General features: G+C 65.8%; 107 protein-coding genes (1 of these 107 cut by a window edge). 46 read left to right on the plus strand and 61 right to left on the minus strand.

Going from position 1 to position 112,203, the window contains the following annotated elements; all coding sequences use genetic code 11:
• Positions 1-109: 109 nt before the first annotated feature.
• Entirely contained in the window at positions 110-361 is a 252-nt protein-coding gene (locus tag AC1RMD_RS16570) for a hypothetical protein (RefSeq protein WP_492927777.1), read from the minus strand.
• Between the two features lie 68 nt (positions 362-429).
• On the opposite strand from AC1RMD_RS16570, the gene AC1RMD_RS16575 reads away from it, so the two are divergent.
• The 3 genes from AC1RMD_RS16575 to AC1RMD_RS16585 are packed head-to-tail and all read left to right on the plus strand — an operon-like array spanning position 430 to position 2,538.
• The gene (locus AC1RMD_RS16575) at positions 430-954 is read left to right on the plus strand and encodes an FAD-dependent monooxygenase (RefSeq protein ID WP_492927778.1); all 525 of its coding nucleotides are present in this window, start codon (positions 430-432) and stop codon (positions 952-954) included.
• 49 nt (positions 955-1,003) lie between these two features.
• Positions 1,004-1,315, plus strand: a complete 312-nt coding sequence (locus AC1RMD_RS16580; RefSeq protein ID WP_492927779.1) for a helix-turn-helix domain-containing protein — start codon at positions 1,004-1,006, stop codon at positions 1,313-1,315.
• On the plus strand, positions 1,312-2,538 hold the full coding sequence (locus AC1RMD_RS16585) for a type II toxin-antitoxin system HipA family toxin (protein WP_492927780.1): 1,227 nt from the start codon (positions 1,312-1,314) through the stop codon (positions 2,536-2,538). The genes AC1RMD_RS16580 and AC1RMD_RS16585 overlap by 4 nt, the downstream gene beginning before the upstream one ends.
• Positions 2,539-2,593: 55 nt before the next feature.
• Here the strand turns inward: AC1RMD_RS16585 and AC1RMD_RS16590 are convergent, their stop codons facing one another.
• The 13 genes from AC1RMD_RS16590 to AC1RMD_RS16650 form a co-directional block, all read right to left on the minus strand.
• Positions 2,594-3,709, minus strand: a complete 1,116-nt coding sequence (locus AC1RMD_RS16590) for a ribonucleotide-diphosphate reductase subunit beta (RefSeq protein ID WP_492927781.1) — start codon at positions 3,707-3,709, stop codon at positions 2,594-2,596.
• 79 nt (positions 3,710-3,788) lie between these two features.
• Positions 3,789-6,743 (minus strand): ribonucleoside-diphosphate reductase subunit alpha, encoded by a 2,955-nt coding sequence (locus tag AC1RMD_RS16595; RefSeq protein WP_492927782.1) that lies wholly within the window; start codon positions 6,741-6,743, stop codon positions 3,789-3,791.
• A gap of 268 nt (positions 6,744-7,011) precedes the next feature.
• Positions 7,012-7,647 carry a 1,6-anhydro-N-acetylmuramyl-L-alanine amidase AmpD gene (gene ampD, locus AC1RMD_RS16600; protein WP_492927783.1) on the minus strand — a complete coding sequence of 212 codons (636 nt, stop codon included), beginning with the start codon at positions 7,645-7,647 and terminating at the stop codon, positions 7,012-7,014.
• Entirely contained in the window at positions 7,644-9,149 is a 1,506-nt protein-coding gene (locus AC1RMD_RS16605; protein ID WP_492927784.1) for a sigma-54-dependent transcriptional regulator, read from the minus strand. Before AC1RMD_RS16605 ends, ampD begins: the two co-directional genes overlap by 4 nt.
• A 12-nt stretch (positions 9,150-9,161) precedes the next feature.
• Positions 9,162-10,844, minus strand: a complete 1,683-nt coding sequence (locus AC1RMD_RS16610) for a sensor histidine kinase (protein WP_492927785.1) — start codon at positions 10,842-10,844, stop codon at positions 9,162-9,164.
• A 3-nt stretch (positions 10,845-10,847) separates the two neighbouring features.
• The gene (locus tag AC1RMD_RS16615) at positions 10,848-11,123 is read right to left on the minus strand and encodes a PP0621 family protein (protein WP_492927786.1); all 276 of its coding nucleotides are present in this window, start codon (positions 11,121-11,123) and stop codon (positions 10,848-10,850) included.
• Positions 11,120-11,926, minus strand: a complete 807-nt coding sequence (locus AC1RMD_RS16620; RefSeq protein ID WP_492927787.1) for a cytochrome C assembly family protein — start codon at positions 11,924-11,926, stop codon at positions 11,120-11,122. The genes AC1RMD_RS16615 and AC1RMD_RS16620 overlap by 4 nt, the downstream gene beginning before the upstream one ends.
• Positions 11,927-11,948: 22 nt before the next feature.
• Positions 11,949-12,746, minus strand: a complete 798-nt coding sequence (locus AC1RMD_RS16625; RefSeq protein WP_492927788.1) for an ABC transporter ATP-binding protein — start codon at positions 12,744-12,746, stop codon at positions 11,949-11,951.
• On the minus strand, positions 12,746-13,567 hold the full coding sequence (locus AC1RMD_RS16630; protein ID WP_492927789.1) for an ABC transporter permease: 822 nt from the start codon (positions 13,565-13,567) through the stop codon (positions 12,746-12,748). Before AC1RMD_RS16630 ends, AC1RMD_RS16625 begins: the two co-directional genes overlap by 1 nt.
• Positions 13,568-14,545: an ABC transporter substrate-binding protein gene (locus tag AC1RMD_RS16635; protein WP_492927790.1), complete on the minus strand. Its 978-nt coding sequence runs from the start codon at positions 14,543-14,545 to the stop codon at positions 13,568-13,570. It abuts the gene before it with no gap.
• Positions 14,546-14,622: 77 nt separating this feature from the next.
• The gene (locus AC1RMD_RS16640; RefSeq protein WP_492927791.1) at positions 14,623-15,642 is read right to left on the minus strand and encodes a M48 family metallopeptidase; all 1,020 of its coding nucleotides are present in this window, start codon (positions 15,640-15,642) and stop codon (positions 14,623-14,625) included.
• Entirely contained in the window at positions 15,639-16,697 is a 1,059-nt protein-coding gene (locus AC1RMD_RS16645; protein WP_492927792.1) for a YjgN family protein, read from the minus strand. Before AC1RMD_RS16645 ends, AC1RMD_RS16640 begins: the two co-directional genes overlap by 4 nt.
• A 93-nt stretch (positions 16,698-16,790) precedes the next feature.
• Complete coding sequence (locus AC1RMD_RS16650; protein ID WP_492927794.1) at positions 16,791-17,534, minus strand: substrate-binding periplasmic protein; 744 nt, start codon at positions 17,532-17,534, stop codon at positions 16,791-16,793.
• A gap of 83 nt (positions 17,535-17,617) precedes the next feature.
• On the opposite strand from AC1RMD_RS16650, the gene ffh reads away from it, so the two are divergent.
• The 4 genes from ffh to AC1RMD_RS16670 all read left to right on the plus strand — a co-directional run bounded on the left by ffh (position 17,618) and on the right by AC1RMD_RS16670 (position 20,378).
• Complete coding sequence (ffh, locus tag AC1RMD_RS16655; protein WP_445230188.1) at positions 17,618-18,985, plus strand: signal recognition particle protein; 1,368 nt, start codon at positions 17,618-17,620, stop codon at positions 18,983-18,985.
• A 191-nt stretch (positions 18,986-19,176) separates the two neighbouring features.
• The gene (locus AC1RMD_RS16660) at positions 19,177-19,569 is read left to right on the plus strand and encodes an SWIB/MDM2 domain-containing protein (RefSeq protein ID WP_217940934.1); all 393 of its coding nucleotides are present in this window, start codon (positions 19,177-19,179) and stop codon (positions 19,567-19,569) included.
• Between the two features lie 132 nt (positions 19,570-19,701).
• Positions 19,702-19,911, plus strand: a complete 210-nt coding sequence (locus AC1RMD_RS16665) for a hypothetical protein (protein WP_492927795.1) — start codon at positions 19,702-19,704, stop codon at positions 19,909-19,911.
• Complete coding sequence (locus AC1RMD_RS16670) at positions 19,899-20,378, plus strand: PIN domain-containing protein (protein ID WP_492927797.1); 480 nt, start codon at positions 19,899-19,901, stop codon at positions 20,376-20,378. Before AC1RMD_RS16665 ends, AC1RMD_RS16670 begins: the two co-directional genes overlap by 13 nt.
• Positions 20,379-20,392: 14 nt before the next feature.
• Here the strand turns inward: AC1RMD_RS16670 and AC1RMD_RS16675 are convergent, their stop codons facing one another.
• A complete protein-coding gene (locus AC1RMD_RS16675; protein WP_492927943.1) occupies positions 20,393-20,977 on the minus strand; it encodes a lytic transglycosylase domain-containing protein in 585 nt (194 codons plus the stop codon).
• Between the two features lie 89 nt (positions 20,978-21,066).
• Positions 21,067-22,803, minus strand: coding sequence for a proline--tRNA ligase (locus tag AC1RMD_RS16680; protein ID WP_492927798.1), 1,737 nt, complete (start codon positions 22,801-22,803; stop codon positions 21,067-21,069).
• A 202-nt stretch (positions 22,804-23,005) separates the two neighbouring features.
• On the opposite strand from AC1RMD_RS16680, the gene AC1RMD_RS16685 reads away from it, so the two are divergent.
• A complete protein-coding gene (locus AC1RMD_RS16685; protein ID WP_492927799.1) occupies positions 23,006-23,632 on the plus strand; it encodes an RNA pyrophosphohydrolase in 627 nt (208 codons plus the stop codon).
• Positions 23,633-23,684: 52 nt separating this feature from the next.
• On the opposite strand, the gene AC1RMD_RS16690 is transcribed toward AC1RMD_RS16685, so the two are convergent.
• Complete coding sequence (locus AC1RMD_RS16690; RefSeq protein WP_492927800.1) at positions 23,685-24,266, minus strand: malonic semialdehyde reductase; 582 nt, start codon at positions 24,264-24,266, stop codon at positions 23,685-23,687.
• An 81-nt stretch (positions 24,267-24,347) separates the two neighbouring features.
• Between AC1RMD_RS16690 and AC1RMD_RS16695 the strand changes: the two genes are divergently transcribed.
• Complete coding sequence (locus AC1RMD_RS16695) at positions 24,348-24,776, plus strand: DUF1841 family protein (protein WP_492927801.1); 429 nt, start codon at positions 24,348-24,350, stop codon at positions 24,774-24,776.
• 99 nt (positions 24,777-24,875) lie between these two features.
• On the opposite strand, the gene AC1RMD_RS16700 is transcribed toward AC1RMD_RS16695, so the two are convergent.
• Both AC1RMD_RS16700 and AC1RMD_RS16705 read right to left on the minus strand, forming a co-directional pair.
• Positions 24,876-25,217 (minus strand): c-type cytochrome, encoded by a 342-nt coding sequence (locus AC1RMD_RS16700; RefSeq protein ID WP_492927802.1) that lies wholly within the window; start codon positions 25,215-25,217, stop codon positions 24,876-24,878.
• An 11-nt stretch (positions 25,218-25,228) separates the two neighbouring features.
• Entirely contained in the window at positions 25,229-25,570 is a 342-nt protein-coding gene (locus tag AC1RMD_RS16705; RefSeq protein ID WP_492927803.1) for a c-type cytochrome, read from the minus strand.
• 209 nt (positions 25,571-25,779) lie between these two features.
• On the opposite strand from AC1RMD_RS16705, the gene AC1RMD_RS16710 reads away from it, so the two are divergent.
• From AC1RMD_RS16710 to AC1RMD_RS16725, 4 genes are all read left to right on the plus strand, one after another.
• Positions 25,780-26,634: an AAA family ATPase gene (locus AC1RMD_RS16710; protein ID WP_492927805.1), complete on the plus strand. Its 855-nt coding sequence runs from the start codon at positions 25,780-25,782 to the stop codon at positions 26,632-26,634.
• Complete coding sequence (locus tag AC1RMD_RS16715) at positions 26,634-27,248, plus strand: GNAT family N-acetyltransferase (protein ID WP_492927806.1); 615 nt, start codon at positions 26,634-26,636, stop codon at positions 27,246-27,248. Before AC1RMD_RS16710 ends, AC1RMD_RS16715 begins: the two co-directional genes overlap by 1 nt.
• A gap of 1 nt (position 27,249) precedes the next feature.
• Positions 27,250-28,419 (plus strand): vWA domain-containing protein, encoded by a 1,170-nt coding sequence (locus AC1RMD_RS16720; protein WP_492927807.1) that lies wholly within the window; start codon positions 27,250-27,252, stop codon positions 28,417-28,419.
• A 148-nt stretch (positions 28,420-28,567) separates the two neighbouring features.
• Entirely contained in the window at positions 28,568-29,494 is a 927-nt protein-coding gene (locus AC1RMD_RS16725) for a GNAT family N-acetyltransferase (RefSeq protein ID WP_492927808.1), read from the plus strand.
• A 2-nt stretch (positions 29,495-29,496) separates the two neighbouring features.
• Here AC1RMD_RS16725 and AC1RMD_RS16730 read toward each other — a convergent pair whose 3' ends face one another.
• The 7 genes from AC1RMD_RS16730 to AC1RMD_RS16760 all read right to left on the minus strand — a co-directional run bounded on the left by AC1RMD_RS16730 (position 29,497) and on the right by AC1RMD_RS16760 (position 37,948).
• Entirely contained in the window at positions 29,497-29,685 is a 189-nt protein-coding gene (locus tag AC1RMD_RS16730; RefSeq protein ID WP_492927810.1) for a hypothetical protein, read from the minus strand.
• A 112-nt stretch (positions 29,686-29,797) separates the two neighbouring features.
• A complete protein-coding gene (gene kdpE / locus AC1RMD_RS16735) occupies positions 29,798-30,502 on the minus strand; it encodes a two-component system response regulator KdpE (protein WP_492927811.1) in 705 nt (234 codons plus the stop codon).
• A complete protein-coding gene (kdpD, locus tag AC1RMD_RS16740) occupies positions 30,499-33,279 on the minus strand; it encodes a two-component system sensor histidine kinase KdpD (RefSeq protein WP_492927812.1) in 2,781 nt (926 codons plus the stop codon). The genes kdpE and kdpD overlap by 4 nt, the downstream gene beginning before the upstream one ends.
• 35 nt (positions 33,280-33,314) lie before the next feature.
• Complete coding sequence (gene kdpC, locus AC1RMD_RS16745) at positions 33,315-33,908, minus strand: potassium-transporting ATPase subunit KdpC (RefSeq protein WP_492927813.1); 594 nt, start codon at positions 33,906-33,908, stop codon at positions 33,315-33,317.
• A 15-nt stretch (positions 33,909-33,923) separates the two neighbouring features.
• Positions 33,924-36,032, minus strand: a complete 2,109-nt coding sequence (gene kdpB, locus AC1RMD_RS16750; RefSeq protein ID WP_492927814.1) for a potassium-transporting ATPase subunit KdpB — start codon at positions 36,030-36,032, stop codon at positions 33,924-33,926.
• 9 nt (positions 36,033-36,041) lie between these two features.
• Positions 36,042-37,859 (minus strand): potassium-transporting ATPase subunit KdpA, encoded by a 1,818-nt coding sequence (gene kdpA / locus AC1RMD_RS16755; protein ID WP_492927816.1) that lies wholly within the window; start codon positions 37,857-37,859, stop codon positions 36,042-36,044.
• On the minus strand, positions 37,859-37,948 hold the full coding sequence (locus AC1RMD_RS16760; RefSeq protein ID WP_492927817.1) for a potassium-transporting ATPase subunit F: 90 nt from the start codon (positions 37,946-37,948) through the stop codon (positions 37,859-37,861). The genes kdpA and AC1RMD_RS16760 overlap by 1 nt, the downstream gene beginning before the upstream one ends.
• Positions 37,949-38,241: 293 nt before the next feature.
• Here AC1RMD_RS16760 and dapA point away from each other — a divergent pair, with 293 nt between their 5' ends.
• Together dapA and AC1RMD_RS16770 are read left to right on the plus strand one after the other, a co-directional pair.
• Positions 38,242-39,144 carry a 4-hydroxy-tetrahydrodipicolinate synthase gene (gene dapA / locus AC1RMD_RS16765; RefSeq protein ID WP_492927818.1) on the plus strand — a complete coding sequence of 301 codons (903 nt, stop codon included), beginning with the start codon at positions 38,242-38,244 and terminating at the stop codon, positions 39,142-39,144.
• A complete protein-coding gene (locus AC1RMD_RS16770) occupies positions 39,141-39,698 on the plus strand; it encodes a hypothetical protein (RefSeq protein ID WP_492927820.1) in 558 nt (185 codons plus the stop codon). The genes dapA and AC1RMD_RS16770 overlap by 4 nt, the downstream gene beginning before the upstream one ends.
• An 807-nt stretch (positions 39,699-40,505) precedes the next feature.
• On the opposite strand, the gene AC1RMD_RS16775 is transcribed toward AC1RMD_RS16770, so the two are convergent.
• Genes AC1RMD_RS16775 through AC1RMD_RS16785 form a run of 3 tightly spaced genes read right to left on the minus strand, consistent with a single transcriptional unit; the run spans position 40,506 to position 41,999 of the window.
• Complete coding sequence (locus tag AC1RMD_RS16775; RefSeq protein ID WP_492927821.1) at positions 40,506-41,267, minus strand: TorF family putative porin; 762 nt, start codon at positions 41,265-41,267, stop codon at positions 40,506-40,508.
• Positions 41,268-41,310: 43 nt separating this feature from the next.
• On the minus strand, positions 41,311-41,691 hold the full coding sequence (locus AC1RMD_RS16780; RefSeq protein ID WP_492927822.1) for a hypothetical protein: 381 nt from the start codon (positions 41,689-41,691) through the stop codon (positions 41,311-41,313).
• The gene (locus AC1RMD_RS16785) at positions 41,688-41,999 is read right to left on the minus strand and encodes a hypothetical protein (protein WP_492927823.1); all 312 of its coding nucleotides are present in this window, start codon (positions 41,997-41,999) and stop codon (positions 41,688-41,690) included. Before AC1RMD_RS16785 ends, AC1RMD_RS16780 begins: the two co-directional genes overlap by 4 nt.
• Positions 42,000-42,213: 214 nt before the next feature.
• Between AC1RMD_RS16785 and AC1RMD_RS16790 the strand changes: the two genes are divergently transcribed.
• Both AC1RMD_RS16790 and parC read left to right on the plus strand, forming a co-directional pair.
• Positions 42,214-44,211, plus strand: coding sequence for a DNA topoisomerase IV subunit B (locus AC1RMD_RS16790; protein WP_492927824.1), 1,998 nt, complete (start codon positions 42,214-42,216; stop codon positions 44,209-44,211).
• A gap of 13 nt (positions 44,212-44,224) precedes the next feature.
• Positions 44,225-46,735, plus strand: a complete 2,511-nt coding sequence (gene parC / locus AC1RMD_RS16795; RefSeq protein WP_492927825.1) for a DNA topoisomerase IV subunit A — start codon at positions 44,225-44,227, stop codon at positions 46,733-46,735.
• 81 nt (positions 46,736-46,816) lie between these two features.
• Here the strand turns inward: parC and AC1RMD_RS16800 are convergent, their stop codons facing one another.
• The 5 genes from AC1RMD_RS16800 to AC1RMD_RS16820 form a co-directional block, all read right to left on the minus strand.
• A complete protein-coding gene (locus tag AC1RMD_RS16800; protein ID WP_492927826.1) occupies positions 46,817-47,299 on the minus strand; it encodes a hypothetical protein in 483 nt (160 codons plus the stop codon).
• 105 nt (positions 47,300-47,404) lie between these two features.
• On the minus strand, positions 47,405-48,838 hold the full coding sequence (locus AC1RMD_RS16805) for an IgA Peptidase M64 (RefSeq protein ID WP_492927827.1): 1,434 nt from the start codon (positions 48,836-48,838) through the stop codon (positions 47,405-47,407).
• 155 nt (positions 48,839-48,993) lie between these two features.
• Positions 48,994-50,223: a cyanophycinase gene (locus tag AC1RMD_RS16810; RefSeq protein WP_492927944.1), complete on the minus strand. Its 1,230-nt coding sequence runs from the start codon at positions 50,221-50,223 to the stop codon at positions 48,994-48,996.
• Positions 50,224-50,304: 81 nt separating this feature from the next.
• Positions 50,305-51,630, minus strand: a complete 1,326-nt coding sequence (locus AC1RMD_RS16815; protein WP_492927828.1) for a cyanophycinase — start codon at positions 51,628-51,630, stop codon at positions 50,305-50,307.
• Between the two features lie 107 nt (positions 51,631-51,737).
• Positions 51,738-54,488: a TonB-dependent receptor gene (locus AC1RMD_RS16820; protein WP_492927829.1), complete on the minus strand. Its 2,751-nt coding sequence runs from the start codon at positions 54,486-54,488 to the stop codon at positions 51,738-51,740.
• A 177-nt stretch (positions 54,489-54,665) separates the two neighbouring features.
• Between AC1RMD_RS16820 and AC1RMD_RS16825 the strand changes: the two genes are divergently transcribed.
• Positions 54,666-55,805: a succinylglutamate desuccinylase/aspartoacylase family protein gene (locus AC1RMD_RS16825; protein WP_492927830.1), complete on the plus strand. Its 1,140-nt coding sequence runs from the start codon at positions 54,666-54,668 to the stop codon at positions 55,803-55,805.
• 11 nt (positions 55,806-55,816) lie between these two features.
• Positions 55,817-57,211: a YfcC family protein gene (locus AC1RMD_RS16830; protein ID WP_492927831.1), complete on the plus strand. Its 1,395-nt coding sequence runs from the start codon at positions 55,817-55,819 to the stop codon at positions 57,209-57,211.
• A 98-nt stretch (positions 57,212-57,309) separates the two neighbouring features.
• Here the strand turns inward: AC1RMD_RS16830 and AC1RMD_RS16835 are convergent, their stop codons facing one another.
• The 3 genes from AC1RMD_RS16835 to AC1RMD_RS16845 are packed head-to-tail and all read right to left on the minus strand — an operon-like array spanning position 57,310 to position 60,679.
• On the minus strand, positions 57,310-58,080 hold the full coding sequence (locus AC1RMD_RS16835; protein WP_492927832.1) for a LytR/AlgR family response regulator transcription factor: 771 nt from the start codon (positions 58,078-58,080) through the stop codon (positions 57,310-57,312).
• Positions 58,081-59,262, minus strand: a complete 1,182-nt coding sequence (locus tag AC1RMD_RS16840; RefSeq protein ID WP_492927833.1) for a sensor histidine kinase — start codon at positions 59,260-59,262, stop codon at positions 58,081-58,083.
• A 28-nt stretch (positions 59,263-59,290) separates the two neighbouring features.
• A complete protein-coding gene (locus AC1RMD_RS16845; protein ID WP_492927834.1) occupies positions 59,291-60,679 on the minus strand; it encodes an alpha/beta hydrolase family protein in 1,389 nt (462 codons plus the stop codon).
• A 224-nt stretch (positions 60,680-60,903) separates the two neighbouring features.
• Here AC1RMD_RS16845 and AC1RMD_RS16850 point away from each other — a divergent pair, with 224 nt between their 5' ends.
• Positions 60,904-61,131, plus strand: a complete 228-nt coding sequence (locus tag AC1RMD_RS16850) for a colicin E3/pyocin S6 family cytotoxin (RefSeq protein WP_492927835.1) — start codon at positions 60,904-60,906, stop codon at positions 61,129-61,131.
• The gene (locus AC1RMD_RS16855; RefSeq protein WP_492927836.1) at positions 61,124-61,435 is read left to right on the plus strand and encodes a hypothetical protein; all 312 of its coding nucleotides are present in this window, start codon (positions 61,124-61,126) and stop codon (positions 61,433-61,435) included. Before AC1RMD_RS16850 ends, AC1RMD_RS16855 begins: the two co-directional genes overlap by 8 nt.
• On the opposite strand, the gene AC1RMD_RS16860 is transcribed toward AC1RMD_RS16855, so the two are convergent.
• Positions 61,432-61,857, minus strand: coding sequence for a GNAT family N-acetyltransferase (locus AC1RMD_RS16860; protein ID WP_492927837.1), 426 nt, complete (start codon positions 61,855-61,857; stop codon positions 61,432-61,434). The genes AC1RMD_RS16855 and AC1RMD_RS16860 overlap by 4 nt on opposite strands.
• A gap of 98 nt (positions 61,858-61,955) precedes the next feature.
• On the opposite strand from AC1RMD_RS16860, the gene argH reads away from it, so the two are divergent.
• Positions 61,956-63,353, plus strand: a complete 1,398-nt coding sequence (gene argH, locus AC1RMD_RS16865; RefSeq protein WP_492927838.1) for an argininosuccinate lyase — start codon at positions 61,956-61,958, stop codon at positions 63,351-63,353.
• 30 nt (positions 63,354-63,383) lie between these two features.
• Here argH and AC1RMD_RS16870 read toward each other — a convergent pair whose 3' ends face one another.
• Positions 63,384-64,040 (minus strand): hypothetical protein, encoded by a 657-nt coding sequence (locus tag AC1RMD_RS16870; protein ID WP_492927839.1) that lies wholly within the window; start codon positions 64,038-64,040, stop codon positions 63,384-63,386.
• 765 nt (positions 64,041-64,805) lie between these two features.
• Between AC1RMD_RS16870 and AC1RMD_RS16875 the strand changes: the two genes are divergently transcribed.
• The 12 genes from AC1RMD_RS16875 to AC1RMD_RS16930 all read left to right on the plus strand — a co-directional run bounded on the left by AC1RMD_RS16875 (position 64,806) and on the right by AC1RMD_RS16930 (position 78,860).
• Entirely contained in the window at positions 64,806-67,346 is a 2,541-nt protein-coding gene (locus tag AC1RMD_RS16875) for a M4 family metallopeptidase (protein WP_492927840.1), read from the plus strand.
• A 106-nt stretch (positions 67,347-67,452) separates the two neighbouring features.
• Positions 67,453-68,655: a type II secretion system F family protein gene (locus tag AC1RMD_RS16880; RefSeq protein ID WP_492927841.1), complete on the plus strand. Its 1,203-nt coding sequence runs from the start codon at positions 67,453-67,455 to the stop codon at positions 68,653-68,655.
• Entirely contained in the window at positions 68,652-70,334 is a 1,683-nt protein-coding gene (locus AC1RMD_RS16885; RefSeq protein ID WP_492927842.1) for a GspE/PulE family protein, read from the plus strand. The genes AC1RMD_RS16880 and AC1RMD_RS16885 overlap by 4 nt, the downstream gene beginning before the upstream one ends.
• A complete protein-coding gene (locus AC1RMD_RS16890) occupies positions 70,321-71,259 on the plus strand; it encodes a hypothetical protein (RefSeq protein ID WP_492927843.1) in 939 nt (312 codons plus the stop codon). Before AC1RMD_RS16885 ends, AC1RMD_RS16890 begins: the two co-directional genes overlap by 14 nt.
• Positions 71,256-71,816, plus strand: a complete 561-nt coding sequence (locus AC1RMD_RS16895) for a hypothetical protein (protein ID WP_492927844.1) — start codon at positions 71,256-71,258, stop codon at positions 71,814-71,816. The genes AC1RMD_RS16890 and AC1RMD_RS16895 overlap by 4 nt, the downstream gene beginning before the upstream one ends.
• The gene (locus AC1RMD_RS16900; protein ID WP_492927845.1) at positions 71,804-72,400 is read left to right on the plus strand and encodes a hypothetical protein; all 597 of its coding nucleotides are present in this window, start codon (positions 71,804-71,806) and stop codon (positions 72,398-72,400) included. Before AC1RMD_RS16895 ends, AC1RMD_RS16900 begins: the two co-directional genes overlap by 13 nt.
• A complete protein-coding gene (locus AC1RMD_RS16905) occupies positions 72,397-72,933 on the plus strand; it encodes a hypothetical protein (RefSeq protein ID WP_492927846.1) in 537 nt (178 codons plus the stop codon). Before AC1RMD_RS16900 ends, AC1RMD_RS16905 begins: the two co-directional genes overlap by 4 nt.
• Entirely contained in the window at positions 72,930-74,870 is a 1,941-nt protein-coding gene (locus AC1RMD_RS16910; protein WP_492927847.1) for a secretin GspD/PilQ domain-containing protein, read from the plus strand. Before AC1RMD_RS16905 ends, AC1RMD_RS16910 begins: the two co-directional genes overlap by 4 nt.
• Before the next feature lie 2 nt (positions 74,871-74,872).
• Positions 74,873-75,346, plus strand: coding sequence for a type II secretion system protein (locus AC1RMD_RS16915; RefSeq protein ID WP_492927848.1), 474 nt, complete (start codon positions 74,873-74,875; stop codon positions 75,344-75,346).
• Positions 75,347-75,350: 4 nt separating this feature from the next.
• Positions 75,351-75,725 (plus strand): type II secretion system protein, encoded by a 375-nt coding sequence (locus tag AC1RMD_RS16920; RefSeq protein WP_492927849.1) that lies wholly within the window; start codon positions 75,351-75,353, stop codon positions 75,723-75,725.
• Positions 75,700-76,203 carry a type II secretion system protein gene (locus tag AC1RMD_RS16925; protein WP_492927850.1) on the plus strand — a complete coding sequence of 168 codons (504 nt, stop codon included), beginning with the start codon at positions 75,700-75,702 and terminating at the stop codon, positions 76,201-76,203. The genes AC1RMD_RS16920 and AC1RMD_RS16925 overlap by 26 nt, the downstream gene beginning before the upstream one ends.
• A 128-nt stretch (positions 76,204-76,331) precedes the next feature.
• Positions 76,332-78,860 carry a M4 family metallopeptidase gene (locus AC1RMD_RS16930; protein WP_492927851.1) on the plus strand — a complete coding sequence of 843 codons (2,529 nt, stop codon included), beginning with the start codon at positions 76,332-76,334 and terminating at the stop codon, positions 78,858-78,860.
• Here the strand turns inward: AC1RMD_RS16930 and AC1RMD_RS16935 are convergent, their stop codons facing one another.
• The gene (locus tag AC1RMD_RS16935) at positions 78,861-80,489 is read right to left on the minus strand and encodes a CehA/McbA family metallohydrolase domain-containing protein (RefSeq protein ID WP_492927852.1); all 1,629 of its coding nucleotides are present in this window, start codon (positions 80,487-80,489) and stop codon (positions 78,861-78,863) included.
• A gap of 154 nt (positions 80,490-80,643) precedes the next feature.
• Between AC1RMD_RS16935 and AC1RMD_RS16940 the strand changes: the two genes are divergently transcribed.
• Together AC1RMD_RS16940 and AC1RMD_RS16945 are read left to right on the plus strand one after the other, a co-directional pair.
• Positions 80,644-81,873: a M24 family metallopeptidase gene (locus tag AC1RMD_RS16940; protein WP_492927853.1), complete on the plus strand. Its 1,230-nt coding sequence runs from the start codon at positions 80,644-80,646 to the stop codon at positions 81,871-81,873.
• A gap of 85 nt (positions 81,874-81,958) precedes the next feature.
• Positions 81,959-82,213: an AbrB/MazE/SpoVT family DNA-binding domain-containing protein gene (locus AC1RMD_RS16945; protein WP_492927854.1), complete on the plus strand. Its 255-nt coding sequence runs from the start codon at positions 81,959-81,961 to the stop codon at positions 82,211-82,213.
• A 98-nt stretch (positions 82,214-82,311) separates the two neighbouring features.
• Here AC1RMD_RS16945 and AC1RMD_RS16950 read toward each other — a convergent pair whose 3' ends face one another.
• The 3 genes from AC1RMD_RS16950 to AC1RMD_RS16960 all read right to left on the minus strand — a co-directional run bounded on the left by AC1RMD_RS16950 (position 82,312) and on the right by AC1RMD_RS16960 (position 84,347).
• Positions 82,312-82,740 carry a hypothetical protein gene (locus AC1RMD_RS16950; protein WP_492927855.1) on the minus strand — a complete coding sequence of 143 codons (429 nt, stop codon included), beginning with the start codon at positions 82,738-82,740 and terminating at the stop codon, positions 82,312-82,314.
• An 88-nt stretch (positions 82,741-82,828) separates the two neighbouring features.
• Positions 82,829-83,440, minus strand: a complete 612-nt coding sequence (locus AC1RMD_RS16955; RefSeq protein ID WP_492927856.1) for a nitroreductase family protein — start codon at positions 83,438-83,440, stop codon at positions 82,829-82,831.
• Between the two features lie 34 nt (positions 83,441-83,474).
• On the minus strand, positions 83,475-84,347 hold the full coding sequence (locus AC1RMD_RS16960) for an EamA family transporter (RefSeq protein ID WP_492927857.1): 873 nt from the start codon (positions 84,345-84,347) through the stop codon (positions 83,475-83,477).
• Positions 84,348-84,425: 78 nt separating this feature from the next.
• Here AC1RMD_RS16960 and AC1RMD_RS16965 point away from each other — a divergent pair, with 78 nt between their 5' ends.
• Positions 84,426-84,938, plus strand: a complete 513-nt coding sequence (locus AC1RMD_RS16965; protein WP_492927858.1) for a MarR family winged helix-turn-helix transcriptional regulator — start codon at positions 84,426-84,428, stop codon at positions 84,936-84,938.
• A 16-nt stretch (positions 84,939-84,954) separates the two neighbouring features.
• On the opposite strand, the gene paaZ is transcribed toward AC1RMD_RS16965, so the two are convergent.
• From paaZ to paaA, 12 genes are read right to left on the minus strand one after another with little or no spacing between them, the layout of a single operon-like run.
• Positions 84,955-87,000 carry a phenylacetic acid degradation bifunctional protein PaaZ gene (paaZ, locus tag AC1RMD_RS16970; RefSeq protein WP_492927859.1) on the minus strand — a complete coding sequence of 682 codons (2,046 nt, stop codon included), beginning with the start codon at positions 86,998-87,000 and terminating at the stop codon, positions 84,955-84,957.
• Positions 87,001-87,017: 17 nt separating this feature from the next.
• Positions 87,018-87,629, minus strand: a complete 612-nt coding sequence (paaY, locus tag AC1RMD_RS16975) for a phenylacetic acid degradation protein PaaY (protein ID WP_492927860.1) — start codon at positions 87,627-87,629, stop codon at positions 87,018-87,020.
• Between the two features lie 17 nt (positions 87,630-87,646).
• Positions 87,647-88,864 (minus strand): 3-oxoadipyl-CoA thiolase, encoded by a 1,218-nt coding sequence (pcaF, locus tag AC1RMD_RS16980; protein WP_492927861.1) that lies wholly within the window; start codon positions 88,862-88,864, stop codon positions 87,647-87,649.
• Between the two features lie 9 nt (positions 88,865-88,873).
• Positions 88,874-90,184, minus strand: a complete 1,311-nt coding sequence (gene paaK / locus AC1RMD_RS16985; RefSeq protein ID WP_492927862.1) for a phenylacetate--CoA ligase PaaK — start codon at positions 90,182-90,184, stop codon at positions 88,874-88,876.
• Between the two features lie 13 nt (positions 90,185-90,197).
• The gene (gene paaI / locus AC1RMD_RS16990) at positions 90,198-90,677 is read right to left on the minus strand and encodes a hydroxyphenylacetyl-CoA thioesterase PaaI (protein WP_492927863.1); all 480 of its coding nucleotides are present in this window, start codon (positions 90,675-90,677) and stop codon (positions 90,198-90,200) included.
• A complete protein-coding gene (paaH, locus tag AC1RMD_RS16995; RefSeq protein ID WP_492927864.1) occupies positions 90,670-92,262 on the minus strand; it encodes a 3-hydroxyacyl-CoA dehydrogenase PaaH in 1,593 nt (530 codons plus the stop codon). The genes paaI and paaH overlap by 8 nt, the downstream gene beginning before the upstream one ends.
• A gap of 1 nt (position 92,263) precedes the next feature.
• Positions 92,264-93,055, minus strand: coding sequence for a 2-(1,2-epoxy-1,2-dihydrophenyl)acetyl-CoA isomerase PaaG (gene paaG, locus AC1RMD_RS17000; protein WP_492927865.1), 792 nt, complete (start codon positions 93,053-93,055; stop codon positions 92,264-92,266).
• Positions 93,056-93,077: 22 nt separating this feature from the next.
• Positions 93,078-94,157 (minus strand): 1,2-phenylacetyl-CoA epoxidase subunit PaaE, encoded by a 1,080-nt coding sequence (gene paaE / locus AC1RMD_RS17005; RefSeq protein ID WP_492927866.1) that lies wholly within the window; start codon positions 94,155-94,157, stop codon positions 93,078-93,080.
• Between the two features lie 7 nt (positions 94,158-94,164).
• Positions 94,165-94,716 (minus strand): 1,2-phenylacetyl-CoA epoxidase subunit PaaD, encoded by a 552-nt coding sequence (gene paaD / locus AC1RMD_RS17010; protein ID WP_492927867.1) that lies wholly within the window; start codon positions 94,714-94,716, stop codon positions 94,165-94,167.
• 13 nt (positions 94,717-94,729) lie between these two features.
• Positions 94,730-95,482 carry a 1,2-phenylacetyl-CoA epoxidase subunit PaaC gene (paaC, locus tag AC1RMD_RS17015; protein ID WP_492927868.1) on the minus strand — a complete coding sequence of 251 codons (753 nt, stop codon included), beginning with the start codon at positions 95,480-95,482 and terminating at the stop codon, positions 94,730-94,732.
• Between the two features lie 12 nt (positions 95,483-95,494).
• Complete coding sequence (gene paaB, locus AC1RMD_RS17020) at positions 95,495-95,779, minus strand: 1,2-phenylacetyl-CoA epoxidase subunit PaaB (RefSeq protein WP_020701068.1); 285 nt, start codon at positions 95,777-95,779, stop codon at positions 95,495-95,497.
• A gap of 10 nt (positions 95,780-95,789) precedes the next feature.
• The gene (paaA, locus tag AC1RMD_RS17025) at positions 95,790-96,776 is read right to left on the minus strand and encodes a 1,2-phenylacetyl-CoA epoxidase subunit PaaA (RefSeq protein WP_116991758.1); all 987 of its coding nucleotides are present in this window, start codon (positions 96,774-96,776) and stop codon (positions 95,790-95,792) included.
• Positions 96,777-96,952: 176 nt separating this feature from the next.
• Between paaA and paaX the strand changes: the two genes are divergently transcribed.
• The 3 genes from paaX to AC1RMD_RS17040 all read left to right on the plus strand — a co-directional run bounded on the left by paaX (position 96,953) and on the right by AC1RMD_RS17040 (position 100,386).
• Positions 96,953-97,879: a phenylacetic acid degradation operon negative regulatory protein PaaX gene (gene paaX / locus AC1RMD_RS17030; protein WP_492927869.1), complete on the plus strand. Its 927-nt coding sequence runs from the start codon at positions 96,953-96,955 to the stop codon at positions 97,877-97,879.
• Between the two features lie 171 nt (positions 97,880-98,050).
• The gene (locus tag AC1RMD_RS17035; protein WP_492927870.1) at positions 98,051-99,181 is read left to right on the plus strand and encodes a M14 family metallopeptidase; all 1,131 of its coding nucleotides are present in this window, start codon (positions 98,051-98,053) and stop codon (positions 99,179-99,181) included.
• Positions 99,182-99,285: 104 nt separating this feature from the next.
• Positions 99,286-100,386, plus strand: a complete 1,101-nt coding sequence (locus tag AC1RMD_RS17040) for a hypothetical protein (RefSeq protein ID WP_492927871.1) — start codon at positions 99,286-99,288, stop codon at positions 100,384-100,386.
• Between the two features lie 7 nt (positions 100,387-100,393).
• Here AC1RMD_RS17040 and pmbA read toward each other — a convergent pair whose 3' ends face one another.
• Positions 100,394-101,746, minus strand: coding sequence for a metalloprotease PmbA (gene pmbA / locus AC1RMD_RS17045; protein WP_492927872.1), 1,353 nt, complete (start codon positions 101,744-101,746; stop codon positions 100,394-100,396).
• A gap of 94 nt (positions 101,747-101,840) precedes the next feature.
• Here pmbA and yjgA point away from each other — a divergent pair, with 94 nt between their 5' ends.
• Genes yjgA through AC1RMD_RS17060 form a run of 3 tightly spaced genes read left to right on the plus strand, consistent with a single transcriptional unit; the run spans position 101,841 to position 103,709 of the window.
• Entirely contained in the window at positions 101,841-102,437 is a 597-nt protein-coding gene (gene yjgA, locus AC1RMD_RS17050) for a ribosome biogenesis factor YjgA (RefSeq protein ID WP_492927873.1), read from the plus strand.
• Entirely contained in the window at positions 102,427-103,035 is a 609-nt protein-coding gene (gene mog, locus AC1RMD_RS17055; protein WP_492927874.1) for a molybdopterin adenylyltransferase, read from the plus strand. Before yjgA ends, mog begins: the two co-directional genes overlap by 11 nt.
• An 8-nt stretch (positions 103,036-103,043) precedes the next feature.
• Positions 103,044-103,709 (plus strand): alpha/beta hydrolase, encoded by a 666-nt coding sequence (locus AC1RMD_RS17060; protein WP_492927875.1) that lies wholly within the window; start codon positions 103,044-103,046, stop codon positions 103,707-103,709.
• Between the two features lie 100 nt (positions 103,710-103,809).
• Here the strand turns inward: AC1RMD_RS17060 and AC1RMD_RS17065 are convergent, their stop codons facing one another.
• On the minus strand, positions 103,810-104,361 hold the full coding sequence (locus tag AC1RMD_RS17065) for a carboxymuconolactone decarboxylase family protein (RefSeq protein WP_492927876.1): 552 nt from the start codon (positions 104,359-104,361) through the stop codon (positions 103,810-103,812).
• 119 nt (positions 104,362-104,480) lie between these two features.
• Here AC1RMD_RS17065 and AC1RMD_RS17070 point away from each other — a divergent pair, with 119 nt between their 5' ends.
• Complete coding sequence (locus tag AC1RMD_RS17070; protein ID WP_492927877.1) at positions 104,481-105,812, plus strand: aspartate aminotransferase family protein; 1,332 nt, start codon at positions 104,481-104,483, stop codon at positions 105,810-105,812.
• A gap of 11 nt (positions 105,813-105,823) precedes the next feature.
• Here AC1RMD_RS17070 and AC1RMD_RS17075 read toward each other — a convergent pair whose 3' ends face one another.
• The 4 genes from AC1RMD_RS17075 to AC1RMD_RS17090 are packed head-to-tail and all read right to left on the minus strand — an operon-like array spanning position 105,824 to position 110,364.
• Positions 105,824-106,678: a fumarylacetoacetate hydrolase family protein gene (locus AC1RMD_RS17075; RefSeq protein WP_492927878.1), complete on the minus strand. Its 855-nt coding sequence runs from the start codon at positions 106,676-106,678 to the stop codon at positions 105,824-105,826.
• Between the two features lie 52 nt (positions 106,679-106,730).
• Positions 106,731-107,612, minus strand: a complete 882-nt coding sequence (locus AC1RMD_RS17080) for a 2OG-Fe(II) oxygenase (RefSeq protein ID WP_492927879.1) — start codon at positions 107,610-107,612, stop codon at positions 106,731-106,733.
• Positions 107,609-108,886 carry an MFS transporter gene (locus tag AC1RMD_RS17085; RefSeq protein WP_492927880.1) on the minus strand — a complete coding sequence of 426 codons (1,278 nt, stop codon included), beginning with the start codon at positions 108,884-108,886 and terminating at the stop codon, positions 107,609-107,611. Before AC1RMD_RS17085 ends, AC1RMD_RS17080 begins: the two co-directional genes overlap by 4 nt.
• Before the next feature lie 8 nt (positions 108,887-108,894).
• Positions 108,895-110,364 carry a KamA family radical SAM protein gene (locus tag AC1RMD_RS17090; protein ID WP_492927881.1) on the minus strand — a complete coding sequence of 490 codons (1,470 nt, stop codon included), beginning with the start codon at positions 110,362-110,364 and terminating at the stop codon, positions 108,895-108,897.
• Between the two features lie 232 nt (positions 110,365-110,596).
• Here AC1RMD_RS17090 and AC1RMD_RS17095 point away from each other — a divergent pair, with 232 nt between their 5' ends.
• Both AC1RMD_RS17095 and AC1RMD_RS17100 read left to right on the plus strand, forming a co-directional pair.
• A complete protein-coding gene (locus tag AC1RMD_RS17095) occupies positions 110,597-111,070 on the plus strand; it encodes a cache domain-containing protein (RefSeq protein ID WP_492927882.1) in 474 nt (157 codons plus the stop codon).
• A gap of 15 nt (positions 111,071-111,085) precedes the next feature.
• A protein-coding gene (locus AC1RMD_RS17100; RefSeq protein ID WP_492927883.1) for a methyl-accepting chemotaxis protein crosses the window boundary here: on the plus strand, positions 111,086-112,203 show its 5' portion. The gene runs 541 nt beyond the window's last position; the window shows 1,118 of its 1,659 coding nt (coding positions 1-1,118); the start codon lies at positions 111,086-111,088; its stop codon lies beyond the right edge, outside the window.

A 112,203-nucleotide genomic window follows, 5' to 3' on the forward strand; every position in this document is an offset into this window, starting at 1 on the left:
GCGGCGAATGGCAAGCAGAATACTGCGGTGCGCGCCACTGCTGATGCGCCGCGACGCGGATCGCAGCGCTGTTCGCGCATCGCGCACGCATGCGCGACGTGTCGCGCGATCAGATCACGCTCACTCCGCGTCGTCGTTTTTGCGGCGCGTTCATGTCGCTGGCGAAGCGCTTCATCAAGCGCCACTGGTCGCGTCGTTCGGTCGCGCGGCAATCGGCCATCAACTCGGCGACGCTGTTCTCGCGCATGCGGTCGATGGCGCTCGCCATCTCGCAGCCGAACTCCGTCACCTCCGCTTCGCGCACGCGCTGGTCGCGCGTGTCGGCCCGGCGCGCCAGCAACGGCAGCGGCAGCAACGACATGCAAAATACACATGCATAGGAGCGCACCATGAACGCCATCCACACCGACATCCTCCTTTGCGGCGCCGGTGCCTGGCGGAGTTGAGGCACACGCCGGCGAAGTCGATATATCGGAGGCGGGACTGTCCATCGCCATCACCGAACGAACCGGACGCGCGGACATCGTGCTGCATGCGGTGCACTGGCTATCGGTGTTCGAGATGAGTTCCCGGCTAGCGGAGCCCTACCGCGTCGGCCGTGTCTTCATCGTCGGCGACGCCGCGCAAGTCCACCCGCCGACCGGCGGCCAGGGCCTGAACGCCAGCGCGCCGGACGCGCTGTTCGACACGTCGCCGCTGTCGCTCGACGAGCGGCGCCAGACGCAGCGCGGCCAGCCGCTGCGTTTGTTTACACTATTGAATAGCGGCGACTGGTCGCTGCTGCGCTATGAGCCGGCCATGCCGACATCGCCGGCCAGCGCGCGATGCGGCCTGCGCACCATCGACATCGGTGCCGCCGGCGAACTGCGCGACGGCTACGTCGCCGCGCTGAGCCGCAACGAACGCAGCTCAGCGCCGGCTGGCCTATCTGGAAAGCGCGGCCCGCAAAGTTAAGGAGTACTATATTAGCCATTAAGACCGCATATCCTCGTTAGGAGGCAATATGTTTGACTTTATAATGGCCACCGCGCCAGAAATCTGCGCCGAACTAGGGCGCCGTTTGCGCGCACGGCGCTTGATGCGCGGCTGGTCGCAAGTAGAACTCGCCCAACGCGCCGGCCTGTCCAGCGGCACCATCAAGAACCTGGAATCGAAGGGACAAGCGTCGCTGACGTCCTTCATCCAGATCGTCGCCGCGCTGGGCCTGGCCGACGATCTGGGTGAGCTGTTCCGACTCAAAGTGGTATCTATCGCCGCGATGGAAAAAGCAGAACTGGCAAATCGCAGGCGCGCTCCGCGCAGGGCAGCCAAATGAAACTGCTTAACGTTATCTTCAATGGCTGGGGCGAACGTTGGCCGTTGGGCGTCCTCGCAGACAACGGCAGGGACATCCTGTTCGAGTACGCGCCGGAAGCACTGCGACGCGGCATTGAACTCTCGCCACGTCACCTGCCGCTGCGCGCCGAAGGTTACAGCAACTTTCCGCGACACCAGCAGCGGCTTCCCGGCTTGGTAGCCGATTCGCTTCCGGACGGCTGGGGCATGCTGTTAATGGATAAACTATTTCGCAAACAGGGACGAGCGCAGGGCAGCATCTCGCCGTTGGACCGGCTGGCGTTTGTCGGCGAACGTGGCATGGGTGCGCTCAGCTATGTGCCGCCCGATCCGCTTCAACTATCGCCCGAAGATCTCCAATTGCTGGATTTAGCGAAAGGCGCACAGACACTTTCGCAGGGAAAGGACAGTGCCACCCTCAAGCAACTGGTCTTGCTGGGAGGTTCGCCCCACGGCTCCAGGCCCAAGGTGCTGGTGCAGTTCGATGCTGCCAGCGGCCAGTTGAGTACCCTGGACGACGTCAGTTGGGGGCAGCCTTGGTTGATCAAGTTCCCGGCGCAAGGCGAACATAAAGAAGTCTGCGCCATCGAACATGTGTATGCCGAACTGGCACGGCGTTGCGGCCTGGAGATGCCGGCAACCCGCCATTTCAATCTGGACCGCCGCTTGGCGGCATTCGGCGTCCAGCGCTTCGACAGGGAAGACTGCATGCGTGTGCCGGTCCATACGCTCGCCGGTATGCTGCACGTCGACTTCCGTCTGCCTTCCGTCGACTACAGCACCTTCCTGCGCGCCACGCGCCTGATGACGGGCGACCAGCGGCAAGTCGAGGCGGCGTTCCAGCGCTGCGTCTTCAATGTGCTGTTCAATAACCGTGACGATCACGCCAAGAATTTCGCCTACCGGATGAGCCGCGACGGGCATAGTCAGCTATCGCCCTGCTACGACCTGAGTTTCAACCCCGGCCCCGGTGGCGAGCATCAGATGGCCGTCATGGGCGAAAGCAAAGCCCCCGGCCTGGCAGACCTGCTACGGCTTGCGGCGGATACCGGCGTGCCCGAACGGCATGCGCGCCATGTTATTGAAACAACGACCGCACAAACCGGACTCTTTGCGGATCTGGCCCACAGCGCCCCCATCCGCACCGCCACGATCAAGACCATCAGCCACACCATCCACGCCAATCGCAACCGGCTGAAATAAAAAAAAACCTGGCACAGCCAGGCTTTTTGTTGAGGCTATACAGCCAGCGTAACGATTAATCCCAGTTCAGCGCGCCGCCGGTCTGGTATTCGATGACGCGGGTCTCGAAGAAGTTGCGTTCCTTCTTCAGGTCGATCATCTCGCTCATCCATGGGAACGGGTTCTCTTCCTGCTCGAACAGCGTCTCCAGGCCGATCTGGGTGGCGCGGCGGTTGGCGATGAAGCGCAGGTAGCCCTTGAACATGGTGGCGTTCAGGCCCAGCACGCCGCGCGGCATGGTGTCTTCGGCGTAGGCGTACTCCAGGTCCACGGCCTTCAGGAACAGCTGCTTGATCTCTTCCTTGAACGCCGGCGTCCACAGCAGCGGGTTTTCCATCTTGATCGTGTTGATCAGATCAATGCCGAAGTTGCAATGCATCGACTCGTCGCGCAGGATGTACTGGTACTGCTCGGCGGCGCCCATCATCTTGTTCTGGCGGCCCAGCGCCAGGATCTGGGTGAAGCCGACGTAGAAGAACAGGCCTTCCATCAGGCAGGCGAACACGATCAGCGACTTCAGCAGCTGCTGGTCGTTGTGCACGGTGCCGGTGGTGAAGGCGGGATCGGTCAGCGTGTTGATGAACGGGATCAGGAACTCGTCCTTGTCGCGGATCGACTTGACTTCGTTGTAGGCGTTGAAGATCTCGCCTTCGTCCAGGCCCAGCGACTCGACGATGTACTGGTAGGCGTGGGTGTGGATCGCCTCTTCGAACGCCTGGCGCAGCAGGTACTGGCGGCACTCAGGGGCGGTGATGTGGCGATAGGTGCCCAGCACGATGTTGTTGGCGGCCAGCGAGTCGGCGGTGACGAAGAAGCCCAGGTTGCGCTTGACCAGACGACGCTCGTCCTCGGTCAGGCCGTTCGGGTTCTTCCACAGCTCGATATCGCGCTGCATGTTCACTTCCTGCGGCATCCAGTGGTTGGCGCAGCCGGCCAGGTATTTGTCCCACGCCCACTTGTACTTGAACGGCACCAGCTGGTTGACGTCGGTCTTGCCGTTGATGATGCGCTTGTCGTCGGCATTGACGCGACGCGCGACTTGCTCGGCGTTGGCTTCGCCGGTGGCCAGTGCGGCTTGATTGACAGCTTGCGGTGCGGCCGATGCGGCCTCTTCGTCCCAGGACAGCGACATGGTGGTTTCCTTCTGAATTCGGTGTAAAAAGAACCGCCCGGACGGGCCGGGACGGTTCACTCTCTATATTAGTACGTTTTTACTGGCAAGCTTCGCATTCCTCGAAGCCGTCGTCGCCCGGACGCAGGTAGCAGGCCGCGCCGTCGGCTTCGGCTTGCGCCACCGACGATGCCGATGCCGCCGAACCGGCCAGGGCCGCCGTCGCCGGACCGGCCGCCGACATGGCGCTGGCCGACATGCCGCCGTCCACCGCCACCGCGTTCAGCGCGCCGGTCTTGGAGGTCGATTTCTCCATGTGGGTGGCGGCGATGGTGCGCAGGTAGTAGGTGGTTTTCAGGCCACGCAGCCATGCCAGCTTGTAGGTCTCGTCCAGCTTCTTGCCCGAGGCGCCGGCCATGTAGATGTTCAGCGACTGCGCCTGGTCGATCCACTTCTGGCGGCGCGATGCGGCTTCCACCAGCCAGGTCGGCGACACTTCGAACGCGGTTGCATAAATGTCACGCAGGTCTTGCGGGATGCGGTCGATCTTGGCCAGCGAACCGTCGAAGTACTTCAGGTCGGAGATCATCACTTCATCCCACAGGTCGCGCGCCTTCAGGTCGCGCACCAGGTAGGCGTTGATCTCGGTGAACTCGCCCGACAGGTTGGACTTCACGTACAGGTTCTGGAAGGTCGGTTCGATGCAGGCCGACACGCCAATGATATTCGAAATGGTCGCGGTCGGAGCGATCGCCACGCAGTTCGAGTTACGCATGCCGAACTTCTTGATGCGGTCGCGCACCGGGGTCCAGTCCATGGCGGCCGAGGTATCCTGCTCCAGGTAGCCGCCGCGTTCGTCCGCCAGCAGCTTGATCGAATCCTGCGGCAGGATGCCGCGATCCCACAGCGAGCCTTTGTACGACTGATAGTGGCCGCGTTCTTCGGCCAGTTCGGTCGAGGCCAGGTAGGCGTAGTAGCACACCGCTTCCATCGAGGTGTCGGCGAAGGACACGGCTTCGTTCGACGAGAACGGAATGCGCATCATGTGCAGGCAGTCCTGGAAGCCCATCACGCCCAGGCCCACCGGACGGTGGCGCATATTGGCGTTGCGCGCTTTGTCGACGGCGTAGTAATTGATGTCGATCACATTGTCGAGCATGCGCATCGCGGTGCGGATGGTCTTCTTCAGCTTGACGTGATCGAGCTTGCCTTCTTTCATGTGGGCCGGCATGTTGACCGAACCCAGGTTGCAGACGGCGATTTCGTCAGGACCGGTGTTGAGCGTGATCTCGGTGCACAGGTTGGAGCTGTGGACCATGCCGACGTGCGACTGCGGCGAACGGATGTTGCATGGGTCCTTGAAGGTGATCCATGGGTGGCCGGTTTCGAACAGCATCGACAGCATCTTGCGCCACAGGTCCAGCGCGGCGATCTTCTTGAACACGCGGATTTCGCCGGCGGCGGCCTTGGCTTCGTAGCCCAGGTAGGCTTTTTCGAAGGCCTTGCCGACCAGGTCGTGCAGGTCCGGGGTGTCCGATGGCGAGAACAGGGTCCAGTCGCCTTTTTCCATCACGCGCTTCATGAACATGTCCGGGATCCAGTTGGCGGTGTTCATGTCGTGGGTGCGGCGGCGGTCGTCGCCGGTGTTCTTGCGCAGGTCCAGGAACTCTTCGATGTCCATGTGCCAGGTTTCCAGGTAGGCGCACACCGCGCCCTTGCGCTTGCCGCCCTGGTTGACCGCGACGGCGGTGTCGTTGACCACTTTCAGGAACGGCACCACGCCTTGCGATTTGCCGTTGGTGCCCTTGATGTGGGCGCCCAGTGCGCGCACCGGGGTCCAGTCGTTACCCAGGCCGCCGGCGAACTTGGCCAGCAGCGCGTTTTCCTTGATGGCGTCGTAGATGCCTTCCAGGTCGTCCGACACGGTGGTCAGGTAGCACGACGACAGCTGCGAACGCAGGGTGCCCGAGTTGAACAGGGTCGGGGTCGACGACATGAAGTCGAAGGTCGACAACAGGTTGTAGAACTCGATGGCGCGCGCTTCGCGGTCGGACTCGTTCAGGGCCAGGCCCATGGCGACGCGCATGTAGAAGGCCTGCGGCATTTCGATGCGGACTTCGCGCACGTGCAGGAAGTAGCGGTCGTACAGGGTTTGCAGGCCGATGTAGCCGAACTGCAGGTCGCGGTCGGCGACCAGCGCCTTCGACAGGCGGGCCAGGTCGAACTCGGCCAGCTTGACGTCCAGCAGTTCGTTGGTGATGCCCTTGGCGATGTACTGCGGGAAGTAGGTCACGTATTCGGCGGCGGCGGCGCCCTGCGCGACTTCCTTGCCGAAGACTTCCTTGCGGATCGTGTGCAGCAGGATGCGGGCCGTCACTTGCGAGTAGGCCGGGTCTTTTTCCATCAGCGCGCGGGCGGCCAGGATGGCGGACTTGTGCAGCTCTTCGACCGGCACGCCGTCGTACAGGTTCTTCAGCGTCTCGGCCAGGATGGCGTCGGCGTCGACGTGCTTTTCCAGGCCGATGCAGGCGGCGTTGATCAGGCCGGTGACGCGGCTCATGTCCAGCAGCTTGCGCTCGCCGTTTTCGACCACGTGGATCTGCGGCGCGTCGATCGCGGCGGAGGCGCCTTGCGCTTCCTTGGCGGCGCGGCGCTCTTCCATGTGCTTGGCGCGATACAGCACGTAGGCGCGGGCGACATCGTGTTCGCCGGAGCGCATCAGCGCCAGTTCAACCTGGTCTTGCACGTCTTCGATGTGGAAGGTGCCGCCCGATGGCTGGCGGCGCACCAGCGCGCTGACCACGCTGGCGGTCAGCTGTTCTACCAATTCACGCACGCGCGCCGAAGCTGCGCCCTGGCCGCCGTTAACGGCCAAAAAGGCCTTGGTCACGGCGATGGCGATTTTCGACGGTTCAAACGCGACGACCGCGCCGTTACGGCGGATGATGCGGTAGTCACCGAGGTCGCTGGCGGCCGTGACCGGGCTGCTGGCGCTGCTCGCAGCGGCGGCTGGTACCAGCGCTGGATTGATGGTGGTGTCTTGAGTAGATTGCATTTAAGCTCCCCGATAACTTCGTGCAGTCAGTGCTGCGCGACGTAATGTTGTATAAAAAAAGGCCAAAATGAAGCGACCGGCCAAACCTGCCTGGCTGGTTAAACTGCAATAAAATGGGTGGTGAACTGGCCTTGTCGGCTTGTAAATAGTTTAAGAACCAGTGTCATGAGAACTACTATATCTAGTGATTGGTGTGAATCGATACACTGATTGTAGTGGTCAGGTAATGGTAAGACAAGTGGAAATTTTGCCTTAAAGGGCAATTTTTCTATTGACTTTGCGGAAGCCCTTTTGCGAAGCGTAGTCCGGCGCTAGCGCCCACTAACGCGAGCTCGGCTGGTGCCTTTTGATTAAGCAAAGTCTCCCAGCTTTTCCGATAACATTCCCAATCGAACAACGGTCCCGGGTCGGTTTTCCGGCCCGGCGCGATGTGTTCATGGCCCTGCACATCGGTCAGCGGATAGCGCGTTTGCAGCGCCAGCGTCAGCGCCGCCAGCGCCTGGTACTGGGCCGGCTCGAAGCCGCTGCCGTCGGTCCCTTCCAGCTCCACGCCGATCGAATAATCGTTGCACTTCTCCCGTCCCCGGAACGACGACAGCCCCGCATGCCAGGCCCTGTCGTTGGCGGAAACATACTGCATCACGCGGCCGTCACGGCGGATGAAGAAGTGGCTCGACACTTTCAGCCCCCGCAGGTCCGCGAACGAGGGGTCAGTATTATAGTCCAAGCGGCCGCAGAACAGGTCGGACACGTGCGGACCGCCGAAACAACCGCCCGGCAGCGAGATGTTGTGGATCACCAGCAGCGTGATGTCGGCCGGGTTGGGACGGCAGTCGGCATGCGGGCTGTCGTAGCGCAGCGCCGCCAGCCACCAGCCGTCGGCGCCCAGTGCCGGCGGCGTCACGCCTCCGGCTCCTGGATGTTCAGCTTCTGCATCTGGTAGCGCAGCTGGCGGAAGCTGATGCCCAGCAGCTGGGCGGCCTGGGTGCGGTTGAACTGGGTCTGCGCCAGCGCCCGCAGGATGATGTCGCGCTCGACCTGGTTCAGGTAGTCGGGCAGGCTGCTGGGCAGCGCGTCCAGGTGCGGCAGCGGCGGCGTGCCGGCGGCGGACGGCGCCTGCTCGGCCGGCGGCGGCGACGGCGCCACGCCCGGCGCGGCGGCCTCGGTGGCGGCCAGCGGCATGCTCGACAGCGCCGGCGTCGGCAGCGGCACGCTGGCTTCGACCATGCGCGCGCCCTTCAGCGCCAGGTCGGCCACTTCGATCACGCCGTCGTTGGCGAAGGCCAGCGCCCGCTCCAGGATGTTTTCCAGTTCGCGCACATTGCCGGGGAAGGAGTAGCCGCGCAGCGCATCGAGCACGCCCTCGCCCAGCCGCACCTGGTGTTCGAAGGTGCCCAGCCGGTCGAGGATGGCGCCGGTCAGCACGGCCAGGTCGTCCAGCCGTTCGCGCAGCGGCGGCAGGCTCAGTTCAATCACGTTCAGGCGGTAGAACAGATCCTGGCGGAAGCTGCCCTGCTCCACGCACTGCGCCAGGTTCTTGTGGGTCGCACTAATAATCCGCACGTCGACCGGCTCCTCGGCGGTGGCGCCGATCTTGCGCACGCGCCGTTCCTGGATCGCCCGCAGCAGCTTGACCTGCATCGCCAGCGGCAGGTCGGCCACCTCGTCGAGCATCAGGGTGCCGCCGTTGGCCGCCTGGAAGAAGCCGTCCCGCTCATCGGCCGCGCCGGTGAAGGCGCCCTTGCGGTAGCCGAAGAACTCGGCCTCCATCAGCGCCTCCGGGATGGCGCCGCAGTTGACGGCGATGAAAGGCTTGCCGTCGCGCGAACTCTGGGCGTGGATCTCGCGCGCCGCCAGCTCCTTGCCGCTGCCCGATTCGCCGTTGATGGCGATCGGCGCCATCGAGCGCGCCAGCCGCGCGATCTGCGCGCGCAGCGCCTGGATCACGGCCGATTCGCCCTTCAGCCGGCTGGCCGGCGGCGCGGCGCTGAGCGCTTCGCCCGGCGGCGGCTCGGCGTTCAGCCGCAGCGCCGATTGCACCATCACCCGCAGCTGGTCCAGCGCCACCGGCTTGGAGATGTAGTCGAAGGCGCCGGCCTTGAGCGCGATGACGGCGTTGTCGGCGCTGCCGAAGGCCGTCACCACCGCGATCGGCGTGTTCTTATATGCGGCGCTGACTTCGCGCACCAGCTCCAGCCCCAGGCCGTCGGGCAGGCGCATGTCGGTCAGCACCAGCTGGTACTCGCGTTCCGGCGTGGCCAGCAGGGCGCGCGCCTGCGCCAGCGTGGCGGCGCTGTCGACGTCCAGGCCCATCTTCAGCAGGGTCAGTTCCAGCAGCTCGCGCAGGTCGGCCTCATCGTCGACGACCAGCACGCGAGGCGCGCGTTGGGAACCTCTAGCACTCATCAAACAGCCTTTCTACTTCTGCGCCGGATGGGCGAAGGTGATGACAAACCGCCCGCGCGAGCGGGGAGTCCCATCGGGGTTGGTTTTGATATCAAAACGATATTCGTAGTCCAGCCGCGCCTCGTTATTCAAACACAATTCGCGCGCCAGATATAGTCCCAGCCCGGTGCCCTTGCTGGATGTGGTGTAAAACGGCTCAAACAGGTGGGCGCGCACCTCGGGCGAGATGCCGGGGCCGTCGTCCTGCACGTGCAGTTCCATGCGGCGCGACTTGTCGCTCACCAGGTCCATGCGGATCGAGTCCGGCCCGCCGCTGGCGTAGCGCACCGCGTTGTTGAGCAGGTTGAGCACCACCTCGCGCAGGTGCAGCGCGTCGAAGCGCACCAGCGTGCCGGCCGGCGCCGAGGTGCCGATGATGTCCGGGGTCAGGCCGTGGGTCTCGATGAATTCGGTTTTCAGTTCGGCCAGGAAGACGTCCAGCGCCAGCGGCTCGCTGTGCGGCTGCACCTTGCGCGACAGCTGCAAGATGTCTTCGACCATGCGGTTGACCCGCGCCACGTTGTCGCCGACGATCTTCAACAAGCGCAGATGGACCGTGCTGTCGAGGTCCTCGCCCAGCAGCGCGGTGGCGTGGCCGATGGCCGACAGCGGGTTGCGCACCTCGTGCGCGATGCTGGCGGTGAGCCGTCCCATCGACGCCAGCTTCAGTTGCTGCGCCTGGTTTTCGATGCCGGTCACGTCCTGCAGAAAGATCACGCTGCGCTCGGTGCCCAGGCCGGCCGTGTTGACCGCCGCGAAGCGCACCTTCAAGTGCGCGGAGAGGTCGCGGCGCGCGCTCCAGGCGGCCGTCACGTCCTGCAGCGCCGCCTCGGCGTACGGCTTGATGGTGACATACGAGGTGCTGCGCGCGGCGTCGGCGCGCCATTCGGCATAGGCTTGCGCCAGCGGCGCCAGCGCGGCGGCGGCCGACAGGCGGAACTTCATCTCGGGGCCGACCATGCCCAGCATCTGCTGCGCCGCCGGATTGCCGGCGAACACCTGGCCGTCGGGATCGACCACCAGGATGCCGTCGCCGACGTTGGCCATCACCAGCCGGTTCACCGCCTGCTGCACGGTGATCTCGACGCCGCGCTGGATCGCCAGCTCTTCCTGGCCGATCAACTTGGCCGCCATGCGGTTGACCACCAACACCGCGGCGAAGAAGGCCGCGCCGTACAGGCCCGCCTGCAGGTAGGGCTGGTCGCCCTCCATCATGAACACCTGCCAGGTCGATTCGGCCAGCATGAACAGCGCCACCAGCGCGGCGCAGAACAGCGACAGCATCAGCGGCGCCAGGATGGCCGAACCGGCCAGCGGGAACAGGTAGAGGATGGCCAGGCCGCTGCGCAAGCCGCCGCCGGCCATATACAGCAGCGAGATGATGGCCAGGTCGCAGGCGATCTGCGACAGCAGCTGCAGCAGGAAACGGCGCTGCCAGTAGACCGCCGTCAGCGCGAACAGGATCGCCAGGCCCAGGTAGATCAGGCAGATTTGCAGGTAGAGATAGGGCCCGGAGGCGCGCAGGCCGTGGTTGTCGAAGCTCAGGTAGACCAGCAGCACCAGCGCGATCACCACCCGGGTGGCGTTCAGCGTCTGCAGCGAACGCCAGAAGGTTGCGCGCGATTCGGCCGACAGGGCTTGCAGGCGCGCGATCACGCGCTAGGCCGCCGGCAGCGTGGCGTGGGCCGCGCTGCAATAGTCGCGGCCGCGCGCCTGCACGGATTCCGATGCCGGATAGAAGATGCCGCAATGGGCGCATTGCAGCATGGTCTCGGCCTCGGCCACGACCTTTTCGGTGGCGCGCGCGCCGCCGCCCGCCGGCTGCCGCGGCTCGCGGAACTGCTGCTGGTGGCGCTTCTGCGCCTCGCGGATCTTGCTGCGGACGGCGAAGATCACCAGGAACACCAAGGCCAACCAAAAGATAATACGGCTCATGCCCAACCCTTATGTAAAACCACTTCAAATACAAAACGGCTGCCGACATAGGCCAGCAACAAGGTGGCGAAACCGGCCAGGGTGAAGCTCAGCGCGGTCTTGCCGCGCCAGCCGCGGAAGCGGCGGCCCGCCAGCAGCGCGGCAAACAGCAGCCACGACATCATCGTGAACACCGATTTGTGGTCCCACTTGAGCGCCTGGCCAAACAGCTGTTCGGAGAACACGATACCCGATAACACGGTCAGGCTGAGCAAAGCGAAGCCGATACCTATCATGCGGAACAACAGTTTTTCCATCGTCAGCAGCGCCGGCAGCCGGTCCAGCGCGCCGGACATGAAGCTCTTGCTGTCGGTGCGGGCGTGCAGGCGTTTTTCCTGCAAGGCCATCAGCACCGCGTGGAAGGCGGCCACCGTCAGCGTGCTGTAGGCCAGCGTGGCGATGGCGATATGCCAGCCGAACAAGGGCGACTTGCCCTCCAGCGGGATCACATTGCCGGGAAAGCCAGCCTGCAGGGCCGCCGCCAGCGCCGCATTCGGCATGACCAGGCGGCGCATGCCGTCCAGGCTGAAGTTCTGGTTTTCTATCCAGTACGCGCCCACCGACACCCACAGCGCCGACGACAACATGGCGGCGAAGCCGATGCGGATCGAGCCGGAACCGCCGGCCACCTCGGACCACAGGCCGGCGCCGTGCAGCAGCCAGGCGGCGGCCGTCAAGCCGGAGATCAGGACGGCGCGGCGCGACGGCAGCACCGCACAGAGTAGGTACAGCGCGATCGCTGCGAAGAGTAAGGAAGTCTGCATGTCCTTCAGTTTACACCATCGCTCAGTCGACGGCTGCCATGCGCAGCTCGTCGTTGTGATGGCGTTGCTGTTCTTCCATCACCAGTTGGCCCAGTTCGCGCTTGAGGGCGTTGAACTCGGCGGAAGCCGGATCGCGCATGCGCGGCAAGTCCACCACCAGGTCGCGCTTGACGGTGCCGGGACGGTAGGTCATCACGACGATGCGGTCGGCCAGGTAGATCGCCTCCTCGATGCTGTGGGTGACGAAGATGATGGTCTTCTTCAGCTCGGCCCAGATGCGCAGCAGTTCGTCCTGCAGGTTGCGGCGGGTCAGCGCGTCGAGCGCGCCGAACGGCTCGTCCATCAACATGATCGGTGAGTCCAGCGCCAGCACGCGGGCGATCGCCACCCGCTGGCGCATGCCGCCCGACAGGTCTTTCGGGAAGCGGCTGCGGAAGTCGCTCAGCGACAGCATCGCCAGCAGCTTGTCGACGATGGCGTTGATCTCGGCCTTGGGCAAACCCTTGATCTCCAGGCCGAAGGCGACGTTGTCGGCCACCGTCATCCACGGGAACAGCGCGTATTCCTGGAACACCATGCCGCGCTCGGGGCCGGGCGCCGTCACTTCCTTGCCGTCGGCGACGATGCGGCCGGAGCTGGGCAGCGCGAAGCCGGCGATCGCGTTCAGCAGGGTCGACTTGCCGCAGCCCGAAGGCCCCAGCAGGCAGACGAACTGGCCCTGCGGGATCTCCAGGTCGATGTCCTTGAGCGCCACCAGCTGGCGCTCGGCGGTCTGGAACACCTTGCTGACGTTCGATACGACGATGTGGGTAGCGCTCATCAGTTCTCCAGGCCGCGGTGCCAGCGCAGCAGATGGTTGTTCAACTTGTTGACGGCGGTGTCGATGATCAGGCCGATCAGGCCGATGGTGATCATGCCGGCCATGATCTTGTCCGACCAGAAGTACTCGCGCGCCTCCAGGATACGGAAGCCGAGGCCGTTGTTCACCGCGATCATCTCGGACACGATCACCACGATGAAGGCGGTGCCGATGCCGATCCGCACGCCGGACAGGATGTAGGGCACGGCGGCCGGCAGGATCACCCGCAGGAACATGGTGCTGCCGCTGGCGCCCAGGTTGCGCGCCGCGCGCAGATAAATGCTGTCGACCTGGCGCACGCCAGCGATGGTGTTCATCAGCACCGGGAAGAAGGCGCCCAGCACGATCAGGAAGACGGCCGGCGGATTGCCCAGGCCGAACCACAGGATAGACAGCGGGATGTAGGCGATAGGCGGAATCGGCCGCAGCAGCTGCATCAGCGGATTGAGCCAGGCGTACACGGTCTGGCTGGCGCCCATCACCAGGCCCAGCGGCAGCGCCAGCGCGGCGCCGATGGCGAAGCCGACCACCACGCGGTACAGGCTGCCGAGGGCGTCGACGATCAGCTCGCCCGACACGGCCCACAGCAGCCAGCTGCCCTGCTCCGGGCCGTACGGCTGGATCGGCAGCAGATAGGCGATCCAGCGTTCCAGCACCGCCAGCGGCGACGGCAGCATCTGCGGATTGACCCAGCCCTTCATCGACACCAGCTGCCAGACGCCGATCACCAGCGCCGGCACGATCAGGCCGACGCCGGCCTCCCTCAGCTTGAACTTGGCCATTTACTTGACGCCCAGGCTTTTCTTGGCGGCGTCCAGCAGATCGGTCTTGACCCATTCCTTGGCGGCGGGCGGCTTGCTCATGCGGCCGACGCCGGTCTTGAACATGACGTCGGTGGTGATCTGGATGTGCTCGGGCGTGATGTCGTAGGAATACGGCGAGTTGCCGATGGCGTCATCGAAATCGTCCTTGCTGATCTGGCCCTTGAACACCGTCTCGCGCACATACTTCTCGGCCACGGCCGGCTGCTCGATGAAGGTCTTGGTGGCTTCGACGAAGCAGCGCATGAACTTCTCGGCCAGCGCACGCTTCTCCTTGTAGAACTTCTCGGTCATCACCATGGTGCGGATCGGCTCGCCGATCGGGGTGTCGTAGGGCTTGAGGATCTCGTTGCCGTAGCCCTTGTTGATGGCCTGCGACGATTGCGGCTCGGAGTTCATCATGGCGTCGATGTTCTTGCCCAGCAGCGCCTGGTTCAGGTCGGCGTAGGCCAGGTAGATCAGCTGCACGTCCTTGCCCGGCTGGTCGGACGCGGAGAGGCCGGCCTGTTGCAGCTCGGCCAGCAGCAGCACTTCCTGGATGCCGCCGCGCGTGACGCCGACCTTCTTGCCCTTGAGGTCCTTGAGGCCGCTCATTTTGAGTTCGGCGCGGCCGACCAGGCGCGCGCCGCCCTTGGCGAAACCGGCCACAACGAAGATGGGGGCGCCGCTGGCGCGGCCGGAGATGGCCGCCTCCGAGGCGGTGGTGCCGACGTCGAGCTCACCGGCGATAATCCCCTGCATCACATCGAGCCCCTTGGCGAATATCCGCTCCTCGACCTTGATGCCGCACTTGGGGGCGATCTCCTTGATGTAGGAGACGGCGCCATAGTGGGCGAACTTCAGGTTGCCGAGACGGACCACTTCCTGGGCCTGCGCGGCGCCGGCGGCGGCCAGCATGGCGGCGATGCTCAAGATCTTGCCGATAGCGTTCAGATTCATCCATCTCTCCTGTCGTGGGTGGTAGGGCTTGGAAGAGCAGATCATACCAAGCCGGCGATGACTTGCCTATCGTTCAATCAAGGCGCCGTGCGCAGCCGGGCCAGGCGTTCCGCGCTCGGCGGGTGGCTGGAGAAATACGCCGGCAAGGCGCCGCCGTCCAGCTTTTCCAGCTTGACGAACACCGCCGCCAGATGCTCCAGCGAGATGCCGTTGTGGCGCAACATGGCGGCCGCGTAGTCGTCGGCTTCCTGTTCGGCGTCGCGCGAATATTTCATGTCCAGCGCCAGCGCCGGCAGCGTGCTCAGCACGGCGGAGATGTCGCCGAACACCAGCGAGGTCACGGCCGTCACCGCAGAACTCTGGATGATGCGGCGCGTCATATGGCGCCGCTGCAGATGGCCCAGCTCATGCGCCAGCACGCCCATGACGGCGTCATCGTCCTGGAGCAGCGCGACCATCTGGTCGGTCATCACGATATCGCCGGACGGCAGCGCGAACGCATTGGGGCCGACGCGGCTGCTGCGGAACACCAGCTGCCAGGCCGGCGCGGGACCGGTCACCGGGGGCGGCGGCGCCAGCGCGGCAAAGCGGCGCCGCAACGCTTGCTGGCGCGCCGGCGCCAGCGTGGACGGCGCGAACATCCGGTGGTCCAGCGCGGCCAGCACGCCCTGCCCCAGCTGGCGCTCGGCCGACACCGGCAAGGCGTCGGCGATCCAGCCGGCGCCGGCCGGCAGCAGATAGAGATAGCCCAGCGCCAGCAACGCCACCGTGGCGGCGGCCGCCGCCAGCACGCCGCGCCAGCTGTGCTGCAAGCGCACCACCAGGCTGTCGCGATGGCCGCTCTGGCGCAGCAGCTGCTCGAAGCCGGCCAGGTCGTCGATTTCCAGGTAGGCGCCGTCGGCGAAGGTCACCTTGCGCGCCGCGTGGCGGCTGCGCTCGGACACGCGCAGTTCGGCCAGCGGCGCCACGCGCCGGGCGTCGCCGCCCAGGCTGGCGACGCCGTCCGCCACGCTCAGCGTGACGCGGTGCAGGCGCGAACTGCGGCCGTCGAAATAGCGCGCGGCGACCGGCGCGGCGGGGTGCTGCGCGCCGCTCATAGCGAGAGGTCGTAGTCCATGAACTCGGCCATGCCTTCGCCGGTCGCGCCGACTTCGTCCTCCGGCACGGCGGCGATGTCGTCCAGGCTGCCGTCCACCAGCAGCGACATCGACTCCAGACGGTAGCGCATGGCCCGCACGTGCGCGAACGGCAGGAACAGGCCCAGTGTGCAAATCACCGCCAGATAGTTGGTGATGGTGATGAACACCAGCCGGCTCCAGCGCATATCGGACTGGAAGCGATGTTGCTCCAGGCTGGTGTGGTTCCAGATCAGCTTTTGCAGCATGTTCATGAACAGCGGGTAGACCACGAAAGCCCAGCCGTAGAACGCCAGCAGGAACATGCCGCTTTCGCCGGCCGCCTGGGCGCTGCCGATCGGCTCCGGCGAGTTCTTGATCAGCAGCCAGAACAGCGCCACCATGCCGCCGCCGCCGATCAGCAGCAAGCCGCCATACAGTTTATAAAAATCGGCGACGCTGCCGTCGAAGGAGAAACGCGCCTTGCCGTAACGGCTTTCATTGTGCTGCCAGGCCTTGGCGCGCTGGTGGATGAAGGGCGTGGCCAGGCCGAGGGTCACGCCGTTCAGCAGCGGACGCACCAGGTAGTTGGTATAGGCGTCGTGCACGTCGCCGGCGAAGCGGAAGCGGATGCCGCGATAGCTGGTGTTATGCAGGCGGAATTGCAGGCTCTTCCAGATGACCCAAGGCGAGGCCGCGCCCATGGCCAAGGCCACCACCACGGCCGCCAGCGGCGCCCAGGCGGCTGCGGCCAGGTAGATGCCGAAAACCACGGCGGCCACGATGCGGCCCTTGAGGATGGCGACCGGGTTGCCGTGGTATTCGAAGCTGCCGCCGGCCAGTTCGGTGCTGGCATAGAAGTACTGGTTGCGCCGCACCTTGGCCCAGGCCGAATAGATGCCCAGCGTGACGATGGTCAGCAGCAGGTTGACTATCCAGATGCGGAAATACTCGCCGCCGCTGGCGTGAAAACGCAGGCGTTGCACTTGCTCCCGTTGGGCTTGTTCCGCTTGTTCCGCTTGTTCCGCTTGCTCCATGTGGCGCTCCCGATATTAATAAAGCATCAACGATGCCTACACAAAACAATATTGTCAATGGGAAACTACATTTTTAACAAGATACGCCGGAACTCAGTCCTTCAGGTATTTGTCGTAGATCGCCCGGTAGCGGCCGCTCTTGTGCAGCTGCGCCAGGCCGGCGTTGAAGTCGTCGCGGATGGCGGCGTTGCGGAACACCGGGCGGTAGTCGCTGGGGTCGGCGCGGATGAAACTGTGCTCCTCCAGCGCCGGCATCACCAAGCCCGGTTGGCGCTGCTTGAGCAGGCGCGTGTAGTACTGGAAGATGCTGCGGTCGCTCAGCACCACCTCGTAGCGGCCCAGCGCCAGCAGCTGCGGCTGGGCCTCCTGGCGGTTGTTCTCGACATAGTCGCGGCCGGCGACCAGCGGCTGCAGCCACACCGGGTAGCGCGCGGCCGCGCCGACAAAGGCAATCACGCTGCGGCCCTGCAAGTCCTGCGGCTTGCGGATCCGTATCTTGCGGCTGGCCAGCGTGTAGAACACATTGTCGTAGATGACCGGCGCGGTGCCGTAGTGGCCGCCGTGGCGCGTCATGTCCTCGCCGACGTCCATCATGATGGCGTCGACGCCGCCAGACTTGAACGTGACCGGGATGCGGCCCATCGGCAGATAGCGCGCCTGCAACACGTGGCCACGGTGGGCCAGTGCCTCGCGCACCACCTCCACTTCGATGCCGGCGTCCGCGCGTACTAATATAAAGGGCGGCAGATTGTCGCCGAAGGCCATGCTGACGTTGGCGGCGCCGGCCGGCCCGGCCAGCACCAGCATTGTGCCGACGAAGAGGTGCGCTCGATTCATGCGGTGAATGATAACAGGCCTGGCGGCGCCCGCGACCTGCCCGATGGGGTAAAATGACGGCCACTGTTCATTCCGGGTTCATCATGCTAGACAATCTTACCCAACGCCTTGCCAAGGTCGTTAAAACCATGCGCGGCGAAGCCCGCCTGACCGAAGCCAATACCGCCGAGATGCTGCGCGAAGTGCGCCTGGCGCTGCTGGAGGCCGACGTCGCCCTGCCCGCCGTGCGCGAATTCATCGCCAAGGTCAAGGAAAAGGCGCTGGGCGAGGAAGTGATCTCCTCGCTGACGCCGGGCCAGGCCCTGGTCGGCGTGGTGCAGCGCGAGCTGGCCGCCATCATGGGCGCCGACCTCGGCCCCGAGGCTTCGCAGCTGAGCTTTGCCCAGCAGCCGCCGGCGATCATCCTGATGGCCGGTCTGCAAGGTGTGGGCAAGACCACCACCGTCGGCAAGCTGGCCAAGTACCTGAAGGAAGAAAAGAAGAAGAAAGTGCTGACCGTCTCGGCCGACGTGTATCGCCCCGCCGCGATCGCCCAGCTGCAATCGGTCACGGCGCAAGTGGGCGCCGACTTCTTCCCGTCCACCGCGCAGGACAAGCCGGTCGACATCGCGCTGGCCGCGCTGGACTGGGCCAAGAAACACTACCACGACGTGCTGATCATCGACACCGCCGGCCGTTTGGGCATCGACGAAGAGATGATGAAGGAAATCGCCGCCGTGCACGCGGCGGTCAAGCCGATCGAGACTTTGTTCGTGGTCGACGCCATGCTGGGCCAGGACGCGATCAACACCGCCAAGGCCTTCAACGACGCGCTGCCGCTGACCGGCATCGTGCTGACCAAACTCGACGGCGACGCCCGCGGCGGCGCCGCGCTGTCGGTGCGCCACATCACCGGCAAGCCGATCAAGTTTGCCGGCGTGTCGGAAAAGCTGGACGGCCTGGAAGCGTTCGACCCGGTGCGCATGGCCAGCCGCGTGCTGGGCATGGGCGACATCATGGCGCTGGTGGAAGAGGCGCGCAAAGGCGTCGACACCAAGGCCGCCGCCGAGCTGGCGGCCAAGGTCAAGTCGGGCGGCAAGTTCGACATGAACGACTTCAAGGCGCAGCTGGGCCAGATGAAGAAAATGGGCGGCATGGCCAGCCTGGTCGACAAGCTGCCGGCGCAGTTCCAGCAGGCCGCCGGCGGCGCCAACATGGACCAGGCCGACAAGCAGGTGCGGCGCATGGTCGGCATCATCGACTCGATGACGCCGCAGGAACGCGCCAAGCCGGAGCTGATCAAGGCCACCCGCAAGCGCCGCATCGCGGCCGGCGCCGGCGTGCAGGTGCAGGAAGTGAACCGCATGCTGACCCAGTTCGAGCAGATGCAATCGATGATGAAAAAGCTGTCCGGCGGCGGCATGATGAAGATGATGCGCTCGATGAAGGGCATGATGCCGGGCATGCGCTAAGCCGGGGAAAAGCCTGCGCCATAGAGGGAAAAGCGCGCCGCCACGGTGCGCTGCCCCGCGAAAGCCCGTGTTTACGTGGTGTTTCCGGGAAAAAACGCGAAAAACACTTGCATACTCGGTAAATCACCACCAATATTAGCCGGTGCGATCAATTGCGCAATTTTCCATGTGTTCGTTAAGGAGGCTCGAAGATGGCAACAGCCAAAAAAACCCCAGCAGCAGCACCAGCTAAGAAAGCCGCCGCGAAACCGGCAGCCGCGAAAAAGGCAGCACCCGTAAAGGCAGCAGCCAAGCCAGCAGCAGTGAAAAAAGCAGCCGCACCGGCCGCACCGCGCAAACCGAACGCCGCCTTCATGAAAGCGATGACGCCATCGGCCACCTTGGCCGCCGTGGTTGGCGCCGCACCGTTGCCGCGCACCGAAGTCACCAAAAAAGTCTGGGATTACATCAAGAAGCTCGACCTGCAAGATCCGGCCAACCGCCGCATGATCAATGCCGACGACAAGCTGAAAGCTGTGTTCGGCGGCAAAGCACAAGTGTCCATGTTCGAAATGACCAAGCTCATTTCCGACCACCTGAAATAAGCGCAGCGGCCAGTACCGCCGCGCCGGGATGCCGTCCTCGCTCACGCGACGACGGCATTTTTTATGCCTAAGCGACACCGGGCCGGCGATGCGCTACACTTGTATCGACATCCAGATAAAGGGAGTGACGCTATGGCGACCCTGAAACACTCACTTGATGACCATCACGTTCTCGACGCGGCAGCGCCGGATAAACCGATAGTCGACGATACCATCGAAGCACGCCGTGCGCGCCGTATGGCGGCACTCAAGAAGGTGGCAGGCATCTGGTCGCACCGTCCAGACATTCCAGCGGATGGCTTGGAGTACCAGCGACAATTGAGATCTGAATGGCAGGCCTAGTTCTTTTCGACACAAACATCCTGATCGACTGGAGCAAGGGCTACGCGGAAGCGCTGACCGAGTTGGCCCATTGGGACAATCCTGCGATTAGCGGAATCACATGGATGGAACTATACGGCGGCGCCGACGTTGACGACGTTTCCAAGTTCGACGAATTCATGGCGGATTTCGGGTTTGAGATCATAGAGATCGACGCTGCCATCATGCGGGCCGCCGCGACCATTATGTCGGAGCGGCGCCGGACCGGACCAAAAATTGCGCTGCCAGACGCGATAATCCAGGCCACCGCCGATCTCAAGAACCTCACGATCATCACGCGCAACACGAAGGACTTTAAAGGCCCGAACGTACGCATCCCTTATGAGCTAAGAACTGTATCAACCGTCAGCGTTGTAAATGTCGACCCGCCGGGAAACACGCCTACCCCGGGGCGTAGAGGCAAACAAACCTTGACGCGCAAGAAATAGCGCCCCCCGGTTTTTTATTGTACTTTCCAGTTGTTCCAGGCCGACAGCACGGCGTTCGGGTATTCGGGCTTGCCGCGGCTGCCGTTGTAGCGGCCCAGCGCCAGGTAGAGGTTGCCCGACTCCATGTCGATGTACATGCGCAGGATGGCGCAGCCGTAGCGCAGGTTGGTCTGCATATTGAACAGCGCGCTGCGGTTGCGGTCGCCGATCACATTGGTCCAGAACGGCATCACCTGCATGTAGCCGCGCGCGCCCACCATCGACACCGCGTATTTGCGGTAGGCCGATTCCACCTGGATCAGGCCCAGCACCATGCCCGGCTCCAGGCCGGCGCGGCGCGCCTCGTACCAGACCGTGGTCAGGAACTCGTTACGGGTCTGTTCGTCGGGCAGCTTGCGCTTCAGGCGCGACGACACCTGCGCCAGCCAGCCCTGGTAGCGCAAACGTTCGGTGTCGGTGCGGAAGGTCGGCTGCGGCGGGGTCGCATCCTTGATGGCATTCGACAGCGCCAGCCGAACCGAATCGGCCAGCGCTTCTTCTTTCTGGTTGCCGGCGTGGGCCGGCAGCGCAAGGCACAACACCAGCGCCAGCGCCGCCAGTCGTTCCCGCGCACGCGGGAACCCATGCTGAGTGTCGTGCCTGGCGCAGTATGGATTCCCGCTTTCGCGGGAATGACGGCGGCTCACGTTCACGCCGCCATTTTGCCTTTGATGAAGCTGACGATGTCGGCCACCGGCACGGCGGTCGCTTCGGTGTCGCGGCGGCCCTGGTATTCCAGGTTGCCTTCCTTCAGGCCGCGGTCGCCGATCACCACGCGGTGCGGCACGCCGATCAGCTCCCAGTCGGCGAACATGCCGCCCGGACGCAGGCCGCGGTCGTCGAGGATGACGTCGATGCCGGCCGCCTGCGCGTCGGCGTACAGCTGCTCGGTCGCTTGCTTGACCGCTTCGCTGCGGTCCATGCCCATCGGGCACAGCACCAGCTCGAACGGCGCCAGCGAGGTCGGCCAGATGATGCCCTTGTCGTCGAAGTTCTGCTCGATCGCCGCGCCCAGGATGCGGGTCACGCCGATGCCGTAGCAACCCATCTGCAACGGCGCGGGCTTGCCGTTCTCGTCGAGGAAGGTGGCCTTCATCGCTTCCGAGTACGCGGTGCCCAGCTGGAACACGTGCCCCACCTCGATGCCGCGTTCGATCGCCAGCACGCCCTTGCCGTCCGGCGAGGCGTCGCCCGCCACCACGTTGCGCAGGTCGGCCACCAAGGTCGGCTCGGCCACGTCGCGGCCCCAGTTGGCGCCGGTGTAGTGGAAGCCGGCGTCGTTGGCGCCGCACACGAAGTCGGCCATGTTGGCGACCGTGCGGTCGGCCACCACGGTGACCGGGGCGTGGGTAGAGATCGGGCCCAGGTAGCCGGGCACGCAGCCGTACACTTCCAGGATCTCGGCTTCGGTCGAGAAGCGGTGCGCCGCCAGGCCCGGCACCTTGCCGACCTTGACTTCGTTGAGCTCATGATCGCCGCGCAGCAGCAACATGAAATACTGTTTGGCGACTTTGCCGTCGGTCTCGGTTTCCACCGTCAGCGCGATGGTTTTCACCGTCTGCGACAGCTCCAGCTTGAGCAGCTCGGCCACCGCTTCGCACTTGGTGGCGTTCGGGGTCGAGGTCTTGGTCAGGGCCTGGGCGGCCGCCGGACGGCTGGCCGCCAGCGGCAGCGCTTCGGCCGCTTCCATATTGGCGGCGTAGTCCGAGGTCTCGCAATACACGATGGCGTCCTCGCCGGTGCTGGCGATGACGTGGAATTCGTGCGAACCGGTGCCGCCGATGGCGCCGTTGTCGGCCGCCACGGCGCGGAACTTCAGGCCGAAGCGGGTGAAGATCGCCACATAGGCGTCAAACATGACTTGGTACGACGCCTGCAGGCCGGCCAGGTCGCGGTCGAAGGAGTAAGCATCCTTCATGGTGAACTCGCGGCCGCGCATCAGGCCGAAACGGGGACGGCGCTCGTCGCGGAATTTGGTCTGAATGTGGTAAAAATTCAACGGAAGCTGCCGGTAGGATTTAATTTCCGACCGCACCACATCGGTGATGACTTCTTCCGAAGTGGGCTGGATCGCGAAATCGCGGCCGTGACGGTCCTTCACGCGCATCAGCTCCGGACCCATCTTGTCCCAGCGTCCGGTCTCCTGCCAGAGCTCGGCCGGCTGCACCAAAGGCATCAGCAGCTCAATGGCGGCGGCCTTGTTCATCTCTTCGCGGACGATGGCCTCGACTTTGCGGATGACGCGCAAGCCCATCGGCATGTAGGTATAAATGCCCGAACCGAGGCGTTTGATCATGCCGGCGCGCATCATCAACTGATGGCTGACGATCTCGGCGTCGGACGGTGCTTCTTTAAGCGTGGAAATAAAAAATCGTGAGGCGCGCATACGGTGAATTCTTTTTAAAAAGAGAGAGTTATAATCAACCTAATTTTAAAGGATTAGCTGGCTGATGCGTCCATACTTTATACAAATGCGTTCAATTGATGCCTCTCCGGCCGTTTTCGTACCCCGAAAACCCAGCCGGAGCGCGGTTTTGTGGGCAAAAATATAAGCAGGGAGCTCGGTCGCAGAAAGTTTGAGGTGCAAAATGCTCGATCGTGAAGGGTTTCGGCCCAACGTCGGCATCATCCTGCTAAACGCCCAGAACGAGGTGTGGTGGGGCAAGCGGGTGCGCGAGCACTCATGGCAATTTCCGCAAGGCGGCATCAAGTACGGAGAAACGCCGGAACAGGCGATGTATCGGGAGCTGGAAGAAGAGATCGGATTACGGGCGGAGCACGTCAAAATCGTCGGCCGCACGCGCGATTGGCTGCGTTACGAGGTGCCCGACCACTTCATCAAGCGCGAGATTCGCGGCCATTACCGTGGACAGAAGCAGATTTGGTTCCTGCTGCGCATGTGCGCCCGCGACAACGACGTCAACCTGCGCCTGACCGACCATCCCGAATTCGACGCCTGGCGCTGGCATGATTACTGGGTGCCGCTGGACGTGGTGATCGAATTCAAGCGCGACGTCTACCAGCGCGCGCTGCAGGAGCTGTCGCGCTTCCTGACCTGGCCGGCCAACGGCCACGAGCGGCGGCATCACGGTTCGCGCTATCTGCGCCAGCCGCACCCGCCGCGGCCGCATCCGGAAGCGCCGGGTTCAAGCTGCGGCGCGGAAGCGCCGGTCGAAGCGGTCGCGGCCGCCGAGCCGCAAAAGAAGATCGGTTGAATAAAAACGGGACAGTCTGACTGTCCCGTTTTTTTTGCGGCGCAAGTTGCATTCAGACGATGCGGCAAGCCTCGTCGAACGCCAGGCGCGGCGCGCGCGGGCGCAGCCTGGCGACGTCGCCATAGCCGAGGTTGCACAGGAAGTTGGACTTGAGCGCGCTGCCGGCAAAGAAAGCCTGGTCCAGCTTGGCGTTGTCGAAGCCGGACATCGGTCCGCAATCGAGGCCGATGGCGCGCGCCGCCATGATCAAATAGCCGCCTTGCAGCGACGAATTGCGGAAGGCGGTGGCCTGGATCGCTGCCTCGTTGCCGGCGAACCAGGAGCGGGCGTCGACCGCCGGCGACAGCTGCGGCAGCTTTTCATGGAACTCCAGGTCCATGCCGACGATGACGGTGACCGGCGCCGCCATGGTCTTCTCGGCATTGCCGGCCGACAGCGCCGGCAGCAGCCTGGCCTTGGCTTCCGGCGAGCGCACGAACACCAGCCGCGCCGGCGAACCGTTGGCCGAGGTCGGCGCCCATTTCATCAGGTCGTACAGCAGTTCCAGCTGGGCGTCGCTGACTTCGCGGTCCAGCCAGCCGTTGTGGGTGCGGGCGTTGTAGAACAGGGTGTCGAGGGCGGTTTGATTGAGCATGGTTGATCCATCAAGTTTAAGGAATTGCTATGGCGGCGCGGGGTCGCAGTACACATTGTAGCCAGCGGGTACAATGTCGCCATGTTTAATCCATCTTCCGACGACGTGCGCCGCTTCTTTTGCGAGACCTTCCGCAAGCAGCGCGCCCATGAGATCCTGACTCCGCTTGAAACCATGGCGGCCGACTGGGTGCGCCACCATCCCGAATACCACGACGTGCTGAGCGACGTCGACGCCGCGCTCGCGCGCGACTACTCGGTCGAAGGCGCGCAGGCCAATCCGTTTTTGCATTTATCGATGCACCTGTCGATCGACGAGCAGATCTCGATCGACCAGCCGCGCGGCATCCGCGACGCCGCCACCGCGCTCACGCTCAAGCTCGACGACGCCCACGCGGCGCAGCATGAAATCATGGAATGCCTGGGCGAGATGATCTGGAACGCCCAGCGCAACGGCACGCCGCCGGACGGCGACGCCTACATCGAAGCGATCAAGCGCCGCCTCAAATAAGTCGGGGGTCAAGTCTGACATTCGGACACGACCTCTGCTGTAGCGCTTGCTACAGCAGAGGTCGTGTCCGAATGTCAGACTTGACCCCCGATGAATCGATCAGCGGTGGACCGCCAGCGTGCCCGGCAGGCTGTGCAGGTAGGCGGCCAGGTCTTTGATGTCCTGGTTGCTCAGCGGTTTGACCTGGCCGGTCATGATCGCGTTGTTGCGGCCGTTGGCGCCGTCGCCGCGCTTGTAGGCGATCAGCGCGTGCTCCAGGTAATCCTTGTGCTGGCCGGCCAGCTTCGGATAGCTGGGGTCGATCGGGGTGTTGAAATCCTTGCCGTGGCAGGCGAAGCAGCTGTACTTGTCGGCCAGCGCCTTGCCAGAGTCGATATTGCCGCCAGCCATGGCGGAGAACGAAACGGCGGAGCAGAACAGCGCGGTGATCAGTTTTTTCATGTCGTCGGTCCTCATTTCGCGGCGGTGGCGGTGGCGGTCTGCTGCGAATAGAACGCGGCAACGTCGGCGATGTCCTGGTCCGACAGGCTGCCGACGATCCCCTTCATCGACGGATGCTTGCGGTCACCCTTTTGATACGCCTTCAACGCACCCTCGATGTACTTGGCCGTCTGGCCGCCTATCATTGGCACCTGGAACACTTCCGGGAACGTGGCCTTGTAGCCGGGGATGCCGTGGCAACCGATGCACATTTCAATCTTGCCCTTGGCGTTCTGGGCATTGCCCACGATGTCCGCCGCCGTGGCGGATTGGGCGAGGCCTGCGAGCACGAGAAGTGCGGTGATTTTTTTCATGATATTTGCAAGGTAAGTAATCGGATACTACCGCGGATGCAAAACTTGACTTTTGCACTATTAACCTGCGATTCTAACTCAAGACTTTCGGCTACGCTACAGGGAATGATTGCCGCAACAACACACTGTCAAGCCCGCCGGGCCGAGTACTCCCTCTAACGAACTCCCCTATACTCTCGCCTATCCCCTTCTTTTTGAGATCGACACGCATGCACGCCAAACAACGCTTTGAAGGTTCCGACCAGTACGTCGCGACCAGTGACCTGAAACTGGCCGTGAATGCGGCTTTGACGCTGCAACGCCCGCTGCTGATCAAGGGCGAGCCGGGCACCGGCAAGACCATGCTGGCCGAGGAAGTGGCGGCCGCGCTGAACATGCCGCTGATGCAGTGGCATATCAAGTCCACCACCAAGGCGCAACAGGGACTGTACGAATATGACGCAGTGTCGCGTTTGCGCGACTCCCAGCTGGGCGACGAGCGCGTGCGCGACATCCACAACTACATCGTCAAGGGCGTGCTGTGGCAGGCCTTCACCGCGCCCGAGCCGGTGGTGCTGCTGATCGACGAGATCGACAAGGCCGACATCGAGTTCCCCAACGACCTGCTGCGCGAGCTCGACCGCATGGAGTTCTACGTCTACGAAACCCGCGAAATGGTGCAGGCCCGCCACCGGCCGCTGGTCATCATCACCTCCAACAACGAGAAGGAACTGCCGGACGCCTTCCTGCGCCGCTGCTTCTTCCACTACATCAAGTTCCCGGACCGCGACACGATGGAGCAGATCGTCGCCGTCCACTACCCGAATTTGAAGCAGGAGTTGCTGGCGCAGGCGCTGCAGACCTTCTACCAGGTGCGCGACGTGCCGGGCCTGAAGAAAAAGCCGTCGACCTCGGAATTCCTCGACTGGCTCAAGCTGCTGCTGGCCGAGGACATCCCGGCCGAGGCGCTGCGCAGCAAGGACGCCAAGGCCATCGTGCCGCCGCTGCACGGCGCCCTGCTCAAGAACGAGCAGGACGTGCACCTGTTCGAACGCCTGGTGGCGATGAACCGGGCCAACCGCTGATGCACCAGCTCGCCCACCCCGCCGCCCCGATCGCGCCCGTCACGCTGGAGCTGCACGGCGTGCGCCTGGAACCGCTGGCCGCGCAGCACGCCGACGGCCTGCGCGCGGCCGCCGGCGACGGCGAGCTGTGGAAGCTGCGCGTGACCTCGGTGCCGGAGCCGGAACAGGTCGACGCCTACATCGCCAGCGCGCTGGAAATGCGCCCCGGCCGGCTGGCGTTCGCCGTGCTCGACGTCGCCAGCGGCGCCGTCATCGGCACCACCAGCTACCACGACATCGTGCCGGCCATCGCCCGGCTGGAGATCGGTTATACCTGGTATGCGCTCAGCCGCCAGCGCAGCCACGTCAACACCACCTGCAAGCTGCTGTTGATGACGCACGCCTTCGAAACCCTGGGCGCGGCGCTGGTGGGCCTGCGCACCGACAATTTCAACTTCGCCTCGCAGGCGGCGATCGAACGGCTGGGCGCGAAAAAGGACGGCGTGCTGCGCCACCACGCGCTGCGCCGCGACGGCACCGTGCGCGACACCGTGATGTACAGCATCGCCGCCGGCGAATGGCCGGAGATCAAGGCGCAACTGCGCTACAAGCTGGCGCAACACGGGACGAGCTGACATGCTGATCGATTTCTTCTTTACCCTCAAGGACGCCAAGATCCCGGTCTCGATCAAGGAGTTCCTGACCCTGCTCGAGGCGATGCAGCAGAACGTCATCGAAGCGTCGATGGACGACTTCTACTACCTGGCGCGCCTGACGCTGGTCAAGGACGAGGCCCACTTCGACAAGTTCGACCGCGCCTTCGCCCAGTACTTCAAGGGCATCAACGCCGCCTTCGAGAGCAACAGCGCGATCCCGCTGGACTGGCTGATCAAGCGCATGCAGCGCGAGCTGAGCGAGGAGCAGAAGGCGCAACTGGAGAAATTCGGCTACGACAAGCTGATGGACCGGCTCAACGAGCTGCTGAAGGAGCAGAAGGAGCGCCACGAGGGCGGCAGCAAGTGGATAGGCACCGGCGGCACTTCGCCGTTCGGCAACGGCGGCACCAACCCCGAGGGCGTGCGCATCGGCGGCAAGGGCGGCAACCGCACCGCGGTCAAGGTGTGGGAGGCGCGCGCCTACCAGGACTACGACGGCGAACGCGAGATCGGCACCCGCAACATCAAGGTGGCGCTGCGGCGGCTGCGCAAGTTCGCGCGCCAGGGCGCCGAGGACGAACTGGCGCTGGACGCCACCATCCGCGCCACCGCCAACAACGCCGGCTTCCTCGACATCCGGATGCAGCCCGAGCGCAAAAACAATATCAAGGTGCTGATGCTGTTCGACGTCGGCGGCACCATGGACGACCACATCGAGCGCACCGAGGAACTGTTCTCGGCCGCCAAGACCGAGTTCAAGAACATGGAGTTCTTCTACTTCCACAACTGCGTCTACGACTATATGTGGAAGAACAACCGCCGCCGCAATGCGGAGCGCTTCCCGACCTGGGACATCCTGCGCAAATACCCGCCGGACACCAAGCTGATCTTCGTCGGCGACGCCACCATGAGCCCCTACGAGGTGCTGCAGCCGGGCGGTTCGGTCGAGTACAACAACGAGGAGGCGGGCAGCGCCTGGCTGGCGCGCTTCACCAGCGCCTTCCCCAAGTTCGCCTGGCTCAATCCGGAGCCGGAGGGCGTGTGGCAGTACCGGCAGTCGATCGCCATCATCCGCCAGCTGATGAACGAGCGTATGTTCCCGCTGACCATGGACGGCCTGGAGCGCGCCATGCGCACGCTGAGCAAATAAACAGCCAAATGTCCCCCAGATAAAACAATGTAAAGAGCTCCCTCCGGAATTTTAAACAAATATTAACTTGTCATCGTATCGTACGACGTCTAGCCTGTCTTTTCTTTATGCTGTAGGCCCGCCCCGCCCACCAAGACCGCACGTTTTTATGCTACGCACCAAGAAAATTCAACTGCGCCTGCGCCAGCTGGCGCACCACGCCAGCGGCCGCCGGATCTTCGCCGGCCTGCTGCTGCTGGAGGCGCTGATCTTCCTGCTCGACGTCGACACCGGCGCCAGCATCTCCTACTCGCCCTTCCTGATGGCGCCGACCGCGCTGGCCGCCTGGCTGCTGGGGCGGCGCGCGACGCTGCTGTTCGTCGTCCTGTCCAGCCTGGCCCGCGTGGCCGACTACGCCGTGACCCACGCCCCCAACCAGCCCGCCTCCCTGCTGGCCTACGAGCTGCTGCAAAGCGCGCTGTTGTACGCCATCGTCGCATTGCTGGTGCTGTACCTGCGCGGCCGGCGCGACGCGCTGCTGCGCCACGCGCGCAAGGTGCGCCACGCCGCCCGCCGCGAACGCCATCGCCGCCGGCTCGATTCGGCCATCCGGCGCGCGATCCCGGAAGATGTGGCCGCCATCATCCGGCTGACCAGCTCGGGCGGCGAAAGCGGCGGCTTCGACCAGGCGGTCACCGACCACGCGCGCCAGGCGGCACTGACCGCCAGTTTCACGGCCGGCATCGTCGAGGGCGCCGCGCTGCGCGACCTGTGGAGCGGCGGCCAGACCACCGTACCGATCGAATTCTGGGTCTGCGAAATCGATGCCCGCGTGGTCAGCTACATGATGATTTTGGGGGTGGACGGACAGAAGAGCATGCAGCGCGAACTGCATGCGATGGCGGTCGAGGACAGCTACCGCGGCCACGGCGTGGGCGGCATGATGGTCGACTTCTTTTGCACGCATTACAAGCACCGCCGCCTGGTCGCGGCCTGCCGCGACGGCTCGGCCATGCTGCACCTGCTCTCCCGGCGCGGCTTCGCGCAGTTCACCCGCAGCGACAACCAGGACTACCTGATCCTGGCACGCGACTAGCCTTACTGCGCCGCGTACAGCCAGACGATCAGCAGTTGCATGGCGACGCCGGCGGCGGCCAGGCCGCCCACCAGCGCGGTGGCCCGCAGCGATTTGCGGCGGGCCCTGTCCAGGCGCGCCTGGCGCGGCATCCGCGTGGCTTCATCGCAGCCGTCGTCGCTGCGGCGTGAGTCGAATACTTCGTCGTACATGGCTTGGCCCTCCTGTTGATCGATGATTCAGGATAGCGCCGGCCGGCTAAAAATTTTGTAAAGAGTTCAACGGCGGACGTATACGCCGCGTATAAGCGGCGTATTGGCGGCCTCAGGCCGGCAATTGCAGGCGGTAGCCGACCGCCGTTTCGGTCAGCAGGTAGCGCGGCTGGGTGGGGTCGGCCTCCAGCTTGTGGCGCAAGTGGCCCATGTAGATGCGCAGGTAGTGGCCGTTCTCCGATTGCGACGGCCCCCACACGGCGCGCAGCAGCTGCGGGTTGCTCATCACGCGCCCGGCGTTACCGACCAGCACCGCCAGCAAGCGGTATTCGGTCGGCGTCAAATGCACATGCTCGCCGCCGCGCGTGACGCGGCGGTTCTGCAAATCGACGGCGACGTCGCCGAACTGGATCACGCCGGCGTGGTCGGCGGCCGGCTGGCGCTGGCGGCGCAAGGTGGCGCGCACTCGCGCCAGCAGCTCGCCCACGCCGAACGGCTTGGTCAGGTAGTCGTCGGCGCCGGCGTCCAGCGCGCGGATCTTGTCGGCCTCGTTGACGCGCGCCGACAGCACGATCACCGGCACGCTGGACCACTTGCGCAAATCGGTCATGAAGTCGATGCCGTCGCCGTCCGGCAGGCCGAGGTCCAGCACCACCAGGTCGGGCTTGCGGGTGCCGGCGTCGATCAGGCCGCGCTGCAAGGTGGCCGCCTCGTGCACCTGCCAGCCCTCCTCCTCCAGCGCGCTGCGCACGAAGCGGCGGATCTGCGGTTCGTCTTCCACCAGCAAGGCGGTGGGGGCGGTGTCGATGGTGCTCATATGCTTCCTTCCATTTCCGGTTCCGGCATGGCCGGCGGGCTGCCCAGCGGCAGCGTCATGACGAAGGCGGCGCCGCCCAGCGGCGACGCGGCGGCCTGGATCTTGCCGCCGTGCGCCTCGACGATGGCGCGGCAGATCGCCAGCCCCAGTCCCACGCCCGGCTTGGCCGATTCGCGCTCGCCGCGGGTGAATTTTTCAAACACGGCCTCCTCGCGCCCGTGCGGCAGGCCGGGACCGTCATCATAGACCATGACGTCGATCCAGGCGCCGCGCAATTCGGCGGCGATCTCGATGCGCGAGCCGGGCGGCGTGTACTTGGCGGCGTTTTCCAGCAGGTTGCACAGCACCCGCTCGATCAGCACGGCGTCGTAGCTGAGCAAGGGCAGATCGGCGGGCAGCCGGGTGCGCAGCGTGTGCCCCTGCAGCAGCGAGCCGCTGGCGCGCAGCGCGCTGCCGACCACCTCTTCCAGCGCCTGCCATTGCAGGTTGAACTTGACTTCGCCGCTCTGGATGCGCGCCATGTCGAGCAGGTTGGACACCAGTGCGCTCATGCGCAGCGCCTCGTCGTGCAGCAGCGCCGCCACTTCCAGCTGGGCCGGCGCCAGCGCCGGTTTGGAGCCGGCCAGCGATTCCGACAGCCCGACCAGCGAGGTCAGCGGCGTGCGCAGATCGTGCGACAGCGCCGCCAGCAGCGAGTTGCGCAGCCGCTCGGACTCCATGTTGACCAGCGCGTTCTGCGCCACCTCGATGTAGTGCACCCGCTCCAGCGCGATCGCGGCCAGCGCGGCGAAGGTGTCGAGCTGCTGGCGCTGTTCCGGCACCAGGATCCAGCGCCGGTGCTCGGGCTCGATCGCCAGCACGCCGCGGGTGCGCATCGGCGCCACCAGCGGCAGGTAGAAGATGCGGCTGGCCGGCAAGGTGTCGGTGCCCAGGCCGGCGCTCTCGGCGCGGTCGAAGGCCCATTGGGCGATGCCGATGTCGAGCACCGTGCGGTGGGTGCGGGCGCCGGCGTCGGCCTCGCGCGCGGCGGCCGCCGGCGCCAGCAGGCGGCCGTCGTCGTCCGGCACCAGCAAGGTGGCGCGGGCGCGGAAAGCGCGCTGGATGCAGTCCTGCGTGGTCTCGAAAATCTGCTCGGTCTGCAGCGCGCCCGACAGCTCGCGGGCGAACTCGTACAGCGCGCGCGAGCGCTTCTCGCGGTGCGAGGCCACCCGCGCCTGGAAGCGCAGGTCGGCCGTCAGGTGGCCGGTGATCAGGCCCACCGCCAGCATGACGACAAAGGTGATCAGGTACTGGAAATCGGACACCGCGAAGGTGAAGCGCGGCGGCACGAAGAAGAAATCGAAGCAGGCCACGCTGACGCAGGTGGCCAGCACCGACGGCCCGCGCCCGAAGCGCACCGCCACCAGCACCACCACCAGCAGGAACAGCATGGCGATGTTGGCCAGGTCGAGGTAGGCCAGCAAGGGCGTGGCCAGCAGCGCGGTGGCGACGCTGGCCACGCCGGCGGCCACGTAGCCGAGCAGGTGCTTGCGCGCCTGCGCCGGATCCGGCTCGCCGTCCGGGCCGCCGTCGGCGGCGCTGCCGGCGTGGCCGGCATCGGCGCCGTTGCCGGCGCGCGCGGCCGGCGCCGCCTCCTTGCTGGGCGCGCCGATCTCCACCAGGTCGATGTCGGGGCCGTAGCGCGCCAGCCGCTTGATGTGCGGCGCGCGCCACGGCCAGCTCGGGTGGGCGCGGCCCAGCACGATCTTCGACAGGTTGTGGCTGCGCGCATACTCCACCGCGGCCAGCGCGATGTCCTGGCCGGACACCACGGCGGTGGTCGCGCCCAGGTCCTCGGCCAGCTTCAGGGTCTTGAGGATGCGCTCGCGCTGGGCGGCCGGCAGCCGCTGCAGCGACGGCGTTTCGACATAGATCGCGTGCCAGCCGGTGCCCAGCTGGCTGGCCAGGCGCGCCGTGCTGCGCACCGTGTGCTCGCCGCCCGGTCGCGGGCCGACGCAGGCCAGCAGCGCGGCGCCGGTCTTCCAGATGTCGCCGATCGACTGCTCGACGCGGTAGGCGCGCACATCGTCCTCGATGCGGTCGGCGGTGCGGCGCAGCGCCAGCTCGCGCAGCGCGATCAAGTTACCCTTGCGGAAAAAATTCTTGGACGCGCGCTCGGCCTGCTGTTCCTTGTACACCTTGCCGCCCTTGAGGCGGGCCAGCAGTTCATCGGCCGGGATGTCGACCAGCACCACCTCGTCGGCCTGGTCGAACACGGTGTCGGGCACGGTTTCGCCGACGCGGATGCCGGTGATGCCGCCGACCACGTCGTTCAGGCTTTCCAGGTGCTGCACGTTGACCGTGGTGAGCACGTCGATGCCGGCGTCCAGCAGTTCCTCGACATCCTGCCAGCGCTTGGGATGGCGCGAGCCGGGCGCGTTCGAATGCGCCAGCTCGTCCATCAGGATCAGCGGCGGCCGGCGTGCCAGCGCGCCGTCGAGGTCGAATTCGGCGATGTGCTTGCCGCGATACGCCACTTGCCTGAGCGGCAGCACATCGAGTCCCGCCAGCATGGCCGCGGTCTCGCTGCGGCCATGGGTTTCGATCACGCCGACCAGCACCGGCTGGCCGTCGGCCTGCAACTTGCGGGCGGCCGCCAGCATGGCGTAGGTCTTGCCGACCCCGGCCGAGGCGCCGAAGTAGATGCGCAGCTTGCCGCGCGCGGCCTTGCGGTCCAGCGCTTGCACCTGGGCCAGCAAGGCGTCCGGGTCGGGTCGTTCTTTATCGTTGGGGAACATGAAGTATCGCTAAACCTTGGGCTGAACACGCTGATTTAGCGAGTATGCGCACTTTCCGCGTCCAGCGCCAGATTCAGCGCCAGCACATTGACCCGCGGCTCGCCGAAGAAGCCCAGCGTCTGCGACTGGCGCTGGGCGTCGATCAGGGCCTCGACCCTGGCCGGGGCCAGCTGGCGGACGGCGGCGACGCGCGCCACCTGGTAGCGGGCGCCGGCGACGCTGAGCTCGGGATCGACGCCGCTGGCCGAAGCCGTGACCAGGTCGACCGGGATCGCCAGCCGGTTGGGCTGGCCTTGCGGCTCGGCTGCCTTGAGGGCGTCGATGCGGCCCTTGACGGCGTCGTTCTGGGCCGGGTTCAGCGGGCCGAGGTTGCTGCCGCCGGAGCCGGCGGCGTTGTTGGGCATCGGGCCGGTGGCCGACGGCCGGCCCCAGAAGTACTTGGGCGACGAGAACGACTGGCCGATCAGCGAGGAACCGATGGCCTTGCCGTTCACTTCGATGATGCTGCCTGCGGCCTGGGCCGGGAAGGCGACCTTGCCGACGCCGGTCACGGCCAGCGGATACAGCACGCCGCAGATCACGGTCAGGGCGCCGAACAGCACCAGGGCGGGACGAATTTGGGATGTCATGCTTGCTCTCCTAGGTTAGACGAGATGGAACATGGTCAGCACCATGTCGATCAGTTTGATGCCGGCGAACGGCAGCAGCAGGCCGCCCACGCCATACACCCAGATGTTGCGGCGCAGCAGCGCGGCGGCGCCGATGGCGCGGTAGCGCACGCCCTTCAGTGCCAGCGGGATCAGGAACACGATGATCAGCGCGTTGAAGATCACGGCCGACATGATGGCCGAGTTGGGGCTGCTCAGGTGCATGATGTCGAGCGCCTTGAGCGCCGGGAAGGTGCCCACGAACGCAGCCGGAATGATGGCGAAGTACTTGGCGACGTCGTTGGCGATCGAGAAGGTGGTCAGCGAACCGCGCGTCATCAGCATCTGCTTGCCGATCTCGACGATCTCGAGCAGCTTGGTCGGGTTCGAATCGAGGTCGACCATGTTGCCGGCCTCCTTGGCGGCCTGGGTGCCGGAGTTCATCGCCACGGCGACGTCGGCCTGGGCCAGCGCCGGCGCGTCGTTGGTGCCGTCGCCGGTCATGGCGACCAGCCGGCCTTCGGACTGGTAGCTGCGGATCAGCTTGAGCTTGTCCTCCGGCGTGGCTTCGGCCAGGAAGTCGTCCACGCCGGCCTCGGCGGCGATGGCGGCGGCGGTCAGCTTGTTGTCGCCGGTGATCATCACGGTCTTGATGCCCATGCGGCGCAGCTCGGCGAAGCGCTCCTTGATGCCGCCCTTGACGATGTCCTTCAGCTCGACCACGCCCATCACGCGGCCGGCGTCGACCACCACCAGCGGCGTGCTGCCGCGGCGCGAGACGTCGTCGACCGCGCGCGCCACTTCGGACGGATACGGCTGGCCCAGCGCCTCCACGTACTGGCGCACGGTGTCGGCCGCGCCCTTGCGCACCTGACGCTCGCCGAGATCGACGCCGCTCATGCGGGTCTGCGCGGTGAACGGCACGAACACCGCGTGCAGCGAGGCCATCTCGCGTTCGCGGATGTTGAACTTCTGCTTGGCCAGCACCACGATGCTGCGGCCTTCCGGCGTTTCGTCGGCCAGCGAGGCCAGTTGCGCGACGTCGGCCAGTTGCTGCTCGGTCACGCCGGGAGCGGCGTAGAAGGCCGAGGCCTGGCGGTTGCCCAGCGTGATGGTGCCGGTTTTATCGAGCAGCAGCACGTCGACGTCGCCGGCCGCCTCGACCGCGCGGCCGGAGGTGGCGATCACATTGGCCTGCATCATGCGGCTCATGCCGGCCACGCCGATGGCCGACAGCAGGCCGCCGATGGTGGTCGGGATCAGGCACACCAGCAGCGCGATCAGCACGGTGATGCTGATCGGCGTGCCGGAATTGGCCGCTGCCACCGCGTACAGCGAGAACGGCAGCAGGGTCACGGTCACCACCAGGAACACGATGGTCAGCGCCACCAGCAGGATGGTCAGGGCGATCTCGTTCGGGGTCTTCTGGCGCTTGGCGCCCTCGACCATCGAGATCATGCGGTCGAGGAAGGTCTCGCCCGGATTGGCGGTGACCTTGATCACCAGCCAGTCCGACAGCACCCGGGTGCCGCCCGTGACGGACGAGAAGTCGCCGCCCGATTCGCGGATCACCGGCGCCGATTCGCCGGTGATGGCGCTTTCGTCGACCGAGGCCACGCCTTCGATCACTTCGCCGTCGATGGGGATGACGTCGCCCGCTTCGACCAGCACGTAATTACCCTTGCGCAGGTCGGCGGCAGCTTGTGGCAGCCAGGTGGTGCCATGCTTGGGCGAGGCCAGCTTCTTGGCCGTGACCGACTGCTTCAGGTTGCGCAGCGAGGCCGCCTGGGCCTTGCTGCGGCCCTCGGCCAGCGCTTCGGCGAAGTTGGCGAACAGCACCGTGAACCACAGCCAGATGCTGGTGGCGAGGATGAAGCCCGGGGCCGCTTCGGCCTGGCCGTACAGCGCCTGGACGTACAGCAGCGTGGTGATGATGCTGCCGACGTAGACCACGAACATGACCGGGCTGCGCAGCTGCACGCGCGGATCGAGCTTCTTGAACGAGTCGGCGATGGCCGGCACCAGCAGTTCCGAATCGAACAAACGCAGCTTTTTGGCTGGCGGGTTGGTAAACAGCGTCATCTCTTTTTGAGTTGCTTGTGACATGATGATTCCTTATTTGGCAAACAGCTGCAGGTGTTCGACCACGGGGCCGAGCGCCAGCGCCGGAACGTAATTGAGCACGCCGACCAGGGCGACCACGCCGACCAGCAGGCCGACGAAGATCGGGCCGTGGGTGGGCAAGGTGCCGGCTGTGACTTCCAGGCGCTGCTTGCCGGCCAGCGAACCGGCGATCGCCAGGATCGGCACGATCACGCCGAAGCGGCCAAACCACATGGCGATGGCCAGCATGGTGTTGTAGAACGGTGTGTTGGCGGACAGGCCGCCGAAGGCGCTGCCGTTGTTGTTGGCGGCCGAACTGAACGCATACAGGATCTCCGAGAAGCCGTGCGCGCCGGGATTGAGGACGCCCGCCTTGCCGGCGTCGCACATGACGGCGATGGCGGTGCCGGCCAGCACCAGGGTCGGCGTGACCAGGATGGCGATCGAGGTCATCTTCATTTCATACGCCTGGATCTTCTTGCCCAGGTATTCAGGCGTGCGGCCTATCATCAGGCCGGCGATGAACACCGCCATGATGGCGAACACCAGCATGCCGTACAGGCCGGTGCCGACGCCGCCGAAGATCACTTCGCCGAACTGCATCAGCAGCATCGGGATCATGCCGCCGATCGGCATGAAGGAATCGTGCCAGGAGTTGACCGCGCCGCACGAGGCGGCGGTGGTCACTGCCGCGAACAGGGTGGTGGCGCTGATGCCGAAGCGCGCTTCCTTGCCTTCCATATTGCCGCCCGGTTGCAGCGCGTTCGCCGACTGGTCGACGCCCAGCGCCTGCAGCGCGGGGTGGGCCTGCTGCTCGGCGCCCATCACCGTCACGGTGCACACCACGAACAGCAAGGTCATGGCGGCCAGCACGGCCCAGCCCTGACGCCGGTCGCCGACCATGCGGCCGAAGGCGAAGCACAGGCCGGCCGGGATCAGGAAGATGGCCAGCATCTGCGCGAAGTTGGTCAGCGCGGTCGGGTTCTCGTAAGGGTGGGCCGAGTTGGCGTTAAAGAAGCCGCCACCATTGGTGCCCAGCATCTTGATCGCTTCCTGCGAGGCGACCGGGCCCATGGCGATGGTCTGAGTCGAGGTGGTCAGCGTTTCGGTGACCGGTTCGCCCTTGGCGTCCTTCAGCGGCTGGCCGTCGGCGCCGACTTTCGGCTGGCTGTAGGTGACCGGATCCATCAAAGTCACGTCCTTGTAGGCCGAGAAGTTCTGGATCGCGCCCTGGCCCACCAGGAACACAGCGAAGATGAACGACAGCGGCAGCAGCACGTACAAGGTGGAACGGGTGACGTCGACCCAGAAATTGCCGATCGATTTGGCCGAGCGCGACGAAAAGCCGCGGATCAGCGCATAGGCCACGGCGATGCCGGTGGCGGCCGAGAAGAAGTTCTGGCCGGCCAGCACCAGCATCTGGGTCAGGTAGCTCATGGTCGATTCGCCGCCGTAGCCCTGCCAGTTGGTGTTGGCGACGAAGCTGACGGCGGTGTTGAACGACGAATCCGGGCTGACGTTGCCCAGGCCCTGGGGATTGAGCGGCAGGTACAACTGCACCCGTTGCAGGCCGTAGGTCACCAGCGCGCCCAGGCCATTGAACAGCATCAGCGCGATGGCGTAGGCCTTCCAGTTCTGGCCTTCGGTCTTGCCATCCTTGCCGGCGATGCCGGCGGCGCGGTACAGCAGGGATTCGATCTTGCCCAGCCAGCCGAAGCCAGGGACGGCGCCGCCGGCGCCGACGCGGGCCAGCAGGATGCCCAGTGGGTAGGACAGCGCCAGCAGCGCGGCCAGGAACGCCACCAGAAGAATGATGGATTGCATAGTCATTACAGGTTCTCCGCTTTCAACAAGGCCACCACCAGGTAGACCAGCAGGCCGGCCGCAGCCAATGCCCCAATCAGGTAAAAGGTGTTCATTGCTTACCTCCCAATTTGTCGCAACCGGCGGCAAACGCCACGATCACGGCAAAGAAGACCACCAATGCACCGATAAATACTATGTCCATCACACCCCTCACAGGTCTTGTTTTTGATACCTGAAAGGTTAGCGGCAAGGGTCTAAAGATTGTGTAAAGACTTGGTGGCGGGGTGTAAACAAGATGTAAAAATGGCCGCTATTTACGCTTTATATACGCGCGCGGCCCGACTATTTAGAACATTTTTACGGGGGCAGGAATACGCTTTTTCTGTCGCAACTACCTGAAAAAATTATGCTTACCTCCCTACACGGCATCTGGGTGCCGCTGGTCACCCCCATGCATCATGGTGAAATCGATTTACCCCGCCTGCAGAACCTGGCCGCCGACCTGATAGACCAGGGCGTGCACGGCCTGGTGGTGTGCGGCACCACCGGCGAAGCGCCGCAGCTGGACCTGGCCGAACAAGGCGCGGCGCTGGCCGCGGTGCTGGAGGCGGCGCACCAGCGCTGCCCGGTGCTGATGGGCATAGGCGGCAGCGACACCTATGCCGCCGCCAGCCGCGTGCTGCAATTCGACGACATGGACCTGGCGGGTTACCTGGTGTCGACGCCGGCCTACGTGCGCCCCTCGCAGGAAGGCCTGGTGCGGCACTTCGAGACCATCGCCGCCTCAACCGGACGCCCCATCGTGCTGTACAACGTGCCGGCGCGCACCGGCGTCAACCTGGAGCTGGCCACCGCCGCCCGGCTGGCCGAGCGGCCGCAGTTCGCCGCCATCAAGGAAGCCGGCGGCCGGCTGCGCCAGATCACCGACCTGGTCGAACACACGCCGCTGTCGGTGCTGTGCGGCGACGACGCGCTGCTGCTGTCTGCGCTGTGCAGCGGCGCCCATGGCGCCATCTCGGCCTCGGCCCACATCCGGGTCGACCTGTTCGTGCGGCTGTATGAGCTGGTCGAGGAACAGCGCCTGCCCGAAGCGCGCGAGCTGTTCGCCAGGCTGCAGCCCTTGATCCAGCTGATGTTCTCGGAACCCAACCCGGCGCCGCTGAAGGCCGCGCTGGCGATGCAGGGCGTGCTGCGCGAAGAACTGCGCCTGCCCATGACGCCCGCCACCAACGGCTGCAAGGCGCGCATCGCGACCATGCTGGAAGCGCTGGACGAGGTTCCCGTGCACGCTTCGGTGGAGGCCATATGATCGTCGCCCTCACTGGCATGGACGGCAACGCCACCGTCTCCGACCTGGCCGAGGACCTGGCCATGCTGCGCGTGGCGGCCGGCAGCCGGGTGCTGCTGGTCAGCCCCAACCCCGGCGCCTACGATCCGCAGCTGTACGACGACCTGGTGATCGACGCCTCCCACCGCGACGCCGACGCGGCGCTGGCGCGGGCGGCCGTCATCGTGGCGCTGGTGCGCCCGGCCGACATCGAGCAAGGCCGCCACGCAGATTTTCTCGGCCGCCTGCGACGGGCGCAGGAGCTCAATCCCTGCGCCCGCGTGCTGGTGACTGTGGCGCACGGCAGCAAGCCGCTGACGCCCCACCAGACCGGATGTCTGCTGGTATTCGTCGCGCAAATCCCCGGCGCGCGCCTGGCCGACACGCTGGAACTCGACCAGCGCGGCAGCTACCACTCCCACCACAGCGAACTGGAACTGGACTGCCGCAAGACGGCGTACGTGCTGTGCGCGCCCGAAGTCCGCCATCTCTACAGCGAAGTATTTCGCGGCGGCGCCGCCCGGGCGTACAGCTAGATGAAAAGGTTTCGCCGTCCCCGTGCAAGCGCGCTATCGCCGCTTTCCGCGCCGACCTGCAGACATCGGCAAGCAACCAATCTTCGCTACCGGGCAGGCGCAGCCAGACCGCTTTCCAGGCATTGCGGTTGCCGCTGCCGTGCAGGTTGGCAAAGCAGGACGGTGATACCGAGTGCCCGTCATATTTGATTTCCGCCCCCGCCACCGTGGCGAAATAGGGCTGGTTACCGAAGCTGGCGCGCAGCCTTGTGCCCTCGGGAAGGAAGACCTGCTTCCATTGGTATCCCGCCTCGGACGCCGCCGCTGGCTGCTGCGGGGCCGGCGGCGCGGGTTTGATGTAGTTGCGAATTGCCTCGATGACGAAGGGCTCCTGGGCCAAGGAATCCGACCAAAAATTACCTGTGAATTCACCCAGCTCGACGAGCACATCGTCAGGTACGCGGATCGGGAATTGGAGGCTATACCTGGACATGGTGGGGGCTCCCTAAAAATCGGTTTTTACTAAGCGCTGCTAACCACTACTGACCTGCACTACAGCGCGCTATCACTTACTAAAAATGCCGTGCTGAATGCTAAACGCCGCTATATTTTTTGGCCTGTATTCGTTAGAGGTGGTTAGTCGTTTTTAGTTCCGAAAATAGCGTGGGGTCGCACGAAATATCGATGGTTAGCGGCAGGTAGTACTGGTTATCGGGTTTTAGTAAAAGCCGAAAAAACAGCACCCGCCCTGTACATGCCTACTGCCCGGGCAGAAAAAAAGGGACGCGCGCAAAGCGCCGCCCCTCCGATGACCGGACACTCGCCCGATCAGAACACTTTGCTGATGGTCAGCTGTAGCGCGGTCTTGCCCAGGAACTTGCCGTTGGCCGGCGAAGCGTAGGCGGTTTTGCCGGCGTTGGTGCCGATCACCGCCAGCGCGCCGGTCACCACGCCGAAGTCCCTGGTGGCGCCGATCTTCCAGTCACTATAGCTGGCCGCGCCGTTGTGCTTGATATTCTGGTGGCCGGCGTGCAGGTTGACGGTGTAGCCCTCGCCCGCGTCGATGTTGGCGCCCAGGTCCACATAGCCGCTGTTCTTGCTGTCGACGAAACCAAACAGATTGGTCACCGCGTGCGAATACTTGATATAAGCCGGGCCATAACCCAGTTGGCCATACACCTCGGTGGTGTTGGCGTTGACGAAGCCGCTGACGTGCGCCAGGCCGTTCGACGGATAGACATAGGTCAGCACGCCGACGTCGTAGGACAGGTCGGGCGTGACCTGGCCGCGTTTGCCGGCGTAGATATCCAACTCGATGTCGCCGCTGCCGCCGGCGTCCTTGGTCCATTTGATGGTCGACAGCCAGGCGCCGGCGTAGAAACCGGTCGGGTTGTTGGTGTAGTCCAAGCCGCCTTGCAGGGCCGGTTTCAGGCGCGTCTGCGAAATGCCGCGATAGCGGTAGTCGCTGACCAGCGCGGCGTTGAAACTGGTTTCATTATCCGGCTTGGCGGCCGGCGCTGCATCCTCGGCGTAAGCGTGCGTGCCCGTGAAAGCAGCGACGACGGCTGCGGCGAGTATCAATTTCTTCATGATGCGGTCTTTCTGTTGGTGGTTAGATCAAGTGGTAAAAACATCAAACGGTAAAAACTTCGCGGTACAGGGCGTCCATATCGGCCGGCGCCGGTCCGTGGATAACTGTGCTGGCCAGCGAGGCCGACATCACCTGCGCCACATAGGCGCGCACCGCGGCGCGCTCGGCGTCGGTGGGCTCGTCGGCGCCGCCGACCAGCACAAACAGCACGCGCAGTCCGGGATTGAACATGCGCGCGGCGTTCAAACGGGCGATCAGCTGGTAGCGGGTCGACAAGTCGGCCTGGGCCGGCTTCAGCGGCACCACCGCCAGCCGCGCGGCGGCCAGCGCGGCGCGGCTCTCGGCGCTGTCGCGGCCCTCGGTATCGACCAGCACCGCCGCGCCGCCGGCGCCGCCGTGCTGGTTGGCGACGGCGACGATCATGCCGCGCCCCGCGTCGCCAGCGGCGTCAGGCGGCCGAATTCGGCGCCCGGCAAGGCCCGCATCACCGCCTCCATCACCTGCATGGCCAGCGCGCGCGACACGCACAGCCAGACCTTGACGCGGGCGCCGTGGTCGCAGGCTTCGACCCGCATGAACTCCATGGCGTCGCCGCAGGTGCGCATCACCAGCGCCCGCAGCGCGGTGACGGCGTCGCTGTCGACGGTCAGCTGCATCAGGCAGGCGCGCGGCCGGGAAGGCCGCGCCCTGTGCTGGGTCTGGGCCGCCCTGGTATGGAAGAAAGCATGCATATCGAACCTCTGGATTGATCGTTGCGATACAAAACAGCTTATCGATGGCGCCGTAAAAACGGTCTAAAAAGGCGGGCCGGGGTTGTAAACATCGTGTATAAATTGGCCCGCGCCGTTTTTTTGCCGCGATTACGCCCGGTTGAGGATAGAATACGCAAACGTCCGCATAAAACTGTACATAAACCCAGTATCGAAATTACAAGCTTGATCACGTATGGCCACTAAAAAACCAGTTTCCGACTACAGCGAAGCATCCATCCGGGTCCTCAAGGGCCTGGAACCCGTCAAGCAACGCCCGGGTATGTACACCCGCACCGAGAATCCGCTGCACATCATCCAGGAGGTGATCGACAATGCCTCGGACGAGGCGCTGGGCGGCCATTGCAAAAATATCATCGTCACGCAGAACGCCGACGGCAGCATCACCGTCGAAGACGACGGCCGCGGCATCCCGGTCGGCCTGCACCCCGAAGAGGGCGTGCCGACGGTGGAAATCGTGTTCACCCGCCTGCACGCGGGCGGCAAGTTCGACAAGGGTTCGGGCGGCGCCTATGCGTTTTCCGGCGGTTTGCACGGCGTCGGCGTGTCGGTCACCAACGCGCTGTCCAAGCGCCTGGAGATCACCGTCTGGCGCAAGGAGCCCGACGGCACCGGCCTGCACAAGCTGGCCTTCGAGCACGGCGACGTGGTCGAGCCGCTGTCCTCCGCGGTCGCCCCGCGCGACGGCAAGAAGTCCGGCACCCGCGTCACCGCCTGGCCGGACGCCAAATATTTCGACTCCCCCGCCATCTCGCAGACCGAGTTGCAACGCCTGTTGCGCTCCAAGGCCGTGCTGCTGCCGGGCGTCACCGTCACGCTGACCAACGCCAAGACCGGCGAATCGCAGGTCTGGCAGTACAACGACGGCCTGCGCGGCTACCTGACCGAAGCGCTGGCGCAAGCGACCGACGGCGAGACCCTGATCCCGCTGTTCGAAGGCGCGCAGTTCGCCGGCCCGGACGCCGAAGGCTTCGCCGAGGGCGAAGGCGCGGCCTGGGTGGTGGCATGGACCGAACAGGGCGCCGTGGTGCGCGAATCCTACGTCAACCTGATCCCCACGCCGAACGGCGGCACCCACGAATCGGGCCTGCGCGACGGCTTGTACGGCGCGGTGAAGAGCTTCGTCGAGATGCACTCGCTGCTGCCGAAAGGCGTCAAGCTGCTGCCGGAAGACGTGTTCGCGCGCGTCTCGTTCGTGTTGTCCGCAAAAGTGCTGGACCCGCAGTTCCAGGGCCAGATCAAGGAACGCCTGAACTCCCGCGACGCCGTGCGCCTGGTCTCGACCTATTCGAAGCCGGCGCTGGAGCTGTGGCTGAACCACCACGTCGACTACGGCAAGAAGCTGGCCGAACTGGTCATCAAGCAGGCGCAATCGCGTCTGCGCTCGCTGCAAAAGGTCGAGAAGAAGAAATCGTCCGGCGTGGCCGTTTTGCCGGGCAAGCTGACCGACTGCGAATCGAGCGACGTCGCCCGCACCGAACTGTTCCTGGTCGAGGGCGACTCGGCGGGCGGTTCGGCCAAGATGGGCCGCGACAAGGAATTCCAGGCCATCCTGCCGCTGCGCGGCAAGGTGCTCAACTCCTGGGAGACCGATCGTGACCGCCTGTTCGCCAACAACGAGATCCACGACATCTCGGTGGCGATCGGCGTCGATCCGCACAGCGCCGACAGCATGCCGGACCTCTCCGGCCTGCGTTACGGCAAGATCTGCATCCTGTCCGATGCGGACGTCGACGGCTCGCACATCCAGGTCTTGTTATTGACGCTGTTCTTCAAGCACTTCCCCGGCCTGATCGCCAACGGCAACATCTGCATCGCCCGGCCGCCGCTGTACCGCGTCGACGCGCCGGCGCGCGGCAAGAAGCCGATCCAGAAGCTGTACGCGCTCGACGCCGGCGAACTGGTGGCGATCGAGGACAAGCTGCGCAAGGACGGCCTGAAGGAAGGCGCCTGGTCGATCTCGCGCTTCAAAGGCCTGGGCGAGATGAACGCCGAACAGCTGTGGGAAACCACCATGAACCCGGACACCCGCCGGCTGCTGCCGGTGTCGCTGGGCGCCTACGCGCACGGCGAATCGTCGGCCCGCTTCAATATGCTGATGGGCAAAGGCGAAGCGGCCGCGCGCCGCGCCTGGATCGAAGAACATGGCAACGAAGCCGAAGCAGACATCTAATTACTCACCGACTATGACTCATCAAGCAAATCTCTTTGACGAACCGGCGCCGGAAGCGGCGGCGGTGGCTCAACCTGTGGCACCTGCGGCACCTGCGCCCTCGCCTGCGCCTGCGTCCGCGCAAGCGGCCGGCGACGAGGCCGTGCGCGACGACGTCAGCGCCGCGCCGCCGGACGGCGGCGGCGGCAACGGCGGCAATGACGGCAATGGCGGCGGCAACGACGGCCCGCCGGGCGGCGGCGACGACGGCGACGGCGGCGACACGCTGACCCTGTCGACCTTCGCCGAACGCGCCTACCTCGACTACGCGATCTCGGTGGTCAAGGGCCGCGCGCTGCCGGACGTGTGCGACGGCCAGAAGCCGGTGCAGCGCCGCATCCTGTACGCGATGAACGAAATGGGCCTGAACAGCACCGCCAAGCCGCGCAAGTCCGCGACCGTGGTCGGCGACGTGCTGGGCAAGCTGCACCCGCACGGCGACCAATCCGTGTACGACGCCATGGTGCGCATGGCGCAGGACTTCTCGCTGCGCTACCCGCTGGTCGACGGCCAGGGTAACTTCGGCTCGCGCGACGGCGACGGCGCCGCGGCGATGCGATACACCGAAGCCCGGTTGACGCCGATCGCCAAGGTGCTGCTCGACGAGATCAACCTCGGCACCGTGGAATTCCAGGCCAACTACGACGGCTCGACCGAAGAACCGTGCCTGCTGCCGGCCCGCCTGCCGATGGTGCTGTTGAACGGCGCCTCCGGCATCGCGGTCGGCCTGGCGACGGAAATCCCGTCGCACAACCTGACCGAAGTGGCGCAAGCGGCCGTCGCCATGATCCGCAATCCGAAGATCAGCCACGCCGAATTGATGGCCATGATCCCGGGCCCGGACTTCCCGGGCGGCGGCCAGATCATCACCCCGCCGTCGCAGATCAGCGACATGTACGCGAGCGGCCGTGGCAGCATGAAAGTGCGCGCCCGCTGGAAGATCGAAGAGCTGGCGCGCGGCCAGTGGCAGGCGGTGGTCACCGAACTGCCGCCGGGCACCTCGTCGCAGAAGGTGCTGGAAGAGATCGAAGAGCTGACCAACCCGAAGATCAAGATGGGCAAGAAGGCGCTGTCGCCGGAACAGATGGCGCTCAAATCGCTGATCCTCAATTCGCTCGACACCATCCGCGACGAATCGGGCCGCGCCGCGCCGGTGCGCCTGGTGTTCGAACCGAAGTCGAAGAACCAGGACCAGACCGAGTTCATGCTGCTGCTGCTGGCGCATACCTCGCTCGAATCGTCGGCCTCGATCAACCTGGTGATGATAGGCGGCGATGGCCGTCCGCGCCAGAAGGGCCTGACCGACATCCTGCAGGAATGGGTCGAATTCCGCTTCGCCACCGTCACCCGCCGCACGCAGTACAAGCTGGGCAAGGTCGACTCGCGCATCCACATCCTGGAAGGCCGCGAGACCATCCTGCTGAACATCGATGAAGTGATCCACATCATCCGCAATTCGGACGAACCGAAAGCGGCGCTGATGGAGCGCTTCCGCCTGTCGGAGATCCAGGCCGAAGACATCCTGGAAATCCGCCTGCGCCAACTGGCCCGCCTGGAAGCGATCAAGATCCAGCAAGAGCTGGCCGAACTGCGCAAGGAAAAAGGCCTGCTGCAAGACCTGCTCGACAACCCATCGTCGATGAAGCGCGCCATCATCAAGGAAATCGACGCCGACGCCAAGACCTATGGCGACGCCCGCCGCACCCTGATCGAAGAAGCGCAGAAAGCCGTGGTCGAACAGAAGGTGGTGGACGAACCGGTCACCGTCATCATTTCGGAAAAAGGCTGGATACGCGCGCGCACCGGCATCGGCCACGACGCCGCGCAGTTCACCTTCAAGGCCGGCGACACGCTGTACGGCGCCTTCGAGTGCCGCACGGTGGACAACCTGCTGGCCTTCGGCAGCAACGGCAAGATCTATTCGGTGCCGGTGGCGGCGCTGCCGAACGCGCGCGGCGACGGCGTGCCGATCACCACCCTGATCGACCTGGCGACCGGCGCCCGCATCCAGCACTACTTCGCCGGCACCGGCAGCACGCAACTGCTGCTGGCGACCAGCGCCGGTTTCGGCTTCGTCGCCAAAGCGGGCGACATGGTCAGCCGCATCAAGGGCGGCAAGGCCTTCATCACCCTGGAAGACGGCGACGTGCCGCTGCCGCCGGCGGTGGTGGCCGACAGCGCCAGCGCGGTGGCCGTATTGTCGGCCAATGCGCGCGTGCTGGTGTTCGGCATGGACGAGATGAAGGTGCTGACCAACGGCGGCCGCGGCGTGATCCTGATGGAATTGGACGACAAGGAAACCCTGATCGCGGCCAAGCCCATCAGCCAGAAAGGCGTGATCGTCGCCGGCATCGGGCGTGGCGGCAAGCCGCAGGAAGAACGCCTGTCCGCCTCGGCGCTGGCGGTCCACTTCGGCAAGCGCGCCCGCAAAGGCAAGGCGCTGGCGACCAAGATCAAGCCAACCTCGCTGACGCCTATCGTCTAAAACACGCAGACGAAAAAAACCGCCGGCCCGAACGCGATCAAGATCGCATTCGGTGCCGGCGGTTTTTTTATGCGCTGCTAATTAGTGCTTGGCAGCGGCGGCTTTGACGTCGGCGGCCGATTTGGCTTTGACAGCGTCGGTCTTGTTGGCGGCGATGGCTTTGTCGGCGGTCGCGTCAACGGTTTCCTTGATGGCCTTGGCGTCGGCTTTCACGTCTTTTTTGCCGACTTTTTCTTCAGCCTTGGCGACCGCTTTGTCGCCCTTGGCTTCTGCCTTGGCCTTGTCCTCAGGATCGGCCTTGCTTACTTTTTCGTTGGCTTTGGCTTTTTCCACGTTGACGTGGGCGGCGCCGGCTTCATGGGTCTGGTTGGCTTTGGCGATAGCCTTGTCGGCCTTCTTGTCGGCTTTGACGTCGGCCTTCAATTCCTTTTCCTGCGCCTTGGCCACGTCCTTGTTGGCTTCAACTTCAGCCTTGACGACGGCCGGAGTCTGGACCGGAGTGGTTTGTGCGTAGGCGGCGGTTGCGAACAGGCCGGCGATCAGGGTAGCGATAATTTTGTTCATGGTGTTTCCTCTCAAAGTTTTATCTGGATGCGTTCTTGTCTTGCCACGTATCCAGAATATGCCGATGAGAGGAAGCGCTCTGTACGGTATCGTACTTAACGGGAATTACCTGCCAGCCCCCGGGCGCGAGTACAAATCGATGATGGCCCCGATGGCGTCGGCGCAGACGGCGCAGAACTTCTCGCTGCGGTCGAACATAATGCACTGCATCTGCGGGCGGTAGTAGCCGCTGGCCTCATAGTTCGCGCCCTCGAACGCGCCCACCGTGTGGACGTGCGGGTCCTTCGAGAACAGCGCGTTGGTCGAATCGAGGTCCTTGCGGAACAAGGCGCTCATCTCCGACTCCGGCCGGTTGGCGGCGCGCAGCGCGGCGCGTTCCTTCTGGTAGGAGCGCGACGCGGTTTCATAGGTATCCTTGGCCCACGGCGTCGGCAGCGGCGTGCCGTCCTTGACGAACTTCTTCCATTTCAGCTGGGCCGGATCGCGCAGCGCGGTGGCATTCGGCTCCCACGGCTCCTGGCGCGTGCCGTTCGACTGGTAGGCCACCGGCGAGGTGTAGTACTCGTCGGCCAGGCCGGCGAAGTGGTGGCCGAATTCGTGCACGAACAGGTAGTCGGCCCAGTCGTTGTTGGCCGCCGCGGTGCTGAACTGGCCGAAGATGCCGCCGCCGCCGTAGGTCTCGTTGTTCACCAAGATCTCGATGAATTCATACGGCGCGTACTGCGCCAGCTCGCGCAGCGCGCGGTTGTCGGTGGTGAGCACGTAACGCTCGCTGCCGAAGATGTCGTAGCGGGTGCCCAGCGGCGAGGCGCGGTGCACGCCGGTCGAAGGACGCGACACGCCCGATTCCTCGGTCGGCAGCGCCAGCGCCCAGACGTTGAAGTCCTTGGCGCGCTCCTTGAACGGCGAGGTGGCGAACAGGTGGTCGGCCAGCTTGCGCGCGGTCGCCTCGAACTTGGCCATGTCGGCCTTGGTGTAGCCGTCGCCCAGGATCAGCAGGTCGACCTTGTCCGGCGACGGACCGTTGACGCGGATGGCGATCGGCTTCGGCGCCGCCGCCATCGAAGCGGGCGGCGTCTGCTTGCGCACCACGTCCATCGCGTCGGTATCGACATCGGCTGTCCACACCACCGAGAAGGCGTTGCGGTCGTCGCGCTTCAGGATGCGCACGCGCACCGGGCGGTCCGGCTTGGGAAAGCGCACCGACTCCTGGAAGCCGCGATTGGCGCGCGTCGCCTCCTCGGTGCTGCGCCATTCGGCGAAGATGGTGGAGAAGCCGCGCGAGTACAGCAGCTCGCCGGTCTTGGCGTCCACCACTTCGACCAGGTTGTTGCCGCGATTGGTGTCGTCGATGGTGCGGCGCATATCGCCCGCCCACGGCAGCGGCTCGATCGCCACGCGCTCCATCGCGTAGCTTTCGTTGAGCGCATTGCCGCTGTGGAGGTAGTCGAGACGGACGGTGGCGGGTTGCGCGGCCATCGCTGGCAGGGCGGCGACGGCAGCGAAAGCGGCCAACGCAAAGGATAAAAGGCGGCTCATGGTCATCCTGTGGTCAAGTTGCAGAGACCGCCATTGTAATCCCGGCAGGACCGGGTGATGGGGGTGGCCTGCACGCTCGCCGCACTGAAACCTCCTGCTTTTTCCGCTGGATTTTACTTGTTTATCCTGTTTTTACAGTCTCTGCCAAAGTCGGGCTAATGCGGCACCAGCGACTGGCCGATGTCGAGCGGCCGGATATCGAGCCGCATGTTCAAAATCGAATAACTCTGCGGCGCCGCCGACGCGTAGCCCACGCTGTCGCGCGTCTTGGAGAAGGTGAACTGGAAGCCCAGCTCCGGCAGCGGCGTATTGCGGCCGCTGGTGGCGATGCCGATCGCCTCGCTGCGGCGGTTGTTCATCAGGTTCTCCATCAGCTCGACCACCGCGTTCTTGCCCAGGATATCGGCCGAGAACACCGGCTCGCGCAGCACCGCCGCATGCGCCTTCAACTTGCCGGCCGCCTTGGCCTCGGACGGCGTGAAGGTATGCGTGCCCAGGTCATACTGGTCGCCCCGGTCCAGATAGCTGATGACGGCGTTGGAGACGTTGAAACCGGCATTGGCCGGATCGGTGGTGGCGCGCGTCAGGTCGATCAGCAGCGCCCCCTTGTGGCCGACGATCTCCACCCGCCGCCGGCTGTCGACCACCATCGCCGTGTTCTCGTCGATGCCCAGCCCGAACTTGTAGCCTTTTTTGAGCATCGCCGGGATCATGCGCGCGAAGCGCCCCCGCACCAGCAGGTGCTGATCGACGAACACGTCGTCGCCGATGAAGCCCAGCCCCGGCGCGATCTCCCTGCCCTCCGTCACGCCGCCGCGCAGCGTGGCGAACACCGTGTTCGGCGCATAGAACATGGTGCTGCTCATGATGGCCGCGCCGGCGCTGCTGCCCGCCACCACGCCGCCGTTGCGGTACAGCTCCCACACCGCCTCCAGCACCGCGCTGCGGCTGCCGTCCTCGCGCACCAGCGCCTGCGTGATGCGGGCCTGGTCGCCGCCGACGAAGAACACCCCGCCGGCGCCGCGCACCGCCGCCGCCAGTTCGGCATCGTCGGCCGCCTGGCGGAAATCGCTGTCGGCCAGCTTGACGGCCAGCGGCACCAGGAAGGCGTCCGCGCCGTACTGCCGCAGGAAACCGACGATGGCCGCGCCCACCGGCGCCGGATCGGCGGCGGCCGACGGCAACACCGCCACCCGCGCCCCCGGCCCGCCCGCCAGCTGCACGATGCGCTGCCAGACGTCGGCGTTGTCCGGCCGCAGGTTGCCGCCGATGATCACCAGCGAACCTTTGGGAGCGGACGGCGCGGCGCCCGAAGCAGCCAGCGCCCCGCCCACCGGCACCGCGAACATCAGCGCCGCCTGCAAGCAATGCTTCAAGAGTGACATCCGCATAAGCGCCCCCGCCATGAAAAATGGGATGGAGCCCGAGGCGCCATCCCATCCAATATACCCGATTTCGCGCCGCCGCTAGCGGTAGCGGTACAGCGGCTGCTGCAGCTGGATCGGCCGGATATCCATGCGCAGCTTGAGCACCGAATACGCCTCGACTTCGGTCGAGCTGTAGCCGACGCTGTTGATGGTTTTACTGAAGCGGAACTCAAAGCCCAGGTCCGGATAGGCGTCGCGCGGATTGCCGAAGGCGATGCCGATGGCTTCCTGCTGGGCGTTGTCGATCAGATTGACCATCAGGTCCAGCACCGCGTTGTTACCCAGGATGTCGTTGGTGAACACCGGCTCGCGCATGTCCGGCTGGTTGGGATCGAGCTTGTTGTCGGCCTTGTCCGGCGACGGCGTGAACTCGCGCGACACCAGGTTGAACTTGTCGCCCCGGTCCAGGTAGCTGATGGTGGCGTTGCTGATGTTGAAGCCCTTGATGCCGCGGTCGGTGATCGCCGCCGACAGGTCCAGCAGCAGCGCGCCGCTGTAGCCGATGATCTCGACGTCGCGCTTGGCGTTGACCACCATCGCGCTGTTCTCGTCGATGCCCAGGCCGATCTGGTAGCCCTTCTTCAGCATCACCGGGATCATGCGGGCGAAGCGGCCGCGCACCAGCAGGTGCTGGTCGACGAACACGTCGTCGCCGATGAAGCCCAGGCCGGAGGCGATTTCATGGCCGTCGTTGACGCCCTGCTTGAGCATGTCCAGGGTCGGCTTGGCGTCGTAGAACATGGTGGTGCTCATGATGGCCGCGCCGGCGCTGGAACCGGCCACCACGCCGCCGTCGCGGTACACGTCCCACACCGCGTCCAGCGCCGCCGTGTGCTTGCCGTCCGGGCGCACCAGCGCCTTGGTGATGCGGGCCTGGTCGCCGCCGGTGAAGTAGATGCCGGTGGCCGAATGGATGGCCGCCACCACTTCCGGATCTTCGGCCGCCTTGCGGTAATCGCTATTGGGCAGCGTCACGCCGAGCGGAATGAAGAACGCCTGGGCGCCGTATTGATTGAGCTTGTTGACGGTGTTCTGGGCCGACTTCTCGGGATTGATCGAGGCCGAGCCGAACACGCCGATGCGCGCGCCCTTGCCGCCGGCCAGGGTGACGATGCGCTGCCAGACTTCGGCATTGTCGGCCCGCAGGCCGCCGCCGATGATGACCAGGTTGCCCGCCGGCGGCGCCAGCACCGGCTTGGGCGGCGGCACCGCCTTGGCCGGCTTGCTGGACTTGACCAGCACCTTGGCGGCCGGCGCGGATCCGCCCCCCTGCGCGGCCACCTGCGCCACACACACGCCCGTGCCGGCGAACACCAGCAGCCAAAGCATGACGAGACGCCGCAGCGTAAAACCTGTTAATTTCATGTTGCCCTTCCGATGAAAACCGGCGCCACGCTCACGCGCGGCGCCGTCGATAATGCAGATGATACCAATCAATTACTCAATCCGGCTTAAAGCATGATTACGTTATCTTACTTGAAGGCGTAATTGGCGCTGACATACAGGCGCCGGCCGCGTGGATCGGTGTAGGTCGGATCATAGCCCGAGATGAAGAAGAAGGCTTGATTCGAATACGGCGGCGCGGTGTTGAACAGGTTCTGCACCCCGGCGCGCAGCTTGAAGGCCTTGTTCACCTGCCAGGCGCCCGACAGGTCCCACAGCGAGTAGGCCTTCACATGGTTGGCCGCCACCACCGTGCCGTCGTCGGTGTTGATCGCCGAGTTCTGGTCTTCATAGCCGCTCGAATACGTGTTCGACAGGCTGGCCGAGTACGGGCCGCGGTCCCAGTCGAAGGTGACCGTGTGGCGCCAGCGCGGCACCACGCCGTCGGTGACGAAGCGTCCCAGGTTGCTCAAATAGGGATCGCCCACCGCGTTCTGGATCTTCGAGTTGAGCACATAGGTGCCCGACAGGTGGCCGCCGAAATTGCCGGCCCAGGTCTTCACGCCACGGTAGTCCAAGGTCAGGTCCAGGCCCGTGGCCAACTGGGCGCCGCGGTTTTCCTTGCGCAGCTCGATGTAGTCGATGGCGCCGTCCTCGTCGCGGTGTACCAGGTCGCCGTACTTGGCCAGGTTGCCCAGGATGACGTCGTCGCCGATCTCGCTGATCAGGTCGGTGCGCTTGATGTTCCAGTAATCCAGCGTCAGCGTCACCTGCTTGGACGGCTCGATCACCATGCCCACCGAGTACTGGCGGCTGTGCTCAGGCTTCAGCTTGACGTTCGAATAGCGGCGAGTGTCCCAGTTGTCGGCGCAGTCGGCGAAGTTGTTGTCCGCCGCCGCGCAGGCGACCGGATCGGGCAAGGTCGCGGTCGCGCTGTAGACGGTCGGGCGGTACAGGTCCGACATCGACGGCGCGCGGAAGCCGCGCCCGGCCGAGGCGCGGAACAGCATGCTCTTGGCCGGCATGTAGGTCACGCCCACCTTCGGGCTGGCGGCGCCGCCGACCACCTGGTAGTGGTCGTAGCGCGCCGACAGCTGCGCCTCCCACTGCTTGGTGAACGGCAGCAGCAGCTCGCCGTACACCGCCTGCACCGTGCGCTTGTCGCTGGTGGCGCGGCCGCCTTCGGGCGCGGCGTCGTTGTTGATGTTATCGCTCAGCAGCAGCGCCGACGGCGTGAAGTCGGTGCGCTCGTGGCGCACTTCGCCGCCGATCGCCAGCGCCGCCTCGCCGCCGGCCAGCTTGCCGACCGCGTGCGCGACCTTGAAGTCGATCGAATCCATCACGCCGCGCGCATGGCGCACGTCGTCGTTGACCTGGATGCTGTCGAGCAGCGCCACGCCGGCCGCGCTGGACGGGCCGAAGGGATTGATCACGCCGTCGTAGATGCCCTGCACCAGCTTGTCGTACAGCAGATAGCCGTGGGTGTCCTTGTCCTTGATGGTGTTGACGCTGTGGTTCAGCGCGACGTCGTAATCGAAGCCGCTGGCGCTGCCGGTCAGGCCGACCACGAAGCGCTGGCTTTCGCTGGTCAACTCGCTGGTGCGGCGGCCGGCGTCGTTGAGGCGGATGCGCAGCTCGACATCGCCGGCCACGTCGTCGTCCGCGCTGGCCTCGTCCGACTCCAGGTCGTACTTGGCCAGGCCCGGTATTCTCTTGTAGTTGACCGCCGCCCGCACCCGCGCCGTCGACGCCACGTAATGGGTCTTCGAGCGGCTCAAGGCGACTTCGGCGAACAGCTGGTTGTCGGCGTTCAGCTGCAGCACGCCGCGGCTGAGGAAATTGACCTTGTCCGACTTCGGATACAGCTCGGTGTCGCGCATGTAGTTGTAGGTGCAGGCGTCGACCCCGCCGATGCCGGCCGGCAGGTACAGATTGGCCGGCGGCGCGCAGCCCGGCACCGACAGGTTGATGGTGCGGTTGGTCAGCGGCTTGCCGTTGAGGGTGAAGCCGTTGTCGTTCAGGTAGTCGCGCTGGGCGCCGGTCAGGCGGATATTGGCCGGCGAGGTATAGCCGGACAGCAGGTGCGGCAGGCGCTCGGGGATCTGCAGGTTGCCGATGAACTTGCGCTGCGAGGTGCTCAGGGCGTCGGTGCGCTGCAGGTCCACCACCGCGAACACGTTGTAGCCGTCGCGCGCCAGGTCGCCGGTGCCGGCGGTCAGCGTGGCGGTGCGCTTGCCGGCGCCGCCCTCCTTGGTCTTGCTGCCGTAGGCGTTCAGCTCCACGCCCTGGAAGTCCTTGCGGGTGATGAAGTTGATCACGCCGCCGATGGCGTCGGTGCCGTACAGCGCCGAGGCGCCGTCCAGCAGCACTTCGACGCGCTGGATGGCGGCGGCCGGGATGTTGTTCAGGTCGACGCCGGTGTCGTCGCCGGGCGAGGCGAAGTTGGCCATGCGGCGGCCGTTGAGCAACACCAAGGTGGACGAGGTGCCGATGCCGCGCAGGTTGGCGCTGTTGAAGCCGCGCTGGTCGTGGCCGTCGGTGATGCTGGCGCCGTCGGTCAGGCCGCCGACATTGGCCGTCACGCGCGCCATCAGCTCGGAGGCGGTGGTGACGCCGGCCTTCTCGATCTCCTCGCGGGTGATCACCTGCACCGGCAGCGCGGTTTCCGATTCGATGCGGCGGATCGCCGAACCGGTGATCTCCACCTTCGGCATCACGGCCGGATTGGCCGGCGCATCCTGCAGCTGCGCTTGCGCCAGCGCCGGCTGGCCCAGCAGGCCGACCACCGCGCCCACGCTCAAGGCCAGGCGCACCGACCGCGCCATTGTCGAAACCCGCATGCTTTGCACATCACCCATGATTTTCTCTCTGATTGTTATATAAATGATTCTATTAAACTAACTGTACGCACATCGCCGGGAAAACTCAAGAAACCGGGTCGCCTTTCGCCGCGCGGCGATTTACTTTGTGAAAATAGTGCTACATACTCAATCTTTGTCGAAAAAGTCCTTCCAGCCATGCAAGTACACAAACATCCGCTGTCCGGCCCGCACAGCAACGCCAACTTTGAACTGACCAGCCTCCACTTCGGCCGCCCGGGCGCCGGCAAGAAGGTCTACATCCAGGCCTCGCTGCACGCCGACGAAGTGCCCGGCATGCTGGTGGCGCAATACCTGCGCAAGCAGCTGGGCGCGCTGGAAGCGGCCGGCCGCATCAACGGCGAAGTGATACTGGTGCCGGCCGCCAATCCGATCGGCCTGGCGCAGGCGATCCACGGCGCCGCCTTCGGCCGCTTCGACCTCACCACCGGCATCAACTTCAACCGCTCGTACAAGCACGTGGCGGACGATCTGAAAAAATCGCTGGCCGGCCTGCTGGGACAGGACGCCGACGCCAACGTGCGGCTGATCCGCGAACACGCGCGCGCCTCGATCGCCGCCTGGCAGCCGTCCACCGACGCCGACACCTTGAAGAAAACCCTGATGACCTTGGCGATCGACGCCGACATCGTGCTCGATCTGCACTGCGACAACGAAGCGGCGCTGCACATCTACGCCGGCACGCCGCTGGCCGAGGGCGTCGCGCCGCTGGCGGCGATCCTGGGCGCGCACGCGCTGCTGCTGGCCTACCAGGCCGGCGGCGAGCCGTTCGACGAAGCCTGCAGCCGCCTGTGGTGGGACCTGGAGCAGCACTTCGAAGGCCGCTACCCGATCCCGGCCGCCTGCCTGTCGACCACCGTCGAACTGCGCGGCGAAATGGAAGTGAGCTACGCGCTGGCGGCGCAGGACGCCGCCGGCCTGATACAGTTCCTGACGCTGAACGGCGTGCTGCAAGCGGCGGACGCCGCGGCCGCAGCCGCCGCCGCCGTGCTGCCGGCGCCGCTGTGCGCCGCCACGCCGCTGGAAGGCGTCGAGCCGCTGGTCGCGCCGCACGCCGGCATCCTGGTCTACACCCGCGAGCTTGGCGCGCGGGTGGCGCCGGGCGACGCCGTGGCCGACCTGATCGACCCGGTCAGCGGCGAGACCACGGTGATCCGCGCCGGCGTAGCCGGGGTGTTCTTCGCCCGCAGCGCGCACCGCCACGTGATCCGTGGCATGAACGTCGGCAAAGTCGCCGGCGCCCAGGCTTACCGTGCCGGCGATTTGCTGAGCCAATGACATTGAACCCGATGACCACTAAAAAATTCAAACTGCCGCACACCTTCGTCCTGCTGTTCATCATCCTGGCCCTGATCGCGGCGGCCACCTGGCTGGTCCCCGGCGGCAAGTACGAGACCCACCTGGTCAACGGCAAGCAGCTGATCGATCCGTCCAGCTTCCACTATATCGCCAGCGCGCCGCAGGGCCTGACGGCGCTGATGAAGGCGCCGATCAAGGGCTTCGTCGACGCCGCGCTGATCATCGGCTTCGTGCTGATCGTCGGCGGCGCCTTCTCGGTGCTACAGAAGACCGAGGCGGTCGACTCGATGATCAAGTCGCTGGCGCGCGCGCACGAAAGCTCGGTGTTCATCCAGAAGGCGCTGATCCCGGTGTTCGTCACCATGTTCTCGATCGGCGGCGCCACCTTCGGCATGAATGAGGAAGCCATACCGTTCATATTGATTTTCGTGCCGCTGGCGCTGGCCCTGGGCTACGACACCATCACCGGCGTATCGATCCCCTTCCTCGGCTCGCAGGTCGGCTTCTCGGCGGCGTTCCTCAATCCCTTCAACGTCGGCATCGCCCAGGGCATCGCCGGCGTGCCGGTGTTCTCCGGCTGGGCCTACCGCCTGATCGTGTGGGTGATCGCCACCGCCATCACCATCGTGTTCCTGATGTGGTACGCGGCGCGCGTGAAGAAGACGCCGGAACTGAGCCCGACCTACACGCTGGACCTGGACAAGCGCCGCGAGCAGCCGCACGGCCTGGGCGAGTTCCACGGCATGACCGGGCGCCACAAGCTGGTGCTGGCGATCTTCGTCGGCTCGCTGGCGATCATGGTGGGCGGCGTGGTTGGCTACGACTGGTACATCGACGAAATCGCCGCGCTGTTCCTGACCATGGGCATCGTCATCGGCCTGGTGGGCAAGCTCGATTCGACCCAGATCGTCGAAGGCTTCATCCAGGGCGCGCGCGACCTGGTGGGCACGGCGCTGGTGATCGCGCTGGCGCGCGGCACCATGATTTTGGCGCGCGACGCCCACATCATCGACACCATGCTGCACTCCTTGATGCCGCTGGTGCAGTCGTCCAGCCCGATCTTCGCGGCGTGGAAGATGTTCGGCATCCAGACCGTGATCAACTTCTTCATCCACTCCGGCAGCGGCCAGGCCGCGCTGACCATGCCGATCATGGCGCCGCTGGCCGACCTGGTGGGCGTAACGCGGCAGACCGCGATCCTGGCGTTCCAGTTCGGCGAGTTCACCACGCCGATGATACCGACGTCGGGCATCACCGTCGGCGTGCTGGCCCTGGCGCGCATCCCGTGGATCACCTGGGCCAAGTGGATGGTGCCGCTGCAGCTGATCTACGCCGTGCTGGCGCTGGCCCTGCTGGTGCCGCCCTGCCTGATGAACTGGCAATAAAGAACGGGGGTCAAGTCTGACATTCGGACACGAGCTCAACTGTAGCGCGCATTACAGTTGAGCTCGTGTCCGAATGTCAGACTTGACCCCCTTGATATTTAGCCGAGGTAGATGTCGCTCTTGAATCGCCAGGCATAGCTCTGGCTGACCTTGAGCTGCTCGGCGTGCCCCCGCAGTTCCACCGTCAGGTTACCCAGTTCGTCGCGCTGCGCGCGGGCGATGGCGCGCACCGCCACCAGCGTGCCCCGGTGGATCTGCCAGAACTGGGCCGGATCCAGCCCCTGCTGCAGCTGCTTGATGGTGGTGCGCACCAGTCCCTCGTCGGTGGCGCTGACCACCCGCGTGTAGCGGCTGTCGGACTCGAAGAACAACACCTCCTCGATGGGGAATATCTTGATGGTGTTGCCGGCGTTGGTGCTGATCCAGCGTATCCGTTCGGCCTGCGTATGGCTGCGCAGCTGACGGTCGAACTCCCCCATCATGCGCAACAGGTCGGGCATGGCCGCCCCCGCCGCCAGCTGGCTGCGCAGGCGCTCCACGGTCTGGGTCAGGCGGCTCAGCGCAATGGGCTTGAGCAGGTAATCGAGCGCGCCCAGGCCGAAGGCTTCGATCGCGTGCGCATCGTAGGCGGTGGTGAACACCAGGCGGCAGCGGCCTTCGCTGGCGCGCGCCACATCCAGCCCGCTGAGCGCCGGCATGCGGATATCGAGAAACGCCACATCGGGCTTGTGCAGGGCGATGGCGGCCAGCGCTTCGCCACCGTCTTCGCATTCGGCCACGATCTCCAGCTCCGGCCACACCTGCGCCAGCAGGCGGCGCAAGTCGCCGCGCTGCAGGTCTTCATCATCGGCAATGACAGCGGTCGGCATCTAAGCGCCCTTTCCTGGCAACGCCCGCAGCGGCAGCGCTATGCAGACTTCCAGCCCGCCCTGCTCCCTGGCGCTGAGCCGCAGCGCGGCCTGGTCGCCATACAGATGCTGCAGCCGCTCGCGGATATTCGTCAGGCCGATGCCGCTGCCGCTACTACTGCCGCCGAAGCCGGCACCATCGTCTGCCACCGCCAGCACCAGCTGGTCGCCGCCGTCGGCCTGGCGCCGGGTCACGCTGACGACTATCTCGACCGGCCCTTTTTTCGGCTCGATACCATGCTTGACGGCGTTTTCCACCAGCGAGATGAGCATCAGCGGCGGAATCGCGCAGCGCTGCAAGTCCTCCGGGCATTCGACCCGGAAGGCCAGGCGCGGCAAGCGGGCATGGATCACGCCCAAATAGGCGCGCACCGCGTCGAGCTGCGTACCCAGCTCCACCAGCAGGTGCCCGCCTTCGTTGCGGATCTGCGGGATCGTCGCCCGCAGGTAGTCCACCAGATGATCGATAATGGCCACGCCGCGCGCCGGGTCGCTCAGGATGGCGGCGCGCACGCCCGACAGGGTGTTGAACAAAAAGTGCGGCTCGACCTGGCTGGCCAGCACGGATAGCCGCATCGCCACCTCGTTGCGTTCGTCCTTGTAGCGCTCCATCTGTTCCTGCAGCTGGGCGTCCTGCAGGCTCCGCCGCTGGCGCAGGTAGGCCAGCAGGTCGCCGCTCCCGCCCAGCCACAGCAACACCATCGACCACACCACCAGGTTGAGCAGGCGTTCGGACGGGTCGTTCTGCATCCGCGTGAACTGCGACATGTAGCCGCCGGCCACCATGCCGCAGACGAGGGCCGCGACCACGCCGGCCACCTCCCGCCGTTTCGACCAGCCGCGCTGGCACACCAGCACGGCCAGCCAGCGCCCCAACAGCAGCGCCACCACCACCATCGCCCACAAGGCGAACATGAACAGCAGACTGGACGGTGCCCCGGCCCTGGTGGGCGTCATGGCGCCGAGTATCGTCAGGCAGCCGCTGAACACCACCATCGGCAACAGGAAGGAACGCACGCGGTAGACAAACCAGGTGCGGCCGAACACCGGGTATTGCCGCGCCCTGGCCGACCATCCAGCCAGTTGCCCCGCCAGCCGGGCCGGAATCGGTTGATCTTTCGCGCTGTCGGGTAGTACCTGCATATCCATCATGTCCATTCAAATCGTCGGTTTACTGTACCTGCTGGCCTATCCAGTCCGTCATCACCGCCAGTGCCGACGGCGCCAGCGTTTCCTCGATCCCCACATACTCATCGCCGCCGCCGGTGATCGCGGTCTGGAACAGGTGATTCAGTTTGGGTAGCTCTTTTACCACAGCGCGCGGATTGTTGGCCAGTGCGGCGCGGATCGCGTCGAGATCGAGCGTGGCGGGCACCTGGCGATCAAGCGCGCCATTGAGTACCAGCACAGGCTGGCGCAGCGCCCGCAACGGCGGGCCCGGTTCGAGGCCGAGGAAGGCGTGAAACCACGGGCTGGTATAGCGCTTCGCGCTCGCCGCCGCCGTGCCGGGAGCGAGCAGGCCTTCGCGCTCGCCCTGCTCCAGGATGGCCTGCGCCTTCAATCTGGCTTGTTCGCGGTCAGGTTCGGCGGCGATGGCGCCGAACAGCGCGCGGTTCATCGCGCGCTCCTTGTCGATGGCTTCCGCCTTGGCGCCTTCCGCCGCGGCCATCGCCGCCCGCTGTTCGACCATCAGCAGCTCGCCGCGCACGCCCGGTCCGGCCAGCATGACGACGAAGCCCAATTGCGGCTCGCGCACCGCCACGATGGGCGCAATCAGCCCACCTTCGGAATGGCCCACGATGCCGATGCGGCGGGCGTCGATCCCGGCGCGGGTGCGCAGGAAGGCGACGGCGGCCTGCGCGTCGGCGGCGAAATCGAGGGTGGTGGCGGCCTTGTAGTCGCCGGTCGAGCCGCCGACGCCGCGCTTGTCGTAGCGCAGCACGGCGATGCCGTGACGTGTCAGGTGGTCGGCCAGCACCAGGAAGATCTTGTGCCCGAAGATGTCCTGGTCGCGGCTATTGGGACCGGAGCCATGCACCAGCACCACCGCCGGCCAGGGTCCTGGGCCTTGGGGGACGGTCAGCGTGCCGGCCAGTTGCAGCGCGGCGCCGGCGTTGGCGAAGCGGACTTCCTCGCTGGCGTAGGCTGGCGCGGCGGCGGCGATGGCCTGTTCCTGCGGCCGCCGCGGTTGTAGCGCGGCCAGCGTGACGGCGTCGATGCGCTGCAAATTCAGCGCTTGCTTCTCCCCCTGGGTCCACGTCCCGGTCCAGGCCTTGGCCTGCTCGTCCCAAGTGGCCCGGTAGCCGGCATTCAGGCTGGTGATGGCAAAGCTGATGTGGGTGGCGTCGGTGGCGAATTGGTCGACCTTGGCCGAGGCACCCTGGCTGGGACTGGCCAACGTCGCCTCCCAAACGCCGCCGGCGGACTTGGCGACGTTCAGCGTCACGGTCAACGCGCCGCCGATGGCGCCGCTCCACAACCCTTGCGCATCCTCCGCGCAGGCCGGCAAGGCGGTGCTCACTGCGATCACGGCCGACAGCCCGGCTACAAATTTTTTCATGATGCGCCCTTCCTGAAAACGAGAAGGCCCCACCTTAGCCCAACGCCGCGCACACGCGGGAGGATGCGTCCAATCACGCACTGGCTGTCATGAACGGCCCATATCCAGTCATGGACGCGCCAGCCGCGACCAACTGGCCAGCGGTAGATCGTCATCAATGCTCAATCTACGGCAAGTGCTAACTTGGCTCCGATCTCGCCAACAAACGGCACCATGGGGGCATATTGATATCTATTCCCAAACCATCCTACCTCGACCAGTGCGTCTACCTCGGCGCACGCAATGGTGAAAAGCGCTGGCAATCCAAGGATAGGACTAAACTATATACGTGGGATTGGACGCACGGCGAAATCGAGGTGTTCAATAAGCGCGGCAGCCATCTGGGCAGCCTTGACGCCGTCACCGGGGTACTCATCAAAGACGCAGTCGCGGGGAGGAAAATCGATGTCTAGCTTTATTGAAAAATGCCTCTTGCGCGAAGCTCGACCGGAAGACATTGATGACTTCATCGAGCTTTGGCATCAAAATCCCGGCGGGCAATCGCTCCACGAATATCTGGGGATGACACGCAACGAGTATGCGTTCTGGATCGCCAATGCGGCCATCCTGCCGACGCTCCTCAGCATCCGCTCAAAACATCAAAGCATGGACCAACTGCTTGCGGAGTTTGACCATCAGCTTCCGGCTGTGGCCAAGTCCGCAAGTCCAGCGGGAGCAATGGCTTTGATGAAATGGCTGAAGGCCCGCGAAGCCTAATTGCTGTAGATGTTGGGAAAATAACGCTCCATCAACGACGCCGGCCGGGCCGGCGGCGTGAAGCCGAACTTTTCGTACAGGCCGTGCGCGTCGCCGGTCGCCAGCGTGAAGCGGCGCAGTCCCTGCAGGTCCGGGTGGCCCAGCACCGCCTCCATCAGCTGGGTGCTGTAGCCGCGCCCCCGATACTCGGGCAGCACGAACACGTCGACCAGGTTGGCGAAGGTGGCGCAGTCGGTCACCACCCGCGCAAAGCCGATCTGCCGCCCGTCCAGGTAGGCGCCGAAGCACAGCGAATTGTCGATCGCCCGCTCCAGCACCGGCAGCGGCATGCCGACCGCCCAGGTCGACTGCTCGCTGATAAATTGATAAATCAGCGGCACGTCCAGATCCGCCTTGTTGGTGCTGATGTGTAAAGTCGTCATGATTTCGATACTCAAAATACCAATGTTGACATATTTTTTGGCAGCTTGCGGTTTATAATCGGTGTCGACATCAATCACGCGCACAAGACTTCCCCACTATGACAGCACAACTTTCAAAAAAAAGCGAAGCCTGGTCGGCCCGTTTTAACGAACCCGTTTCGGACCTGGTCAAACGCTACACCGCTTCCGTCTTCTTCGACAAGCGCCTGGCCAAGGCCGACATCCAGGGCTCGCTGGCCCACGCCGAAATGCTGGCCGCGCAAGGCATCATCAGCGCCGCCGACCGCGCCGAGATCGAGCGCGGCATGGCGCAGATCTCGGCCGAGATCGAAGCCGGCCAGTTCGAATGGCTGCTGGACCTGGAAGACGTCCACCTGAATATCGAAAAACGCCTGACCGAACTGGTGGGCGACGCCGGCAAGCGCCTGCACACCGGCCGTTCCCGCAACGACCAGGTGGCCACCGACATCCGTCTGTACGTGCGCTCCGCCATCGACGACGTGGTCGAGCTGCTGGCGGCCCTGCGCGGCGCCCTGACCGACCTGGCCGAGAAAAACGCCGACACCATCATGCCCGGCTTCACCCACATGCAAGTGGCGCAGCCGATCACCTTCGGCCACCACATGCTGGCCTACGTCGAAATGTTCGGCCGCGACGCCGAGCGCATGGCCGACTGCCGCAAGCGCGTCAACCGCCTGCCGCTGGGCGCCGCCGCGCTGGCCGGCACCACCTTCCCGATCGACCGCCTGCGCGTGGCCAGGACGCTGGGCTTCGACGACGTCTGCCACAACTCGCTGGACGCCGTCTCCGACCGCGACTTCGCCATCGAGTTCACCGCCGCCGCCTCGCTGATCATGACCCACATCTCGCGCATGTCGGAAGAGCTGGTGATCTGGATGAGCCCACGGGTGGGCTTCATCGACATCGCCGACCGCTTCTGCACCGGCTCGTCGATCATGCCGCAAAAGAAAAACCCGGACGTGCCGGAACTGGCGCGCGGCAAGACCGGCCGCGTGTACGGCCACCTGATGGGCCTCCTGACCCTGATGAAAGGCCAGCCGCTGGCCTACAACAAGGACAACCAGGAAGACAAGGAACCGCTGTTCGACACCGTCGACACCGTGGTCGACACGCTGCGCATCTTCGCCGACATGGCCGGCGGCATCAGCGTCAAGCCGGAGGCGATGCGCGCCGCCGCCCTGCAAGGCTACGCCACCGCCACCGACCTGGCCGACTACCTGGTCAAGAAAGGCCTGCCGTTCCGCGACGCCCACGAAGCCGTGGCCCGCGCCGTGCGCGCCTGCGACGACCTCAAGATCGACCTGTCGGAAATGTCGCTCGACCAGTTGCGCGCCTATTCGACCTTGATCGACGACGACGTGTTCGCCGTGCTGACGCTGGAAGGCTCGGTCGCCGCGCGCGACCACGTCGGCGGCACCGCGCCCAACCAGGTGCGCAAGGCCATCGCCCGCGTGCGCGAGCAGCTGGCCAAATAAGACAATGGCGCGCCGCCCCCGGCGCGCCGTCTACTGCGTCACGATTTTCGACAGCACCGTGAACGCCGCGCCGGTCTGGTTCTGCTCCAGCAGGATGGTCAGCTCGGTGTAGGTGCAGATCATGTTGACCAGGTTGATCTTGTCCCACGCCAGCTGCTTCAGTATGGCGTGATAGATGCCCGGCGTGCGGCTGGTGTCCGGGTTCAGGTGCAGCGTCACCGCGTTCAGATTGTCCTGCCGCGCCAGCAGCCGCTCGCCGGCGAACACCTCCTCCACCATCACCGTCAGCGCGCGGCTGCAAATGACCATCACCTCGTTGACGCCGCGCGTGACCGTGACGAAGGCGCCGCGCATCGGCTCCGCCCTCGACAACAGCTGGCGGTGGCATTCGTTGATGCTGTCCGAATAGCGGTAGGTGTATTCGGTCAGCTCGGTGCGGGTGGTCAGCTCGCCGGTCTTCTGCGCCAGCGCGAGCGGCTGGTTGCTGGCCTCCGGCAGGCGCTCGGCCACGCGCCGCAGCGCCATCACCACCGCCGCCTGGCCGACCGGCTTCCACATATCGCTTTCCAGTTGCGGCTGCAACTGGCGCGCCAGCTCCGACAAATTAATCAAGTTGCGCCGCAAGCCCTCCGTGAGGAAGGACGACTCCATGACGATGCGTTCTACTTTGGTTGCTATCGACAGCATACAAGCTCCCCTGTCCACGCGCCGGCGGACAAATTCAATACTGAACTGCAGGCGCTGCGCCAAGCGTCGCGCCCTGGTAGGCGCCCGCGCGGCGACGCAATCACGCTGCCGGCGCCTCGGATGGAGACGCGGCGGCTAACGGGATGCGGCAAGCGGTGATGATTGGAGGTCGATGCTAGGCCGGTGGCGGCGCCGTCGTGTGGGCGGCGCGCAGTGCGCGGGCGGAACTGACATTATGCGTTGGGTATGCGGTCATTATTTTCTTCCTGTGGTTCCCGTTGCGCTTGTTACCAAGGGTCGTGCCCTGCGCTTTTTATATGCCAGTCACGAACCATAATCCGAGCTGGCATCAACTAGTTTAATTCGCAATATTAGAACTCTGCAACCACGATTTGCTGAAAATTTGGGCATTGTGTTGCGTAGCCACCGAAAATAGAGGGTCGCACCTAGTTCGTTGTTGATATAAGACAAACCAAGCCTATCGTGCGCATTCATGCGGCTTACATCTGGTATGGAGGCCGCCGCCGCCGCTGTTTTCCCGCCCGCCGGAGTGTCTAATTTCGGACATTTTCTTGTTTCGCGACTAATTTTCCAAGTTTTTTGACTTCGTGATCGCGACAGGAATAGTGTCGCCCCTACTCGCCGTTTTAGCCGCAAAAAAACGCTGCCAGGCCAACCGCCGAAGCAGCGTTGGGAACGCCGAGTCGGCCACTATCCCGGCCAAGGCCGCACCTAGCGAAAACACATAGACCACATGGAGAAGAGATGAATTTACGTAAGACCCTACTTGCCGCATCCATTGTCGCCGCACTACCGATGATGGCTTCCAATGCAGCCCAAGCGGCGGCACAGCTGATGTCCGCGCCAGTGGCCCAGGCCTCTCCACAAGAGAGCGCCGGGCTGGTGGCCAAACTCAGCGCCCTGGACCACCAGCGCGGCCTGTCCGCCGACCATAGCTTCCGCATCGCCAGCCAGCACCCCGGCGTCGTCGGCGAGAAGATCACCCGCGCCAACCACACCTTCAAAGGCCTGCGCGTGTTCGGTTCGGAATCGGTGGTGGTGACCAACGACGCCGGCGACATCGTCAGCGAATCGGTGTCCGACCGCCGCACCAAGCTGGGCGCCCCCGCCGCCTCGAACGGCGGCCGTTCGGCCACCGTCGCCCCGGCCGACTGGAACCCGACGCTGAGCGCCAGCGACGCCATCGCGCAGGTGGTCAAGGCGGTCGCGCCGAGCGGCACCCACCGCTGGGCGCCGAACGCCGAGCTGCTGATCTATCCGGTGATGAAATCGGTGCGCGTGGCCTCGGCCCTGAACAAGTCCGAAGCGGCGCTCAACGCCACCGACCTGGAAGAGGTGATCGACCGCTACGAGCTGGCCTACCTGGTGCAGACCCGCATGGCCGACAAGGGCAAGCTGGTGTACTTCGACACCGTGGTCAACGCCAAGACCGGCGCCGTGATCGCCCAATGGAAAGCGCTGCAGACCGTGGTCGGCACCGGCAACAGCCAGTACAACGGCACCGTGCCGATCCAGACCTCGCTGTCGGGCAGCACCTACAAGATGCTGGACTCCACCCGCGGCACCGGCGGCGCCTACGGCGGCATGGCGATCACCAATGCCAACCACAGCTCGGCCAACAACCCGAACCCCGGCAGCATCTACACCAACACCAGCAACACCTGGGGCGACGGCCAGCAGTACATCAACGGCGGCAGCACCACCAACGCCAACGGCCAGACCGCCGCGGTCAACGCGCTGTGGGGCCTGATGAACACCTACGACGCGCTGAAGAACGTGCTGGGCTGGCAATCGCTGGACGGTAACAACACCGCCACCTACATCGCCGCCCACGTCGACAACCAGTACGACAACGCCTTCTTCGACCCAGGCTGCAAGTGCATGTACATCGGCGACGGCTCCAGCTTCTACAGCCTCGGCTCGATCGACGTGATCGGCCACGAGATGTCGCACGGCGTCACCGACGCCACCTCCAACCTGAACTACGCCGGCGAATCGGGCGGCTTGAACGAATCGAACTCGGACATCGGCGGCGAGATGGTGGAAGCCTATGCGCGCGCCGGCGGCACCGGCGGCGTGATCCCGGCATCCGGCAACGATTGGATGATGGGCAAGGAGATCAGCCGCTCCGGCCAGCCGCTGCGCTGGATGTACAAGCCAAACAAGGACGGTAGCAGCCCGGACGCCTGGAGCAGCACGATCAAGAACCTCGACGTGCACTACTCAAGCGGCCCCAACAACCGCATGTTCTACTTCCTGTCGCAAGGCTCGAACTCCAGTTCGTCGAGCGAGTACTACTCGAAATACCTGGTCAAGAGTCCGGCCGCGATGACCGGCATCGGCAACGACAAGGCGTTCCGCATCTGGTTCAAGGCGCTGACCACCAAGTTCACCTCCACCACCAACTACGCCGACGCCCGCACCAAGGTGTTGACCGCAGCGACGGAACTGTATGGCGCGGGCTCGAAAGAAGTCATCGCCGTGACGCGCGCCTATGCGGCGATCAACGTCGGCGCCGACGTCGACGAAACCGGCGCCACCGGCGGCGTGTCGATCACGACCCAGCCGTCCAGCGTCAGCGTGGCGGCCGGCTCCACCGCGTCGTTCAGCGTGGGCGCCACCGGCGGCACTTCGCCGTACACCTACAAGTGGTACCGCAACGGCGCCGTCATCAGCGGCGCCACCTCGGCCACCTACTCGCTGACGGCGCAGACGGCCGACAACGGCGCGGTGTTCAACGCCGTGGTCAGCGACTCGTCGTCGCCGGTCAAGACCGCCACCTCGGGCAACGCCACGCTGACCGTCGGCACCAGCGGCGGCACCACCGAGCGCGTGACCAACGGCGGCTTCGAGTCGGGCGCCACCGGCTGGGCCGGCACCACCGGCGTGATCGGCAACTACAGCGGCCAGACCGCCTACGAAGGCAGCAAGTTCGCCTGGCTGGGTGGTAACGGCACCACCGCGTCGGAAACCATCACCCAGGCGGTGACGATTCCTTCGACCGTGACCTCGGCCACGCTGACCTACGCGCTGCACATCGACACCGCGGAAACCGGCAGCACCGTCTACGACAGGATGGTGGTGACGGTGAAGAACAGCGCCGGCTCGGTGCTGGGCACCCTGGCCTCATATTCGAACGTGAATGCGGCCAGCGGCTACCAGATCCGCACCTTCAACATGAGCGCGTACAAAGGCCAGACCGTCACGCTGTCGTTCGCCATGACGGAAGACTCGTCGCTGCAAACGTCGTTCGTGGTGGACAAGGTCAGCCTGATCACTCAGTAAGCGTAACAGGCAGCCCCGCCTGACCCGACGGGGCTGTATTTGCCGGGGCGGCAGCCCATCGCCGCCCCGTTTTTTTTGGCTGAGTGCTTAAGGCAGTACGCGGAAAATGCAGTTCCATCTCCAAGTGCAGGGTGGGCCATCCGGCCCGCAAACCATAGCGATCGACGCCGCCAGCGAGGCGGAGGCGATCCGCCAGGCGGCGCGCAACGGCTGGCGCGTGCTGGCCATCGACAGCACCGAATCCACTGGTGCGGGGGCGCGCGCGCCCGCGCGCCTCAGCAAGCAGCCCTTCCCGCTGCTGCAATTCAGCCAGGAGCTACTGGCCCTGCTGGAAGCGGGCCTGAACCTGAGCGAGGCCACCGCCACCTTGCTCAACAAGGAAACCCGCGGCGGCGCGCGCGCCACGCTGGCCGCGATCCAGCGCTCGCTGCAACAGGGGAAAAGCTTCTCCGACACCCTGGCCGACTTCCCGGCCGTCTTCCCCGATCTGTATGTCGCCACCGTGCACGCGGCCGAGCGCTCCGGCAATCTGCCGGAGGCGCTGGCGCGCTTCGTCGGCTATCAGCTGCAGTTCGACGCCATCCGCAAGAAGCTGGTTTCGGCCGCCATCTATCCCACCATGCTGCTGGTGGTGGGCACGCTGGTCACGCTGTTCTTGATGGGCTACGTGGTGCCGAAGTTCAGCGTGGTATACGAAAGCTCGGGCCGCGAAATCCCGTGGGCCTCGCAGATGCTGCTGTCCTTCGGCCAGACGCTGGCCGCGCATCCGTGGCTGAGCGCCGGCGCGCTGGGCGGCGTGGTGCTGGGCGTGGTGTTCGGCCTGGGCAACGCCGCCATGCGCCAGAAGCTGGTGCTGGCGGTGCTGCGGCTGCCGGTGCTGTCGGCCAAGGCCGCCGAGTTCCGCCTGGCGCGCTTCTACCGCGCGTTGTCGCTGCTGCTGCACGCCGGCATACCGCTGTCGAAGGCGCTGGCGATGACCAACGCCATGCTGCTGCCGGAGCAGCAGCTGCAGCTGGTGCAGACGCGCCGCGCGGTGGAACAGGGCCTGCCGTTTTCCACCGCGCTGGAACAGAACGCGCTGGCCACGCCGGTGGCGCAGTCGCTGCTCAAGGTCGGCGAGAACACCGGCCGCCTGGGCGACATGCTGGAACGCTCGGCCAAGTTCCACGACGAGGAATTCGCGCGCTGGGTGGACTGGGCCTCGCGCCTGCTGGAACCTGTCCTGATGACGTTGATCGGCGTGGTGATCGGCGGCGTGGTCGTATTGATGTACATGCCGATCTTCGAATTGGCGGGGAGTCTGTCATGAACGCACGCGAACCGGCTGTCCTCAGCCCCGAGATGCTGCACGGCGCGCGCGCCGCGGCGATGGCGCAGGGCCGCCCGACCATGGCGCTGCTGCAGGAAAGCTCCGGCCTGACGCCGGAAGAACTGACCCGCCAGCTGGCCAACCTGTTCTGCTATCCGGCCTGGCCGATGAGCAAACTGCAGGCGGCGCTGCCGGCCTTCGACCTGCTGTCCTACACCGACTGCGCGCAGCGCGACTGCGTGCTGCTGCGCGACGACGGGGCGGCGCCGGTGCTGGTGATCGGCAATCCGTTTGCCGAGGATACCTTGCAGTGGGCCGACTACGCCATCGGCTGCGCCTACAGCGTGGCGCTGGCCCATCCCGACGACCTGACCGCCTACCTGGTGCAGCAGGAAAGCGTGCAGCAGGCCATGCAGGACATGATGGAGGACGGCAGCCACGGCGAACTGGCGGACCTGGACCAGACCATCGAGGACATTTCGCTGATACGCATCAGCGAGGACAGCAGCCCGGTGGTCAAGCTGGTCAACTCCACCATCTACGACGCGCTGAAGTTCCAGGCCAGCGACATCCACCTCGAATGCGACGCCGCCAGCCTGGTCATCAAGTACCGCGTGGACGGGGTGCTGGTGCAGGCCGGCACGGTGCAGGGCTTGCAGATGGCCGAGCAGATCATCTCGCGCATCAAGGTGCTGGCGGAGCTGGACATCGCCGAGCGCCGCGTGCCGCAGGACGGCCGCTTCAAGGTGCGCGTCAAGGGCAGCGAGATCGACTTCCGCGTCTCCATCATGCCCAACATCTTCGGCGAGGATGCGGTGCTGCGCCTGCTGGACCGGCGCGCGCTGACCGAGGCCGCCGCCGCGCTGCGGCTGGAAAGCCTGGGCCTGAACGACGACGCCATCGTGCAGATCCGCCGCCTGGCCGCCAAGCCGCACGGCATGCTGCTGGTGACCGGGCCGACCGGCTCCGGCAAGACCACCACGCTGTACGCCGCCATCACCGAGATCAACACGGGCCGCGACAAGATCGTCACCATCGAAGACCCGGTGGAGTACCGGTTGCCGCGCGTGCTGCAGATTCCCGTCAACGAGAAGAAGGGACTGACCTTCGCGCGCGGGCTGCGCTCCATCCTGCGCCACGACCCGGACAAGATCATGATCGGCGAGATCCGCGACGACGAAACCGCGCAGATCGCGGTGCAGGCTTCGCTGACCGGCCACCTGGTGTTCACCACCGTCCACGCCAACAATGTGTTCGACGTGGTCGGCCGTTTCCTGCACATGGGCGTGGACCCGTACAGCTTTGCGGCGGCGCTGAACGGCATCGTCGCCCAGCGGCTGCTGCGCCTGAACTGCGAGCACTGCGCGGTGGAGGTGGCGCCCGATCCGCAGGACCTGATCGACAGCGGCCTGGCCGCCGATGCCGTGCGCGACTGGCGCTTCAAGGCCGGCAGCGGCTGCGGCCATTGCCGCGGCACCGGCTACAAGGGCCGCAAGGCGGTGGCCGAGGTGCTGATCCTGAACGACACCATGCGCGAGATGATCTGCACCCGCGCACCGGTCAGCCGCATGAAGGAGGAAGCCGCGACCATGGGCTTCCGGCTGGCGCGCAGCGCCGGGCTGGATCTGGTGCGGCAGGGAGAAACGACTTTACTGGAGCTCAATCGTGTCACTTATTGAACGCCTTGCCCTGCTGGCGCCGCGGGCTACGCTCGCGCCGCGCCGCCTGCGCGTGCTGCTGGCGCCGCGTCAGCTGTTGTGCGTGGTCCGCCACGGCGGGCGACTGGTGGAAGGCAGCGCGCGGCAGATCGCGGTCGATGGCGCCGGCGGCCACTGGCAGGCCGCCATCGATGCGCTGCGCGCGCTGTTGCAGCAGCCTGACATCGCGGCGGCCCGGCTGCCGCTGGAGATCAGCCTGTCGGGCCGCTGGAGCCAGCTGGTGCTGGCGCCGTGGAGCGACGCGCTGCTGTCCGAGCCCTCCGCCAGCCGCTTCCTGCAAACGCAGCTGGCGGCCCTGTACGGCGACAACGCGCGCGGCTGGAGCGTGGTCGGCGACGACGCGCCCTACGGCCATACGCGGCTGGTCTGCGGCGTCGACAGCACGCTGTTGCAAGCCCTGAAGGAGGTGGCCGCCGAATGCGGCCACGCCTGCCGCGTGATCGAGCCGCTGCTGGGCACCGCGCTGCGTACGCTGGAGGCATCGCAACCGAAGCGGCCGCGCAAGGGTGCGGCCGCCAGCGCCGGCGCACTGGCGTTGATCGAGCCTGGCCGCATCACGATGGCGGCGCTGCGCGACCACCGCATCGTCGCCATCCAGTCGCAGCCGGCCAGCGAGGCGTGGCGGCTGGAACTGCCGCAAGCCTGGCAACGCTGGACCTTGCGCGCGCCGGAATTGGCCCGCATCGAGCTGGTCGCCGTCACGGACCTGAGCGCGCCGGCGGCGGCGTCGTCTCCCACCACGCCGTCCGCCGCCGCGCTGCATCTCGTGCCCGGCGCATTGCCCTCGCGCTTCCGCCTGGGCGCCAATCCGTTCGGCGAACACGCCGCCGTTGCCGTGGCCGCGACGCGGCAGCCGTCTGCCGCTTCGCCGGAGGTGGCCGCATGACGCGCCTGAACTTCCTGCCGCGCGCCACGCAGCCCACCGGTTGGCGCCTTGGCTTGCTGGCCGTCGGCCTGCTGATGCTGCTGCCCGCCGCCGGCAACTGGCTCTCGCAAGTGCAAACCGTCAACCGGCTGGAGGCGCGGCTGGACGCGCAATCGGCCGCCACCCAACCGACCCGCTTGACGCGGCCAGCGCTGGCGCCGGCGCAGCAGCACGAACTGGATCTGCAGGTGAAGGCGGTGGCCGAAGCGGTACGCCAGCTCAACCTGCCGGTCACGCGGCTGATCAAGGCCATCGTCGCACCGGCCGACGTGCGCGTCGCCCTGCTGGCACTGGACCTGAACGGCCAAGCGCCGCAGGACGGCGCCGACACCGCCGTCCCATCCGGGGCGCTGAAGATCGCCGCCGAAGCGGAAACCGCGCAAGACATGATCAACTACCTGGCCTTCCTCAACCAGCAGCCGATGTTCCGCTCCGTGTATCTGGTCAAGCATGAGATGGCGGCCGGCGTCGGCGATCGTCCCTATCACTTTCAGCTGGAGGCCCAATGGCGGCAATAAAATCCGGCGCGCTGCCCAAGCTGAAGCTCGCGCCCAAGCTGGCACCCAGGCTGGCGTGGCAAACGCGCCGCCTGTTGCGCCAGGCCGGTCCCGGCGCGGTGGCGGGCATCGCCTGCGCGCTACTGGCCATACTGGCGCAATGGCATGCAACGCAACTCGACCAGCGCCAGACCGCGTTGACGCGGCAGCTCAACGCAGCCGCCCGCGCCGCCGCCACGCCGCACACGCCGGCGCCGACGGCCGCCGGCGGCGTCGCGGCCTTCCACGCCTACCTGCCCGCGCACGACGCCATCCCCGACCAGCTCAAGGAGCTGGTGAAGGTGGCGCAGCAAAGCGGCATCGCGTTGAACAAGGCGGAGTACAAGCCTGAGATGGACGCCAAGGCCGGCTTCCTGCGCTACCGCATCACGCTGCCGGTCAAGGCCGACTATGCGAGCGTGCAGACCTTCATCATCGGCGCGCTGCAAGCGCTGCCGACGCTGACGCTCGATTCGGTCGCCTTCAAGCGCGAACAGATCGAGTCCGGCGACATCGAAGCGCGCATCCAGTTTGTGCTGCTGGTGCGGCAGGAGGCGCGGCGATGAGAAAAATCGTGATCGGCGCCGCCGCCGTCGCCACGCTGCTGGCCGCGTGGTTCGCGCCCGACCAGGACGGCGGCGTGGTCGGCCCTGCCGCCGCCACCACGCGCGAAGCCCCGCAAGCGCCCGCGGCCGTCGTCGCGCCCCCTGCCAGCGCAGCGCCGCCAGCGGACGGCATCGACCTGCAAATCCACCCACGCGTCGCCGACGACGACATGGGTAACGTCTTCGCCAAGCAAAGCTGGGCGCCGGAGACGCCGAAAAAAATCATGATGGACCAGGCGCAGGCCCAACAAACCGCGCAGCAGGGCAGCGCGCCGGGCGGCCCGCCGGCCCTGCCCTTCCAGTTCATGGGCCGTTTCACGGATGAAGGCAAGACCGCCTACTTCCTGCAAATCGATGGCCAGAACGTCGTCGCCCGTCCCGGCGAAAAAATCAACGACAGCTACCTGCTCGACAGCGTCGGCGGCAACGCGATGAACTTCATCTACCTGCCGCTCAACCAGAAACAAACCTTAGTCGTAGGGGACACCAATTGAAATCGACCGCCCACCGCCTGCACCTCCTGGCCATCACGCTGCTGCTGAGCGCCTGCGCCGGTAGCCAGACCTTCAAGCAAGGCAACGCCCTGCTGGACGCCGGCCAGATCGACCAGGGCCTGGCCAAGCTGGAACAGGCCTCGCGCGACGATCCGCACAATGCCGAATACCGCATCGTGCTGCTGAACCGCAAGCTCAAACTGGTCAACGCCATGAACAGCCATGGCGACATGCTGCGCGCGAAAGGCCAGGCCGCCGAGGCCGGCGCGATGTACGACCGCGCATTGGCGCTCGACCCATCCAACCAGGTGGCGCGCCAGGGCAAGGCCGCGCTGGAGCAGGATCAACGCCTGCAGAAAGTGACGGGCGACGTCGAAGCGCTGGTCCAGCGCGGCGGCGACGCCAATCTGGCGCATGCCCAGGAGCTGCTGCGGCCCCTGCTGGCGGAACGCCCCAACCAGCGCGACCTGCTGCGCCTCAAGACCCTGGTCGGCGACGCCCAGACCCGCCTGCGCCCCGCCAGCGGGCGGCTGGCGATGGCCTACCGCAAACCGGTGACGCTGGAGTTCCGCGACGCCCCGATGCGCGCCGTGTTCGATTTCATCAGCAAGGTATCGGGCCTGAACTTCGTGTTCGACCGCGACGTGGATCCCAACCTGCGCGCCACCATCTCGGTGCGCGACACCAGCATCGAGGAAGCCATCGGCATGCTGCTGGGCGCCCACCAGCTGGAACAGAGCATCACCGGCGAGCGCTCGATCACCATCTACCCCAACAACCCGCAGAAGCAGAAGGACTACCAGCAGCTGCTGGTGCGCAGCTTCTTCCTGGCGAACTCCGACGTGAAGACGGTGGCGTTCTCGCTCAAGACGCTGCTCAAGGCGCGCGACATCGTCACCGATGAGCGCATCGGCACCATCATCATGCGCGACACGCCGGAAATGATACGCATGGCCGAACGCATCATCGCCGTGCAGGACGTGGCCGACCCCGAAGTGATGCTGGAAGTGGAAGTGCTGGAAGTGAAGCGCTCGCGCATCCAGGAGCTGGGCGTGCGCTGGCCCGACACCGTCGGCCTGACCCTGCTGGGCAGCGGCCAGTACGGCGCGCTGAACGTGGGCGACCTGCGCAAGATCACCGGCAGCACCATCGGCCTGGGCTTCGGCAGCGTCACCATCAACGCCAACCAGAACGACACCGACAGCAATATCCTGGCCAACCCGCGCATCCGCGTGCGCAACAAGGACAAGGCCAAAGTGCTGATCGGCGACCGCGTGCCGGTGATTACCGTCACCACCAACAACGGCGTCAGCTCCGACAGCGTGAACTACGTGGACGTGGGCCTGAAGCTGGACGTGGAACCCAACATCTACCTGGATGACGAGGTCGCGATCAAGATCAACCTGGAGGTCAGCAGCGTGGTCAAGGAGATCGTCAGCAAGTCCGGCACCCAGGCCTACCAGATAGGCACCCGCAGCGCCGCCACCGTGCTGCGCCTGAAGGATGGCGAGACGCAGGTGCTGGCGGGCCTGATCAGCGACGAGGACCGCACCACCGCCAACAAGGTGCCCGGCGTGGGCGAGCTGCCGGTGCTGAGCCGTCTGTTCGGCAGCCAGAAGGACGACTCCACCCGCAGCGAGATCGTGCTGTCGATTACACCGCGCGTGCTGCGCTCCATCCGCCGGCCGGAACTGTCGGCGGCGGAGTTCAATTCCGGCACCGAATCCGATATCGGCGGCCGCAGCCAGTTTGGCGCCACGCTGGCATCCGTGCCCGACACGGCGGCGGACATGGCGCCCACGCCACGCGACGCCGCGCCGGCCCTGGCGCCGGCCGGCGGCTCTGGCATGACCGGCGGCGACACTCCGCCAGCGCCGGCCGCCAAGCCGGAACCGGTCAATTCCGTTCCCTACACGCCGCCGAAGAAGGGCCAATAGCCATGCTGCGCAAGGCTCAACGCGGCTTCACCTTCATCGAGTTGATGATTACGCTGTCCATCCTCGCCACGCTGGCGATGGTGGCGGCGCCGATGGCGCAGGTGGCGCTGCAGCGCGAAAAAGAGCACCAGCTGCGCACCGCGCTGATCGAGATTCGCGAAGCAATCGACGCCTACAAGCGCGCCGCCGACAACGGCCGCATCAAGCTGGCGATGGGCGAATCCGGCTATCCGAAGAAGCTGGAGGACCTGGTCGCCGGCATGCCGGACCAGCGCAGCCCGCGCAAGCAGAATATGTACTTCCTGCGCCGCATACCGCGCGACCCGTTCGCGCCGGCCGACGGCAACAGCGCCGGCTGGGCCATCCGTTCCTACGCCTCGCCGCCGGACAATCCGTCCGAAGGCGAAGACGTGTTCGACGTCAGCTCCCGTTCCCCCGTCATGGGGCTGAACGGCATCCCCCTCAAACAATGGTGACGCCATGAAGCGCAACAAGGGATTCACGCTGGTCGAGCTGCTGGTGGTGTTGGCGATCATTTCGCTGCTGCTCACCATCGCGCTGCCGCGCTATTTCAGTTCGGTCGACAAATCGAAGGAAGTGGCGCTGAGGGAGAACCTGCAAGTGCTCCGCAGCGGCATCGACAAATTCTACGCCGACCGCGGCGAATACCCTGCGGCGCTGGCGGATCTCGTCACGCAGCGCTACTTCCGCAGGGTGCCGCTGGACCCGGTGACGGAATCGGCCACCACCTGGCAGCTGCTGCCATCGGCCGACGCCGACAAGCCCGGCGTGGCCGACATCCGCAGCGGCGCCAAAGGAAAGACCCGCGATGGCATCCCGTTCGAACAGCTCTAAGCGACAAGGCGGCTTCGCCTATCTGTGGACGTTGATGCTGGTGGCCTTCATGGGCGTCGGCCTGACCATCGCCGCCGACCTGTATGCAACCGCCATGCGGCGCGACAAGGAGCGCGAGCTACTGTTCATCGGCCACGAGTTCCGCCACGCGCTGGAGGCCTACACCAAGGCCAACGGCGCCGGCCAGTACCCGCTGACACTGGGGGAACTGCTGAAGGACCCGCGCTTCCCCAACGCCAAACGCCATCTGCGCCGGCTGTACAACGATCCGATCACCGGCAAGCCCGATTGGGCGCTGGTGCTGCAACAGGGCCGCATCGTCGGCGTCCGCTCGACTTCCACCAAACGCCCCATCAAGCAGGACAACTTCGACGACGACGACGCCGGCCTGGCGAAGAAGCCGCGTTATGCCGACTGGATATTTTCCTATCCCTATGACATGTTCATCGTGCCGCAGAATACGGAAGCCAAACGCTGACTTGTTGCGAATTTATTGATCTTGGACAGAACCTCCCCCCCATCCGCGATCTAGCGTGATTCATCCGCCACGCGGAATCGGCGACATCATTCGATGCCAGCTGGAATGGTCGAACTTGGGAGGATGAGATGATCCTGCGCACACGCTTGCTACCCGCCACCACCGCCGTCGCCGCAGCGACCGCACTGCTGGCCGCCACCGCGACGCTCGCGGCAGACCAACTGATGGCCCCTCCGGTCAACACGCTCACGCCGCAGGATAGCTCCGGCCTGGTCACGCAACTGGCGACGATGGACGCCGCGCGCGGCGTGCCGCCCGACCTGAGCTTCCGCATCAGCAGCCTGCATCCGGGCGTGGTCGGGCAAAAGATCGTCCGCGCCCAGCACACCTACAAGGGCTTGCGGGTGTTCGGCTCGGAGTCGGTGGTGGTCACCAACGCCGCCGGAACGATCGTCAGCGTGTCGGCATCCGACCGGCGCGGCAAGCTGGGGACCGGCCTTGCGCCGTCCGCCGTCGGCGGCATGGCGCCAACGCTGAGCGCCGGCGACGCCATCACCGTCGCCATCAATTCCGTCGCGCCGCGCGGCACGCACCGCTGGGAGCCCAGCGCCGAACTGCTGATCTACCCGATCGTGAAGACGGTGCGCCTGGCCTCGGCCGCGGGCAAACCCGAATCCGAGCTCAACGCGCTGGACGTGGAAGAAGTGGTGGAAAGCTACGAGCTGGCCTACTACGTCAAGCTGCGCATGGCGGACGACGGCCGGCCGGTCTATTACGACACCATCGTCAACGCCAACAGCGGCACCATCATCGCGCAATGGTCGGCGTTGAAGACGGTGGTCGGCTCCGGCAACAGCCAGTACAACGGCGTGGTGCCGATCGATACCACGCTGTCCGGCAGCAGCTACCAGATGCTGGACAGTTCGCGCGGCGTCGGCGGAAAATTCGGCGGCATGGCGATCACCAACGCCAACCACAGCTCGGCCAACAATCCCAATCCCGGCAGCATCTACACCAACAGCAGCAACACCTGGGGCGACGGCAAGCAGTACATCGAAGGCGGCAGCACCACCAACGCCAACGGCCAGACCGCCGCCGTCAACGCGCTGTGGGGCTTGATGAACACCTACGACGCCAACAAAAACGCGCTGGGCTGGCATTCGCTGGACGGCAACAACACCGCCACCTACATCGCCGCCCACGTCGATACGGCCTACGACAACGCCTTCTACGACGACAGCTGCAAGTGCATGTACATCGGCGACGGCAACAGCTTCTACAGCCTGGGGTCCATCGACGTGATCGGCCACGAGATGTCGCACGGCGTGACCGCGTCGACCTCGGACCTGACCTACTCCGGCGAATCGGGCGGATTGAACGAATCGAACTCGGACATCGGCGGCGACATGGTGGAAGCCTACGCCCGCGCAGGCGGCACCGGCACCGTGATACCGGCCACCGGCAACGATTGGATGATGGGCAAGGAGATCAGCAAATCCGGCCAGCCGCTGCGCTGGATGTACAAGCCGAGCAAGGATGGCAGCAGTCCCGATGCCTGGAGCAGCACCATCAAGTACCTGGACGTGCACTATTCCAGCGGACCGAATAACCGCATGTTCTACTTCCTGTCGCAGGGTTCCAGCAGCGATCCGGCGTCCGACTACTACAGCAAATACCTGGTGAAAAGCCCCGCCGCGATGACGGGTGTGGGCAACGACAAGGCCTACCGGATCTGGTTCAAGGCGAACACCACCAAGTTCACCTCGTCGACCAACTACGCCGACGCGCGCTCCAAGGTGCTCGCTTCCGCGCAGGAGTTGTACGGCGTCGGATCGAAAGAGGCCATCGCCGTGCAGCGCGCCTACGCGGCGATCAACGTCGGCGCCGACGTCGACGAGGGCACGACCGGAGGCGGCGATGTCTCGATCACCACGCAGCCGGCCAGCGTGACCGTGGCGCCCGGCGCCACCGCATCGTTCAGCGTGGGCGCCAGCGGCGGCACGCCGCCCTATGCCTACAAATGGTATCGCAACGGCGCCGAGATCGCCGGCGCGGCGGCGGCCAGCTACTCGCTGACGGCGCAGATCGCCGACAACGGCGCCATGTTCAATGCCGTTGTCAGCGATGCGGCGTCGCCGCCCAAGAGCGCCACCTCGGCCAAGGCGACACTGACCGTGACCGCCGGCGGCGGCGGCACCGAGCGCGTGACCAACGGCGGCTTCGAAAACGGCACCACCGGATGGCGCGGCAGCACCGGCGTGATCGGCAGCTTCGCCGACCAGCCGGCGTACGAAGGCACGCGTTACGCCTGGTTGGGCGGCAACGGTTTCTACGCGTTCGAAGCGCTGACCCAGTCCGTGTCGATACCGTCGAACGCCACGTCGGCGGCGCTGACCTTCGCACTGCACATCGACACCGATGAAATCAAGCCCACGGTTTACGACCGGCTGGTGGTCACCGTGCGCAGCAGCACCGGTTCTGTGCTGCGCACGCTGGCCACCTGGACCAACCTCGACGCCGCCGACGGCTACCAGATCCGCAGCTACGACCTGGCCGCCTTCAAGGGCCAGACGGTGACGCTGTCGTTCGTCATGCGGGAGGACCGCTCCAAGCAGACCTCCTTCGTGCTCGACAGGGTCAGCCTGATAACGCGGTGATCAGCGCAGGCTGACGAACACCGGGTTCGAATAGAACCACAGGCTGCGGTAGTTGCGGTCGTTGATGTCGTTGAAGCGCGCCGTGTTGTCGGCGGTGCCGGTGCGCTGGTCGGCCAGCGGTTCGCCGTCCTGGGTCAGGCCGGCGACATCGGCGCCAAGGTTGGTGCCGCGCAGGCGGTAGTACTGGTTCTTGCTGGCGGTGGTCTCGTAGCTGATGCTGAAGTAGCCGTCCGCATCCACCTTCCAGTCCGCGCTGGTGAAGCGCTTCACCACGCGCGTGCTGGCGTTGGTGGCCACGCTGTAGGCGGCGCTGCCCGGCGTCGCCCTGGCGGTCACGTCGCCGACGATCAGGTCGACGTGATCGACCACCGGCCTGACGTTGGCGGCCGTGCCGCTGTCGACCGGCTTCTCGTAATTGTTCCTGGCCGGCGACTTGAAGCGGATCGTGATCGTCACCTTGTCGCCGCTGGCCACCTTCAGCTCCCCGCCCATCTCCTTGCGGTCATCCTTGCTGGCCAGGTTGAAGTCCAGCGCGTTGATCAGGTCTCCGTAGGCCGAGAACATTTTGCCGGAGCGCAGACCTTGCAGCAGGTCCTTGGCGGCGGGCTTGCCCTGGGCGCCGTTGAAGACGTAGTTCTTCGCATACTCGCCGGGGAAGTAGCCGCTGCTGCTGTTGCCGACGATCTTGAAGTGGGTGTCCGAATCGGTCAGGTTCCAGATGCGGCGGCCTTCGCCCAGCAGCGCATCCCAGGTGCCACCGACCTTGGCGACGATGTAGTCCACGCCGCCGTAGGCACGCAGCGGCGCGTTCTCCGGCGTGTAGGCGGCGGTGTAGCCTCCGCGGTCCGGCTCCATCTGGTTGCCGATCATGCCTTCGATGGCGAACATGATGTTCGGCGCGATGTCGTTGAAGCGGCGGAAATCGTCGATGGTGTAGCTGCCCTTGTTGCGCGACGGGTGATTGACCACGGCGTAGCTGGTGTCCGGATAGTTGTCCTTCAGCCAGCTGATGGCCCTCAGCGCGTCGTCGGCGGTGGCGTTGTAGCGGGTGGTTCCGTACTTGGCCTTCCACGCGGCGACATCGGCCGCGTCGAACAGCGCAGCATCGCGGGTGGTGAACAGGTACTCGAATTCCCGCATGCCCTTGGTGCTGGAGGCCAGCTTGTCGCTGCCCTCGAACAGACCGATGCCGATGTGGTCGTGGGTCGGCATGTCCCACTCGAAGCCGGAGAAGATCAACTTGTCGGCGTAGGTACCGGCCGCCTGCAAGGCCTGAACGCGCGGGATCTCGTAGCGCTCCACGCCGATCGACAGCGGAATCGCCGCCGGCAGCGGCGCGCCCTTCTCGTCGCGCGACGACAGCCGCAGGTGGTTGCTGACCGCCATCCAGTCCAGGCCATAGGTGGTGAAGGCCTTGCCCAGCACCTTGTCCAGCGTCTGGGTGATGTCCGTATCAAGCGACTGCGTGGTGTGGGTGTGCAGGTCGCCGGCGATCCAGCGGCCGCTCTGAATCGGCGGCACGACGACGGCTGCCGGTTGGTCGCCGCCGCAGGCGACGGCGCTCAACAGGATGGCAATGGCGGTCGGAATCAGCAATTGGCGAGGACGAAAATGGGAGGCAAGCGACATGATAAAGGAGTCCTGAAGTGGATGCGGAATTCGGCACACTAGCATTGGCGTATTACCTGTCTGTGACTTGGCGGCGGGGGCAAAACTGTTATGATCGTCGGCTGGCGCAGACTAAGATCCGCGCGGTCACGCAAATCAATTCAGGGAAATAAAAATGACTATTGGCGGAAAAACCATAGAAGAGGCCTTGGCCTCGCTGTCCGACATGACCGCAGGCGCGGTCCCCATCGGCAAGGACGAACACCTCCAGCGCCTGGCGCGCGCGCAGGCTTACATGCGCGACCAGGGCATCGCGGCGATCTACGTCAACGCCGGCTCCAACATGACCTACTTCACCGGCACCAAGTGGCACGCCAGCGAGCGCATGGTCGGCGCCATCCTGCCGGCCAGCGGCGCGGTGGAATACATCGCCCCCGCCTTCGAAGAAAGCACGCTGACGGACTTCATGCTGGTCAAGGGTAACGTCAATACCTGGCACGAGCATGAGAGCCCGTACCAGCTGTTCGTCGATACGCTCAAGCGCATGGGTATCGCCCCGGCTGCCGCGGGCGGCGTCGCGCCGCGCGTCGGCATCTGCGAGAGCGCGGCCTTCTTCATCTACGACGGCATCCGTCCGCTGGCCGACGGCTACGCATTGGAGAACGCCAGCAAGGTCACGGCGCACTGCCGCACCCGCAAGTCCGCCAACGAGATCGCGCTGATGCAGCGCGCCAAGGACATGACCTTGGCCGTGCATGTGGCCACCGCCAGCATGCTGCGCGCGGGAATCACCACCGTTGAAGTGGAAGAGTTCATCAACCGCGCGCACCGCAAGGTCGGCGCCTCCGGTTCCTACTTCGTGATCGTGCTGTTCGGCGAAGCGACCGCCTATCCGCACGGTGTGAGCTATGTGCAAACGTTGCAACCGGGCGACACTGTGCTGATCGATACAGGCTGCAAACTGCACAACTACATTTCCGACATCACGCGTACCTATGTGTACGGCGAAATCAGCGAGCGTCAGCGTTCGGTGTGGAACAGCGAGAAGGCGGCGCAGGTGGCGGCCTTCAATGCGGCGCAGCTGGGCGTGCCGTGCGAGCAGGTGGACATGGCCGCGCGCCGTTCGCTGGAGGCGGACGGTTTCGGTCCCGGCTACAAGCTGCCAGGCCTGCCGCACCGCACCGGCCACGGCATCGGCCTCGATATCCACGAGTGGCCGTATCTGGTCGGCGGCGACAAGACGCCGCTGGACGTGGGCATGTGCTTCTCGAACGAGCCGATGATCTGCATCCCCGGCGAATTCGGCGTGCGCCACGAGGACCACTTCTACATGACGGAAAACGGTCCGAAGTGGTTCACCGAACCGGCGCACAGCATCGACGATCCGTTCGGCCTGCGCGCTTGATCCTTCACAAGCAAGGTAATACTATGTTTGACGGGGGCTTGTCAGCGGCCTAGTCTTACATGGTATTACTTTGATTGGAGGAATCATGGAAACAGAAGCAACCATACGCCGCCAGGGAAATTCCATCGGGGTGGCTCTGCCGCCGGCCATCTTGCGCCTCATGGGTTTTGCCGTGGGCCAGACCGTATCGCTGCAAGCGACGCCAGATGGCTTGCTCATCAAAGCAAAACGCACGCGCCCAACTGCCGCCGAGCTCAATGCCCTGTGCGATCTCAAAGCGCCCATGCCCGACGATCTCCATGCATGGGAAAACATGCGTCCTGCAGGTTCAGAGCGATGAAGCGGCGCAGCCCTCGGCAGGCCTGCGGACGTCACGGAAGATGCCATGGCCAGGCTGCAGGCGGCACTAGAGGCTGAAACGGAAGCTTGAGCGGTTCCCTATTTTTGCGCGCGCTTGAGCTGTCGGTAGAAGTGCAGCGGCGCGGTGACGTGCAGCAGGCCATCGGCGGGACGGATCTCGACGCGGTTGGAATCCCAGCGCATCCAGCGCGGGCCCTTGTAGTTGAAGATGCGTCCTTCGCCGGTCTCGCCGGCGGGGACGAAGCCGAACTGCTGTACGCGGCCCAGGAAGGCCGTCTCACCCGCCGCATCGACGGTGCCGCGCACGGGTAGGCACATCAGCAACGACGGCAACTGCCCTATGACGCCGCCGATGAGTATGGCCCGCACCATCTCGTTCGGCATCCATCTGCCCAACAATAGACCGGCCGCCAGACATCCCGCCAGTATGCAGCCCCACACCGTCCAGTCGCGCGCGCTGAGCAGCGGGTTGAAGCCTATCGATTGTTTGTGAAAAGTCTGTGCCATGCCTGCTGCCTCGTCGTTACAAAGTAGCGGGCATTTTGCATCGCAGCGCCGGGAAAAGCCAGCCTCCCCGGCGCGGCCTTGCTCCGCGTCAGACCAACTCCATCACTTCCTGCAGCGGCTTGCGCGCCTTCTGCGGCCAGTTGCCGGCGGCGGCGTAGCCGATCGACAGCAGCATGACCGGCACGTCGGCCTCGCCCAGGTTGAATTCGCGTTTCACACCGGCGGCGTTGAATCCGCTCATGGCGCTGCTGGCCAAGCCCATACCCTCGGCGGCCAGCATCATCGTCATCGCCGCCAGCGAACCGGAACGCAGCGCTTCGTCCCGCTGCAACTGCGGATTGCCGGGATGCGTGTGCCGCGCCATGCCCACCCACACGTCGGCAACCGTTTGCGGCATGATCCCGGCGTCCACCGACGGCTTCAATGCCTGCGGCAGGCCCACGTGCGCATCCAGGGTGCCGACGATGATGAAGGTGACCGGCGCATCGGCCACCTTCTGCTGGCCGAAGGCGACCTCCTTCAGGCGCTCCTTCGCCTGCGGGGTGCGCACCGCGATGAACTTCCAGTTCTGGAAGTTGTAGGCCGATGGCGCCAGCGTCGCCAGGCGCACCAGCTCCGAAATGTCGGCATCGCTCAGCGCGCGGGTGGTGTCGAAGCGGTTGGCGGAGATGCGCGATTCGATCAGGTGTTTGACGTTCATTTTATTCTCTCTGCAATTAGTTGAAAAACGCGTATCAGCGGCGCTGCACGGAAGCCCATTGCACCGCCAGGATGCTGGCCAGCACCGTGACCAGGCCGGCCAGCGACAGGCCGCTCATCGCCTGCCCCAGCAGGGCCCAACCCAGCACCACCGCGACCAATGGGCTCAACAGGCCCAATGAAGACACTGCCACCGGCGACAAGCGGGCGATCCCGCGGAACCACAATGCATAAGCGAGCAGCGCGCCGGCCAATGACAGGTAGGCATAGCCCAGCACCTGCACCGCGCCGAGCGGTGGCAGCGGCGGATCGACCAGCACGGCCAGCGGCGCGAGCATCAGGCCACCCAGCAGCAGCTGCCAGCCGGTCAGGGCCAACACCGGCAGTTCGCTGCGCCAGCGGCGCGTCAGATAGGTGCCGGCCGCCATGCAGGCCGCACCGGCCAGCGCCGCCGCGATGCCCGCCGCGTCCCAGGCCGCGCCGGGCGAGAGCAGCAGCACCGCCATCCCCAGTACGCCCAGCATGCCGGCGCCCACAGCCAGTCGCGCCGGCGGGCGCCGCTCCAGCAGCCAGGCCAGGCCCATGACCAGCAGCGGCTGGATCGCGCCGACCACCGCCGCCAAGCCACCCGGCAGACGGTAGGCCGCGATGAACAACAGCGCCTGGAAAAAGCCGATATTCAGCGCCGATAGCACCACCAGCCGGCCCCATTCCGCGCGCAGCGGCAGGCGCCCCACAAAAGTCAGCAGAAGCACGCCGGCAGGCAGGGTGCGCAACAGCGCCGCGATGAAGGGCCGGTCCGGCGGCAGCAGTTGGGTGGTGACGATATAGGTCGATCCCCAGATGGCCGGCGCCAGCGCGGTGGTCAGCGTGGTGATCAGGGACGATGTCGTGCTTTTCTCGCTCATGGCATTTGTCTCGACTTCAAGATAAAATGGAAGTCTGATCAAAAACAATCTCGATGTCAAGATAAATTGGAGTGTGCGATGCCGAATGAAAGAGCGATGGATGCCGTGGACGCCGTGGTGGCGCAATGGCGCCGGGAGCGTCCCGACCTGGACGTGGCGCCGATGGCGACGATAGGACGGCTGAAGCGCTGTTCCGCACTGCTGCAACGCAGGCTGGACGCGACCTTTGCCGAATTTGGAATAGGTGCCTGGGAATTCGATGTGCTGGCGACGCTCAGGCGCTCCGGTGAGCCCTACTGCCTGGCGCCGACCGCGCTGTTCTCGGCGATGATGATCACCTCCGGCACGATGACGCACCGGCTGCAGCGGCTGGAGGCGAGCGCACTGGTCGAGCGGGTGCCCAGCCCCACCGACGCCCGCAGCCTGCTGGTGCGGCTGACCCCGGCCGGGCTGGAACTGATCGAGCGCGCGGTGGCCGCGCACGTCGACAACGAACACAAGATACTGTCGCCCCTGAGCCCAGCGGAACTGGCGCTGCTGGACAGTGGGCTGATCAAACTGCTGGCGGTGCTGGAGCCGGCGGAGCAATAACCGCCGGCTGCAGCGCTCAGGCGCGCTTCATCACCAGCGTCAGGATGTCGTAGCTGGCTACCAGCTCGTCGTTCTGGTTGGTCACTTGCACGTCCCACGCCACCACGCCCTGGCCGACGCCTTTGTCGTCGGTGCGGTTGCGGTCCACTTTGCGCTTGCAGGTCAGGCGCGCGCGGATGGTGTCGCCGATCGCCACCGGCGTGATGAAGCGCAGGTTGTCCAGGCCGTAGTTGGCCAGCACCGGACCGGGCGCCGGCGAAACGAACAAGCCAGCGGCGGCCGACAGCACGAAGTAACCATGCGCGATGCGCTTGCCGAACTGCGTGTCCCTGGCGGCGATGTCGTCGAAGTGCATGTAGAAGTAGTCGCCGGAGACGCCGCCGAAGTTGACGATGTCCGCTTCGGTCACGGTGCGGCGGTGCGTCAGCAGCGAATCCCCCATCTTCAGGTCTTCGAAGTAGCGGCGGAACGGATGGACTTCGCTCTCCTGCACCTTGGCGCCGCGCACGTATTCGCCGGTGACGGCGGCCAGCATGGTCGGCGAGCCTTGCACCGCGGCGCGTTGCAGGAAGTGGCGCACGGCGCGGATGCCGCCCAACTCTTCGCCACCGCCGGCGCGGCCGGGGCCGCCGTGCTTCAGCTGCGGCAGCGGCGAGCCGTGGCCGGTCGAATCGACCGACGCTTCGCGCTCCAGTATCAGCACGCGGCCGTGCGAGGCGGCGGCCATCGGCACGGCGTAGGCGGCGGTGGCCGGATCCTTGGTCACCAGCGTGGAGACCAGCGAGCCCTTGCCGCGCGCGGCCAAGGCCAGCGCTTCGTCGATGCCCTTGTAGCTGATGATGGTGCTGACCGGGCCGAAGGCCTCGATGTCGTGCACCGCGTCGTTGCGCATGCCGTCGCGGCACAGCAGCAGCGTCGGCGAGAAGAAGGAGCCGTTGGCGACGCCGTCGCCGATCAACTTGAAGCCGTCGCGTTCACTGAACAGCACCTCGTTGCCGCGCGCGAGCAGCTCGACGCGTTCGGCGACGTCGCGCTGCTGGTCCTTGGATGCCAGGGCGCCCATGCGCACGCCTTCCACCGACGGATCGCCGATGCTGACCTTGGCCAGGCGTTCGCGCAGGCGGGTGCCGACCGCGTCCACCATATTTTCCGGCACGATGATGCGGCGGATGGCGGTACATTTCTGGCCGGCCTTGCCGGTCATCTCGCGCGCCACTTCCTTGACGAACAGGTCGAACTCGACGTCGTCCGGCGTGACGTCCGGCGCCAGGATGGCGCAGTTGAGCGAATCCGCCTCGGCGGTGAACGGCACCGAATTGGCGATCAGGTGGCGGTTGGTGCGCAGCTTGGCGGCGGTATCGGCCGAACCGGTGAAGGTGACGACGTCGGCGCCGCCCAGGCGGTCCAGCAGGTCGCCGGTGCTGCCGATCACCAGTTGCAGCGCGCCTTCCGGCAGCAGGCCGGAATCGTTCATCATGCGCACCAGCGCTTCGGTCAGGTAGCTGGTGGCGGAGGCAGGTTTGCCGATGCACGGCATGGCGGCCAGGAAGCTGGGCGCGAACTTCTCCAGCAGGCCCCAGATCGGGAAGTTGAAGGCGTTGATGTGCACCGCCAGGCCGCCGCGCGGCACCAGGATGTGGGTGCCGGAGAAGCCGCCGTTCTTACCCAGCGCCATGGCCGGGCCTTCGTGCAGCACATTGGACGACGGCAGCTCGCGGCTGCCCATGCTGGCGTAGGCGAACAGCGTACCGGTGCCGCCTTCGATGTCGACCCAGCTGTCGGCGCGGGTGGCGCCGGTCAGGTGCGAGATCGCGTACAGCTCCTCCTTGCGGCTGGCCAGGTACAGCGCCAGCGCCTTCAGGCGCGCGGCGCGCTGCTGGAAGTCCATCTTCATCAGCGCCGGCACGCCGGCCTTGCGGGCGTAGGTGACGGCTTCGTCGAAGTCGATCTTCTCGGCGTGGGTGTGGTAGATCAGCGCGTTGTTCAAGGCGCTGTGCAGCGGTGCGTACGCTTCGGCGCCTATCCATCGGCCGCCGATCCAGCTTTGCAGGGTTGATGCCATGTTTATCTCTCCGTTGATTATGCTTGGGCGTTTTTGTGCAGGTGCAGCGGCAGCGAGCTTTCCCACTCGACGCGCTTGCGGTCCGGTTCCACTTCGGTCAGCGCTTCCACTTCGCGCATGGTGTTCATGGAGCGCACCGCCAGTTCCTGGTACTGGCCGGTGCCCTCGGTCTTCCATTTGATCTCGTCGTCGCGCAGTTCGCGCGCCACCCTGGCCGGCGTGCCGACCACCAGGCTGCGCGGCGGCACCTGCATGCCGGCGCGGACGAAGCTCATCGCGGCGACGATGCTGTCGGCGCCGATGACGGCGTTGTCCATCACCACGCTGTTCATGCCAACCAGCGCGTTGCGGCCTATGCGGCAGCCGTGCAGCACGGCGCCGTGGCCGATATGGCCGTCTCGCTCGACCACCGTGTCGGCGCCGGGGAAGCCGTGCATGACGCAGGTGTCCTGCAGGTTGGCGCCCTCCTCCAGGATCAGGCGGCCGAAGTCGCCGCGCAGCGCGGCCAGCGGGCCGACGTAGCAGCGCGGGCCGACGATGACGTCGCCGATCAGCACCGCGCTGGGATGCACGTAGGCGGTCGGGTGGACCACCGGCGTGACGCCGTTGATTTCGTAGACTTTGACCATGACGGCGCTCCTGCGCTTTACACGCGTTCGATGACGAGGGCGATGCCCTGCCCGACGCCGATGCACATGGTACACAGCGCGTAGCGGCCGCCGGTGCGTTCCAGCTGATTCAGCGCCGCCAGCACCAGCCGCGCGCCGGATGCGCCCAGCGGGTGGCCGATGGCGATGGCGCCGCCGTTCGGGTTGACGTGCGTCGCGTCGTCGGCCAGGCCGAGATCGCGCGTGACGGCCAGGCCCTGCGCGGCAAAGGCTTCATTCAATTCGATGACATCCATCTGCCCGATGGTCAGGCCAACCTGCGCCAACACCTTCTTCGACGCCGGCGACGGGCCGAAGCCCATGATGCGCGGCGCCAGGCCGGCGGTCGCCATGCCCAGCACGCGGGCGCGCTTGCGCAGGCCGTACTGCTCGGCGGCGGCGGCCGACGCCAGCAAGATGGCGCAGGCGCCGTCGTTGACGCCCGAGGCGTTGCCGGCCGTGACGCTGCCATCCGGCTTGACCACGCCTTTCAGCCTGGCCAGCATCTCGATCGTGGTATCCGGGCGCGGATGCTCGTCGGTGTCGACGATCTTCGGATCGCCTTTCTTTTGCACCAGCGCGACCGGCACGATTTCATCCTTGAACACGCCGGCCGCATGGGCGGCGGCCCAGCGCTGCTGGCTACGCACCGCGAACGCGTCCTGGTCGGCGCGGCTGATGCCGAATTCCTGGGCGACGTTTTCGGCCGTCTCCGGCATGCTGTCGATGCCGTGCATGGCCTTCATCAGCGGATTGACGAAGCGCCAGCCGATGGTGGTGTCCTCGATCTTGGCGGCGCGCGAAAACGCGCTATCGGCCTTGCCCATGACGAAAGGCGCGCGCGTCATGCTTTCGACGCCGCCGGCGATCACCAGTTGCGCTTCGCCGGCCTTGATGGAACGCGCGGCGATGCCGACCGCGTCCAGGCTGGAGCCGCACAGGCGGTTGATGGTGTTGGCGGGGACATCGACCGGCAGGCCGGCCAGCAGCGCTGCCATGCGGCCGACGTTGCGGTTGTCTTCACCGGCGCCGTTGGCGCAGCCGTAGTAGACGTCATCGACCTTGGACCAGTCCACGCCGGGATTGCGGGCGATCAGCGCGGCGATGGGCAGCGCGGCCAGGTCGTCGGCGCGCACGCCGCCGAGGGCGCCGCCGTAGCGGCCGAAGGGGGTGCGGATGGCGTCACAGATATATGCAGAAAAATCGGCGTCGTTCACGGAATATCCTTAAGTTTTAGGGCGTTGGTCGATCACGCGGCGGGCCTTGCCCGTCAAAGTGCGTTCGATACCGTTGGGGGCCAGCAGACGCACCTTGGTGGTGACGCCGACATAGTTTTTGATGTGGTGCCCAAGCTCGCGCGCCAGCGCTTCGGTCTCGCCGTCGGCGACGCCGGGCCGCAGCTCGGCCAGCACCTCCAGTTTGTCGAGGTGGCCGTCGCGGCTGATCACCAGCTGGTATTGCGGCGCCAGTTTCGGCATCTTGAGTATCAGTTCTTCGATCTGCGACGGGAACACGTTCACGCCGCGGATGATCAGCATATCGTCCGAGCGGCCGGTGATCTTGCCGATGCGGCGCATCGAACGCGAAGTGGCCGGCAGCAGCCGCGTGAGGTCGCGCGTGCGGTAGCGGACAATGGGCAGCGCTTCCTTGCTCAGCGAGGTGAATACCAGCTCGCCCTCTTCGCCGTCCGGCAGCACTTCGCCGGTTTCGGGGTCGATGATCTCCGGGTAGAAATGGTCTTCCCAGACCACCGGCCCGTCCTTGCTCTCGATGCATTCGCTGGCGACGCCGGGGCCTATCACCTCGGACAGGCCGTAGATGTCCACCGCATCGATGCCGGCGCGTTGCTCGATCTCGCAGCGCATGGCGTCGGTCCACGGCTCGGCGCCGAAGATGCCGACCTTGAGCGAGCTGGCGGCGGGGTCAAGTCCCTGGCGCTGGAATTCCTCGATGATGTTCAACATGTACGACGGCGTGACCATGATGATGGCCGGCCTGAAGTCCACGATCAGCTGCACCTGCTTTTCGGTTTGGCCGCCGGACACCGGGATCACCATGCAGCCCAGCCGTTCGGCGCCGTAGTGCGCACCCAGGCCGCCGGTGAACAGGCCGTAGCCGTAAGAGATGTGCACCATGTCGCCGCGACGCCCGCCGGCGGCGCGGATCGAACGCGCCACCACGTTGGCCCAGGTGTCGATGTCGTTCCGGGTGTAGCCGACCACAGTCGGCTTGCCGGTGGTGCCGCTGGAGGCGTGCACGCGCACCACCTGGTCCTGCGGCACGGCGAACATGCCGAACGGGTAGTTGTCGCGCAATTCCTTCTTGCCCGTGAACGGGAACTTGGCCAGGTCGGCCAGCGTACGCAGGTCGTCGGGATGGACACCGGCGGCATCGAACGCGGCGCGGTAATGTGCCACGTTATCGTAGGCGTGCTTGAGCGACCATTTCATCCGCTGCAGTTGCAGCGCTTGCAGCTCGTCCTTGCTGGCGCGCTCGATCGGCTCCAGATCGGACGACGCGGGTATGCGTTGAACCATCGGTGTCTCCTCTTTACCCGGCGTGCTGCGGCACCGGAACGATGTGGCCGCTGACGCGATGCGATTTACCCCGGAACAGCGCGACGGTGCGGCCGTCCTGATTCGTGACCTTGACGTCGTAGACGCCGCTCTTGCCGGCCAGCGCCTGCTCGGTCGCGTCGGCGGTCAGCACGTCGTGCAGACGGGCGGGCGCGAGGTAATCGATGGTGCAGGCCGCGCCCACGGTGGTCAGGTTGTGGCTATTGCAGGCAAAGGCGAAAGCGCTATCGGCAAGAGCGAAAATGAAGCCGCCGTGGCAGCTGCCATGGCCGTTCAACATGTCGGCGCGCACCGGCATCGACATGCGGGCGTGGCCGGGCGCGATGGCGTCGATCTTCATGCCCAGGCCCTGTGAGGCCGGGTCGCTCTCGAACATGGCGGCGCCGACGGCCTGCGCCAGCGCCTGTGCCGCTTCAACGTCGGGCGCGGCGGCCAACATGGCGGTCTTAGTCATGGAAGCGCCCTCCCGCTGCCTGCTTGCGGCGCAACAGCGGCGACACGCGGTAGCGGTCCTCGCCATAGCCTGCGGCCAGGTTGGACAGCACGGCGACGATCTGGCCGATGCCGACGGCGTCGGCCCAGGCCAGCGGGCCGCGCGGGTAGTTGACACCCTTCTGCATGGCGATGTCCGCCGCCTGCGCGTTGCAAACGCCCTGGTTGACGGCGTCCGCCGCCTCGTTGGCCAGCATGGCGACGGTGCGCATGACGGCCATGCCCGGCACGTCGTCCAGCCGCGTGACGGTGAAGCCGGCCGCCTGGAACAGGCCGACCACGGCGTTGAAGGCCGCCGGCGAGCATTGGTCCGCGCAGCTGACGGCGATGCGCTTGGCGCTTGCAAAGTCCAGCGCCAGGTCGAACAGCACCGTGTCCGGGTGATGGCTGTCGTGCGCGCGCTGGGTGGCGCTGCGGCCGTCGGTCAGGTAGACGGCGGCGCCGTTGCAGTGGAAGGCCGGCGCGTCGTCGGTACCGGCCACGTGGTTGCGCGTTTCCGGTGTCTTGCGGTGCGAGATGTTGATGCCCGAGGCGCGCAGACGGGCCGCCAGCGCGTCGCAAACCGCACCGCCGACCGCATGCGATGGACCGACCGCAGCACCCGGCTCGATGGTGTAGCTGGCGAATTCCGGCTTCGGCTGCGCGGCTTCCGCCTGCGGTTGCGGCACGGCGGGAGCGGCATCGCCGTAATGGTAGAAGCCGCGGCCCGATTTGCGGCCGAGGAAGCCGGCGTTGACCATCTCCTGCTGCAGCACCGACGGCGTGAAGCGCGGATCGTTGAAGTAGGCGCCGAACACCGATTGCGTGACCGAGAAATTGACGTCGTGCCCGATCAGGTCCATCAACTCGAAGGGCCCCATGCGGAAGCCGCCGCAATCGCGCATGACGGCGTCGATGGTGGCGGCGTCGGCGGCCTGCTCGTTCAGCAGGCGCCAGCCTTCGGCGTAGAACGGACGCGCCACGCGGTTGACGATGAAGCCCGGCGTGGACTTGGCGTGCACCGGCTGCTTGCCCCATGCGGCGGCGGTGTCGCAGACGGTTTGCGCGACGGCGGCGTCGGTGGCCAGGCCGCTGATCACCTCCACCAGCGCCATCAACGGCACCGGATTGAAGAAGTGCATGCCGACCAGCCGCGCCGGCAGGCGCAGCTTGGCGGCGATGGCGGTGACCGAGATCGACGAGGTGTTGGTGGCCAGGATGCAGTGGTCGCCGACGATGGCTTCCAGCTCGGCGAACAGGCCGCGCTTGACGTCGAGGTTCTCGACGATGGCTTCCACCACCAGCGCGGCGTCGGCGATGTCGTTGAGCGTGACGGCCGCCTGCACGCGGGCGATGGCGGCGGCGCAATCGACGGCGCTCATGCGCTCCTTGGCCACCAGCTTGTTCAGCGCGGCGGCGATGTCGGACATGGCCTTGGCCACGGCTTCCGGCCGGGTGTCGAACAGTTTGACGGTGTAGCCGGCGACGGCGGCCACCTGCGCGATGCCGGCGCCCATGGCGCCGCTGCCGATGACGGCGACCGCGCGGTCGGTGTGGAGGGCTGCCATGTTATTTCCCCTTGAATTGCGGCGCGCGCTTTTCCATGAAGGCGGCCACGCCTTCGCGGTAGTCGTCGCTGCGACCCAGTTCGCTCATCATTTCGCATTCCAGCGCCAGCTGCTGTTGCAGCGAATTGTGCGGGCTGCAATGCAAGGCTTGTTTGGTGAAGGCCAGGCCCTTGGTCGGCGCGGTGGCGAAGTGGCGCGCCATGGCCTGCGTTTCGGCGGCCAGGTCCTCGTCCGGCACGGCTTTCCAGATCAGGCCCCAGGACTCGGCTTTTTCGGCGCTGAGTTTGTCGCCCAGCATGGCCAGCCCCATGGCGCGCGCGCTGCCGATCAGGCGTGGCAGGAAGTAGGTGCCGCCGGTGTCGGGGATCAGGCCCAGTTTGCAGAACACTTCGACGAAGGACGCGGATTTGGCGGCCAGCACGATGTCGCAGGCCAGCGCGATGTTGGCGCCGGCGCCGGCGGCCACGCCGTTGACGGCGCAGATCACCGGCATCGGCAAGGCGCGCAACGCCAGCACCAGCGGGGCGTAGTTCTTTTCCACCGAGTCGCCCAGGTCGACCGGACGGGCGCCCGGTTCCACCGAACGGTCCGACAAATCCTGGCCGGCGCAGAAGCCGCGGCCGGCGCCGGTCAGCACGAATACGCGCACGCTCTTGTCGTGGCTGACCTTGTGCATGGCGTGGCGCACTTCCTCGTGCATGGCCTGGGTGAAGCTGTTGAGCTTATCGGGGCGGTTCAGCGTCAGCGTGGCGATGCCGTCGGTGATGTCGAAGAGGATGTTCTCGTAGTTCATGGCGTCTCCGGTGGGATGTTTTTTATTCGGCCTGGTCGAAGTCGATGACGACCTTGTCGGTGATGGGGAAGCTCTGGCAGCTCAGCACATAACCGCGCGCGATTTCATAGTCTTCCAGCGCGTAGTTGACGTCCATGTCCACTTTACCTTCGAGCAGCTTGCAGCGGCAGGTCGAGCATACGCCGCCCTTGCACGAGTAGCGCATGTCGATGCCGGCCTTGAGGCCCGCGTCGAGCAGCGATTCCTTGTCCTGGTCCATGGTGAAGCTGGTGGCGTTGCCGTCCAGGATAACCGTGACTTCGGTTTCGTGGCGGCCCGCTTGCGGGTCGATGGCGCGCGGCTTGTGCTGGTGCTTGGGGATGCTGGCGGCGAACAGCTCGATCTTGATCTGCGACTTCGGCATGCCGGCTTCCTGCAGGGCTTCCGAGACGCCGAGCATCATGTCTTCCGGGCCGCAGATGAAGGCGACGTCGATGTCTTCCACCCATACCCAGTGCTTCAGGAATTGCGCCGCCTTCTCCTTGGTGATGCGGCCGTTGAACAGTTCGATGTCCTGCTGCTCGCGGCTCATCACGTAGGCCAGCTTGAGGCGCTCCATGTAGGTGTCCTTCAGGTCGGACAGCTCTTCCTTGAAGATCACCGACGACGAGGCGCGGTTGCCGTAGAAGAGCGTGAAGCGGCTGTGCGGCTCGGCCGCCAGCGTGGTCTTGATGATCGACAGGATGGGCGTGATGCCGCTGCCGGCGGCGAAGGCCAGGTAGTGCTTGCGGTTGGCGGCGTCCAGCGGCACGTTGAAGTGGCCCATCGGCGGCATCACGTCGAGCGTGATGCCGGGCTTGATGGTGTCGTTGGCCCAGCTGGAGAACAAGCCGCCCTGGGTGCGCTTGATGGCCACGCGCAGCGCGCCTTCCTGCACCGCGGAGCAGATCGAATACGAGCGGCGCACGTCTTCGTCGCCGATCCGGGCGCGCAGCGTCAGGTGCTGGCCTTGCTGGAAGGTGAAGCTTTGTTGCAGCTCGGGCGGCACGGCGAAGGTGACGGCGATGGTGTCGCGCGTTTCATTGCGCACTTGCGAGACGGTCAGCGGGTGGAATTTGCTCATGATCTTTTTAGTGGCACTTGAAGTAGTCGAAGGGCTCGCGGCAATCCAGGCATTTGTACAAGGCCTTGCAGGGCGTGGAGCCGAACTGGCTGGTGATTTCGGTGTGATGCGAACCGCAGTTGGGACAGGCCACCGTCAGACGCGGCTGCGCGCGGCGCGAGATGGCGGCGTGCGGACCCGCGTGCAGGCCGCTGATGTCGATCACCTGCTGCGCCGGCGGCGCGATGCCGTAGCCTTGCAGCTTGACCTTGCCCTCCTCGCTCATCCAGTCGGTGGTCCAGGCGGGCGACAACTGGTTTTGCAGCCGCACGTCTTGCAGGCCGTGTGCGTGCAGCGCCTCGGTGATGGCGTCGGCGATCACCTGCATCGCCGGGCAGCCGGAATAGGTCGGCGTGATGGTGACGGTGCAGGCGCCGTCGGCGGCCAGTTGTACGTCGCGCACGATGCCCAGGTCGACGATCGAGATGACCGGGATTTCGGGGTCGGAGACCTCGGCCAGCCAGGCCCAGACCTGGGCGGCGGCGGGCGAACGGTCTGCTGCGCAGATGGCGGCTGTCATGGCGGGCTCGCTGTTACCAGATGGCGCCGGGATAGGCGCGCTGCAGGAACTGCATCTCGGCCAGGATGTAGCCGAGGTGCTCGCTGTGGCGGCCTTGCTTGCCGCCGCTTTGCATCCAGGCGTCGGCCGGCGGCATGGTCAGCGTGGCTTCGCCCAGGATCTCGGCCACGTGCGCCAGCCATTGCGCGCGCAGGTCGGCGGCGGCCGGCGCCACGCCTTCGGCCACCATCGCTTCATCGATGGCGTCGTAGGCGAACACTTCGCCGCTGTACATCCACAGTTCGTTCACGGCCGCTTGCGTCTTGGCGTGGCTGACGTCCGTGCCGTCGCCCAGGCGCACTACAAGATCGCCGCTGCGGCGCAGGTGGTAGGTCACTTCCTTCAGCGATTTCTCGGCGATGGCGGCGATGCGGGTGTCGCTGCTGCGCGTCAGGCCGACGATCAGGAAGTAGTGCCAGGCGTCGAAGAAGAACTGGCGCACCATGGTGTCGGCGTAGTTGCCGTTCGGTTGCTCCAGCAGCAGGCAGTTCTTGAAGTCGTGGGCGTCGCGGTGGTAGGCCAGCTTGTCTTCGTCGCGGCCGGCGCCTTCCAGCTCGCCCGCGTACTCGTACCACAAACGGGTCTGGCCCAGCAGGTCGAGCGCGACGTTGGTCAGCGCCATGTCCTCTTCCAGCGCCGGGCCCTTGCCGCACAGCTGCGACAGCTGCTGGCTCAGGATCAGGGCGTTGTCGCCGAGGCGCAGCAGGTAATTTACTTTGGTCTGCACGATGGACTCCGCTTACAGGTTCTTGACTTCTTCCGGCATCGGGAAGAAGGTCGGGTGGCGGTACACCTTGCTGTTGGACGGCTCGAACAGCGCGCCCTTGTCGCCCGGGCTGCTGGCGACGATGTCGGCCGCGCGCACCACCCAGATGCTGACGCCTTCATTGCGGCGGGTGTAGACGTCGCGCGCGTTGTTGACCGCCATTTCGGCGTCCGGCGCGTGCAGGCTGCCGACGTGTTTGTGCGCCAGCCCGTGCTGGCTGCGGATGAATACTTCCCACAGTGGCCATTCTTTGCTCATCTTGATCTCCTTATGCTGCCTTGGCGGTGGCGTGTTTGTCGGCGTGGGCGACCAGCGCTTCACGGAACCAGGCGCCGTCGTCCCAGGCCTTGACGCGGGTGCGCAGGCGCTCGCGGTTGCACGGGCCGTTGCCCTTCAAGACGTTGTGGAACTCGCTCCAGTCGATGGCGCCAAATTCGTAGTGGCCGGTGTCGGCGTTGAATTTCAGGTCGGGGTCGGGCACGGTCAGGCCCAGGTACTCGGCTTGCGGCACGGTCTGGTCGACCATGCGCTGGCGCAGTTCGTCATTTGAGAACAGTTTGATCCGCCACTGCGCCGACTGCGCGCTGTTGACCGATTCCGCGTCGGACGGGCCGAACATCATCAGCGAGGGCCACCACCAGCGGTTGAGCGCATCCTGCGCCATCGCCTTCTGTTCCGGCGTGCCCTTGGCCAGCGCCATCATGATGTCGTAGCCCTGGCGCGCGTGGAACGATTCTTCCTTGCAGACGCGGATCATGGCGCGTGCATACGGGCCGTAGGAGCAGCGGCACAGCGGGATCTGGTTGATGATGGCCGAGCCGTCGACCAGCCAGCCGATCGCGCCCATGTCGGCCCACGACAGGGTCGGGTAGTTGAAGATGCTGGAGTACTTGGCCTTGCCGCTGTGCAGGGCGGCGAGCAGCTCGTCGCGCGACACGCCCAGCGTCTCGGCGGCGCTGTACAGGTACAGGCCGTGGCCGGCCTCGTCCTGGATCTTGGCCAGCAGGATGGATTTGCGTTTCAGCGTAGGGGCGCGGGTCACCCAGTTACCCTCGGGCAGCTGGCCGACGATTTCCGAGTGCGCGTGCTGGGAAATCTGCCGGATCAGGGTCTTGCGGTAGGCGTCCGGCATCCAGTCCTTGGCCTCGATCTTGACGCCGTCGTCGATGCGGGCCTGGAAGGCGCGCTCGTCGGCGGCCATGTCGTCCGCCGTGCGGACCGTGCTCAGGCCCGTCTCCACCATTTGTGCATACATCGCTGTCTCCTCATCGCTGATGGCCAATAATACGATACATATTTTTGTTTGACTACGTTTTTCTTGACTCAGATCATAAATCAGTATCCTATCGGCAACGACGGTGAAATAAATGCTGCGCCGATGGTCAGGCAAAGTAAACTCTTGTTTGTGTGTATAGAAAGGTATGCCTGCCCATGAATTGCAACGACTGGATAAGCGGATTTTTGGCCAGCGACCCGCCGCGCTCGAAGTCGCTGGTGGTGACCATCTTCGGCGACGCCATCGTGCCGCACGGGGGCATGGTGTGGCTGGGCAGCCTGATCGAGCTGCTGGCGCCGTTCGGCGTCAACGACCGGCTGCTGCGCACCTCGGTGTTCCGGCTGGCGCAGGAAGGCTGGCTGGGGGCGCAGCGCGACGGCCGCCGCAGCTCGTACGCGATCACGCCGCCGGCGATGGCGCGCTTCGTGCACGCCTACCGCCGCATCTACGCGCCACTGAATGTGCACTGGGACGGCAGCTGGACCCTGATCCTCAACGGCGACGGCGCGCTCAACGCGGCCGAGCGCAGCGCGGTGCGCAAGGAATTGCTGTGGGAAGGCTATAGCGTGATCGCGCCCGGCATCATGGGCCATCCGGCGGCCGACGGTCCGGCGCTCGACGAGCTGCTCAAGCGGCTGGGGGTGGCGGGCAAGTTGTTCGTGGTGCAGGGCAAGGCCATGCGCCAGGTCAGCGGCCGGGCCTTGAGCGACCTGGTGGCCGACGGCTGGGACCTGAGCGGCGTGGCCCAGGGCTACCAGCAATTTATCGCGCAGTTCGAGCCGCTGCTGGCGGCGGTGCGGGCGGCCGAAACGGACGGCGGCCTGGCGCCGCAGCAAGCCTACGTGGTGCGCACGCTGCTGATCCACGCCTACCGCCGGGTGCAGCTGCACGATCCGCAGCTGCCGGTCGAGTTGCTGCCGACACCGTGGCCGGGCGCCTTGGCCTACGAGCTGACGCGCGCCATCTACCTGGCCGTCTGCGCCGCGGCCGAACAGCACATCGACGCCACCTTGCGCCGCGAGGACAGCGCAGCCCCCGCCGCCGAACCCGCCTTCTTCGACCGCTTCGGCGGCCTGGCCTAGCGCGGGGTCAAGTCTGACATTCGGACACGGCCTCTGCCGTAGCTGCCGCTACGGCAGAGGCCGTGTCCGAATGTCAGACTTGACCCCGGCGTTGCGGCGACGCTGTATCATGTCGCCACTGCGCCACAAGCGCAAACAAACTTCTTACATAGAATTTACCGGGATTCAGCCATGTCTATCAAAATCAGCCAGCAATTCGACGCCGGCGCCATCGAGGTCCTGCGTGCCGACGATCCGGCCGCCATCGACCTGAACATCCGCAAGGACTCGCACGCCGACATCAGCCAATGGTTTTATTTCCGCGTGCAGGGTGCGCAAGCCACGCCGCTGGCGCTGCGCTTCCTCAACGCCGGCAGCGCCGCCTATCCGGACGGCTGGAAGGATTACCAGGCCGTCGCCAGCTACGACCGCGACAACTGGTTCCGCGTGCCGACCACCTATGACGGCACCGTCATGACCATCAACCACACGCCGGAATACGACAGCGTCTACTACGCCTATTTCGAGCCGTATTCGTGGGAACGCCACCTGTCGCTGCTGGACAACGCGCAATTGTCGCCGCTGGTCAAGCTGGTCGACCTGGGCAACACCATCGACGGCCGCGACCTGAACATGCTGGTCATCGGCGATCCGGAAGCGGAGCAAAAGGTCTGGGTCATCGCCCGCCAGCATCCGGGCGAGACGATGGCCGAGTGGTTCGTCGAAGGCATGGTCGAGGCGCTGCTGGACCCGGCCAATCCCTTCGGCCGCCAGTGCCTGAAGGAAGCGGTGTTCTACGTGGTGCCGAACATGAACCCGGACGGCTCGGTGCGCGGCAACCTGCGCACCAACGCGGCCGGCGCCAACCTGAACCGCGAGTGGCTGAACCCGACCATGGAACGCAGCCCGGAAGTGTTCCTGGTCAAGAACAAGATGCTGGAAATCGGCTGCGACCTGTGCCTGGACATCCACGGCGACGAAGGCCTGCCTTACGTGTTCGTGGCGGGCAGCGAGTCGCTGCCGACCTTCACGCCGGACCAGGAAGAAGCGCAGCAATACTTCATCGACAATTTCCTGATCGCCAGCCCGGACTTCCAGGACGACTACGGCTACGGCGAAACGCCGTACACCGACGAGACCCTGACCATGGGCTCGCCGCACATCACCCACGCCTTCGGCTGCCTGTCGTTGACCCTGGAAATGCCGTTCAAGGACAACGCCAACGATCCGGACCCGGAAACCGGCTGGAACGGCGCCCGCAGCGCCGAACTGGGCAAGTCGGTGTTGCAGCCGCTGCTGCAATCGCTGCTGGCCCAGCAGTAAAGCAGTAAGCCGGCCCTTCCCTGCGGCGCGACAAGGTCGCCGCCGCAGGGAAAAATACACTGGACCTCATCGGCGCATCCGCGCGCCGCGACTGGAGGTTCAGCATGAATACCCTGACTTGGATACGCCGCGCATTGTTGTCGATTGTGCTGATGCTGTGCGCCTGCACCACGCCCTACCGTCCGCCGCAGCTGTTGGACGCCGGCACCACCTTCCCCGGCCTGATCGACCTGGCCGCCGGCGCCGGCGGCAAGAACGCCGACGTGTTGCTGGTGCACGGCATCTGCACCCACGACGCCAGCTGGGCCGGCGTGGTGGTGGGCCAGCTGATGCAGTCGCTCACGGGCGCGACCAGTTCGTCGTCCGCCCACGCCGCCGCCGGCGGCCCGCAGGTCCAGATCGTCTCGTCCAATGTCGCGACGCCCGCCGGCGGCCTGCGCTTCAATGCGCTGATCTGGTCGCCGCTGACCACCGCCCTCAAGCGCCAGCTGTGCTACGACCAGACCGGCAAATCGTCCATCTGCGAAGGCGGGCCGCCGTTCACGTCCACCCGCGCCCGCCTCAACGCGCGCTTCAAGGATGGCTTGGTCGATGATTGCCTGCCCGACGCGCTGGTCTACCAGGGCGTGGCGCGCGACGACATCCAGCGCCGCATGCGCGACGCGATCCTGCAAGTGCTGGGCGCCGGCGAGGTTGCGTCCGATGTGCCGCTGGTGGTGATTTCGCACAGCATGGGCAGCAAGATCCTGTTCGATACCCTGCTGCGCATGACGGAGGAAGCGCCCGGCTCGCGCGCGGCGCTGGTGGCGCAACAGGCGGTCGATCGCCTGCGCTTGCTGGTGATGGCGGCCAACCAGATACCCTTGCTGTCGCTGGCCGACCAGCAGATAGCGGCGGCGCTGGCGCCGGCCGACAGTCTGCAACGGCTGTTGCAAAAGCGGCCGGCGGCAACGGCAGCCGCCGACAAACACCTGACGCTGGTGGCGTTCACCGATCCCAACGACCTGCTGTCGTACACGCTGCAGTCGGAAAAATATGCGCGCCAGGGCGTGACGGTGTACAACATCCTGGTCTCCAACGCGCCCACCTACTTCGGCCTGCTGGAGCGCCCCGACCACGCGCACCTGAACTACCTCACCAACCCCGACGTCGGCCGCCTGATCGCTTGCGGGCTGCCGTCAAGCGCGCACTGCAAGCGGGAGTAGCCGGCGATCAGCCGCCGGCCACCACCATGTTTTCGATCAGGATGGAGCCGGTCTGCTTGGTGCCGCGCACCAGCACGTCGGCGCCGACGGCGACGATCTGCGCCAGCATGTCCTTCATATTGCCGGCGATGGTGATTTCCTCCACCGGATACTGGATCACGCCGTTCTCGACCCAGTAGCCCGACGCGCCGCGCGAGTAATCGCCGGTCACGTAGTTGGTGCCCTGGCCCATCAGCTCGGTCACCAGCAGGCCGGTGCCCATCTTGCGCAGCATGGCGGCGAAGTCGTCGCCCTTCCTGGTCAGCGACGAGGTCAGCGACAGGTTGTGCGAACCGCCGGCGTTGCCGGTGGTCTTCATGCCCAGCTTGCGCGCCGAATAGGTCGACAGGAAATAACCCTGCACCACGCCATCCTTGACCACGTCGCGCTTGACGGTGCGCACGCCTTCCTCATCGAACGGCGCCGAACCGACGCCGCCGACCACGTGCGGATCTTCCTTGATCTGGATATGCTTGGGCAGCACCTGCTTGCCCAGCGAGTCCAGCAGGAAGCTGGACTTGCGGTACAGCGCACCGCCCGAGGTCGCCTGCACGAAGGCGCCCAGCAGGCCGGCCGCCAGCGGCGCCTCGAACAGCACCGGGCAGGTGCGGGTGTCGATGGTGCGCGCGTTCAGGCGCGCCAGCGCACGCTCGGCCGCGTAACGGCCGATCGCTTCCGGTGCCGACATTTTTTCCGCATCGCGCACCGAGGTGTACCAGTCGTCGCGCTGCATCTTCGAGCCCTTGCCGGCGATCATCGCCACCGACAGCGTGTGGCGCGAATACGGATAGCCGCCGATGAAGCCGCGCGAGTTGGCCGCCACGAAATGCGACTGCTGCACGTGGACGCCGGCGCCTTCCGAATTGGTGACGCGCGGATCGACCTCGAAGCCGGCCGCCTCGGCGCGCTGCGCCAAGGTCACCGCGTCGGCGGTCGAGATATCCCATGGATAGAACAGCTTCAGGTCGCGCGGCGCCAGTTCCAGCTGGTCGGCGTCGGCCAGGCCGGCGCAGTCGTCGTCGGAGGTGAAGCGGGCGATGTTGTAGGCCGCTTCCACCGTCGCCTTCAGCGCCGCTGGCGAAAAGTCCGAGGTGCTGGCGTTGCCGCGGCGCTGGCCGATGAACACCGTCACCCCCATGCCCTTGTCCTTGTTTTGCTCGATGGTCTCGATTTTGCTCTTGCGTACCGACACCGACAAGCCGCTGCCTTCGCTGATTTCGACGGCGCAATCGGTGCCGCCCTGCTCCTTGGCGAACGCCAGCACATCGCGTGCAAGCTGCTTCAACTGGTCCTGGGTGTGGGTAAAATGGGTATCGCTCATGGGCTGTAATCTTCGGGTGGCCGCTAAAACAGGTATCATAGCAGTCGTTTACAGTTTACAGGTGCGGCCACGTGCCGAACCGAAAGTTAATATTATGGTAAATCCCAACCGCGGAGCCGTCGGCTTCAGCTCCACCGAATTCGAACAAGAATACGAACGCCCGTCCAAAACCGAGCTTAAACGCCAGTCGGACGCCCTGCAGAAGATGGGCGAGACCCTGGTCGAAGCGCCGCGCGACCGCGTCAAGCGGGTGCCGATGCCGGAGGACGTGCTGGAAGCCATCCTGGCCTGCCAGCAAATCACCAACCACGAGGGCCGTCGCCGCCAGATGCAGTACGTCGGCAAGAAGATGCGCACCCTGGACGAGGCCGAAGTGGCCGTGATCCAGCAAACCATCGACAGCTGGAAGGGCGCCTCCAAGTCGGAGACGGCCGCCATGCACGCGCTGGAACGCCGCCGCGACAAGCTGCTGGTCGACGACAAGGCGCTCACCGTGCTGCTGGAAGAGAACCCGGAACTGGACGTGCAGCAGCTGCGCACGCTGATCCGCAACGCCCGCAAGGAACAGGCCGAGAACAAGCCGCCGAAAGCCTACCGCGAGATCTTCCAGATCCTCAAGCAGATCGAGTCCAAGAAGGGCAAGGCCGCCGCTGCGGCCGACGACGCAGACAGCGAGTCCGATGACGAGTAACGTCGACACCCTGGTGATCGGCCTGGTGTCGGTCTCCGACCGCGCCAGCGGCGGCGTCTACCAGGACCTCGGCCTGCCGGCCCTGCAAGACTGGCTGGCGCGCGCCCTGACCACGCCCTACCGGCTTGAAACCCGCCTGATCGCCGACGAGCGCGCGCAGATCGAAGCCACGCTGACCGAACTGGTCGACGTCGCCCGCTGCCACCTGGTGCTGACCACCGGCGGCACCGGCCCGGCGCGGCGCGACGTCACGCCGGAAGCCACGCTGGCCATCGGCAGCAAGGAAATGCCCGGTTTCGGCGAGCAAATGCGCCAGATCAGCCTGCACTTCGTGCCGACCGCGATCCTGTCGCGCCAGACCGCCGTGATCCGCGAAACCGTTGATCACGCCGCGCTGGTGCTGAACCTGCCCGGCCAGCCCAAGGCCATCGCCGAAACGTTGGGCGGCCTGAGGGACGCGGCCGGCGCCGTGCTGGTGGGCGGCATCTTCGCCGCCGTCCCCTACTGCGTCGACCTGATCGGCGGCCCCTACATGGAAACCGATCCGGCCGTGTGCCAGGCCTTCCGCCCCAAATCCGCGCTACGCCCCCAACCCTGAGGACGCCCATGAGCACCCTGCTGCAAACCATCGAAAAAGAAACCGGCGCCAACCCGAGCGTGGCCATCATCTGGATGCACGGCCTGGGCGCCGACGCCAACGACTTCGTGCCCATGTTGCACGAGCTGGACCTGCGCGGCCTGCCGGCGATCCGCTTCATCTTCCCCAACGCCGACACCATGCCGGTGACCATCAACAACGGCTACGTGATGCGCGCCTGGTACGACATCGTCGCCAACGACCTGGGCCGCCAGGAAGACGAAGCCGGCCTGCGCGCCTCGCAAGCCAAGGTGGAAGCGCTGATCGAGCGTGAAAAAGCGCGCGGCATCCCGGCCGAGCGCATCATCCTGGCCGGCTTCTCGCAAGGCTGCGCGATGACCCTGCAAACCGGCATGCGCCTGCAGGAAAAGCTGGCCGGCCTGATGTGTTTGTCGGGCTACGTGCCGCTCGCCGCCAAGGCCGCCGCCGAGCACACGGCGGCGAGCCTGGCCACGCCGATCTTCATGGTGCACGGTCGCATGGACCCGGTGATCCCGGTGGCCCGCGCCGAACAGTCGCGCGACCTGCTCAAGCAACTGGGCTACCAGGTCGAATGGCACGACTATGCGATGCAGCACTCGCTGTGCCAGGAAGAAGTGGACCACATCAGCGCCTGGCTGAAAAAAGTGCTGTAAACAGCGGGGGGGTCAAGTCTGACATTCGGACACGAGCTCTACGGTAGCGACGGCTACCGTAGAGCTCGTGTCCGAATGTCAGACTTGACCCCCGTGGTTTTTACGGCAGCGGCGCGGCCGGCGACGCCGGCACCGCCGTCTGCGCGGCGTTCATCACCATCGCCAGGAAGGTGTAGTAGCCGTTGATCCCCATCAGATCCACCACCCCGTGCTCGCCGAAGGCCGCCAGCGCCGCCGCGTAGGTGGCGTCGTCGATCCGCTGCCGCTGGTGCAGCTGCACGCAGAAGTCGTGCACCAGCGCCTCGTCGGCCGCCATGCCGTCCGGCCGCCGGCGCGCCGCCAGCGCCGCTATCACCTCGTCTGCAATGCCGTACTGGCGCGCGATCGGTTCGTGGATCGCCCACTCCACCTGCTGGCTCCACTGGCGCGCCGTCACCAGGATCGCCAGCTCCGTCAGCCGCGTGCCGATCGCGCTGCGGTAACGCAGGTACTCGCCCATGCGCTGCGCCGCCGCCATCAGCTCCGGACTGCGGATCAAGGGCACGAACGGCCCGTACAAGGCCCCGCGCGGCCCGTCGATCACGGCCTGCGCCGCCACCTGCTGGGCCGCGCTCATGTCGGCAAACGGAATAGCTCCCAATCGGTCGGTCATCGTTGTCGCTCCTGCTGGCGTCCTGGTCAATTATTCGCTCATGGTGCGGGATAGATCAACAGAACACAAGCCGATCGCGGCTATCGTCTGCTCTTCGTCACCCTGAACGAAAGGACGCCATGAGCCACATCATCCACCGCAACCTGCGCCGCGCGCCGCCGCTGGCCGTCGGCGCCGCCGGCCTGACCGTGCGCGACAGCCAGGGCCGCAGCTACATCGACGCCAGCGGCGGCGCCGCCGTCTCCTCGCTGGGCCACGCCCATCCCGACGTGCTGGCCGCCATGCACGCCCAGATCGACCGCAACGCCTACGCCCACACCGCCTTCTTCAGCTGCGACGCCGCCGAGGAACTGGCCAGCCGCCTGGCCAACGACGCCCCCGGCGACCTCGATCACGTCTACCTGGTCTCGGGCGGTTCGGAAGCGATGGAGACCGCCCTCAAGCTGGCGCGCCAGTACTGGGTCGAAGCGGGCCAGCCGCAGCGCGGCATGTTCATCGCCCGCCGCCAGAGCTACCACGGCAACACGCTGGGCGCGCTGGCCATCGGCGGCAACGAGTGGCGCCGGCGCCCGTTCGAATCGATGCTGATGGCGGTGCCGCGGGTCGCCCCCTGCTACGAATACCGCGACCGCGCCGACGGCCAGAGCACCGAGGACTACACCGCCGCCCTGCTGGCCGAGGTGGAGGCGACCATCCTCGAACACGGCCCCGAGCACATCATCGGCTTCGTCGCCGAGACGGTGGTCGGCGCCACCGCCGGTGCCGTGCCGCCCACGCCCGGCTACTTCCGCGGCGTGCGCAAGCTGTGCGACAAGTACGACATCCTGCTGATCCTCGATGAAGTCATGTGCGGCATGGGCCGCACCGGCACGCTGTACGCGTTCGAACAGGAAGGCGTGCTGCCGGACCTGGTGGTGCTGGGCAAGGGCCTGGGCGCCGGCTACCAGCCGATCGGCGCGGTGCTGGCGCGCCAGCACGTGGTGCGGCGCCTGCGCGAGGGCAGCGGCGCCTTCCAGCACGGCCATACCTACATGGGCCATCCGGTGGCCGCCGCCGCCGCGCTGGCGGTGCAAAAGGTGATACAGAGGGATTGCCTGCTGGGCGCCGTCACGGTGCGCGGCGCCGCCTTCCGCCGCATGCTGCGCGAGGCCTTCGGCAGCCATCCGCACGTGGGCGACATCCGCGGGCGCGGCATGCTGCTGGCGCTGGAGCTGGTGCGGGAGCGCGACAGCAAGGCGCCCTTCGATCCGGCCTGCCAGCTGCACGCGGCGGTCAAGGAGCAAGCCATGGCGCTGGGCCTGATGGTGTATCCGATGGGCGGCACCATCGACGGCCGGCGCGGCGACCATATCCTGCTGGCGCCGCCGTTCATCGCCACCGAGGCCGAGCTGGCGGAGATCACCAGCCGGCTGGCCGACGCCCTGGCGCGGGCGCTGGCCGGCGCGACCTAGTTACGCCGCGATTATTTCGACGCCGTCCAGGCGACCACGTCCTGCTGCTGCTCGCCCAGGCCGGCGATGCCCAGCCGCAGGACGTCGCCCTTCTTCAGGAAGCGCTGCGGCTTGCGGCCCTGGCCCACGCCCGGCGGCGTGCCGGTGGCGATCACGTCGCCCGGCTCCAAGGTCATGAACTTCGACAGGTAGCTGACGATCTGCGCCACCGAGAAGATCATGGTGTCGGTGCAGCCGGTCTGCATGCGCTTGCCGTTCAGTTCCAGGTACAGGTCCAGCTGCTGCACGTCGTAGATGTCTTCCTGCGTCACCAGCCACGGGCCGACCGGGCCGAAGGTGTCGCAACCCTTGCCCTTGTCCCATTGCGGACCGCGCTCCAGCTGGAAGGAACGCTCCGACAGGTCGTTGACCACGCAATAGCCGGCCACGTACTTCAGCGCGTCCTCCTCGCTGACGTACTGCGCGCGCGAGCCGATCACCACGCCCAGCTCCACTTCCCAGTCGGTCTTCTTCGAGCCTTGCGGCAGCATCACCGGATCGTCCGGGCCGGACAGGCAGGAAATCGCCTTCATGAAGACGATCGGCTCCTTCGGGACCGGCATGCCCGCTTCGGCCGCGTGGTCCGAATAATTGAGGCCGATGCCGATGAATTTGCCGACCCGCGCCAGCGGCACGCCGTAGCGCGGATTGCCGCGCACCAGCGGCAGCGAGGCTTGCGGGATCTTTTCCAGCTTGCGCAGCGCCTTCGGCGCCAGCTGCGCCGCGTCGATGTCGGCGATCACGCCGGACAGGTCGCGCAGCTTGCCTTCGTCATCGATCAGGCCTGGTTTCTCTTTGCCGGGACGGCCGTAACGAACGAGTCTCATAGGGTTCCTAGGTTAACAACAGTGGGCAAGGTCTATGCCGATGCCCGCCATTCTAACCGTAGCGCCCTTGCCGCAGCCATTTGTTGGCGATGATCTTGGTGCCGCCGACCACCGGCGCGCCGCCGTGCAAGGTCTGCTTGTCCGGCTGGTGGTTGTCGTCGGTGTTGAGGAACCACAGCGCGTTGCCCTTCTTCGGATAGACCTCCAGCCCCAGGCCGGGGAACACCGTGCCGCCGCCCTGCTCCACGTCGCTCAGGTACAGGATGAAGGTGGCCAGCCGCTGGCCGCCGCGCGCCAGGTGGCTGCGGTGGCCGCTGCTGTCCGGGTCCAGCCAGTCGTAGTGCGGCCGGTATTCCTGCGTCACGCCGTACTTTTGCAGCTGGAACGGCTCGCTGCATTCGGGCGGCCAGTGCGCCAGCGCCGCCAGCCGCTGCTCGATGCGCTCGGCCACCTCGGCCTCGCCGCGCTGGATGAAGGCCATCTCGCTGGTGCGGCCCTCGTGCACCACGCTGGCGCCGTCGGCCTCGCCGGTCACGGTGGAGCGGGTGTAGCGCGTGCCGCAATGGGCGATGATGGCGTCGCACTCCTGGTCGCTGAGCACATTCCCCAGCAGGATGATCTGCGGCTGCTTCAGCACGAACAGCACCTCCACCGCGCGGTCCGGCGCGGCGACCAGGTTGCGCTCCAGGTCGATGTAGGGCATCTGCTGCGGCGCCACGAACACGCTGCCGACCGGCGCCGGCGCGTGCTCGGCCGCCGCGCGCAGCGCCAGCGCCTCGTCGATGGCGGCGCGCGCCACCGCCATGCTGTGCTGGCCGGAGGCCGCCATGCTGTTGGCCATGTCCAGCGGATTGCAGGCGCGCGCCAGATTCTCCATGATCCAGTCCTGCCACGCGGCCGGCAGTGAGACAAAGGCAGTAGGTGCAGTAGTCATCGTGCGATCGGAGGGCTGGTTGCCGGACTGCCGGATTGGTGCTCGATTTTACCGGATTGCGCGCCCGCACCCCAGCGCCGGCGCGCGAATAACAACAGTCCGCGCAGCTGCAACAACACCAGCGCCGCGAACGCCACCTGGTAGGCCTGCGCCGGATAATGCCGCAGAGAGTCCGGCCGCCAGCAGCCGAGCAGCAGGCCGAAGCCCGCCTGCACCGCGAACGCGCCCAGGAAGATCAGCAGGTTCAGGCAGGTGGCGCCGCGCCCGGTCAGCGCCGCCGGCAGGCTTTGGGCGACGATCGCGTACTCGATGCCGGTCACCGTGCCCACCAGCGTAAAGAGCACCGACAGCAGCTGGTAACTGGGCGCCCAGTCGCACACAAAGCCCAGCTGCACCGCGATGAACAGCGCCACCCCGGCCGCCGCCACGCTGATCGGCGCCACGCCGCGCCGCCCGGCCCACTCGGTGACCATGCCGACCGCGATGGCGCCGAAGATCACCGCCGCCATGCCCAGGTACAGCAGGTAGGCCACCGCCGCCTCGGAGTAGCCGGCGACATCGGTCAGCCAGCGGCCGATCCACAAGCCCTGGATGCCGAAGAACACCATGTGCGGCACCAGCACCAGCTGCGCCACCTCGCGGAAGGCCGGATGCCGCAGCACCTCGCGCAGCACCGCCAGGCCGGCCGGCCGCGCCGCCGACGATGGCGAAGGCGCGGAAGGCGCCACCAGCCGTATCAGCAGCGCCAGCGCGGCCGCCGCCAGGGCGAAGCCGACGAACAGGCCGCGCCAGTCGGTGTAGTGCAGCGCCAGCCGCACCGGCAGCGTGGCCGACGCCGCCCCCAGCCCGCCGGCCGCGATCAGATAGCCCTGCACCGACGGCAGCCGCGCAGGCGCCACCCAGGTCGACACCGCTTTCACCGCCGACATGAAGCAGCCGCCCAAGCCCAGCCCGATCAGCGCGCGCGCCACCAGCAGCTGGGAGAAATCGCGGCCGCCGGAGAAGGCCAGCGCGCCCAGCGCCGCCAGCAGCAGCATCGGCGGCTGCACCCGCGCCGGGCCCCAGCGGTCCAGCGCCATGCCGACCGGCAACTGCGCCAGCGCGAACGCCAGGAAGAAGGCGCTGGTCAGCAGGCCCAACTGGGCGGGGCTGAGCGCCAGCGCCGCCATCAGCTGCGGCGCCAGCGTCGCGTTGACGGTGCGGATCAGGCTCGACAGATAGTGGCCCAGCGCGAACGGCAGGAACACCAGCACGAACACCGCGCGGCCGGACATGGCGCCCCCTAGGCCTGGCCGTGGGCGCCGCAAGCGGCCGCGCTGGCCACGGCCGCGCCGCGCAGCGCCTCGTCCTGGCGCGCCGTGATCAGCGGGATCACCTTGCGCTGGCCCGGCGGCTCGGCGCCGTACTCGCTGCGGCTGCCGCCCTCCTCCTCGAAGAAGAACTTGTCCTTGCCGAAGGCCGGCTTGAGCTCGTCCATCCAGGTCGCCTTCGGATCGAACTTGGCGTAGAACGGCTTGCGCACCCAGTCGGCGTTGCGGGCCTGCAGGAACTGCAAGGCGAACACCTTCTCGCCGCCGATGTTGACGATGCCGTCGATCACCACCTTGCCGGGGAAGGCGCTCATCGACGGCCCGCGCACCGTGCGCGACAGGCCCGACACCATCTGGTAGGCCCGCTGGAAGATCTCGTGCGCGCGCGCCAGCGGCAGCTGGAAATACTCGCGCGGCCCGGTGTCGCGCTCGACGAACATATAGTAGGGGATGGCCCCCAGCCGCACGCCGGTCTGCCACAACTCGGCCCAGCTGCGCGGATCTTCGTTGATGTGGCGGATCAGCGGCCCCTGCATGCGCAGCGTGGCGCCGGTGCCGACGATGCGCTTGACCGCCTGCTGGGCGATCTCCGGGCGCAGCTCCACCGCGTGGTTGTAGTGGCCCATGATGGCCATGTTCTTGCCGCTGCCGACCACCCGCTCGAACAGCCGCAGCAGGTCGTCGGCGTCGCGGTCGGTGACGAAGCGCTGCGGCCAGTACGCCACCGACTTGGTGCCGATGCGGATGTTCTGGATATGCGCCAGGTCCGGCGCCAGCAGCGGCTCGATATACGCCTCCAGCGAGCGGGTGTTCATGATCAGCGGATCGCCGCCGGTGATCAAGACATCGGTCACCTCGGGATGCAGGCGCAGGTAGTCGGCCAGCTGGTGCGATTCCTTGGCGTCGAACTTCATGTCGTCCATGCCGACGAACTGCGGCCAGCGGAAGCAGAAGGTGCAGTAGGCGTGGCAGGTCTGGCCGGCGCTGGGGAAGAACAGCACCGTCTCCTTGTACTTGTGCTGCAAGCCCTTGAGCGGGGCGTCGTTCACGCGCGGCACGTTGTGCGTCATCTGCCCGGCCGGATGGGGGTTCATGCGCAGGCGGATGCGCCGCACCAGCTCGCTCAGCGCCTGCTGGTTGGCGCGCCCCAGCACCAGCTCGCGCAGCTGGGCGTAGTCGTCCGGCGCCAGCATGTCGCGGTGCGGGAAGGTCAGGCGGAAGATCGGATCGTCCGGGATGTTGCTCCAGTCGATCAGCTGGTCCAGCACGTACTCGTTGGTGCGGAACGGCAGCACGTGCGACACCACCTGCACCGCTTCCTGCAAATCGGGCGTCAGCCATTCCCACTGGCGGGAATGGGGGATGGTCTGGCGGATGAAGGGCTTGAACTTGGGCGCCTGGGTGGCGGCGCTGTGCCAGGAGGCTGTCGGAGTAGAGGTCATCGCAAGTTCCTATCGCAATAAAAGGGGGGGCGGAGACTGCATGCTAGGCCGCCCGCGGAAATTGCGATTGCCGTAAATCAACTGACGCATGGAAATACATTTTTCCTTGATGCCGAGCGCGTGCAAAATTGCCACACGGCCAGACTTTGCGGCAGCGCAATCCCCGTGGTCCATGCCGGCGTAAAGTTCATGGGAGCAAGCCTCCCCGCCCCCCCCACCACAAGGAACCGCCATGAAACTGACCGCCATGCCGACCGCCATCGCCGCGATTGCCGCGTTTGTCGTCCCACTGCTGCACAGCACCGCCTGCGCCGCCGAGCCCACCGAAAAAGACGCCGTCGCCCTGGTCGAGAAGAGCGCCGCCTACCTCAAGGCCCACGGCAAGGACGAATTGATCAAGAAGGTGGCCGCCAAGGATCCGGACTTCGTGCAGGGTTCGCTGTACGTCGACCTGCGCGACCTCACCAGCGGCATCGTGCTGGCCCACCCGTTCAACCCCTCCATCGTCGGCAAGGACTTGACCGACGTGCCCGACGCCAGCGGCAAGAAATACCGCCGCGAGATCATCGAGCTGGCGGCCAAGAAAGGCCACGGCTGGGTCGACTACCAGTACAAGAATCCCGGCAGCGGCAAGATCGAACCCAAGACCACCTACATCCTGCGCGTCGGCGACGTGGTGCTGGAAGCGGGCATCTACAAAAAATAGCGGCGGGAGAGCACCATGCTGAGCAAACTGCGTATCGGTCCCAAACTGCTGCTGGCGCCCGGCCTGGTGCTGTTGCTGCTGATCGTCACGGCCGCCGCCGCCTACTACGGCATGGTGCGCCAGAACGCCTCGCTGGAAAACCTGGTGCAGGTGCGCGCCGCCCGCCTGCGCACCGCCGCCGACATCACCGGCGAAACCCGCTATGCCCACGCCCACATCTACCAGCTGCTGGCCTGGGTCAACGGCAGCTTTTCCCAGCCCCGGCTGGACGCGCTGTCCAGGCAGATCAAGGCCGGCCACGCCGCCATCGAAACCCAGCTGCGCCAGCTCGACACGCTGGCGGCGGCCGACCGCAACGCCGCCGAGCGCAAGATCGTCGAGCAGACGCTGCAATCGCTGGCCGCCTACCGCAAGGCGGTGCGCGACACCATGGAGATGGCCAGCATCGACCAGAGCATCGCCACCAACGCCATGGCCCACGGCGAAAAACAGTTCCTGTTGCTGAACGAGCAGCTGGCGCAGCTGTCGGCGCTGGAGAAAAGCCTCAGCGAGCAGGCCTACGCGCGCGCGGCGGCCGAGTTCCACACCCTGGTCACCAGCATGGCGGCGATCGTGCTGCTGTCGATCGCGCTGTCGCTGGGGGTGACCATGGCGGTGCGCGGCGCCATGCTGCACGACATCCGCGCCATCGCCGACGTGGTGGTGGCGCTGGCCGCCGGCCGCCTGGCGGCCGGCCGCGGCGACAACCGCGGCCGCGACGAGATCGCCGACACCGCCCGCATGCTGGACCACACCATGCACAAGCTGACCCAGACCCTGGGCGCGATCCTGGCGGCGGTGCAGGCGATCGACTGCGCCGCCCACGAAATCGCCAGCGGCAACCTCGACCTGTCGAGCCGCACCGAGATGCAGGCCGGTTCGCTGGAGGAAACCGCCAGCGCCATGGCCAGCCTGACCCGCGCGGTGCAGGACAACGCCGCCGGCGCCCAGCAAGCCTGCCAGCTGGCGGCCGGCGCCGCCGACCTGGCCCAGCACGGCGGCGCCGCGGTGCGCCAGGCGGTGCAGACCATGGCCTCGATCCGCGCCAGCTCGCGCCAGATCGTCGACATCATCGGCGTGATCGACAGCATCTC

This window comes from Duganella sp. GW822-FHT06D06, from assembly GCF_058799615.1.

Coding starts and splice junctions, on each gene's coding strand:
- paaK (WP_492927862.1), bottom strand. CDS start 90,184: ATGGTTCAACGCATACCCGCGTCGTCCGATCTGGAGCCGATCGAGCGC.
- AC1RMD_RS16860 (WP_492927837.1), bottom strand. CDS start 61,857: ATGACGACTTTACACATCAGCACCAACAAGGCGGATCTGGACGTGCCG.
- AC1RMD_RS16780 (WP_492927822.1), bottom strand. CDS start 41,691: ATGATCGTCGCCGTCGCCAACCAGCACGGCGGCGCCGGCGGCGCGGCG.
- AC1RMD_RS16785 (WP_492927823.1), bottom strand. CDS start 41,999: ATGCATGCTTTCTTCCATACCAGGGCGGCCCAGACCCAGCACAGGGCG.
- AC1RMD_RS16625 (WP_492927788.1), bottom strand. CDS start 12,746: ATGAGCGCTACCCACATCGTCGTATCGAACGTCAGCAAGGTGTTCCAG.
- kdpB (WP_492927814.1), bottom strand. CDS start 36,032: ATGTCACAAGCAACTCAAAAAGAGATGACGCTGTTTACCAACCCGCCA.
- pmbA (WP_492927872.1), bottom strand. CDS start 101,746: ATGAGCGATACCCATTTTACCCACACCCAGGACCAGTTGAAGCAGCTT.
- paaD (WP_492927867.1), bottom strand. CDS start 94,716: ATGACAGCCGCCATCTGCGCAGCAGACCGTTCGCCCGCCGCCGCCCAG.
- AC1RMD_RS16730 (WP_492927810.1), bottom strand. CDS start 29,685: ATGTACGACGAAGTATTCGACTCACGCCGCAGCGACGACGGCTGCGAT.
- AC1RMD_RS17035 (WP_492927870.1), top strand. CDS start 98,051: ATGTCTATCAAAATCAGCCAGCAATTCGACGCCGGCGCCATCGAGGTC.
- AC1RMD_RS16790 (WP_492927824.1), top strand. CDS start 42,214: ATGGCCACTAAAAAACCAGTTTCCGACTACAGCGAAGCATCCATCCGG.
- AC1RMD_RS16690 (WP_492927800.1), bottom strand. CDS start 24,266: ATGCTCAATCAAACCGCCCTCGACACCCTGTTCTACAACGCCCGCACC.
- AC1RMD_RS16620 (WP_492927787.1), bottom strand. CDS start 11,926: ATGCAGACTTCCTTACTCTTCGCAGCGATCGCGCTGTACCTACTCTGT.
- AC1RMD_RS16570 (WP_492927777.1), bottom strand. CDS start 361: ATGTCGTTGCTGCCGCTGCCGTTGCTGGCGCGCCGGGCCGACACGCGC.
- AC1RMD_RS16680 (WP_492927798.1), bottom strand. CDS start 22,803: ATGCGCGCCTCACGATTTTTTATTTCCACGCTTAAAGAAGCACCGTCC.
- paaH (WP_492927864.1), bottom strand. CDS start 92,262: ATGGCAGCCCTCCACACCGACCGCGCGGTCGCCGTCATCGGCAGCGGC.
- AC1RMD_RS17085 (WP_492927880.1), bottom strand. CDS start 108,886: ATGTCCGGCCGCGCGGTGTTCGTGCTGGTGTTCCTGCCGTTCGCGCTG.
- AC1RMD_RS16645 (WP_492927792.1), bottom strand. CDS start 16,697: ATGGAGCAAGCGGAACAAGCGGAACAAGCGGAACAAGCCCAACGGGAG.
- AC1RMD_RS16810 (WP_492927944.1), bottom strand. CDS start 50,223: ATGTCACTCTTGAAGCATTGCTTGCAGGCGGCGCTGATGTTCGCGGTG.
- paaE (WP_492927866.1), bottom strand. CDS start 94,157: ATGAGCAAATTCCACCCGCTGACCGTCTCGCAAGTGCGCAATGAAACG.
- AC1RMD_RS16760 (WP_492927817.1), bottom strand. CDS start 37,948: ATGAACACCTTTTACCTGATTGGGGCATTGGCTGCGGCCGGCCTGCTG.
- AC1RMD_RS16700 (WP_492927802.1), bottom strand. CDS start 25,217: ATGAAAAAACTGATCACCGCGCTGTTCTGCTCCGCCGTTTCGTTCTCC.
- AC1RMD_RS16685 (WP_492927799.1), top strand. CDS start 23,006: ATGCTCGATCGTGAAGGGTTTCGGCCCAACGTCGGCATCATCCTGCTA.
- AC1RMD_RS16900 (WP_492927845.1), top strand. CDS start 71,804: ATGGCGGCAATAAAATCCGGCGCGCTGCCCAAGCTGAAGCTCGCGCCC.
- AC1RMD_RS16845 (WP_492927834.1), bottom strand. CDS start 60,679: ATGAAAAAATTTGTAGCCGGGCTGTCGGCCGTGATCGCAGTGAGCACC.
- AC1RMD_RS16905 (WP_492927846.1), top strand. CDS start 72,397: ATGAGAAAAATCGTGATCGGCGCCGCCGCCGTCGCCACGCTGCTGGCC.
- AC1RMD_RS16870 (WP_492927839.1), bottom strand. CDS start 64,040: ATGCTGTCGATAGCAACCAAAGTAGAACGCATCGTCATGGAGTCGTCC.
- AC1RMD_RS16695 (WP_492927801.1), top strand. CDS start 24,348: ATGTTTAATCCATCTTCCGACGACGTGCGCCGCTTCTTTTGCGAGACC.
- AC1RMD_RS16665 (WP_492927795.1), top strand. CDS start 19,702: ATGGCGACCCTGAAACACTCACTTGATGACCATCACGTTCTCGACGCG.
- AC1RMD_RS16815 (WP_492927828.1), bottom strand. CDS start 51,630: ATGAAATTAACAGGTTTTACGCTGCGGCGTCTCGTCATGCTTTGGCTG.
- AC1RMD_RS16950 (WP_492927855.1), bottom strand. CDS start 82,740: ATGGCACAGACTTTTCACAAACAATCGATAGGCTTCAACCCGCTGCTC.
- AC1RMD_RS17070 (WP_492927877.1), top strand. CDS start 104,481: ATGAGCCACATCATCCACCGCAACCTGCGCCGCGCGCCGCCGCTGGCC.
- argH (WP_492927838.1), top strand. CDS start 61,956: ATGACAGCACAACTTTCAAAAAAAAGCGAAGCCTGGTCGGCCCGTTTT.
- paaY (WP_492927860.1), bottom strand. CDS start 87,629: ATGGTCAAAGTCTACGAAATCAACGGCGTCACGCCGGTGGTCCACCCG.
- AC1RMD_RS16880 (WP_492927841.1), top strand. CDS start 67,453: ATGCAGTTCCATCTCCAAGTGCAGGGTGGGCCATCCGGCCCGCAAACC.
- AC1RMD_RS17065 (WP_492927876.1), bottom strand. CDS start 104,361: ATGACCGACCGATTGGGAGCTATTCCGTTTGCCGACATGAGCGCGGCC.
- AC1RMD_RS16820 (WP_492927829.1), bottom strand. CDS start 54,488: ATGCGGGTTTCGACAATGGCGCGGTCGGTGCGCCTGGCCTTGAGCGTG.
- AC1RMD_RS16895 (WP_492927844.1), top strand. CDS start 71,256: ATGACGCGCCTGAACTTCCTGCCGCGCGCCACGCAGCCCACCGGTTGG.
- yjgA (WP_492927873.1), top strand. CDS start 101,841: ATGGTAAATCCCAACCGCGGAGCCGTCGGCTTCAGCTCCACCGAATTC.
- AC1RMD_RS16715 (WP_492927806.1), top strand. CDS start 26,634: ATGCACCAGCTCGCCCACCCCGCCGCCCCGATCGCGCCCGTCACGCTG.
- AC1RMD_RS16775 (WP_492927821.1), bottom strand. CDS start 41,267: ATGAAGAAATTGATACTCGCCGCAGCCGTCGTCGCTGCTTTCACGGGC.
- AC1RMD_RS16945 (WP_492927854.1), top strand. CDS start 81,959: ATGGAAACAGAAGCAACCATACGCCGCCAGGGAAATTCCATCGGGGTG.
- paaG (WP_492927865.1), bottom strand. CDS start 93,055: ATGAACTACGAGAACATCCTCTTCGACATCACCGACGGCATCGCCACG.
- paaB (WP_020701068.1), bottom strand. CDS start 95,779: ATGAGCAAAGAATGGCCACTGTGGGAAGTATTCATCCGCAGCCAGCAC.
- AC1RMD_RS17090 (WP_492927881.1), bottom strand. CDS start 110,364: ATGACCTCTACTCCGACAGCCTCCTGGCACAGCGCCGCCACCCAGGCG.
- ffh (WP_445230188.1), top strand. CDS start 17,618: ATGCTAGACAATCTTACCCAACGCCTTGCCAAGGTCGTTAAAACCATG.
- AC1RMD_RS16840 (WP_492927833.1), bottom strand. CDS start 59,262: ATGCAGGTACTACCCGACAGCGCGAAAGATCAACCGATTCCGGCCCGG.
- AC1RMD_RS16825 (WP_492927830.1), top strand. CDS start 54,666: ATGCAAGTACACAAACATCCGCTGTCCGGCCCGCACAGCAACGCCAAC.
- AC1RMD_RS16650 (WP_492927794.1), bottom strand. CDS start 17,534: ATGAATCGAGCGCACCTCTTCGTCGGCACAATGCTGGTGCTGGCCGGG.
- AC1RMD_RS16875 (WP_492927840.1), top strand. CDS start 64,806: ATGAATTTACGTAAGACCCTACTTGCCGCATCCATTGTCGCCGCACTA.
- AC1RMD_RS17040 (WP_492927871.1), top strand. CDS start 99,286: ATGAATACCCTGACTTGGATACGCCGCGCATTGTTGTCGATTGTGCTG.
- AC1RMD_RS17075 (WP_492927878.1), bottom strand. CDS start 106,678: ATGAGACTCGTTCGTTACGGCCGTCCCGGCAAAGAGAAACCAGGCCTG.
- AC1RMD_RS16935 (WP_492927852.1), bottom strand. CDS start 80,489: ATGTCGCTTGCCTCCCATTTTCGTCCTCGCCAATTGCTGATTCCGACC.
- AC1RMD_RS16940 (WP_492927853.1), top strand. CDS start 80,644: ATGACTATTGGCGGAAAAACCATAGAAGAGGCCTTGGCCTCGCTGTCC.
- AC1RMD_RS16915 (WP_492927848.1), top strand. CDS start 74,873: ATGCTGCGCAAGGCTCAACGCGGCTTCACCTTCATCGAGTTGATGATT.
- kdpC (WP_492927813.1), bottom strand. CDS start 33,908: ATGACATCCCAAATTCGTCCCGCCCTGGTGCTGTTCGGCGCCCTGACC.
- AC1RMD_RS16640 (WP_492927791.1), bottom strand. CDS start 15,642: ATGAGCGGCGCGCAGCACCCCGCCGCGCCGGTCGCCGCGCGCTATTTC.
- paaA (WP_116991758.1), bottom strand. CDS start 96,776: ATGTATGCACAAATGGTGGAGACGGGCCTGAGCACGGTCCGCACGGCG.
- AC1RMD_RS16605 (WP_492927784.1), bottom strand. CDS start 9,149: ATGAGTGCTAGAGGTTCCCAACGCGCGCCTCGCGTGCTGGTCGTCGAC.
- AC1RMD_RS16725 (WP_492927808.1), top strand. CDS start 28,568: ATGCTACGCACCAAGAAAATTCAACTGCGCCTGCGCCAGCTGGCGCAC.
- parC (WP_492927825.1), top strand. CDS start 44,225: ATGACTCATCAAGCAAATCTCTTTGACGAACCGGCGCCGGAAGCGGCG.
- AC1RMD_RS16830 (WP_492927831.1), top strand. CDS start 55,817: ATGACCACTAAAAAATTCAAACTGCCGCACACCTTCGTCCTGCTGTTC.
- AC1RMD_RS16660 (WP_217940934.1), top strand. CDS start 19,177: ATGGCAACAGCCAAAAAAACCCCAGCAGCAGCACCAGCTAAGAAAGCC.
- AC1RMD_RS16670 (WP_492927797.1), top strand. CDS start 19,899: ATGGCAGGCCTAGTTCTTTTCGACACAAACATCCTGATCGACTGGAGC.
- kdpA (WP_492927816.1), bottom strand. CDS start 37,859: ATGACTATGCAATCCATCATTCTTCTGGTGGCGTTCCTGGCCGCGCTG.
- kdpD (WP_492927812.1), bottom strand. CDS start 33,279: ATGTTCCCCAACGATAAAGAACGACCCGACCCGGACGCCTTGCTGGCC.
- AC1RMD_RS16930 (WP_492927851.1), top strand. CDS start 76,332: ATGATCCTGCGCACACGCTTGCTACCCGCCACCACCGCCGTCGCCGCA.
- AC1RMD_RS16960 (WP_492927857.1), bottom strand. CDS start 84,347: ATGAGCGAGAAAAGCACGACATCGTCCCTGATCACCACGCTGACCACC.
- AC1RMD_RS16955 (WP_492927856.1), bottom strand. CDS start 83,440: ATGAACGTCAAACACCTGATCGAATCGCGCATCTCCGCCAACCGCTTC.
- paaX (WP_492927869.1), top strand. CDS start 96,953: ATGAATTGCAACGACTGGATAAGCGGATTTTTGGCCAGCGACCCGCCG.
- AC1RMD_RS16585 (WP_492927780.1), top strand. CDS start 1,312: ATGAAACTGCTTAACGTTATCTTCAATGGCTGGGGCGAACGTTGGCCG.
- AC1RMD_RS16590 (WP_492927781.1), bottom strand. CDS start 3,709: ATGTCGCTGTCCTGGGACGAAGAGGCCGCATCGGCCGCACCGCAAGCT.
- paaZ (WP_492927859.1), bottom strand. CDS start 87,000: ATGGCATCAACCCTGCAAAGCTGGATCGGCGGCCGATGGATAGGCGCC.
- AC1RMD_RS16805 (WP_492927827.1), bottom strand. CDS start 48,838: ATGAGCCGCCTTTTATCCTTTGCGTTGGCCGCTTTCGCTGCCGTCGCC.
- AC1RMD_RS16770 (WP_492927820.1), top strand. CDS start 39,141: ATGATCGTCGCCCTCACTGGCATGGACGGCAACGCCACCGTCTCCGAC.
- AC1RMD_RS16920 (WP_492927849.1), top strand. CDS start 75,351: ATGAAGCGCAACAAGGGATTCACGCTGGTCGAGCTGCTGGTGGTGTTG.
- paaI (WP_492927863.1), bottom strand. CDS start 90,677: ATGACTAAGACCGCCATGTTGGCCGCCGCGCCCGACGTTGAAGCGGCA.
- AC1RMD_RS16705 (WP_492927803.1), bottom strand. CDS start 25,570: ATGAAAAAAATCACCGCACTTCTCGTGCTCGCAGGCCTCGCCCAATCC.
- AC1RMD_RS16800 (WP_492927826.1), bottom strand. CDS start 47,299: ATGAACAAAATTATCGCTACCCTGATCGCCGGCCTGTTCGCAACCGCC.
- AC1RMD_RS17095 (WP_492927882.1), top strand. CDS start 110,597: ATGAAACTGACCGCCATGCCGACCGCCATCGCCGCGATTGCCGCGTTT.
- AC1RMD_RS16635 (WP_492927790.1), bottom strand. CDS start 14,545: ATGAATCTGAACGCTATCGGCAAGATCTTGAGCATCGCCGCCATGCTG.
- AC1RMD_RS16885 (WP_492927842.1), top strand. CDS start 68,652: ATGAACGCACGCGAACCGGCTGTCCTCAGCCCCGAGATGCTGCACGGC.
- AC1RMD_RS16855 (WP_492927836.1), top strand. CDS start 61,124: ATGTCTAGCTTTATTGAAAAATGCCTCTTGCGCGAAGCTCGACCGGAA.
- mog (WP_492927874.1), top strand. CDS start 102,427: ATGACGAGTAACGTCGACACCCTGGTGATCGGCCTGGTGTCGGTCTCC.
- AC1RMD_RS16615 (WP_492927786.1), bottom strand. CDS start 11,123: ATGAGCCGTATTATCTTTTGGTTGGCCTTGGTGTTCCTGGTGATCTTC.
- AC1RMD_RS17060 (WP_492927875.1), top strand. CDS start 103,044: ATGAGCACCCTGCTGCAAACCATCGAAAAAGAAACCGGCGCCAACCCG.
- AC1RMD_RS17080 (WP_492927879.1), bottom strand. CDS start 107,612: ATGACTACTGCACCTACTGCCTTTGTCTCACTGCCGGCCGCGTGGCAG.
- AC1RMD_RS16630 (WP_492927789.1), bottom strand. CDS start 13,567: ATGGCCAAGTTCAAGCTGAGGGAGGCCGGCGTCGGCCTGATCGTGCCG.
- AC1RMD_RS16580 (WP_492927779.1), top strand. CDS start 1,004: ATGTTTGACTTTATAATGGCCACCGCGCCAGAAATCTGCGCCGAACTA.
- AC1RMD_RS16710 (WP_492927805.1), top strand. CDS start 25,780: ATGCACGCCAAACAACGCTTTGAAGGTTCCGACCAGTACGTCGCGACC.
- AC1RMD_RS16925 (WP_492927850.1), top strand. CDS start 75,700: ATGGCATCCCGTTCGAACAGCTCTAAGCGACAAGGCGGCTTCGCCTAT.
- AC1RMD_RS16595 (WP_492927782.1), bottom strand. CDS start 6,743: ATGCAATCTACTCAAGACACCACCATCAATCCAGCGCTGGTACCAGCC.
- AC1RMD_RS16720 (WP_492927807.1), top strand. CDS start 27,250: ATGCTGATCGATTTCTTCTTTACCCTCAAGGACGCCAAGATCCCGGTC.
- AC1RMD_RS16835 (WP_492927832.1), bottom strand. CDS start 58,080: ATGCCGACCGCTGTCATTGCCGATGATGAAGACCTGCAGCGCGGCGAC.
- kdpE (WP_492927811.1), bottom strand. CDS start 30,502: ATGAGCACCATCGACACCGCCCCCACCGCCTTGCTGGTGGAAGACGAA.
- AC1RMD_RS16965 (WP_492927858.1), top strand. CDS start 84,426: ATGCCGAATGAAAGAGCGATGGATGCCGTGGACGCCGTGGTGGCGCAA.
- dapA (WP_492927818.1), top strand. CDS start 38,242: ATGCTTACCTCCCTACACGGCATCTGGGTGCCGCTGGTCACCCCCATG.